84 protein-coding genes and 1 tRNA gene (1 of these 85 only partly in view) are annotated in these 87,851 nt (G+C 60.8%); 29 read left to right on the top strand and 56 right to left on the bottom strand.

Annotated elements, in window-relative coordinates:
* On the bottom strand, positions 1 to 949 hold a 949-nt coding region (locus VFW72_RS07880; RefSeq protein WP_329673733.1), incomplete at its 3' end, for a vWA domain-containing protein.
* Between the two features lie 46 nt (positions 950 to 995).
* Between VFW72_RS07880 and VFW72_RS07875 the strand changes: the two genes are divergently transcribed.
* Positions 996 to 2,177 carry a GGDEF domain-containing protein gene (locus VFW72_RS07875; RefSeq protein WP_329673732.1) on the top strand — a complete coding sequence of 394 codons (1,182 nt, stop codon included), beginning with the start codon at positions 996 to 998 and terminating at the stop codon, positions 2,175 to 2,177.
* 47 nt (positions 2,178 to 2,224) lie between these two features.
* On the opposite strand, the gene VFW72_RS07870 is transcribed toward VFW72_RS07875, so the two are convergent.
* Positions 2,225 to 3,067: a MoxR family ATPase gene (locus VFW72_RS07870; protein WP_329673731.1), complete on the bottom strand. Its 843-nt coding sequence runs from the start codon at positions 3,065 to 3,067 to the stop codon at positions 2,225 to 2,227.
* A 103-nt stretch (positions 3,068 to 3,170) separates the two neighbouring features.
* Here VFW72_RS07870 and VFW72_RS07865 point away from each other — a divergent pair, with 103 nt between their 5' ends.
* Entirely contained in the window at positions 3,171 to 3,866 is a 696-nt protein-coding gene (locus VFW72_RS07865) for a c-type cytochrome (RefSeq protein WP_329673730.1), read from the top strand.
* An 11-nt stretch (positions 3,867 to 3,877) separates the two neighbouring features.
* On the opposite strand, the gene VFW72_RS07860 is transcribed toward VFW72_RS07865, so the two are convergent.
* From VFW72_RS07860 to VFW72_RS07850, 3 genes are all read right to left on the bottom strand, one after another.
* On the bottom strand, positions 3,878 to 5,629 hold the full coding sequence (locus VFW72_RS07860; RefSeq protein ID WP_329673729.1) for a type I secretion C-terminal target domain-containing protein: 1,752 nt from the start codon (positions 5,627 to 5,629) through the stop codon (positions 3,878 to 3,880).
* Between the two features lie 98 nt (positions 5,630 to 5,727).
* On the bottom strand, positions 5,728 to 6,159 hold the full coding sequence (locus tag VFW72_RS07855; protein ID WP_329673728.1) for a DUF1841 family protein: 432 nt from the start codon (positions 6,157 to 6,159) through the stop codon (positions 5,728 to 5,730).
* A 16-nt stretch (positions 6,160 to 6,175) separates the two neighbouring features.
* The gene (locus VFW72_RS07850; protein WP_329673727.1) at positions 6,176 to 6,529 is read right to left on the bottom strand and encodes an FKBP-type peptidyl-prolyl cis-trans isomerase; all 354 of its coding nucleotides are present in this window, start codon (positions 6,527 to 6,529) and stop codon (positions 6,176 to 6,178) included.
* 108 nt (positions 6,530 to 6,637) lie between these two features.
* On the opposite strand from VFW72_RS07850, the gene VFW72_RS07845 reads away from it, so the two are divergent.
* Entirely contained in the window at positions 6,638 to 7,702 is a 1,065-nt protein-coding gene (locus VFW72_RS07845) for an OmpA family protein (protein WP_329673726.1), read from the top strand.
* A gap of 13 nt (positions 7,703 to 7,715) precedes the next feature.
* Here the strand turns inward: VFW72_RS07845 and urtE are convergent, their stop codons facing one another.
* From urtE to urtA, 5 genes are all read right to left on the bottom strand, one after another.
* Positions 7,716 to 8,420, bottom strand: a complete 705-nt coding sequence (gene urtE, locus VFW72_RS07840) for an urea ABC transporter ATP-binding subunit UrtE (RefSeq protein ID WP_329673725.1) — start codon at positions 8,418 to 8,420, stop codon at positions 7,716 to 7,718.
* 2 nt (positions 8,421 to 8,422) lie between these two features.
* Complete coding sequence (gene urtD / locus VFW72_RS07835; protein WP_329673724.1) at positions 8,423 to 9,319, bottom strand: urea ABC transporter ATP-binding protein UrtD; 897 nt, start codon at positions 9,317 to 9,319, stop codon at positions 8,423 to 8,425.
* The gene (gene urtC, locus VFW72_RS07830; protein WP_329673723.1) at positions 9,316 to 10,431 is read right to left on the bottom strand and encodes an urea ABC transporter permease subunit UrtC; all 1,116 of its coding nucleotides are present in this window, start codon (positions 10,429 to 10,431) and stop codon (positions 9,316 to 9,318) included. Before urtC ends, urtD begins: the two co-directional genes overlap by 4 nt.
* Complete coding sequence (gene urtB / locus VFW72_RS07825) at positions 10,428 to 11,873, bottom strand: urea ABC transporter permease subunit UrtB (RefSeq protein ID WP_329673739.1); 1,446 nt, start codon at positions 11,871 to 11,873, stop codon at positions 10,428 to 10,430. The genes urtC and urtB overlap by 4 nt, the downstream gene beginning before the upstream one ends.
* Before the next feature lie 135 nt (positions 11,874 to 12,008).
* Positions 12,009 to 13,286 carry an urea ABC transporter substrate-binding protein gene (gene urtA / locus VFW72_RS07820; protein ID WP_329673722.1) on the bottom strand — a complete coding sequence of 426 codons (1,278 nt, stop codon included), beginning with the start codon at positions 13,284 to 13,286 and terminating at the stop codon, positions 12,009 to 12,011.
* 141 nt (positions 13,287 to 13,427) lie between these two features.
* Between urtA and VFW72_RS07815 the strand changes: the two genes are divergently transcribed.
* Positions 13,428 to 14,177 carry a fused MFS/spermidine synthase gene (locus VFW72_RS07815; RefSeq protein ID WP_329673721.1) on the top strand — a complete coding sequence of 250 codons (750 nt, stop codon included), beginning with the start codon at positions 13,428 to 13,430 and terminating at the stop codon, positions 14,175 to 14,177.
* Between the two features lie 12 nt (positions 14,178 to 14,189).
* Here VFW72_RS07815 and VFW72_RS07810 read toward each other — a convergent pair whose 3' ends face one another.
* The 3 genes from VFW72_RS07810 to VFW72_RS07800 are packed head-to-tail and all read right to left on the bottom strand — an operon-like array spanning position 14,190 to position 19,273.
* The gene (locus VFW72_RS07810) at positions 14,190 to 14,753 is read right to left on the bottom strand and encodes a heme-binding beta-barrel domain-containing protein (RefSeq protein WP_329673720.1); all 564 of its coding nucleotides are present in this window, start codon (positions 14,751 to 14,753) and stop codon (positions 14,190 to 14,192) included.
* Between the two features lie 60 nt (positions 14,754 to 14,813).
* The gene (locus tag VFW72_RS07805; protein ID WP_329673719.1) at positions 14,814 to 15,770 is read right to left on the bottom strand and encodes a response regulator transcription factor; all 957 of its coding nucleotides are present in this window, start codon (positions 15,768 to 15,770) and stop codon (positions 14,814 to 14,816) included.
* Complete coding sequence (locus VFW72_RS07800) at positions 15,767 to 19,273, bottom strand: hybrid sensor histidine kinase/response regulator (RefSeq protein WP_329673718.1); 3,507 nt, start codon at positions 19,271 to 19,273, stop codon at positions 15,767 to 15,769. The genes VFW72_RS07805 and VFW72_RS07800 overlap by 4 nt, the downstream gene beginning before the upstream one ends.
* A 60-nt stretch (positions 19,274 to 19,333) precedes the next feature.
* Between VFW72_RS07800 and ureA the strand changes: the two genes are divergently transcribed.
* The 5 genes from ureA (at position 19,334) to VFW72_RS07775 (ending at position 24,272) form a co-directional block, all read left to right on the top strand.
* Complete coding sequence (ureA, locus tag VFW72_RS07795; RefSeq protein WP_329673717.1) at positions 19,334 to 19,636, top strand: urease subunit gamma; 303 nt, start codon at positions 19,334 to 19,336, stop codon at positions 19,634 to 19,636.
* Positions 19,637 to 19,744: 108 nt separating this feature from the next.
* Positions 19,745 to 20,404, top strand: coding sequence for a HupE/UreJ family protein (locus tag VFW72_RS07790; protein WP_329673716.1), 660 nt, complete (start codon positions 19,745 to 19,747; stop codon positions 20,402 to 20,404).
* 38 nt (positions 20,405 to 20,442) lie between these two features.
* Positions 20,443 to 20,748 (top strand): urease subunit beta, encoded by a 306-nt coding sequence (locus VFW72_RS07785; protein ID WP_329673715.1) that lies wholly within the window; start codon positions 20,443 to 20,445, stop codon positions 20,746 to 20,748.
* A gap of 20 nt (positions 20,749 to 20,768) precedes the next feature.
* Positions 20,769 to 22,496, top strand: a complete 1,728-nt coding sequence (ureC, locus tag VFW72_RS07780; protein WP_329673714.1) for an urease subunit alpha — start codon at positions 20,769 to 20,771, stop codon at positions 22,494 to 22,496.
* A gap of 204 nt (positions 22,497 to 22,700) precedes the next feature.
* Complete coding sequence (locus VFW72_RS07775) at positions 22,701 to 24,272, top strand: methyl-accepting chemotaxis protein (protein ID WP_329673713.1); 1,572 nt, start codon at positions 22,701 to 22,703, stop codon at positions 24,270 to 24,272.
* A gap of 13 nt (positions 24,273 to 24,285) precedes the next feature.
* On the opposite strand, the gene VFW72_RS07770 is transcribed toward VFW72_RS07775, so the two are convergent.
* Entirely contained in the window at positions 24,286 to 24,687 is a 402-nt protein-coding gene (locus VFW72_RS07770) for a YkgJ family cysteine cluster protein (protein ID WP_329673712.1), read from the bottom strand.
* Positions 24,688 to 24,770: 83 nt separating this feature from the next.
* Between VFW72_RS07770 and ureE the strand changes: the two genes are divergently transcribed.
* The 3 genes from ureE to ureG are packed head-to-tail and all read left to right on the top strand — an operon-like array spanning position 24,771 to position 26,848.
* Positions 24,771 to 25,463 carry an urease accessory protein UreE gene (gene ureE, locus VFW72_RS07765; protein ID WP_329673738.1) on the top strand — a complete coding sequence of 231 codons (693 nt, stop codon included), beginning with the start codon at positions 24,771 to 24,773 and terminating at the stop codon, positions 25,461 to 25,463.
* Positions 25,464 to 25,472: 9 nt separating this feature from the next.
* Complete coding sequence (locus tag VFW72_RS07760) at positions 25,473 to 26,207, top strand: urease accessory protein UreF (protein WP_329673711.1); 735 nt, start codon at positions 25,473 to 25,475, stop codon at positions 26,205 to 26,207.
* The gene (ureG, locus tag VFW72_RS07755; protein ID WP_329673710.1) at positions 26,204 to 26,848 is read left to right on the top strand and encodes an urease accessory protein UreG; all 645 of its coding nucleotides are present in this window, start codon (positions 26,204 to 26,206) and stop codon (positions 26,846 to 26,848) included. The genes VFW72_RS07760 and ureG overlap by 4 nt, the downstream gene beginning before the upstream one ends.
* A gap of 20 nt (positions 26,849 to 26,868) precedes the next feature.
* Here the strand turns inward: ureG and VFW72_RS07750 are convergent.
* Positions 26,869 to 26,943, bottom strand: a tRNA-Arg gene (locus tag VFW72_RS07750).
* A 29-nt stretch (positions 26,944 to 26,972) separates the two neighbouring features.
* Positions 26,973 to 29,375, bottom strand: coding sequence for a lyase family protein (locus tag VFW72_RS07745; RefSeq protein ID WP_329673709.1), 2,403 nt, complete (start codon positions 29,373 to 29,375; stop codon positions 26,973 to 26,975).
* 503 nt (positions 29,376 to 29,878) lie between these two features.
* Between VFW72_RS07745 and ccoG the strand changes: the two genes are divergently transcribed.
* Positions 29,879 to 31,333, top strand: a complete 1,455-nt coding sequence (gene ccoG, locus VFW72_RS07740; RefSeq protein ID WP_329673708.1) for a cytochrome c oxidase accessory protein CcoG — start codon at positions 29,879 to 29,881, stop codon at positions 31,331 to 31,333.
* Between the two features lie 3 nt (positions 31,334 to 31,336).
* Here the strand turns inward: ccoG and VFW72_RS07735 are convergent, their stop codons facing one another.
* The 5 genes from VFW72_RS07735 to VFW72_RS07715 form a co-directional block, all read right to left on the bottom strand.
* Positions 31,337 to 32,929: a sensor domain-containing diguanylate cyclase gene (locus tag VFW72_RS07735; protein WP_329673707.1), complete on the bottom strand. Its 1,593-nt coding sequence runs from the start codon at positions 32,927 to 32,929 to the stop codon at positions 31,337 to 31,339.
* Between the two features lie 6 nt (positions 32,930 to 32,935).
* Positions 32,936 to 33,373, bottom strand: coding sequence for a hypothetical protein (locus VFW72_RS07730; protein WP_329673706.1), 438 nt, complete (start codon positions 33,371 to 33,373; stop codon positions 32,936 to 32,938).
* A 10-nt stretch (positions 33,374 to 33,383) separates the two neighbouring features.
* Complete coding sequence (locus tag VFW72_RS07725; protein ID WP_329673705.1) at positions 33,384 to 34,652, bottom strand: hypothetical protein; 1,269 nt, start codon at positions 34,650 to 34,652, stop codon at positions 33,384 to 33,386.
* A gap of 81 nt (positions 34,653 to 34,733) precedes the next feature.
* Complete coding sequence (locus VFW72_RS07720; protein ID WP_329673704.1) at positions 34,734 to 37,202, bottom strand: methyl-accepting chemotaxis protein; 2,469 nt, start codon at positions 37,200 to 37,202, stop codon at positions 34,734 to 34,736.
* A gap of 137 nt (positions 37,203 to 37,339) precedes the next feature.
* A complete protein-coding gene (locus tag VFW72_RS07715; protein WP_329673703.1) occupies positions 37,340 to 37,603 on the bottom strand; it encodes an H-NS histone family protein in 264 nt (87 codons plus the stop codon).
* A 161-nt stretch (positions 37,604 to 37,764) separates the two neighbouring features.
* Here VFW72_RS07715 and VFW72_RS07710 point away from each other — a divergent pair, with 161 nt between their 5' ends.
* Positions 37,765 to 38,520, top strand: coding sequence for a metallophosphoesterase family protein (locus VFW72_RS07710; protein ID WP_329673702.1), 756 nt, complete (start codon positions 37,765 to 37,767; stop codon positions 38,518 to 38,520).
* Positions 38,510 to 39,928: a bifunctional serine/threonine-protein kinase/universal stress protein gene (locus VFW72_RS07705; RefSeq protein WP_329673701.1), complete on the top strand. Its 1,419-nt coding sequence runs from the start codon at positions 38,510 to 38,512 to the stop codon at positions 39,926 to 39,928. Before VFW72_RS07710 ends, VFW72_RS07705 begins: the two co-directional genes overlap by 11 nt.
* A gap of 25 nt (positions 39,929 to 39,953) precedes the next feature.
* Here the strand turns inward: VFW72_RS07705 and VFW72_RS07700 are convergent, their stop codons facing one another.
* From VFW72_RS07700 to VFW72_RS07690, 3 genes are all read right to left on the bottom strand, one after another.
* A complete protein-coding gene (locus tag VFW72_RS07700) occupies positions 39,954 to 40,331 on the bottom strand; it encodes an immunoglobulin domain-containing protein (protein WP_329673700.1) in 378 nt (125 codons plus the stop codon).
* Positions 40,332 to 40,499: 168 nt separating this feature from the next.
* Positions 40,500 to 41,321, bottom strand: a complete 822-nt coding sequence (locus tag VFW72_RS07695; RefSeq protein ID WP_329673699.1) for an NAD(P)-dependent oxidoreductase — start codon at positions 41,319 to 41,321, stop codon at positions 40,500 to 40,502.
* A gap of 63 nt (positions 41,322 to 41,384) precedes the next feature.
* On the bottom strand, positions 41,385 to 42,302 hold the full coding sequence (locus tag VFW72_RS07690) for a phytanoyl-CoA dioxygenase family protein (RefSeq protein WP_329673698.1): 918 nt from the start codon (positions 42,300 to 42,302) through the stop codon (positions 41,385 to 41,387).
* Between the two features lie 250 nt (positions 42,303 to 42,552).
* Here VFW72_RS07690 and VFW72_RS07685 point away from each other — a divergent pair, with 250 nt between their 5' ends.
* The gene (locus VFW72_RS07685; RefSeq protein ID WP_329673697.1) at positions 42,553 to 43,044 is read left to right on the top strand and encodes a DUF4405 domain-containing protein; all 492 of its coding nucleotides are present in this window, start codon (positions 42,553 to 42,555) and stop codon (positions 43,042 to 43,044) included.
* 20 nt (positions 43,045 to 43,064) lie between these two features.
* Here VFW72_RS07685 and parC read toward each other — a convergent pair whose 3' ends face one another.
* Entirely contained in the window at positions 43,065 to 45,404 is a 2,340-nt protein-coding gene (gene parC / locus VFW72_RS07680; protein ID WP_329673696.1) for a DNA topoisomerase IV subunit A, read from the bottom strand.
* 206 nt (positions 45,405 to 45,610) lie between these two features.
* Here parC and VFW72_RS07675 point away from each other — a divergent pair, with 206 nt between their 5' ends.
* The 5 genes from VFW72_RS07675 (at position 45,611) to cutA (ending at position 50,042) form a co-directional block, all read left to right on the top strand.
* Positions 45,611 to 46,336 (top strand): hypothetical protein, encoded by a 726-nt coding sequence (locus tag VFW72_RS07675; protein WP_329673695.1) that lies wholly within the window; start codon positions 45,611 to 45,613, stop codon positions 46,334 to 46,336.
* Positions 46,337 to 46,410: 74 nt separating this feature from the next.
* A complete protein-coding gene (locus tag VFW72_RS07670; RefSeq protein WP_329673694.1) occupies positions 46,411 to 47,997 on the top strand; it encodes a cryptochrome/deoxyribodipyrimidine photo-lyase family protein in 1,587 nt (528 codons plus the stop codon).
* Positions 47,998 to 48,147: a DUF2256 domain-containing protein gene (locus tag VFW72_RS07665; RefSeq protein ID WP_329673693.1), complete on the top strand. Its 150-nt coding sequence runs from the start codon at positions 47,998 to 48,000 to the stop codon at positions 48,145 to 48,147.
* On the top strand, positions 48,144 to 49,685 hold the full coding sequence (locus VFW72_RS07660; RefSeq protein ID WP_329673692.1) for a cryptochrome/photolyase family protein: 1,542 nt from the start codon (positions 48,144 to 48,146) through the stop codon (positions 49,683 to 49,685). The genes VFW72_RS07665 and VFW72_RS07660 overlap by 4 nt, the downstream gene beginning before the upstream one ends.
* A 24-nt stretch (positions 49,686 to 49,709) precedes the next feature.
* Entirely contained in the window at positions 49,710 to 50,042 is a 333-nt protein-coding gene (gene cutA, locus VFW72_RS07655) for a divalent-cation tolerance protein CutA (RefSeq protein WP_329673691.1), read from the top strand.
* Here cutA and VFW72_RS07650 read toward each other — a convergent pair whose 3' ends face one another.
* On the bottom strand, positions 50,043 to 51,302 hold the full coding sequence (locus VFW72_RS07650; RefSeq protein WP_329673690.1) for a hypothetical protein: 1,260 nt from the start codon (positions 51,300 to 51,302) through the stop codon (positions 50,043 to 50,045).
* 13 nt (positions 51,303 to 51,315) lie between these two features.
* Positions 51,316 to 53,322, bottom strand: coding sequence for a DNA topoisomerase IV subunit B (locus VFW72_RS07645; RefSeq protein WP_329673689.1), 2,007 nt, complete (start codon positions 53,320 to 53,322; stop codon positions 51,316 to 51,318).
* Positions 53,323 to 53,404: 82 nt separating this feature from the next.
* Here VFW72_RS07645 and VFW72_RS07640 point away from each other — a divergent pair, with 82 nt between their 5' ends.
* Positions 53,405 to 55,816 (top strand): putative bifunctional diguanylate cyclase/phosphodiesterase, encoded by a 2,412-nt coding sequence (locus VFW72_RS07640; protein ID WP_329673688.1) that lies wholly within the window; start codon positions 53,405 to 53,407, stop codon positions 55,814 to 55,816.
* 8 nt (positions 55,817 to 55,824) lie between these two features.
* Here VFW72_RS07640 and VFW72_RS07635 read toward each other — a convergent pair whose 3' ends face one another.
* Positions 55,825 to 57,105 carry an alkaline phosphatase family protein gene (locus tag VFW72_RS07635; RefSeq protein WP_329673687.1) on the bottom strand — a complete coding sequence of 427 codons (1,281 nt, stop codon included), beginning with the start codon at positions 57,103 to 57,105 and terminating at the stop codon, positions 55,825 to 55,827.
* 96 nt (positions 57,106 to 57,201) lie between these two features.
* Between VFW72_RS07635 and VFW72_RS07630 the strand changes: the two genes are divergently transcribed.
* Positions 57,202 to 58,749 (top strand): methyl-accepting chemotaxis protein, encoded by a 1,548-nt coding sequence (locus tag VFW72_RS07630; protein ID WP_329673686.1) that lies wholly within the window; start codon positions 57,202 to 57,204, stop codon positions 58,747 to 58,749.
* Between the two features lie 24 nt (positions 58,750 to 58,773).
* On the opposite strand, the gene fliR is transcribed toward VFW72_RS07630, so the two are convergent.
* The 13 genes from fliR to fliF all read right to left on the bottom strand — a co-directional run bounded on the left by fliR (position 58,774) and on the right by fliF (position 70,347).
* Positions 58,774 to 59,535, bottom strand: a complete 762-nt coding sequence (gene fliR / locus VFW72_RS07625; RefSeq protein WP_329673685.1) for a flagellar biosynthetic protein FliR — start codon at positions 59,533 to 59,535, stop codon at positions 58,774 to 58,776.
* A 6-nt stretch (positions 59,536 to 59,541) separates the two neighbouring features.
* The gene (fliQ, locus tag VFW72_RS07620; RefSeq protein ID WP_329673684.1) at positions 59,542 to 59,811 is read right to left on the bottom strand and encodes a flagellar biosynthesis protein FliQ; all 270 of its coding nucleotides are present in this window, start codon (positions 59,809 to 59,811) and stop codon (positions 59,542 to 59,544) included.
* Positions 59,812 to 59,829: 18 nt separating this feature from the next.
* Positions 59,830 to 60,555: a flagellar type III secretion system pore protein FliP gene (gene fliP / locus VFW72_RS07615; RefSeq protein ID WP_414638786.1), complete on the bottom strand. Its 726-nt coding sequence runs from the start codon at positions 60,553 to 60,555 to the stop codon at positions 59,830 to 59,832.
* A gap of 38 nt (positions 60,556 to 60,593) precedes the next feature.
* Complete coding sequence (locus VFW72_RS07610; RefSeq protein WP_329673682.1) at positions 60,594 to 60,938, bottom strand: flagellar biosynthetic protein FliO; 345 nt, start codon at positions 60,936 to 60,938, stop codon at positions 60,594 to 60,596.
* Positions 60,939 to 60,949: 11 nt separating this feature from the next.
* Entirely contained in the window at positions 60,950 to 61,420 is a 471-nt protein-coding gene (gene fliN / locus VFW72_RS07605) for a flagellar motor switch protein FliN (RefSeq protein WP_329673681.1), read from the bottom strand.
* Positions 61,413 to 62,414, bottom strand: a complete 1,002-nt coding sequence (gene fliM / locus VFW72_RS07600; RefSeq protein WP_329673680.1) for a flagellar motor switch protein FliM — start codon at positions 62,412 to 62,414, stop codon at positions 61,413 to 61,415. The genes fliN and fliM overlap by 8 nt, the downstream gene beginning before the upstream one ends.
* 41 nt (positions 62,415 to 62,455) lie before the next feature.
* Entirely contained in the window at positions 62,456 to 63,076 is a 621-nt protein-coding gene (locus VFW72_RS07595; protein WP_329673679.1) for a flagellar basal body-associated FliL family protein, read from the bottom strand.
* 142 nt (positions 63,077 to 63,218) lie between these two features.
* Positions 63,219 to 64,595 (bottom strand): flagellar hook-length control protein FliK, encoded by a 1,377-nt coding sequence (locus VFW72_RS07590; protein ID WP_329673678.1) that lies wholly within the window; start codon positions 64,593 to 64,595, stop codon positions 63,219 to 63,221.
* A gap of 12 nt (positions 64,596 to 64,607) precedes the next feature.
* On the bottom strand, positions 64,608 to 65,093 hold the full coding sequence (fliJ, locus tag VFW72_RS07585) for a flagellar export protein FliJ (protein WP_329673677.1): 486 nt from the start codon (positions 65,091 to 65,093) through the stop codon (positions 64,608 to 64,610).
* Positions 65,094 to 65,128: 35 nt separating this feature from the next.
* Entirely contained in the window at positions 65,129 to 66,556 is a 1,428-nt protein-coding gene (gene fliI / locus VFW72_RS07580) for a flagellar protein export ATPase FliI (RefSeq protein WP_329673676.1), read from the bottom strand.
* Between the two features lie 2 nt (positions 66,557 to 66,558).
* On the bottom strand, positions 66,559 to 67,614 hold the full coding sequence (locus VFW72_RS07575) for a flagellar assembly protein FliH (protein ID WP_329673675.1): 1,056 nt from the start codon (positions 67,612 to 67,614) through the stop codon (positions 66,559 to 66,561).
* Positions 67,601 to 68,617 carry a flagellar motor switch protein FliG gene (gene fliG, locus VFW72_RS07570; protein ID WP_329673674.1) on the bottom strand — a complete coding sequence of 339 codons (1,017 nt, stop codon included), beginning with the start codon at positions 68,615 to 68,617 and terminating at the stop codon, positions 67,601 to 67,603. Before fliG ends, VFW72_RS07575 begins: the two co-directional genes overlap by 14 nt.
* A gap of 2 nt (positions 68,618 to 68,619) precedes the next feature.
* Positions 68,620 to 70,347 (bottom strand): flagellar basal-body MS-ring/collar protein FliF, encoded by a 1,728-nt coding sequence (gene fliF, locus VFW72_RS07565; RefSeq protein ID WP_329673673.1) that lies wholly within the window; start codon positions 70,345 to 70,347, stop codon positions 68,620 to 68,622.
* A 205-nt stretch (positions 70,348 to 70,552) separates the two neighbouring features.
* Here fliF and fliE point away from each other — a divergent pair, with 205 nt between their 5' ends.
* From fliE to bamC, 5 genes are all read left to right on the top strand, one after another.
* Complete coding sequence (fliE, locus tag VFW72_RS07560; RefSeq protein ID WP_329673672.1) at positions 70,553 to 70,903, top strand: flagellar hook-basal body complex protein FliE; 351 nt, start codon at positions 70,553 to 70,555, stop codon at positions 70,901 to 70,903.
* A gap of 9 nt (positions 70,904 to 70,912) precedes the next feature.
* Positions 70,913 to 72,175, top strand: a complete 1,263-nt coding sequence (locus VFW72_RS07555; RefSeq protein WP_329673671.1) for an MFS transporter — start codon at positions 70,913 to 70,915, stop codon at positions 72,173 to 72,175.
* Positions 72,172 to 72,309, top strand: a complete 138-nt coding sequence (locus VFW72_RS07550; RefSeq protein WP_329673670.1) for a hypothetical protein — start codon at positions 72,172 to 72,174, stop codon at positions 72,307 to 72,309. The genes VFW72_RS07555 and VFW72_RS07550 overlap by 4 nt, the downstream gene beginning before the upstream one ends.
* A 32-nt stretch (positions 72,310 to 72,341) precedes the next feature.
* Positions 72,342 to 73,223: a 4-hydroxy-tetrahydrodipicolinate synthase gene (gene dapA / locus VFW72_RS07545; protein WP_329673669.1), complete on the top strand. Its 882-nt coding sequence runs from the start codon at positions 72,342 to 72,344 to the stop codon at positions 73,221 to 73,223.
* Positions 73,224 to 73,309: 86 nt separating this feature from the next.
* The gene (bamC, locus tag VFW72_RS07540; protein ID WP_329673668.1) at positions 73,310 to 74,443 is read left to right on the top strand and encodes an outer membrane protein assembly factor BamC; all 1,134 of its coding nucleotides are present in this window, start codon (positions 73,310 to 73,312) and stop codon (positions 74,441 to 74,443) included.
* A 183-nt stretch (positions 74,444 to 74,626) separates the two neighbouring features.
* On the opposite strand, the gene VFW72_RS07535 is transcribed toward bamC, so the two are convergent.
* The 3 genes from VFW72_RS07535 to VFW72_RS07525 all read right to left on the bottom strand — a co-directional run bounded on the left by VFW72_RS07535 (position 74,627) and on the right by VFW72_RS07525 (position 76,668).
* Complete coding sequence (locus VFW72_RS07535; RefSeq protein WP_329673667.1) at positions 74,627 to 74,839, bottom strand: hypothetical protein; 213 nt, start codon at positions 74,837 to 74,839, stop codon at positions 74,627 to 74,629.
* 163 nt (positions 74,840 to 75,002) lie between these two features.
* A complete protein-coding gene (locus tag VFW72_RS07530; protein WP_329673666.1) occupies positions 75,003 to 75,494 on the bottom strand; it encodes a hypothetical protein in 492 nt (163 codons plus the stop codon).
* A gap of 31 nt (positions 75,495 to 75,525) precedes the next feature.
* Positions 75,526 to 76,668 carry a JmjC domain-containing protein gene (locus tag VFW72_RS07525; RefSeq protein WP_329673737.1) on the bottom strand — a complete coding sequence of 381 codons (1,143 nt, stop codon included), beginning with the start codon at positions 76,666 to 76,668 and terminating at the stop codon, positions 75,526 to 75,528.
* Between the two features lie 152 nt (positions 76,669 to 76,820).
* On the opposite strand from VFW72_RS07525, the gene VFW72_RS07520 reads away from it, so the two are divergent.
* Positions 76,821 to 77,342: a peptidylprolyl isomerase gene (locus VFW72_RS07520; protein ID WP_329673665.1), complete on the top strand. Its 522-nt coding sequence runs from the start codon at positions 76,821 to 76,823 to the stop codon at positions 77,340 to 77,342.
* Positions 77,343 to 77,382: 40 nt separating this feature from the next.
* Here VFW72_RS07520 and dut read toward each other — a convergent pair whose 3' ends face one another.
* The 12 genes from dut to VFW72_RS07460 form a co-directional block, all read right to left on the bottom strand.
* Complete coding sequence (gene dut, locus VFW72_RS07515) at positions 77,383 to 77,832, bottom strand: dUTP diphosphatase (protein ID WP_329673664.1); 450 nt, start codon at positions 77,830 to 77,832, stop codon at positions 77,383 to 77,385.
* Positions 77,829 to 79,085: a bifunctional phosphopantothenoylcysteine decarboxylase/phosphopantothenate--cysteine ligase CoaBC gene (gene coaBC / locus VFW72_RS07510; protein WP_329673663.1), complete on the bottom strand. Its 1,257-nt coding sequence runs from the start codon at positions 79,083 to 79,085 to the stop codon at positions 77,829 to 77,831. Before coaBC ends, dut begins: the two co-directional genes overlap by 4 nt.
* 41 nt (positions 79,086 to 79,126) lie before the next feature.
* Positions 79,127 to 80,176 carry a helix-turn-helix domain-containing protein gene (locus tag VFW72_RS07505; protein ID WP_329673662.1) on the bottom strand — a complete coding sequence of 350 codons (1,050 nt, stop codon included), beginning with the start codon at positions 80,174 to 80,176 and terminating at the stop codon, positions 79,127 to 79,129.
* Between the two features lie 501 nt (positions 80,177 to 80,677).
* Entirely contained in the window at positions 80,678 to 81,730 is a 1,053-nt protein-coding gene (locus tag VFW72_RS07500) for a helix-turn-helix transcriptional regulator (RefSeq protein WP_329673661.1), read from the bottom strand.
* 73 nt (positions 81,731 to 81,803) lie between these two features.
* Positions 81,804 to 82,691: a metal-dependent hydrolase gene (locus VFW72_RS07495; RefSeq protein ID WP_329673660.1), complete on the bottom strand. Its 888-nt coding sequence runs from the start codon at positions 82,689 to 82,691 to the stop codon at positions 81,804 to 81,806.
* A 114-nt stretch (positions 82,692 to 82,805) separates the two neighbouring features.
* On the bottom strand, positions 82,806 to 83,240 hold the full coding sequence (locus VFW72_RS07490; RefSeq protein ID WP_329673659.1) for a hypothetical protein: 435 nt from the start codon (positions 83,238 to 83,240) through the stop codon (positions 82,806 to 82,808).
* A 15-nt stretch (positions 83,241 to 83,255) separates the two neighbouring features.
* Positions 83,256 to 84,155 (bottom strand): type II secretion system protein, encoded by a 900-nt coding sequence (locus VFW72_RS07485; protein ID WP_329673658.1) that lies wholly within the window; start codon positions 84,153 to 84,155, stop codon positions 83,256 to 83,258.
* A gap of 9 nt (positions 84,156 to 84,164) precedes the next feature.
* The gene (locus tag VFW72_RS07480; protein ID WP_329673657.1) at positions 84,165 to 84,743 is read right to left on the bottom strand and encodes a type II secretion system protein; all 579 of its coding nucleotides are present in this window, start codon (positions 84,741 to 84,743) and stop codon (positions 84,165 to 84,167) included.
* 20 nt (positions 84,744 to 84,763) lie between these two features.
* Entirely contained in the window at positions 84,764 to 85,231 is a 468-nt protein-coding gene (locus tag VFW72_RS07475; RefSeq protein ID WP_329673656.1) for a pilus assembly FimT family protein, read from the bottom strand.
* A gap of 5 nt (positions 85,232 to 85,236) precedes the next feature.
* A complete protein-coding gene (locus VFW72_RS07470; RefSeq protein ID WP_329673655.1) occupies positions 85,237 to 85,803 on the bottom strand; it encodes a type II secretion system protein in 567 nt (188 codons plus the stop codon).
* 144 nt (positions 85,804 to 85,947) lie between these two features.
* Positions 85,948 to 87,171: a type II secretion system F family protein gene (locus VFW72_RS07465; RefSeq protein WP_329673654.1), complete on the bottom strand. Its 1,224-nt coding sequence runs from the start codon at positions 87,169 to 87,171 to the stop codon at positions 85,948 to 85,950.
* A gap of 2 nt (positions 87,172 to 87,173) precedes the next feature.
* A protein-coding gene (locus tag VFW72_RS07460) for a GspE/PulE family protein (protein WP_329673653.1) crosses the window boundary here: on the bottom strand, positions 87,174 to 87,851 show its 3' end. 1,032 nt of this gene lie beyond the right edge of the window; only the last 678 of its 1,710 coding nucleotides appear in the window; its start codon lies off the right edge, out of view; its stop codon occupies positions 87,174 to 87,176.

Below are 87,851 nucleotides of genomic sequence, written 5' to 3'. Positions count from 1 at the left end.
GGATCTCGTAAGGGCTCATGGTCGCATCCCCCACAAAGATCAGTTTGTAGTCCTTGTTGTACTTGCGCAGGATGTCGTAGGTGGGGATTTTTTCCGTGAAGCGCCGATGGTTGTTCTTCCACATGAAGTCGTAGACGCAGTTGTGGAAGTAATAAAACTCCAGGTGCTTGAACTCGGATTTGGCGGCCGAGAACAACTCTTCCACCCGATGGACGTGATCGTCCATCGAACCGCCCACGTCCATCAGCAAGAGCACTTTGACCGTGTTGTGGCGCTCGGGCACCATCTTGATGTCCAGCATGCCCGCATTCGCGGCCGTGCTGTGGATGGTGTCATCCAGATCGAGCACCTCGGCTGCGCCCTGACGGGCGAACTTACGCAGACGACGCAGGGCCACCTTGATGTTGCGGGTGTCCAGCTCGATGGTGTCGTCGTAGTCCTTGAACTCGCGCTTGTCCCACACCTTGACGGCGCTGCGGTTGCGCGAGCGGTCTTGACCGATGCGGATGCCTTCCGGGTTGTAACCGTAGGCCCCGAACGGCGAAGTACCGCCGGTGCCGATCCATTTGTTGCCGCCCTCGTGGCGCTCTTTCTGCTCTTCCAGCAGTTCTTTGAGGCGATCCATGAGCTTGTCCCAGCCCATGGCTTCGATCTTGGCCCGGTCTTCTGGGCTCAGCTCACGCTCGAAATGCTTGCGCAGCCACTCTAGGGGTATATCCTTAGTGAGGTCGATCTGGCCCGCCACCCCCCCGAAATAAGTGGAGAATGCTCTGTCGAATTTATCGAAATGCGTTTCGTTCTTCACCAGGGTCATACGGGCCAGGTGATAGAACTCGTCCACCGACGGACCGATCAGGTCCTGCTTGATGGCTTCGAGCAGGCTGAGGTACTCGGGAATAGTCACCGGCAGCCGAGCCGAGCGCAAAGCGAAGAAGAAGTCGATGAGCATATGAAGTCCTTCGAATTAGCGTCTATTTTGGCCTGAAGCACCGACGATGGACGCGTCCTTGCAGTTATTGGCCTTCGTTTTCCTCAACCAGGCACTCACCACGGCCATCTGGTGGGGAGCTGGCACTTGGCTGGGCCTGTCGCGCCGGGCTGCGCGCCACTGGGTCGTCGCCGGGCTGGCCAACGGGATCAGCCTGACGCTGACCGTCGTCAACGGCGGCTTGCAAAACACCCCCCAGATGCTGACCGCCGCGGCCATCGCGGTACTGGGCTGCATCTCCATCCGTCGCGGCATGCAGGCGTTCTTGCGCATCCGGCACACCGACCGAAGCCATATCGTGCTGGGGCTCGGGTTGTGCATCTTCAATTTCGGCGTGTGCATTCCTCAAAACTGGTTGGTAGCCGGCATGCTGGCCGGAGGCGTGGTGGCCTGCTCCGTGCTGCTGGCCTGTGCCCGAGAGACATTCAACCCGATCGCGAGGGAGTACAGCCGGGGCATGGCGCACGCCCACAATGTGATCATGGCTTCCAGCGCATCCGTGTTTGGTGGCGTCACCCTCACCGCCGTTTTGCCCGACGTTCGCTGGCCCTGGTACCACTTCAGCCCGCAAGCCGGTCAATTTGCTCTGGTGTTCACCTGCGTTTCTCTGGCCATTCTCAGCAGCGTGCTGCTTCTGTACTTCGTGGTCATGCGCCTGGTGCACAAGCTCGAGTACATGTCACAGCACGATGCCCTCACCGGCCTGCTCAACCGGCGCGCCATTGAAATGATGCTCGGGCGCGAAGTTCAGCGTCTTCAACGATTCGGCCAACGGTTTGCCGTTCTGATGGTCGACATCGATCACTTCAAGCGCATCAACGATCGCTATGGCCACGCGGCTGGCGACATGGTGTTGTGCAAGGTTGCCGAAGCACTGAAGGCGCACGCGCGTGAAGTCGACCGCGTGGCCCGCTATGGCGGCGAGGAGTTCTGCGTCTTGCTGCCGCACACCGAACACGAGGGGGCCGTGCAGGCTGCCGAACGACTGCGCGCGGCGGTCAGCCAGATCAGCATCCCGTGGGAAAACGAAACCCTGACCGCGACCGTGAGCACAGGCATGGCATGCGCCCGCGACACCAAAGAAGACCTCAACTCTTTGCTGCATCGCGCAGATGCGGCGCTCTACCGGGCCAAGGCGGAAGGCCGCAACCGCGTGGTGGTGTGCAACGAGGTTCGCGCAGCGGCCTGACTCAGCAGGCCGCGCGCAGGCTCAGCCCTGCTGCCAAGCGCCTCTGCTCAGCGGTTCTGCCGGGCCATGTAGACCAGGCGTTCGAACAGGCTGAGGTCCTGCTCGTTCTTGAGCAAGGCGCCCACCATGGGGGGCACGCTGACTTTTTCGTCCTTGCTTTGCAGCGCCTCGACGGGGATGTCTTCCGCCAGCAGAAGCTTCAGCCAGTCAATCAACTCGGAGGTGCTGGGCTTCTTCTTCAACCCAGGCAAGTTGCGCACTTCGTAGAAGTGGCGCATGGCCGCCGCCAACAGCTCTTTCTTGATGCCGGGGAAGTGCACCTCAACAATCTGCTTCATGGTGTCCGCATCAGGGAAGCGAATGTAGTGGAAGAAGCAGCGGCGCAGGAAGGCGTCAGGCAGATCTTTCTCGTTGTTCGAGGTGATGATGACCAAGGGCCGGTTCTTGGCCTTGACCATCTGGCGGGTCTCGTAAACGTAGAACTCCATGCGATCAAGTTCACGCAACAGATCGTTGGGGAACTCGATGTCGGCCTTGTCGATTTCGTCAATCAACAAAGCCACAGGCTGCTCGGCCTCGAAGGCTTGCCACAGCACGCCCTTGACGATGTAGTTGTGGATGTCCTTGACCTTTTCATCGCCCAACTGGCTGTCGCGCAGACGGCTGACGGCATCGTATTCGTACAGACCTTGTTGCGCCTTGGTGGTCGACTTGATGTGCCACTGCAACAGTGGCATGCCCAACGCTTCGGAGACTTGCTCGGCCAGCATGGTCTTGCCGGTGCCAGGCTCGCCCTTGACCAGCAAAGGGCGCTGAAGCTTCAGTGCAGCATTGACGGCCAGCTTGAGGTCGTCGGTGGCCACGTACTGGTCAGTTCCTTGAAATTTCATGACAAAACTCAACCGGGTTGTTACTGTGTTCGAGTATAGGCGGGGCGCCTTATATTGGTTTGAACCGTGTGTTTTTCCTTCGCTGCCATTTTTAGCCAGATCCATGAAAACACCTTCAAACGCCGTACGCCACCTGTCCATTTTGCAGTGGGGCATTGCCGCCCTGGTTGGGCTCTCTGCAGCCCCCCTCGCTCTGGCGCAGGAAGCAAAGCCCGGAGACCCCGCCGCCGCACAGAACAAGATCGCCATGTGCATTGGGTGCCACGGCATTGTGGGTTACCAATCGAGTTTCCCTGAAATTCATCGGGTACCCATGATTTCGGGACAAAACGCAAAATACATCGAAGCCGCGTTGCAGGCATACAAAAAGGGCGATCGCAAACACCCCACCATGCGTGGCATTGCCACGTCGCTGAGCGATCAGGACATCGCCGATCTGGCGGCCTACTATGAGCAATCGGGCAAAGACCTCCCCGCATCCAAGGGCAAGGCCTCAAGCCAGGCGGCGCAGGCTGAAGCCCTGATTCAGAAAGGCGCCTGCTTGAGCTGTCACGGCGAAGGCTTGAACAAACCCATCGATCCGTCTTACCCCAAGCTGGCCGGCCAGCATGGCGACTACCTGTACGTGGCACTGAAGTCTTACCAGACCACCAACAACAGCAAGATCGGCCGCGGCAACCCCATCATGGCAGGCCAGGTCAAGCAGTTCACATTGGCTGAACTCAAAGTACTAGCTAACCACATTGGTTCGCTGCCAGGCGATCTGAAGACCGTTCCTCAGCCGCCCGTTCGCAAGTAAGCCTGAGAAGATCAGGGGTCAACCAGCAGGTTCCCCTGCTTCAACAATGCGTTGATCACCTCGCTTGACGAGGCCGACGCCCCCAGCCCCAGACCGGCCCGCAGGTTCACGCCAGACAAAATGATGGCATGGTCCTGCAACTCGGGTTGGGGATGCTCTCCATCAAAGCGGCCCGTCGAGCTGATGTGCAGCACGGTCGACATGGTGGGCAGCGTTTCCACAGCCAGATAGTGCGACAACGCATCGCCGCCACCTGCGGCGTGCTCACCCTGAAGCAGATCACGCAGGTCAAGCACATCTGCGCCCTGGAAACGCGGCGAACCGAGTTCGAAGCCTTTGACCATATCGACCGAATTCACCATGGCCGAGCTAGGCAAATGCGCCTCACCGAGGTGCCATCTGAACACATCCGTGCCGCGGTGACCGTTCATCAAATCAAAGCCAGGCGTGCTGTCGACCCACACGGGGTGATTGATGACAAGGTCCAGTGAGATATCCACCGCATCCCCATCGCCGTCAAGCAGGGTGACGCGAACCGGATCCAGGGTGAAGTCGCGAACATCTTCGGGCGGCACATAGCTGTAGTCGCCTGTCAGCACGTTGATGGTGAGCGCCCCACCGTGCTGTGTCTGGACTGTCATGTTCGGCAGCGTGGGGTCAGCCAAATGGGTCTGGGCACCGACCATGACTTGATGCACCCCACCAAAGCCATCCAGGCCAAAGGTGGCGCCGTCCAGCAGTGAGCCCTTGATGGACGACTCGTCCAATCGAGACGCGGCGGCGATGAGATCGTGCGCTTGCGCAGGGCCCCCATCTTGCACCGAGAGCTGAACCAAGGCCACGTCTTTGGCATCGGGAGCGCTTGAGCGCAAAGCCAGATCCAGGGACAGGACGTCTTGCGCCAACGGGTTCGCATGACTGAGCCCTGCGTTCAGGGTAACCGCGATTTCGCCTGTCGCGGACAACCAATGGGCCTCCAGCACCGGCGTGCCATTGAGTGCATCGGCAGCAAAAGCTTTCAGCCCGCCTTGGCCATCCGACACCCACACCAAGGGCGAGCCATTGCTGGCATACAAAGGGGTTGACGGAGCAACCAGAGCCAAGTTGTCGGCGGCGTCGACCAAGGTCAAGTCAATCTGTACCTGCTTCACCGCACCCACCACCGGGCCGACTCGCCCCGCAACATCCCCCTCTGACAAGGAAAGGTTGAACAGTTGGGTGGCACGCCCGACATCAGGCAGGCTACCGTCAGCCGGAGGCAGCACGGCGCCCTTGTCCGGGCCCACGGTGGGGTCGGGCAGACCACCCGATGCCATGGGCGCGGCGGCATCCTCACCCGAGCCACGAGGTGTCTGAGCAAGAAAGACGTCTGGCGCGGAGGCTGCTGGACGCACAGGCGCCACGGCTTGCGTGAAACGGGTGGGCTGCAAGGATTCGTCAATGCGCTCAACCCGCAGCCCCGGCAACAAGCTGCCACTGCCGCTTGCGTTCAAACCAGAGGCCGGCTCGAATTCAGGCTCCCTCGACTCGATCGCCTTGATCGATCGGTCCACCTCGTTGGCCGACTGGATGTATTGAAGGATGCGAGGAGAAAGCGCCGCGGGCATGATTTCGACAATGCCCTTTTGATCGGTCAGAACCTGCTGACCCGTGGTCAACTCATCGCCAACACGAACGGCCTTGAGCGAGCCATCTGGCTGACGGAACCAGGCTTGGCCCCAGACCGCGGTCACACGACCGGCAGACATCGACAAAATCGGCATGGACTCCCCTGCGCTACTCACACTGAATGCCGAGAGTTTAGCGGCGGGAATTCGCCCCAAGCAGGCAGGCCAACCCTAAGGCCAGCCTACAGACCCGATCAGCGAGTGGCGCGCATCATCACGCGGTCGATGTAGGACTGCCCATCAAAGGGCTTGCCCGACCGCTGCGATTCCCAGACCATCTCGCCCAAGGCTTCCATGACCTCATGGTGCGCATCGTGCAAAGAGGGGCGGCGCTGGACGAGCTTTTCCACCGCAGCCTTGATGCCACGAGGCTGGTCGATGCTGACCTGCTCGGTAATGGACAGGTGCATGGACAAATGCAGGAAGGGGTTGGTTTGCCCCCCTTCCACGGAATACTGCCGGGCCACAGCCGCATCCGCGTCACTGAGGTCGTCGTGGTATTCCGGGTGCAGCACGATCCAGTCCACCGCCTGCGCCTCCAGAGGCGTCAGCGGCAAACTGTTTCGGTGCTTGGACCAGGCGTCGCAAAAGAAGCGACGCACTTGTTCCTGGCTCGGAGCAAACATGAACTCGGCCCGGCGATCAAACGCCCAGCAGATCCACTTCGAACATCAAGGTGGCGTTGGGAGGAATGACACCACCGGCACCGCGTGCACCGTAGCCCAGTTGAGGCGGGATGACCAGAATACGAGTGCCGCCCACCTTCATGCCTTGAACGCCTTCGTCCCAACCACGGATGACGTGACCGGCAGCCAGGGGGAATTCAAAAGGCTGGCCACGATCCTTGCTCGAATCGAACTTGGCACCCTTGACGCCGCCTTCGTACAACCAGCCGGTGTAGTGCACGGAAACGTACTGACCGGCCTTGGCAACTTCGCCAGAGCCTTCAACGGTGTCTTCGTATTGCAGACCAGAGGTGGTGGTGATGACGGGCATGTCGAATCCTTTCAGTTGAGGGGCGAAGTCTAACCGGTGCGGGCCGATGCGTTTGGCTAGACTGATGGATTGCCTTACCCCAAGGGAGAGATTTTGAAAACAAATAGCATGCTGCGCACCACCCTGTCTCTGTGCGCTTTGACGGCATTGCCGACCGCCGTGATGGCGTTCAACACCACTGAAACCGTGTTCAGCCTGTCAGACGACATGAAAAGCGCGAACAAGTACTTCAGCAAGCGAGCAGATGGCCAAGGCACCTACTCGTTCTTGTTTGGCGCCAACTTCAACCCCAATCTGATCACCTATGCCCGCCCCAGCAATTACCGTTGGGAAAACACGACCGAAGACGGTACGCGGTACAAGGCCCTGCGATTTCCGGGCACGTCTTCCTATGCCTATCTCGAACGCATCACCAACCGCGACGATTTTCTGGAGAAAGACAAGGACAACCCCAACCGCTACTACCTGACGGTGGACGGCTCGACCTGCATGGGAGCGACTTGCATGCAGGACGAAAGCATCATTTCCGTGAATGTGCCGACCCGATTCAAGGTGCTGAACTACTTTGCCAAGGTGGACGGCAAATGGCTGGAGCAGCGCACGGGCGACTGGAAGATCGTTGACAACACCTACACCTTCTATCGCCGTAGTCTGAAAGGCGCGATGGTCGGGCTGTACCTGGAAGACGCGGTCAGCTATGGCTATAACCAACTGACCGCCTCATTCGCTGCCAACAAGAACATCCAGGTCAACAACGAAGGCAATCGCATCCGGGTGGTGATTCCCGTCGAGAACCTGTTTGCCAGCGGTAGCGCCAGCATGTCCAAGCAAGGCCTGGAGTGGATCAAGATCCTGTCTCAGACCCTGAAGGAAATGAACTACGTGGAAGCCCGGGTCGAAGGCCATACCGACGACCAACCGCTGAGCAAGAAAGCCGGCGGGTTCTCCAACAACTGGGAGCTGTCGTCCATGCGAGCCACCAACGTGGTCTTGTACCTGCTGGGGCAAGGCGTTCCGAACGACAAGATTGCCGCCGTGGGCTACGCCGATTCACACCCGATTGCCAGCAATGCGACGGCAGAAGGACGCGCGAAGAACCGCCGCATTGAGTTCAGCATCATGACGGAAGAAGCGGTCCGCCAAGGTCAGGCCAGCGAGCAAGCCACACCGTGATCTCCAGGTGAGGTCAGATCGACATGAGTTGCCGAACCCCTTCGGCTTCCATGTTGGTCCCTCGGCCTCGCTGAATGATCTCACCGCGTTCCATCACCAGATACTGATCTGCCAGTTCCGCGGCGAAGTCATAGAACTGCTCGACGAGCACCACGGCCATTTTCTGGCCGTTCAAACCCTCATCGGCCAGTTTGCGGATGGCGCGGCCAATGTCTTTGATGATGCTGGGTTGAATGCCCTCGGTCGGCTCGTCGAGAATCAAGAGCTTGGGCCCGGCAGCCAGTGCGCGCGCAATGGCCAGTTGCTGCTGTTGGCCCCCAGACAAGTCACCGCCACGGCGGTGCATCATCTGTTTGAGAACAGGAAACAGGTCGAACAACTGCTCAGGAAACGGCGTGCTGCCCGGCTTGCTGGCCAGCCCCATCTGCAGGTTCTCGGCCACGGTCAGGCGCCCGAAGATCTCGCGGCCTTGCGGCACATAGCCAACGCCCATGCGCACCCGTTCGTAGGGCTTGAGCTTGTCGATGCCCTGCCCGTCCAGCTTGATGGCCCCGGACTTGATGGGCACCAGGCCCATCAGGCTCTTGAGCAAGGTGGTCTTGCCCACCCCATTTCGCCCAAGCACCACGGTCACTTCGCCCACCTTGGCTTCGAAATCAAGCCCGCGCAAGATGTGCGAGCCCCCGTAATATTGGTTGACGGCTTCAACTGTCAGCATGGTCAGCGTCCCAAATAAACTTCGACAACCTTGTCATTGGCCTGTACTTCGGCCAAGGTCCCCTCTGCCAGCACCGAGCCTTCGTGCAGCACGGTCACCTTCTTCTTGGCGGCATTCACCCCCTGGGTGGTCAGCTCACCAATGAACTTCATGTCGTGCTCAACCACCACCAGGGAATGAGCGCCCTCCAGCGACAGGAACAACTCGGCCGTGCGCTCGGTTTCTTCGTCGGTCATGCCCGCCACGGGTTCATCCAGCAGCAAGAGCTTGGGGTCCTGCATCAGCAACATGCCAATCTCCAGCCATTGCTTCTGCCCGTGCGACAGCAAACCGGCCGTACGCTGGGCCTGGCTCTTGAGATGAATGAGCTGAAGCATGGCGCCAATCCGGTCCAACTGCTCGCTGTTGAGCTTGAAGAACACCGAGGACCGCGCCCGGCGATCAGCCTTGAGCGCCAACTCCAGGTTTTCAAACACGCTGAGGTGTTCGAACACCGTGGGCTTTTGAAACTTGCGACCAATGCCAATCTGGGCGATCTCGCTCTCGCGCATCTTGAGCAAGTCAATGGTCGAGCCGAAATAGGCCGTACCACTGTCAGGTCGTGTCTTGCCGGTGATGACATCCATCATCGTGGTCTTCCCTGCACCGTTGGGACCGATGATGCAACGCATCTCGCCCACCGCAATGTCGAGGCTGAGCTTGTTGAGTGCTTTGAATCCATCGAAGCTGACCTCGATGTCATCCAGATACAGGATCGATCCGTGAGTGACGTCGAGTTGGCCTGGCTCGACCACGCGGCCATACGCCGCCTCGCGCCCTCCCGATTCGCCAGCCGTGGGGCTGACGCCTTTGGCCTTGTTCAAGGCGGCTGTGCCCGCTTCCATGAGGTCCGGAGTCATGCTTTTACCTCTGTATTCTTGTTGAACAGCTTCTTCACCCCACCGACGATGCCGTCGGGTAAAAACAGGGTAACCAGGATGAACAGCGCCCCCAGGAAGTACAGCCAGAACTCAGGAAACGCCACGGTGAACCAGCTCTTGGCACCGTTGACAAAGAAGGCGCCGATGATCGGCCCGATCAAGGTGGCGCGCCCCCCCACAGCGGTCCAGATGGCGATCTCAATGCCGGCTGCTGCAGACATTTCACTGGGGTTGATGATGCCGACTTGTGGCACGTACAAAGCTCCGGCAATGCCACACATCACGGCCGACAAGGTCCAGATGGCCAGCTTGTACGCCAATGGGTTGTAGCCACAGAACATGACGCGGTTTTCTGCATCACGAATGGCTTGCAAGACACGGCCAAACTTGGTGTGGACCAGCCAACGCGCCATCAGGAAGAATCCCAACAGGGTCAAGCCGGTCAACACAAACAAGACCATGCGGGTGGACTGCTGCGCGATCGGGATGTCCAGGATGCGCTTGAAGTCGGTGAAACCGTTGTTGCCACCGAAGCCTGTCTCGTTGCGGAAGAACAGGAGCATGGCCGCAAAGGTCATGGCCTGGGTGATGATGGAGAAGTACACCCCCTTGATACGCGAGCGGAAGGCAAAGAAGCCAAACACGAACGCGAGCAAGCCAGGCACCAACACCACCAGCAGCATCTGACCGATGAAGGACTCGGATAAGGTCCAGTGCCACGGCACAGTCTTCCAGTCCAGGAAGACCATGAAGTCTGGGATGTCGGCACCATAGCTGCCATCGCGGCCGATCTGACGCATCAAGTACATGCCCATGGCATAGCCGCCCAGGGCGAAGAACAAGCCGTGTCCCAGCGACAAGATGCCGGTGTAGCCCCAGATCAAATCCATGGCCAAGGCACAGATGGCGTAGCACATGATCTTGCCGATCAAGCCGACGGCGTAATCAGACAGGTGAAACACCGAGTCAGCAGGCACCATCAAGTTCAAGATGGGCGCCATCACGGTCACCACCACCACAGCGGCCATCACGGCTGCCCAGCCCTTGGTGCCAAGCATCAGCCCGCCCTTGGGTTTCAACATATCGGTCATACCTCACGACCTTTCATAGCAAACAAGCCCTGTGGACGCTTCTGAATGAAGATCACCACGATGACCAACACCATGATCTTGGCCAGCACAGCGCCCGCCCAGCCCTCGATGAACTTGTTGATCAAACCCAGCCCCAGAGCGGCATACACCGTGCCAGCGATCTGGCCAACGCCCCCCAGCACCACCACCATGAACGAATCCACAATGTAGCTCTGGCCGAGGTCGGGGCCCACGTTACCGATCTGAGACAAGGCGCAGCCTGCCAGGCCGGCAATGCCGGCGCCCAAGGAGAACGCCATGGTGTCGACCTTGGCCGTGTTCACACCCATGCAAGAAGCCATCGGGCGGTTCTGGGTCACGCTGCGCACAAACAAGCCCATTCGGGTCTTGGCAATCAACAGGGTCATGCCAACCAGCACCGCCGCAGCAAAGGCAATGATGACCAGGCGGTTGTAAGGCAGGGTCAGGTTGCTCAACACGTTGAAGCCACCCGACATCCAGGCGGGGTTTTCCACCTGCACGTTCTGCGCCCCAAACACGGTGCGCACCAACTGCATCAACACCAGGCTGACACCCCAGGAGGCCAGCAGTGTCTCCAGTGGTCGGCCGTACAGGAATCGGAACACGGTGCGTTCCAGCACAGCGCCCACCAACGCAGCGGCCAAGAAGGATGCAGGCACCGCCAACAGCAGGTAGTAGTCAAACGCATCGGGCAGGTACTGCCGGAACAGGTTCTGGATGACAAAGGTGGCATAGGCCCCGATCATCATCAGCTCACCATGGGCCATGTTGATCACGCCCATCAGGCCATAGGTGATGGCCAAGCCCAGTGCGGCCAGCAACAAAATCGAGCCGAGACTCACCCCGGTGAACAGCACCCCGGCATACTCACCCCAGGCCAACTGGCGGTTGACCTTGTCCAATGCCGCCTGCATGGCGCCTTTCACTGCGGCATCGGTTTCGGACTCGTCTTGCAAGCGTTCCATCAGGCGAGCCCGCGTTTCCGGGCTGGCCATCTCACCCAAGGCTTTGGCTGCTTCAAGCCGTTTGGCCGGGTCTGCGGAGGCCAGCAAGGCCCGCTGGCGTACGGCCGGATCAGGTGACGCGGCGGCGAGGACTGCTTCAATCTCGCTGCTCATGCGGTTGTTGTTGATGACATCTTCGGCGTCATCGGGAACGGTTGCGGGCTGGCCAGTTGTAGCGTCTTTCGCTTGACCATCTTCGCCCACGATCAACACTTGACGCCCGGCCAGCTTGACGGAATCGTTCAACATCGCCTGCAGTAGAGGCGTCAATGCGGGGTCGCCTTTGGGTGCCAACTGTTGCAGCGCGGCAATGCGCGCATCGTTGTCGCCCGCAGTGACCGAATAGGCTTCATCGGCAGTCAAGGCGTGCGCCGAGAGCCCTATGGTGCCGATCACCCAGGTTGCGGCCAAGCGCATCACGCTGTTCCAGGTTCTTCTTTTAGTGGGCATGTCCTGCATCCAGACTGGAAAGAGGGGCAAAAAAAGGCCCCGCGGGGAATCCCCCGACGGGGCCAATCGCTCTGCCTCAAGTCAAACAATCAAGGGGTCAGATCACTTGGTGTCGGGTTCGTCCTTCTTCTTGTCGTTGCCGGCAATGAAGGGGCTCCAAGGTTGGGCCTTGACGGGACCTGGGGTCTTCCAGACCACCTTGAACTGGCCATCAGCCTTGACTTCGCCAATGAACACCGGCTTGTGCAGGTGGTGGTTCTTCTCGTCCATCTTGGACATGAAGCCGCCAGGTGCAGGGAAGGTTTGGCCGGCCATTGCGGCAATCACCTTGTCGGTATCGGTGGTGCCGGCCTTCTTTACCGCTTGCGCCCACATGTTGATGCCGATATAAGTGGCTTCCATTGGGTCGTTGGTCAGGGGCTTGTCCTTGTGGCCAGCGATGTTCTTGGCCTTGGCGTATGCAGACCACTTCTTGATGAACTCGGCGTTGGTCGGGTTCTTGATGGACATGAAGTAATTCCAGGCAGCCAGGTGGCCAACCAGTGGCTTGGTGTCCACACCACGCAGTTCCTCTTCACCCACCGAGAAAGCGACCACGGGCACGTCCTTGGCCTTCAAGCCCTGATTGCCCAGTTCCTTGTAGAAAGGCACGTTGGAGTCACCGTTGATGGTGGACACCACCGCAGTCTTCTTGCCTTCAGAAGCGAACTTCTTGATCTTGGCGATGATGGTCTGATAGTCGGAGTGACCGAAGGGGGTGTACTCTTCCATGATGTCGGCCTCAGCCACACCCTTGGACTTCAGGAACGCGCGCAGGATCTTGTTGGTGGTGCGAGGGTACACATAGTCGGTGCCCAGCAGCACGAAGCGCTTGGCCGAACCACCGTCCTTGCTCATCAGGTATTCCACAGCGGGAATGGCTTGCTGGTTGGGCGCCGCACCGGTGTAGAACACGTTCTTCTCGAGTTCTTCACCTTCGTATTGCACGGGGTAGAACAGCAGGCCGTTGTTTTCCTTGTAGACGGGCAGTACCGACTTGCGAGACACGGAAGTCCAGCAACCAAAGGTCACGGCAACCTTGTCCTGGGTCAGCAGTTGCTTGGCCTTTTCAGCAAACAGAGGCCAGTTCGAAGCGGGGTCGACCACCACGGGCTCCAGCTTCTTGCCCAGCAAGCCGCCCTTGGCGTTGATTTCGTCAATCGCCATCAGGACGGTGTCCTTCAGAACGGTTTCGGAAATGGCCATGGTGCCCGACAGCGAATGCAGCACGCCCACTTTGATGGTGTCAGCCGCTTGGGCCATGGTGCTGAAGGCCAGGCCTGCCACGCCCAGGGCGACAGCAGACAGGGTTTGGGTGGCGGCGCGACGAGAAATGTTCATGAGGGCTTGCTCCTGTGGGAGATGGGTTGAACGCTGAACTCTTTTTCAAAGTCCGATTCGTGATCGGATGAGTTCAGTGTGCCCACGTGCCCCAAAGTGGTGAATACGCCATGTGGCGTATCGCATGAGAGACTCTCACCCATGAGTACGCCGACAGAACCCCCTCGCCTGCATCTGAACAAGCAGACGGTTTCTTTGAGTTTCGAGTCCACGCTGATTCAAAGCAGCATGCGCCGCGCAGACCCCAATGAACTGGTGCTGGACTACACCCGCACCATGATGGGGGCACTGCTGTTCGACAGCCAGCCAGGCCATGTCTTGATGATTGGCCTGGGCGGCGGCTCCATGGTGAAGTATCTGTATCACTATGTGCCCCAGGCGCGTATCACGGCGGTGGAGATCAACCAAGGCGTGATCGACATGCGGCAGGAGTTCTGCATCCCCCCCGATGACGAACGCCTGCGGGTGTTGTGCGAGGACGGTGCCCTTCATGTGGCACAACACCGTCGCACATACGATCTGATATTGGTTGACGGGTTCACCGGTGAGGGGCTTCCGCCCGCGCTGAGCTCAGACGCGTTTTACCGTGCCTGCAAGGCAGCATTGAAGCCAGGCGGCATCATGGTGGCGAACGTTCAGGCCGACACCCAGGAAACACGCACGGTGGTCAAACGCATCCAGAAGGCGTTTGATCGCGCAGTGATCTCGGTCGAGTCAGACGAGGGTGGCAATGAAATCGTGACGGCAGGCGAGTTCGACACCTTCATGGCTGCACGCGCTGACTTCACTCGCCGTTGGGAGCGGCTGGACAAGGTGCACAGAGAAACGTTGTCTGTCTGCTCCAGCCGTTTCGAGCGGGCTCTGCTTCGCCTGCAGGAGCCCGCAAACTGATCGACGTCAGTCTCAGCTCACGCGCTTGAGCGTGTTCCCATCGGTGTGCTGGAACTTCTTGCCGTAGATGTCGAGCACGGTGGTCTCGGAATAGGTCAAGGTGTCGCCATCGACCATGAACTTGGCGTTGAAAGCCACCGTCTTGGCCTTGTCGCGCATGAAGGGCTGCTGCACGATGGTCCAGTCTGGGTTGTGCAAACCGGCCTTCACTTCGAAGGTCACTACGGAAGAACCCGCCTCGGCCTTGGCCACGCCGCCAGCGATCACGCCCACCGCACGTGGAATCAACAGCGAATGAGAGATGGTGCCCGTAGCCTGGTCCCACATCCAGTAGCCGCACTGGTCATGGAACACCTTGTTGTTCGACTTGCGGCTGACTGTCTGGTGGTACCGCAGCCCCACCAGCACCTGCTCTTCGGCGTTGGTCACGTCGCCAATCGGCGTGAAGGTGATGGTTTCGAAATACGGACTTTCCTCTTTGCCATCGGGCTCAGGCGCCACATCGAGGCCCTTGTCGCCCTGCCAGGTGCCAATCAGCCCGGTGAGCGGGCCGTAGTCGATCTCGTTATCAGCCATGTCAGTCTCAACGAATAGGTCAAATCAGACCACATCGTAGTCGATGGCGACAGGCCCGATTCAGCGCATTTTCAACTGCGCCACGCGGCTCAGCGCCAACCCGGCCGCTGCGGTTCGGGTCTCCACACCCAGTTTCGGAAAAATGTGCTCCAGCTGTTTTTTGACGGTCGCCGGGCTCGAACCCAGGATGTCACCAATGTCACGGTTGGTTTTGCCACGCACCACCCAGTACAGCACCTCACCCTCGCGAGCGGTCAGGCGAAACTCCTGCGTGATCGCTTCAATCAGAACCCGGTCGGAGGTTTCGGTCATCACCAACAGCCACTCCTCTTCCCCGGTGGGCTGATGCAGCGCGAAAGTCAATCGCGCCCCGGCCTGGTTCACGAACCAACTCGGGGGCGTACCGCCCTGCGCCTTGCCCAGCCGATCCGACGCGGCCTGACGCACCCACCCGAGCAATTCTTGAGGCGCCACCCCGTCCGGGGCATCGAAGTAACGCGCCAGCAATTGCCTCGCCAAAGGCGTTTGCCAGGGCAGCCGGCCGTCCTTCAGGCTGATGGTGACCGAAGCATGACCGAATGCATCCAGGGCATTGCGCGCCTGTCTGGCCTGTCGAGCTCCCTGCATGTGCGCCTGAATTCGCACCAGCACTTCCTTGGGCCTGATCGGTTTGGTCACATAGTCAATGCCGCCCGCATCAAACGCGCTGACCACGTGCTCGGTGTCAGTCAGGCCGGTCATGAACACGATGGGAATGTGGCTGGTTTCACCCTGGGCCTTGAGCCGACGGGCCACCTCAAAACCGTCCATGCCGGGCATCAAGGCGTCGAGCAAGATGATGTCGGGAACTGCCTGACTGGCTCTTTGCAGGGCAGCTTCACCATGGGTGGCCACCAGCACGGTATAGCCGGCGTCGTCCAGGGCATCGTGCAGCAAGGACAGGTTGTCCGGCACGTCGTCGACGATCAGAACCACATCGGTTCGACTGCGATCGAGGTGATCGAGCATGGGAGTCATGTAGCAAGGTCCTGGTTGGAGGCTGGGGGCGTCATCGCATTGCGAATGACCACCGCCATGGCATCCAGTTGAAATTGTCGGGCCATGTCGCGCATGCGCTGCACAAAGCCGTCGCAATGGGGTTCCGATTGGGCGATCTGGTCGAGCACACGGTGCACGCCGCGCACATAGCCCGACTGAATTTGTTCGTCCAGATGGCGCAATGCCGCAGCTGAGGGCATGAGCCCAGGGTCTGCCGCGTCGGCTCGCTGCACTTCGATCCATTCCAACTGCAGGCGCCGGCCCAGCCAGTCGAGCAACTCCGTCACCCGGACGGGCTTGACCATGAAGTCATCGGCACTGATCCCGACGTTGTTCTCGGCGCCTTTTTCAAACGCATTGGCCGACACGATGGCAACGGGCGCATCACTCAAAGCCTCGGCGCGAATGGCCTCCACCGTGCCCCAGCCGTCGAGCCCCGGCATGGCCAGGTCCATGAAGAACGCATCGGGCTTCATGGATGAAGGCCCATGCCGCAACATGGCCAGACAGGCCAGCCCCGACTCGAACGGCATCACATCAAAGCCCATGGGCTCAAGGATGCGAACCAGAAGCCCCCGGTCGGCTTCCTCGTTGTCAACCACCCAGATTCGCCTTCGCGGCCCTGCATATCCCGTGCGCACGCCTTTGACAGGTGATGGCGCCAGGTGCGTCTGGCGAACCTGCGGCAAGAACAAGCGAATTTCGAACGTGGTGCCCAAGCCGGCTTGGCTGGACACATTCATTTCGCCCCCCATCAGGTCGGTCAGCATCTTGCTGATGGTCAAACCCAAGCCTGTGCCACCCGCAGACTGGCCCGCAGCCGACGAACCCCGCTCGAATGGCTCAAAGATGCGCGCCAGTTCATCGGCGGCAATGCCAGGGCCCGTGTCCACAATTTCGATGCGCGCCATCTCTCGGGCATGCCGCACCTTGAAGGTCACCTGCCCTGTGTGCGTGAACTTCACGGCATTGCCCAGTACGTTGATGAGAATCTGCCGCACGCGTCGCTCATCGGCTTTCACGACTTCAGGCAGATCGCTGCCCAGATCATTCACAAACCGCAGCCCCTTCTGACGGGCCTGTGGCTCCACCACGGCGACGATCTGATCCAGCAGCTCTTTCAAGCGGACCGGCTTGGGCGCCAGGGTCAGCTTCCCGCTTTCAATACGGGCCAGATCAAGCGTCCCCTCGATCAGCGAGAGCAGGTGATCCCCTCCACGCTTGATGACGCCAACGGCATGGCGCACGTGCTCGGGCAAGTTCTGGTCCTCATCCAGCAATTGGGCGTAACCCAGGATGCTGTTGAGCGGGGTGCGTAACTCATGGCTGATGTTGCTGATGTAGCGCGTCTTGGCCTGATTGGCCTGATCGGCCTGCTGCTTGGCCTGTTGCAGCTTCTGGTCGGTCACACGGTGCGACTCGATTTCCTGCACCAGCAGATGCGTCTGCCGATTTGACTCTTCCTGCGCCACCTTGCGGCTCTTGTGCGTCAGCACCAGCCACCAGCCGACCACACCCGACACCAGCAGCAAGACCACATAGATTTTGACGAAGCCGTGCTGCAAAGCAGTGGCCAGAGCATCAAGCGATTGCAGAGCAAACACATCCAGATCGCGCAGATGCTGCTGGTAAACCATGCCGAATAACAGCGCCATGGCCGGCGCCAGCACCCCGATCAACAGCAGAAACTGGCCCAACTCGGTGTCCAGGCGGCGCCAGATCACAGCGGGCAAGATCCTTTGGGCCACCTCCTGCCACTGGTGCGACAGCCTCGCCTCGGGCTTGCACAGATCCTGGCATCGGGCATCCAGAGAACAACACAGCGAGCAAATGAACCCCTGATAGGCCGGGCAATGGGCCATGTCGTCGGTTTCGTACTCACGCTCGCACACCGTACAGGTATGCAAAGCACGCAGGCGAATGACCTTACCCAGGGGCTTGCCATCGTCTTCCAGGTGCCGACCGAATGGCTCTCGTGCCAGGTAGTAACGCCCTTGCGTGGCCCAGGCAATCAAAGGCGACACAATCAAAGCCGTCACCAAGGCAATGACGGCAGAAAACGCTTGTGCAACCTCTCCCATCCACCCCACATAGGCCAGCACGGACAAGAGCGAAGCCGCGCCCATGGCCCCTACTCCCACTGGGTTGATGTCATACAGATAGGCCCGTTTGAATTCGATGCCGGGGGGCGACCAGCCCATGGGCTTGTTGATGACCAGGTCGGCTACCACCGCCATCATCCAGGCAATGGCAATGTTCGAGTACAAGCCCAACACCTTGCCCAAAGCCTGAAAGAGATTCAACTCCATCAGCATCAAGGCGATGAGAGCATTGAAGACCACCCACACCACACGCCCCGGGTGGCTGTGGGTGACGCGTGCAAAGAAGTTCGACCAGGCCAGCGAGCCAGCGTAGGCGTTGGTCACATTGATCTTGAGCTGGGAAATCACCACAAAAAATGCGGTCACTGCCACCGCCCAGGTGGGTTGATGCAGCACCGACTCCCACGCCCCCAGATACATCTGATTCGGATCCAATGCACGTTCGACTGGCAAGAAGTGGCGCAAAGCCAGATAGGCAAGCAAAGCCCCGCCCAACATCTTCAACACCCCGGGTATCACCCAGCCGGGCCCGCCCATGAACACCGACAAGCGCCAACGCAGGCCCTCGCCTTGACGAGGTTCGGGCATGAAACGCAGGTAGTCCGCTTGCTCACCCATTTGCGTGATCAAGGCTATGCCCACCGTCAGGGCCGAACCGAATCCGATCAGGTCAAATTGGCCCCGATCGCCATTTACGCCGGCATAGCCCATCAGTTCCGACACGATGCCCGGGTGCGCCTGAAACACGAACACATAGGGCAGCACCAGCAGCACCAACCAGATGGGCTGGGTGATCCACTGCAAGCGACTGATGATGCTGACCCCGTGGGTAACCAGTGGCACCACCACCAAGGCGCACAGCAAATAGCCCCACGAAGGCGGAATGTCAAAGGCCAAGTCCAGGGCATAGGCCATCACAGCCGCTTCAAGCGCGAAGAAGATGAAGGTGAACGAGGCGTAGATCAGCGACGTGATGGTAGAGCCGATGTACCCAAAGCCTGCGCCACGCGTCAGCAGGTCCATGTCCAGCCCATAGCGCGCAGCATAAACGCTGATAGGCCAGCCAGCCAACAAGATGATCAACCCGGTGACGACGATGGCCCAGAAGGCATTGATGAAACCGAAGTCGACCAGCAAGGTGGCCCCCACGGCTTCCAGCACCAGAAAGGACGCCGCCCCGAAGGCCATATTGGCCACCCGAAAGCGACTCCACTTGCGTGCCGAGCGAGGCGTGAACCGCAGGGCATAGTCTTCCAGCGTTTCCTTGGCCACCCAACTGTTGTAGTCACGGCGCACCTTGACGACCCGCTGCAATGGCGGGTGCGCCGAAGCGACAGGGTCTGCGCTGGGGGCTTGACGAATCGGGTCTGGGTTTTGCATGGTGTGGCCTCAACCTACTTCCATAAGCAATGAGCGGTCCACCCCGGACCCGGCCACACCATGGACCTGACGCCCAGAGAAAAAGACAAGCTGCTCATCTTCACCGCCGCCTTGCTGGCGGAGCGACGCAAAGCGCGTGGCCTGAAGCTGAACTACCCGGAAGCGGTGGCGCTGATTTCTGCCGCCATCATGGAGGGGGCACGCGATGGCAAGACCGTTGCGGCCCTGATGAGCGAGGGCAAAACGGTGCTCACACGGGACGACGTCATGGACGGCGTGGCCGAGATGATTCCGGAAATCCAGATCGAAGCCACTTTCCCGGATGGCACCAAATTGGTGACTGTGCACCAACCCATTGCGTGAGTGCGGCGCGCAGCCAAATTGATCACCGATTTGGTGCAAACCCACTGCCATTCCTCATTCACCCCCACATTGGGCTGGTTTGAATCAAGCCAGCAACAGGAGATCGAGATGAACAAGCCTCTGATTCAACGTGTTGTAGCCACCGCCTTGGCTGCGGCCCTGAGCACCCCCGCTTTGGCGCATCTGGGCGCAGCCGATGGCAGCCACGTCGCGCACGACACCCTGGACAGCTTCGTGAGCGGTTGGGCCCATCCATTTTCTGGCTTTGACCACCTGGCTGCCATGGTCAGCGTGGGGTTGTGGAGCGTGCTCGGCTCGCCAGCGCGGGCCAACTCCAGCGCCACGTGGTCGGCCACCTGGCAACAGCCTGTCGCTTTCGCCCTGACATTGCTCGTGGGCGCCATCGCGGGGATGGCAGGTTTGAACCTGCCAGGCATCGAGCCCATGATTGCGGCATCCCTTCTGGTGCTGGGCCTGATGGTGGCTGCCCGATCGTCGTGGCCAGCCCAAGCCTCGGTCGCCCTGGTGGCTGGCTTTGCCTTCTTTCATGGTCTTGCCCACGGCCAGGAATTGCATGGCGACGCGCTGGCCACGCTCGCTGGCATGGTGCTGTCTACCGCGTGCCTGCATGTGGCCGGCATGGGTGCAGGCTGGGCTATGCGCGACGCGGCCCACCCCGTTCGCCGCTGGATGAGCCGTGCGGTTGGCGCAGCCGTGGCCCTGTTCGGTCTGAGCCTGCTGGCGCCTGCCGTAGCAGCCGTGCTGTGACCAACTGTTCACCAATTTGCGCAGCATAGGAGCCCCCAATGATTCCAGGCGAGATCCTCACCGACGGCCCCGATCTGGTGCTGAACCCGGGCCGACGCACCCTCACCCTGACCGTGGAGAACACCGGCGACCGGCCCATTCAGGTTGGCTCGCACTACCACTTTGCCGAGACCAACGGTGCCTTGCGATTCGATCGCGCTGCCGCTCAAGGCATGCGACTGAACATTGCTTCTGGTACCGCCGTTCGCTTTGAACCCGGCCAGCAGCGCACCGTGGAGTTGGTTGACTACGCTGGCCAACGCATTGTTTACGGTTTCCGGGGCCTGACCCAGGGATCGCTCTGAGCCACCAAGGATTGACCCACATGGCAAGCATTGATCGACGCGCCTATTCTGAAATGTTCGGCCCCACAGTCGGCGACCGCGTCCGCCTGGCCGACACCAACCTGGTCCTCGAAGTGGAACAGGACCTGACACTCCGAGCTGGCGGATACGGAGAGGAAGCCAAGTTCGGAGGAGGCAAGACCATTCGCGATGGCATGGGGCAAAGCCAGGTCCCCAACGGCCCCGGCCCCATGGAGGCGGCTGACTGCGTGCTGACCAACGCCTTGATCCTGGATCACTGGGGCATTGTCAAAGCCGACATCGGCATCAAATCGGGCCGCATTTTCAAGATTGGCAAAGCCGGCAACCCCGACGTTCAGCCTAGCATTGACATCGTGATTGGCCCTGGCACCGAGATCATCGCAGCCGAGGGCATGATCGTCACAGCCGGAGGCATCGACACCCACATTCACTTCATCTGCCCGCAACAGATCGAAGAGGCGCTCAACAGCGGCGTGACCACCATGATTGGTGGCGGCACGGGCCCAGCCACTGGCACCTTTGCCACCACCTGCACCCCCGGCCCCGACAACATCGCGATGATGCTGCGAGCCGCCGAAGCCTTCCCGATGAACCTGGGCTTTCTGGGCAAAGGCAATGCCAGCCAGCCTCAAGCGCTGCGTCAGCAAATTGATGCCGGGGTGATCGGTCTGAAGCTACACGAAGACTGGGGCACCACGCCCGCCGCCATCGACACGTGCCTGAGCGTGGCGGAGGAAAGCGACATCCAAGTCGCGATTCACTCAGACACGCTCAACGAGTCTGGCTTTGTGGAGGACACCATTGCGGCCTTCAAGGGGCGCACCATTCACAGTTTTCATACCGAAGGCGCAGGCGGCGGACACGCACCAGACATCATGAAGGTCGTGGGCGAAGCCAATGTGCTGCCCTCCTCCACCAACCCCACCCGCCCCTTCACGGTCAACACCATTGACGAGCATCTCGACATGCTGATGGTGTGCCACCATCTGGATGCGTCGATTGCCGAAGATCTGGCCTTTGCAGAAAGCCGTATTCGGCGCGAGACCATCGCAGCAGAAGACATCCTGCATGACCTTGGCGCCATCAGCATGTTCAGCTCTGACTCGCAGGCCATGGGCCGAGTGGGTGAAGTCATTCTGCGCTGCTGGCAAACCGCCCACAAAATGAAGGCGCAACGCGGCAAGCTGCCAGGCGACACCGACCGCAACGACAATGCCCGCATCAAGCGATACGTGGCCAAATACACCATCAACCCCGCACTGGCCCATGGTGTCGCACACGAAGTGGGCAGCATCGAGGAAGGCAAATGGGCCGATCTGGTCTTGTGGCGCCCGGGCTTTTTCGGGGTCAAACCCAGTCTGATTCTCAAGGGTGGCTTCATTGCTGCGGCGGCGATGGGCGACCCGAATGCATCCATTCCCACGCCGCAACCGGTTCACTATCGCCCCATGTTTGGCGCATTCGGTGGCGCGGTGGCACGGACCTCCCTGACCTTCCTGAGCCAGGCTGCAACCCGCGCCGGTGTGGCGGACCAGTTGGGCCTCAAAAAGCGCATTGCAACTGTGCGTGGCTGTCGCACGGTCAAAAAGGCCGACATGATTCACAACCATTACATGCCGGTCATGGAAATCGATGCGCAGACTTACCACGTGCGGGCTGACGGCCAACTGTTGACCTGTGAGCCCGCCACGTCGTTGCCGATGGCGCAACGCTATTTCCTCTTCTGATTGCACCCAACAAACGATGACAAGCTGATGACAGTTTCGAGTCATTGAACCGAAACTGTCGGCAGCTCACGCAATTGGCCATTGACGCCAATGTGAGACTGAATTCACACGAACCCTGCACCGATAAGGGGCTGCGGGGGTCATTGGATTGCCATTCAATGACCTCCCGGCCGTCAGCCCCTTTTCTCTAGCAGTAGGTTCATCGTGCATTTCTCCCTGCAACTTCGTGACTGGAAGGTCGGCACCCGCCTGACCGTTGGCTTTGGTCTGATCCTGACCCTGTTGATGGTCGTGGCCATCCTTGGGTTCACAGCCATTCACCAAGCTCGTGCGCTGCACGAAACCTTCGAACGCGCGATGGTATTGCGCAGCCAAAGCGACGCCCTGCAAGAACAGCTGGCCCTCGACCTGACGCGCAGCCAGGCCATCATTCGATCGGTGGGCATGCCAGAGGTGGCCGACCGTTTCAAACCAGAAATGGCCCGCGCCGATCAAACGATTGGCAACCTGCTGGAGGCCATGTCCAATCAACCCCACGCCCAGGTTGAACTGGCGACGCGGAAACTCGCGCAGCACCATCAGCTGTACCGCCAGCGGCGAGACGAAGTGCTCCACCTCGTAGAGCTGGGGCAAACGATTGAAGCCAACGAGCGAGAACAAACTGCACTGGCTCCTCTGGCCCAATCGGTTCAACGCGACGCCGACACCTTGATGCAACTGGTGTCGGACCATACCCGCCAGACACAAGCGCATTTCCTGCAGACCACGGCCACCTCTCGCACCCTCATCGTGATTCTGACCGTGATGACACTGATCGGTGGCATGTTCTGGGCCTGGCTCATTGCCCGCTCCATCAGCCGCCCAGTGCAAACCGCCATGCGCATCAGTGAGGCCATTGCCCAAGGGCGCTTGACCCAGCATGTCCGCGAAGTGAATGCCCGCGACGAGATGGGGCGCATGCTGCAGTCCATGCGAAAAATGCGCGACGGTCTGGTGAACTTGACCAGCGAAGTTCGCGCGCAATCAGAACAACTGGCTCAAACCTCGGTGCAGGTCGCCTCGGGCGCCGAGGCCCTCGCACGCAGCTCGACCCACCATGCCGCCGTGTTGTCAGAATCCAGCCAGGTCTTGCATCAGATCGAAGCTGAAATTTCGACCAGCCTGACGCAAACCCACGAAGCCAGCGACCTGGCCCTGACCGCCCGAGACGTGGCCCAGCAAAGCCGCCAGGCCATGAGTGAGGTCATTGACACCATGCGCGGCATTCATGCGTCAAGCCAACGTGTTGCAGACATCATTGCCGTGATCGACAGCATTGCCTTTCAAACCAATATCCTCGCTCTGAACGCCGCCGTCGAGGCCGCCCGTGCCGGCGAACAGGGTCGTGGTTTTGCCGTGGTCGCGACCGAAGTCAGGTCGCTGGCCCAGCGTTCGGCTCACGCAGCGAGGGAAATCAAGCAACTCATCACCGACAGCGTGGAACGTGTGGGCCAGGGCACCGATCTGGTCAACCGCACCGGCACCACCATCGAATCATTGCGCAGCACCATCACCCAGGTGGCCAGTTTGATGGAAACCCTCAGCCAGACCAGCGTGCAGCATGCCCAAGGCATCAGCCATGTGAAGCAGACCGTGCAGCGGCTGGACTCAGCCACGCAAAGCAACATGGCGTTGATGACTCAGAGCACCCAGGCCGCCGCCAGCATGAAGGAACAAGCTGGCCAACTGCTGACTGCCGTGGCGGCTTTTGAAACACCGACAAGCGTGCCGGCCTGAGCTGCCAAACCGATCAGACGCCCTCTTTGGCCCGAAACGCGCAATAGCCCGGACGCGGACCCACCTGTGGGTGGCTGCGACAGGTATGAGGGCGCTTGTCGTAGATCGTGCACCGCCGGGTCTTGGCATCGAGAAAGTGGCAATCGCCACTGGCTCGGCGCGCCAGCGTGAACAGGTTGTATTTGTTGTGAAAGCGTGCGACCACACCAGACTTGATCAGGCGCTTGGCAATCTGCTTGATGTCTTCGTGTTCCGCTTCAAAGGGATCGACCAATTCCATGCGAACCAGGTCCGACAGCTTGACCTCCAGCGGCATGGTGCAGCAAGACGCCACGCAGCGGTCACACATGCCGTTGCGGTATCGACTCCAGGTATCAGGGCGGTCAACGTCGACCAGGTAAATCGAAGGTTTCACGGGCGCGGAGTCTAGCAGAGCAACGCCATTTCGCTGCGTGGGTACACTTTGTGCTTGTCCTGAACCAGCGCATTTTGACCACCATGCTGACCATCAACAAACTCATTCCTCAAGGCCGGGGCTTGGCCTCCGTGCTCGTTCGCCGAGCCGCCACCGTGGCGCTGGACTGGGACGTCCGCCAGAAAAGCCGTTTCGACGCCACCGACTCCCAGGGCCGAACCCTGGGGGTGTTCCTGCCCCGAGGCACCGTGGTGCGGGGTGGCGACGTGCTGGTGGCCGAAGACGGCTCCCTGATTCGCGTGGAAGCCGCCGCTCAGCCGGTGCTGCGCATCACCGCTTGCGCAGAACACGGCAGCCCCTTCGACCTGACGCGTGCCGCCTACCACTTGGGCAATCGGCATGTGCAGATCGAGTTGCAGCCCGACCACCTCAAGATCGAACCTGATCATGTGCTGGCTGACATGCTCCGCGCCATGCACCTGACGGTCAGCGAGGAAGTGGCCGCATTCGAGCCTGAGGGTGGCGCCTATGCTGCAGGTGGCCACAGCCACGGGCATGGACACGATCATCATCCCCACGCGGCCGAGCACTCGCACGGCGCCGATGCAGGCCACGTGCATGGACCCGGCTGCGGGCACGACCATGGTGAGCATCATCATGGGCATGAACACGCCGCGGCCCCCCAGCCGACCACACGCGGCAAACCGCTTGGCATAGCCATCAAATCCGAAGCCAAGCCACATGTACATGGCCCTGGCTGCGGACACGACCACTGATTGGTTCTGATGCCCAAGGTCCGTTCCGCCCCCATTCCCCTGAGCCCCAGCATCCGCCTGCAGTTGATGTGGCTGGCCTCGCCTGCCCTTCCCGTTGGCGGCTTCAGCTATTCCGAAGGGCTGGAAGCCGCTGTGGATACCGGCCGAGTCCAGACGGAGGCACAAGCTGCCCACTGGCTGTTGTATCAGCTTCAACTCAGCCTGGCTCGCTCTGACATGCCGGTTGTGGCTCGGGCCGTGCCGGCCTGGCTGCGCGGCGATCTGGCGCGCATCAGTGAACTCAACGAATGGGTGACCCAGACCCGTGAAACCAGCGAGCTGCGTCTGCAAACCGAGCAGATGGGGCGCTCCCTGGTGGAATGGCTGCGCAACAATGGGCAACAAGACGAACGCACCGCTGCCTGCGCCAGCCTGAAGCCCGCCCCCACATGGCCCGTGGCCTTTGCTTTGGCGGTGGCGCAATGCATCCCCAAGGGCATGCCACCCCCACCTCAATTGGTGGAGGAAGCCTTGCTGGCCTACGCCTTCGGATGGGCTGAAAACATGGTGCAGACCGCCATCAAGGCCGTGCCATTGGGCCAAAGCGCCGGGCAACGCATTCTGCAAGCCCTCACCCAGGCCATTCCCTCGCTGATTGAATCAGCCTGCCAAGTGACCGACAGCCAACGGCAGGCCTTCACCCCCATGCTGGCCATTCTCAGCGCCCAGCACGAATCCCAATACTCTCGACTGTTCCGATCATGACCGCTCTGCATCACATTCCAGGCCGAACCAAGAAACTGCCCCCCTTGCGCGTGGGCGTGGGCGGGCCCGTTGGCTCCGGCAAAACCACCCTGCTCGAAATGCTGTGCAAGACCATGCGCGAGCAGTACGACCTGGTCGTCATCACCAACGACATCTACACCAAGGAAGACCAGCGGCTGCTAACCGTCGCTGGTGCGCTCGACCCCGACCGCATCATGGGCGTAGAAACCGGTGGCTGCCCGCACACCGCGATCCGAGAAGATGCCTCCATCAACCTGGAGGCGGTGGACCGCATGTTGGCCAAGTACCCTAACGCCGACATCGTGTTCATCGAATCGGGGGGCGACAACCTGGCCGCCACGTTCAGCCCCGAGTTGAGCGACCTGACCATCTACGTGATTGACGTGGCTGCAGGTGAAAAGATTCCGCGCAAAGGTGGCCCAGGCATCACCAAGAGCGACCTGTTCGTGATCAACAAGACCGACCTGGCACCCCATGTGGGCGCCAACCTGGAAATCATGGAAGCCGATACCAAGCGCATGCGCCCCACCCGACCTTTTGTGATGACCAACCTGAAGACCCGTTCAGGACTGGATCAGGTCATTGCCTTCATCGAAGAAAAAGGCATGCTCAAGGCTTGATCTGATTCAGGGCTCACCGGTGGTCCCCCAGCCCGGAATCGAACCAGGATTTGACCCTTAGGAGGGGCCTGTCTTATCCATTAGACGACTGGGAGACTCAGCCCGCCAGTTTAACGCCTGTTCATCATGGAACGATGCCGGGCTTGAGCATGCGTCGCGGATCAACCCAAGCGTCGTACTCTGCGCCCGTGATGCCCCCCACTTCGAGGGCAGCATTGCGCAGAGGCAGCCCGGCCTTGAGGGCGTGCTTGGCAATCGTCGCGGCACGATCGTAGCCAATATGAGGGGTTAGCGCGGTGACCAGCATCAGCGATTGCGCAAGCAGCCACTGAGCATGCTCTGCATTGACCTCGATTCCGCCAATGCAGTGCTCGGTAAGGCTGGCCATGACATCACTCAGCAAGCGCAGGCTGTGCAAGACGTTATGAGCAATCAGCGGCTTGTAAACATTCAGCTCCAGTTGCCCCTGGCTTGCTGCAATGCCGATTGCCACGTCGTGCCCCATCACCTGAGCGCAAACCATTGTCAGAGCTTCAATCTGCGTCGGGTTGACCTTGCCGGGCATGATTGAACTGCCCGGTTCGTTGGCAGGCAAGTGCAATTCACCCAGGCCGGCCCGGGGCCCGCTGGCCATCAAGCGAATGTCGTTGGCAATTTTGTTGAGGGCGATGGCGAGCATCTTGAGCGCACTGTGCAAGCCAACCAGAGGCTCATGCCCCGCCAAGGCGGCAAACAGGTTGCTCGCAACAGTGAAGGGCTCGCCCAGCCGTTGCGCCAATCGGGCCGCAACCCGCTCGCCAAATTCCGGATGGGTGTTCAGCCCCGTGCCCACAGCGGTGCCCCCAATGGCAAGGGCATGGACCGCTGGCAAGGCGCTTCGCACTGCCGCCTCTGCGATGGCAAGCTGAGCATCGTAGCCACCAAACTCCTGGCCAAAGGTCATGGGCGTGGCATCCTGCAAGTGGGTACGGCCAATCTTGATCAGGTCTGCAAACGCCTGCTCTTTGGCCTGCAAGGCCGAGCGCAATCGCGTGAGGGCTGCCAACAAAATGCGACTCTGCCTCACCGCAGCGACGTGCATCGCCGTCGGAAAGACATCGTTGGATGACTGCCCCAGATTCACGTCATCGTTCGGATGTACGCAACGCGCAGCACCCAAGCCCCCGCCCAGCGAGAGGGACGCGATGCTGGCGATCACCTCATTCACGTTCATATTCGTCTGTGTGCCTGAGCCCGTCTGCCAGACGACCAGGGGAAACTGCGCATCAAACTCCCCGGCAGCCACGCGGGCTGCTGCTGCAGCCACGGCGTCGGCCTTGGCGGCTTCGAGCAACCCGAGCTCACCATGAACCTGCGCCGCCGCTTGCTTGATCTCTGCGAGCGCATGAATGATTTCGAGCGGCATCAGCTCATGCCCGATTGAAAAATGGCGCCGGCTTCGCTCCGTCTGCGCCCCCCACAGCGCCGCAGAATCGACCTCAATGGGCCCGAAGCCATCTGTTTCAAGGCGCGTTGACGCCATAGCGGGCACATCGGGATGCGGCAACGCGGCAGCCAACTGCGCCATCATCAGTGGTTTGGGCACAAATGCGGTCATTCCAATGGCTTCGCAGGCCTTTGATATGTCGGGTTCGTCACGCGCGGTGGTCGCAATGATGGGAACAGGCGTGCACATTCCCCCATCGTGCGCTTCGTAGCGGCGAATCCTCTCGGTGGCCTCCATGCCATCCATGACCGGCATGTCCACGTCCATCAGAACCACGTCGGGTCGATACCGTTCGAAGTACTCAACAGCTTCGCGCCCGTTTTCCGCCATATCGGATTCGAATCCCAGAACGTGCAGCATTTCTGCCGCGAGGATGCGATTGATGAGGTTGTCGTCGACAACCAACGCGGTTGGCATGGTCCGAGAGTCGTCGCGTCGCTCTCGCTGCGAGGCCCTGTTACGGGTCGCTTCCAATGTGGCTGCAAGCTCCTTGATCTCCCGAAGGTCGGCTGGGCTGAACGGAACCTTCCTGATCTCGATACCCGGGGCAGCTTGGGGGCCAACTCCAGAAGACTCGTCGTGAACACCATAGATGACTCGGCACTGCGGACTCCATGCACGCCGTACCTCCGACAACATGTGCGGACTCATCTCCTTCTGTTCGGTCGCCATCACCAAAGCGGGCTCTAACCTGTTTTTGCTCCCAGCCCAAAAGGCCAGGGCATCGTCCAGGTTGGCGAACTGGCGCACATACCAACCGTCTCTTTGAAGGCGGGTCGCCAGCAGCGCTTCCTCTTCCGAAAGCTCGCCAATCAACCAGGCGGAGACCGTGGCCAACTCGTTGAGGTAAGCGGGCTCAATCTCGGGCCCGTCATGGGGCAAAGTCAAACTGAGTTCAACGACGGCCCCCTCTCCGGATGAAAGGTGAACGTGGCAGTCCGCGTCAGTGCCCTTATCAAAGTACGACAGGATTCGTGGCGAACACAAGCTGACTGTTGCGTCCTCTTGATTGGATGAGGCCTCCGAAGAGGTCTTCAGCATGCCCGACAGCCTACTAAGATCGGTCGGACCGGATGTAGCCGTGTAGGCAAACTGTACTGTCACCCTGGCCTGATCAATAGAAAGTGACCAGCAGTGGACGGACAGAAACAAGGATCCGTGTCCGTAACCGGCTTGCCCCAGTCCGCCCCACACGATGTCATTCACACATTGCGTCAAGTTCCGAACATCCTTGTCCGGAAACATCGTCAGCCCCTGATAGTCAAAATAAAGCGTCGAGCCCTGCTGAGAGGCTCGCCCTTGCAAGTCTTGCGTGACCGCAGCCAAGGCATCCCCTAGGCTGGCAAGACCACCGACAGTGTTGGGCGAATTGGGCACGGAGAGGTCCTTGAAGCCGTTTCAACATACACCCGTAGGGTCAGTTACACAAGCCATGATCTGAGATGCCGCAAAGGCCAATTCCCTATGAACTGTGGGCCATGAACATGTGCTGAAAATAAATGTTATGGTTCTGCGCCTTGCCGCCCCTTGACAGTCGACCACACATGAGCGCCAAACCGAATCGCGTCATCCCCATTCAGCCGGTAGGCTCCCATGCCCAAGGGGTTTCGCTCTTTCAGGCGCACAAAACGATCCATCCACGTACAGCTCAAGGGCTCTTTTCAAGTTGGCGTTGGGTATTCGTTTGGCTGACTCAGATCGTTTACTACGGTCTGCCCTGGTTGAGCTGGAATGGCCGCCAGTCGGTGTTGTTCGATCTGAACACCCGCCGCTTTTACCTATTTGACCTGGTTCTCTACCCACAAGACTTCATCTACCTGGCGGCCTTGCTGGTGCTCAGTGCCCTGGCGCTTTTCTTCTTCACTGCGGTAGCGGGACGCCTGTGGTGCGGCTTTGCCTGTCCGCAAACGGTCTACACCGAAATCTTCATGTGGATCGAAAAGCGCTTCGAAGGCGAGCGACTGGCACGCATCAAGCTGGACGCAGCCCCCTGGTCCTTTGACAAGGCCTGGCGCAAAGGCGGCAAGCATCTGGCCTGGGCCGTGTTCAGCCTGTGGACCGGGCTGACCTTTGTGGGTTACTTCACCCCCATTCAAGCTCTGGTGGCAGAGACCACCAGCTTGGCACTGGGGCCCTGGGAAGCCTTCTGGATCGTGTTCTACGGCATGGCGACCTACGGCAATGCAGGCTTCCTGCGCGAGCAAGTCTGCAAGTACATGTGCCCCTATGCCCGCTTTCAGGGTGTGATGATCGACGGCGACTCCTTGATCGTGGGCTACGACACCACTCGGGGTGAAAACCGTGGCTCGCGCTCCAAGTCGGCCGACCGTGCCAAGCTGGGCCTGGGCGACTGCGTGGACTGCACGATGTGCGTCCAGGTCTGCCCTGTCGGCATCGACATTCGCAACGGCTTTCAGATGGAATGCATTGGCTGCGGCGCCTGCATCGATGCCTGTGACACAGTGATGGACAAGATGAACTATCCGCGCGGTCTGATCCGGTTCACCACACAGAACGGACTGCAGCATGGTTGGAAGCGCCCCGAACTGTTCCAGCGGGTACTGCGCGCCCGCACCCTGGTCTATGGTCTGGCGCTGCTGGTCGGCGTGGGATTGCTGGCCGCCAGCCTGGCCACCCGCGATCCGTTCCGAGTCAGCGTGATTCGCGACCGTGGCGTGATGGCGCGCATGGTGGACGATGGCGACGTGGAGAACATCTACCGACTGCACATCATGAATGCCATGGAAAACCCGCAGACCTATCGGATTGATGTCTCTGCACTGCACGGCGTCAACGGATTGCGCATCGAAGACGCGCAGGATGTGAAGCTGGGACCGGCAGAAAGCCGCGATGTGTCAGTGCGGGTCCGACTGGCAGGCCAGGTGGCAGCCAGCCGCTCGGGTCAGATCCTGCCAATTCAACTGGGTATCGAGCAGCTCGGACACTATGGTCAGTCGATCCGTGTGCTCGAGAAGAGCACCTTTGTGATCCCGCGCTGAGGATCAGCCCTGCGGCGAATAAGCCAGCGCGTAGGCGTTTTTGCCTGAGTGCTTGACGCCGTACATGGCCTCGTCTGCCGCAGACAGAATCTGCTTTCGGTTGGGGCCGTGGATCGGGTAGCAGGCAATGCCCACGCTGGCCCCCACATAAGCCACCTGCCCGTCGTCCAGGATGATGGGCTGGCACAAAGACTCGACAATGTCGGACGCAATCTGGCTGAGCACCGGGTCAGCGGGGCCAACACCATACAGACCGGCCACGAACTCGTCGCCCCCAATGCGCCCCACCAGGTCAGACGAGCGACGCAGCGCCGAACGAAGCCGGTTGGCACATTCAATCAAGACCAGATCGCCCGCTTTGTGGCCGAGGCGATCATTGACTTGCTTGAAGCCGTCAAGGTCGATGTACAGCACGCTGACCGGCACATGGTTCACCGTGGCTTCGGCCATGAAGTGATCTAGCGCGACATCGCAGGCAGCACGGTTACGCAGTCCGGTGAGGCTGTCATGTTCGGCCTGATGCTGAGTGTGGGCCTCGGCGCGTTTGCGCTCGGTGATGTCGTACATCACGCCCTCGATCCAATGGGAATCACCCTGCACAGAAATCAGGCAATGCACCCATCGCGGCAAATCGCCGTGGTGTATCAACTCGAGATCATCAGACACGGTTTCGCCGCAGCGGGCCGCCTCATCAATCAGGTTGAGCGCCCGGTCAGGCCGCGCAAACACCTGACGAACGAAATCCTTCGCCTTGAGGCGCTGCATTTCATCAAGTTTGACCCCCAGAACCCTCAGAGCGGTCGGGTTGCAATTGATGAGGTGACCATCCCTGCCTAGCACGAAAATGCCCGCGCTGCTGGAGTCAAAGATCTGACGATATTGGGCTTCCATCTCTTCGATTTCGGCACGCAACTCGCGCTCCTTGTTCAGAGCCAGATGGTTGGATCTCAACAAGGCGTTGGCGCCATCTACCAGCGAGCCGATTTCGTCGTGCTCATGTCCTGGCAGCTGCCCCAGTTCCTCGGAAGTACCCGGCTTCATCGTGCGCAGCAAGCTGGCCAGTCGCACAATGGGCTTGGACACCAGTTGGTTGCCCAACCCGAAAATCAGCAAGGCAAGCACCACGCTTTGGGTCACGAACATCCATGCCAGTGCCTTCGCATCGGCGCGCGCGGAGTTCTCCATATGCACGTTGTCCGCTGTCACACGAATCCGCCCGACCTTCTCACTGCGATCGAATGGCGAAAGCAGGTCGCGCGAAACAACCTCGCCAGCCATTTTCTGCACGCCGTCCCGCACAGAACGACGGGTCACCAGCGGATGGCCTGTTGTGTCAAGCACCTCGACCTGAGCGACCAGTTCGTGCTGGGCAATCCCATCAATGACTTCCTGAAGCAGTACACGGTCTTGCGCATAAGCCCCGATCGAGGCCGACTTCTCGACTGCGGTGATCAGACCGTTGACGGTGCCACGACCGGCCGCCAAAGCACGCTCATAGCCCAAGCCATACGACACCACGGCTGCGACAATCGCCAGCACGGTGGTGATCAGCACCACAGCCATCATGAAGCGAACCTGCAATCCGTGCCGACGCATCACCACTTATCGCCCTTCCTTGATCGTCATCACGACCCGCAAGCCTTTGTCGGCCGGTTCCTGCGCCACGTAGCCAATGGCCCCGGGGTTGCGCTTGACCATGTCCATCACGGCTTGCTCAGACTGCAGCAACTGCGGTGGCATCACCTGCCCGGTGAACATCAAACGTGACCAATAGCTGTTCAACTGGGCTTGACTCATGCCGGTCAGCGCCTGGTAGAACATCACGCGCACGGGGTTGTCGCGAGGCAGGTCGCAAGCCAGCACATAGTCGCCATTGGGGTAGGTGCGAGTACGTCCCATGAACAGATCCACCGCCTCTTTGTGGGTCAGCGGCCTGATGCCATTGCTGGCATTCACCACCACATAAATATCGGCACGAGCCAGCCCACACGCCAGAACGAGCGCTGCAGAACAAGCCAGTTTTCCGATGAGGTTCACCATGCCCGTGTCCTCAGAACGTGAAGTCCACGGTGGCCGAAACGGCATGCGGCTGTGCGGCTCCGAGGCTAGGCCCCACCCACAAACCGCCCCCATTGGCAGAAACCCAGAAGTGATCCCATTGGACCTTCAGCGCTGCCTGGTCGTGAAAGTCCCAACGAGCGCCCAGGGACAAGGAGGTCTGGCGCGCACGCGAGCCATTGATACCGTAGGCCAGGCGGTCACCCAACGCCTGGTAGACCCCACCCAGGGCAGACCAGTCAGGCGAAGAGACCACGCCCAAACGAGACAGGGTCCGACCAGCCATCCCAAACAAGGTCACATCACCAAAACGCCGCCCAACCGACACATAGCCTGATTGAGCCGCACGGGTTCCCGTATTCACACTGACACGGCTGTATTCGGCACTCCAGAGCCAGTCGTCTCGGTCATAGCTCACACCGATTTCGCTGAACAAGGCGGTATCGGTATCCAGGCCCCATTTGCGATCCAGTTCGGCCGCTTTATCCGACACGGCAGGATCGGGGTCGCGCTCCAGCCCACGCAGCAGGCCCAACGCGGCATAGGCCGAAGCAGGCGCCGCAGCCGTCATCCGTGCGCCGCCCAAGGTGGCTCGGAACAACAGACCATCAACCTCTCGGGTCAGCGTCATGCCACCAGCGGAGCGCAGCTTGAAAGTGATCTGGTCAGGACTGACAGCCAAGGTGGCACGCGCGTCTACCGAGCCGGCAAAGGCCTTCAGGCGCCAGCGCGCATCACTCTGGTTCCAGACGTAGCTGACATCGGCGCCATCGATCGAATACAAGGGCAGACCGGCATACAACTCGATGTTGGGACGCACCCAGGGGTAGGCCACGCCCACGTTTCGATAGTCAGACAGGAGAAACAGGTCGGGGCTGGTTCGACCGACACGAACCGTCACATCCCCAACGGGCTTGTATGCGGCAAAAAGCCACTCAACCGATTCAATGGGCTTGCTGCCAGGCAAGCGACGCTTGAGCACCAATTGCGACGCCAGCTCCAGCTTTGGGTTGACTTCGTAGTGCGCTTGCAGGCCCAGGCGGGCATCGGTGTCCCAGGCAAACGAACGGGGCTCGGGATACTGCGCGGCATCGCGCCGCAGGTACCACCCATCCGGAGCAAAGGTCTGGGTGAAACCGAAGGTGCCGAACCCGTTGAGACGCAACGGCGACTGTTGCCCTGCGCCAGTTTCGGCGCGGGCCAGACCGCCCGCGCACGCCAACGAGGCGAGCAAAGGCACGATGCAGAGCAACTTGTTCATACCGCGATTGTGCTGAGGACTATCGGATCGCGAAATGGAAATGTGACCGGAAAACCCGTGTCAGATCAGACCGACACCGGCTTAGGCCACTCGGAAGAAGGCCATCAGCTCCTGCAGCTGTGTGGCCTGTGCAGACAGCTCTTCAGCAGTCGCCGACAGCTGCTCGGAAGCCGATGCGTTTTGTTGCGTGGTCGAGTTCAGCAGGCTCATGGCCGAGTTGATCTGGCTGACCCCTTCGGCTTGCTCGCCCGAGGCGGCTGCAATGCTTCGCACCAACTCGGACGTCTCGTTAATCGACGGCATCATCTGGGTCAGCATCTGCCCGGCCTTCTCGGCCATGTCAACGCTGTTGGCGGCCAGATCACGGATTTCCATGGAAGCAGACTGACTGCGCTCGGCGAGTTTTCTGACCTCAGCCGCCACCACCGCGAAACCACGACCGTGCTCACCAGCACGACTGGCTTCAATGGCCGCATTGAGAGCCAGCAGGTTGGTCTGGTAGGCAATGTCGTCAATGATGGCAATCTTGGCCGCGATGCTGCGCATGGCCTCAACGGTGCGCGAAACGGCTTCGCCGCCTTCGTGCGCCTCATGGGCTGACTTCTGAGCCATTTCGTCGGTCTGCACAGCGTTGTCTGAATTCTTGCGAATCGACGAACTCATCTGCTCCAGCGCTGCGCTGGTCTGCTCGACGCTGGCCGCCTGCCCAGACGCAGATTGAGACAAGGACATGGAGGTGGCAGACACCTGCTCGGAAGCCGACGTCAACTGCTCTGCCGCCGCACGCACGTCGCGAATGGTGTTGCTGATGGTGTCCATCAGCACATTGAAGCTGCTGGCCAGCATGCCGAAGAAGCTGCCACTTTCACTGGAAGCCGCCATGCGATGGCTAAAATCTCCCTGGGTGGCGCCCTCGACCAGACGGCTGACTTCAGCTTCGGCCTCAACCTCTGCTGTGCGGTCTTTCCACTCCACCACCGAGCCCAGACGTTGACCATCGGCTCCCAGAATCGGGTTGGCGGTCAGAGAGAAGGTCAACCCCGCCACCTTCACCTGAGTCTTGTACTCGCCTTGCAAGGCAGCCAGCAAGCGCTGCTGGTGCGCCGGGTTCTTGTGGAAGACATCAAAACTCTTACCCTTGATCTGTCGCGCATCAAAGTGCGGCAAGGCCTGGCGCAAGCGTGACTCGTTGCGCAGCATCATGTCGTCCGCCGACTTGTTTGTGTAGACGATGACGTTGTTGGCGTCGGCGATCATGACGTTGGTCGAACAGCTATCGAGCGCCTGCTTGACTTGCGCATTGACGGCGGCAACGCGGCGCTCCTCGGCCGCAGCCGCGAGTTCGTCAGTCAGATCACGCCATTCGATGACGGTACCCAGGCGTGCGCCACTGGCATCGATCACAGGGTTGAAGCCCAGATTGAACGTGCGGCCACCTATTTCCATGCGCTCCGAATGCGGCTGAGACAGCTGCTCCATCAAGCGACGCTGCCCCACCGGATCGGCATGGAATTGGCAGGCATCGGCCCCCATCAACTCAGCCGGATCGAAGGCGGGCACCCGCTGGCGCAAGGCTGCCTGGGCTGTCGCCAGCATCTTCAAGCAAGACTGGTTGGCATAAATGACTTTGCCTTGGGGGTCTGCCAACATCACATTCGCGGCCGCGACATCGAGTGCCTGCTTGATGCGCTCGCTGATCTGGCGCATGCGCTCGCTTTCGTTGGCTCGCCGAACGGTTTCGGCAAACTCGAAGCCCAGTCGGGTCTGGACACGCTTGATGGCCAACAGCATGCCGGCCAGTTCATCGTGCCCCCAGGCTTCGACCACACCATCAAACTTGCCTTGCGCAAAGCGATCGAGGTGCACCGCGGCCTGCTGAAGCTTGGTGGCCATGGTCCTGGTTTCACGAGACAGCCACCACCCCAGGCCGCAAGTGGCCGCCGCCGCCGCCGCCACGATGCCTGGCTGGTGGAACCAGGCGCCGGCCGCCGCCACAGAGGTGGAGGCCAATGCAGCCAGGGCCACAGCCTTCCCTCGGGCTGGCAAAGAGGCATGCCGCAACCAGCGTGACACAAAGTTGTTTTCCAGCCAGCCGCCATCCATCACGGCCCGGCCTTCGACAATGGACACCCCTTGCGCCTGCCCGGCCCGAATCTGCCGGTACAGCTGTTCATGCTCGGCAATCTGTTCGCGCGTGGGTTTCGTTCTGACCGACAGGTAACCGACGATCTCCTTGCCCTCGAGCAAAGGGGTGGCGTTGGCCACCACCCAGTAATAGTCGCCGTTCTTGCAGCGATTCTTGACCATGCCGGTCCAAGGGCGACCTGAACTCAAGGTATCCCAAAGATCCTGAAAAGCCTCAGGGGGCATGTCAGGGTGGCGCACGATGTTGTGGGCCTTGCCGATCAACTCGTCTTCCTGAAACCCGCTGTACTCCAGGAAGTCCTGGTTCACATAGGTGATGCGACCCTTGAGATCGGTACGTGACACGATGCAAGCGCCTTCGCGCAGCGGCAGCTCTTTGTCGGTCACAGGCAGGTTGGTACGCATGGCGACACCCTTTTGGCAATCTGGTTGCAGAAGACGAAATTCGAACTACAACGTCGATTGTTGACGGCATGCGCCAAACCGAATCCACCGAAATGGACCGGATTTTCAGAAACCCAATGGGTTTTTTCAGCCTGACATCAGGTCGCGATACGTAATTCTTCGACCAGATAACCTTCGCGGATCAGGGCATCGCGAAGCCATTGCGGCTGAGAACCTTCGCCATCCCAGGTCTCACCGGAAACAGGATGGCGGTATTTCGGGCCTTTGGGAGGCAGTTCAGGCTGGGCAACGAGACGCACTGCTTCGTCGTCTGACGCCAGTTCGTGCGCAGAAATCTGCCAGAAATCCACCAGCTGCCGAATCGAACGCAGTACGGCCTGTTGTTCTGCGGTCAAGTTCATGATTCTTGTTCGGGCACCGAAAACAGCACCGTTTGTTTTAGGCCAATGTTAGCAAACTCAAACTGCGGCCATTTTGGGGATATTCAGGATTCGAAATTCTGCCGAGTGTCGAGAGAGCGGAGGAAAATGGATCACAACAGACGCATTCAATCTGCCCTTTCATGAAACTCGCCTTGCTGTCCGACCTGCACGCCAACCGCCAAGCCACCGAAGCGGTGTGGGAACACGCACAAGAGCAAGGCATCAACCAGGTGATTCTGCTGGGCGACTACGTGGACTACGGCGGCGACCCGGCCTGGGTGGTCGATTTCTGTCGCGATCTGGTACGCCAGGGCGCGATTGCCGTGCGCGGCAATCACGATGATGCGCTGAGCCCGGAAACCACCAGCCGCATGTCGGACCATGTGCTGCCCACACTGCAATGGACCGAGTCTCAACTCTCGCCGGACCAACTGGCCTGGCTACGCGACCTGCCCCTGACTGCCGAACTGGGCGACTGTCTGTTCGCCCATGCCAATGTCCACGATCCAGCACATTGGGAATACCTGCACGGCCGCATGGAAGCCAGCCGCAGCCTGTTTGCCACCCATCACCGCTATGTGTTTTGCGGCCACGTGCATGAACCTTGCCTCTATCACCTGTCACCCACAGGCAAATCGGGCGAGTTTTCGCCGGTAGACGCCACGCCCATGCCCTTGTCGCCGGCTCGTCGCTGGCTGGCCATTCCCGGCTCGCTGGGCCAACCGCGCGATGGCAACCCGGCGGCTTGCTATGCCACCTTTGATACCGAGCAAGCGATCCTCACCTACTTCCGAGTTCCATACGACCAGGAAATGGCGGCCCACCGTGTCCTGACCTCCGGCATGCCCGCCCCGGTGGCCCAAGCCCTTGCAGAAAGATTGATTCATGGACGCTAGAACCCCCTTGCAGGCAGGCGATGTCATTGACCAGTTCCGCATTCGAGAGCGGCTGCATCAAGGCGGCATGGCCACCTTGTGGGGCGTGGTGCAGCTCGACGCCCAGGGGCAGGAAACCGGGCCAGAGCTGATCATGAAGGTGCCGCGCATCAAGGGCGGACAGGACCCGGCCACCATCGTCGGATTTGAAGTCGAGCAGATGGTGATGCCCATGTTGCAGGGCCCCCATGTGCCGCGCTTTGTCGCCCGGGGTGATTTCACCAAACAGCCCTACATCGTGATGGAACTGATCCAGGGTGAATCATTGCGCCCTCGCCTGGATCAAGCACCCCTGCCCATCGACGATGTCGCCAGCATCGGCCACAAGGTGGCGTTCGCCCTTCACTCGCTTCACAAGCAACACCTCGTGCACCTCGATGTCAAGCCGAGCAACATCATGTTCCGCCCCACCGGAGAGGCGGTGCTGGTCGACTTTGGCCTGTCGCGACACGATCGACTGCCCGACTTGCTAGAGGAAGAGTTCAACCTCCCTATGGGAACAGGGCCCTACATGTCACCCGAACAGGTCCAGTTTGTACGCAATGACCCGCGCAGCGACCTGTTTGCATTGGGGGTCATGCTCTACCACTTCACCACCGGCGAACGGCCATTCGGCCAACCTACGACTGTGGCGGGCCTGCGCAAGCGGCTCTATACCGAACCCATCCCCCCCAGGCAGATCCGGGAAGACACCCCCCCGTGGCTGCAGGAAGTCATTCTGAGGTGCCTGGAAGTTCAACCGGAAAGGCGCTACCAGACCGCCGCCCAGTTGGCATCTGATCTGCAAAACCCCAGCCAGATCCAACTGACAGCCCGAGCCGAGAAGCGCGGCACGGCCGGCAAGATCAAAACCCTGAAACGCTGGTTTGCGGCCATGGGCGCCGAGCCCAAAACCGACGCCACGGCGAGTGAGCAGGTCGAGCAAAGCCCCATCATTCTGGCCGCGGTCGACACCCGTGGCGCCGCGCCCGAACTACAGCGCAAGCTCCTGGCCACCGTGCGTCGCATTCTGCAAATCGAGCCTGGCGCCAGACTGGCTTGCGTCAGCGTGATGAAGACGAACCGGGTGGGCATGGACAAGCTGACCGACCGGCACGGCAACAGCCTGCATGTGAAACAGTTGGTCGACCTGAAACATTGGGCTCGCCCCCTGGAACAGCAATTGGGGCTGGATGACCAGCGCCTGACGTTTCACGTGCTGGAAGCACCCGACGCGGCACAGGCCATCGTGGAGTTTGCCAACAAGAACCAGGTGGACCACATCGTGATGGGAGCCCGGGGCCACTCGGCCATTCGACGCTACCTGGGCAGCGTGAGCGCGCAGGTGGTGGCCGAAGCGGAATGCTCGGTCACCGTGGTGCGTGCCTGATGCAGAGGCCAGGCGAAACCCGCACTCAGGGCTTGTTGAGCGTCACGTTGACAAACTGACTGATCGCCACGCCAAATGAATTGGACACCGCAACGGTGTACTTGCCTTCGTTGGCAGCCTGAACATTGGCGATTTTCAAGACAGGGGTTTCGGCACCATTGACGATGTTCCCCTTGAACCGCCAGGTGTAGACCAGGATGTCAGAGCCCGTGGCCTCGACCATCAAGGTCAGAGTCTGGCCGGCGGAGATCTTGACCTCCTTGGGCTCGGTTTGCGACATGGTGACGACCACGGGCGCATCAACCGGATAGGCCTGAACCACCGAGGAGTCAGAGTGGATCTTGGGCACCCCTTGGGGCTCAGGGGCCTCACGGCTCCCGCCTCCACAGGAAGTCAATGCCATAGCCCCTCCCAAGGCCATAGCCAGCTCAACCCAGAACTTCAGTCGCAGCTGTCTCACTGCTGTCTCCGTGATTTTTGTCACAACCAGCGTTGGACGATGCCCGACAAACCGAGGGGTGTCAAGGGAGAAACTCCGCCATTGGCAGCCCCCCAATCGGGGGCACAGACGTCAGGGATTGACGTACAGGTCGAGCATGGGTTCTGTTCCAGGTGTGACCAGGTAAGGGTCGAAATCGGTCACGCCGGCCTCACGCAAGACCGTTTCATCGATGAAAAACTGGCCCGTAGCTTCACGGCTGGGGCGGGTCAGAATGACGTGAGCAGCATCGGCCATGATGTCGGGCTTTCTTCCCAGCGTCCCCAGGGTGCTACCGGCAATGTTGAGCGCCGAAGTGGCGATGATGGTGCGCGGCCAAAGCGCATTGACGGCGATGCCCTTGCGGCTGAATTCGGCCGCCAAGCCCATGGCCATCAGGCTCATGCTGTACTTCGAAACGGTGTAGGCCGCGTGCGACTCGAACCACTTGGGCGCCAGATCGATCGGGGGAGACAGGACCAGTACATGAGGGTTGGCGGCCTTTTCCAGAAAAGGCAGACATGCCTGGGTGCACATGAAGGTGCCCCGCACATTGATGTCCATCATCAGGTCGTAGCGCTTCGCCGGCACATTGGCTGCCGTAGCCAGATGGATGGCGCTGGCATTGTTGACGAGGATGTCGATGCCACCAAAATGCGCGACGGCCTCCGCCACCGCCCGCTTGACTTGCTCTTCATCGCGCACATCGACCACCAGGGGCAAGGCCCGCCCGCCCGCTGCCTCGATTTCGGCCGCTGCAGTATGAATGGTGCCGGGCAGACGTGGGTCAGGCTCGGAAGTTTTGGCGGCCACCACGATGTTGGCGCCATCGCGGGCGGCACGCAAAGCGATGGCTTTGCCAATGCCACGGCTGGCACCAGTGATGAACAGGGTCCGTCCGGACAATGAGGTCATGCAGTCAATCCTTGAAAGCGCGCCCGCCCCCCGGGCACATCGATCAAGGTTAACCGACACCCATCACGCGTCGGCTACGGATTTGCTCTGAAACGGCCGCATCAGTTGCATCAGCTTCGGGTGATCCGAAAAGACCCTCTTCAGCCGGGACACGAGCTCCGCCTTGAAGGAATGCTCCGGCTGGTTCGCAATGTAGCGGTACTCGCCATATTGCTCGTACTGCACCCATGGCTTGGCGGTGAACAGGTTGCCAAAGGTCATGGTGGAGGGCAGGAAATGTGCAGTCAGGGTTTTGCGAGAAAAGCGCGAATCGGTGGCTTCCAGTGACCCATGAATGGTGCGCGAGTTCCAGATCAGCACGTCCCCTTTTCTCAGGGCAGGCGCATGCACCATGTCGCGGTTGCGATCCAGAAACGCCTGCATCTTCGCCAACCAGGCCACATGGGTCATGCCAGAGTCATGCAGTTTGACGTTGTGGCTGCCCGGCAAAACATAGAAGCGACCCGCCTCCTCCCGGATGTCTTCCAGCGCCAGACACACGCCCATCAAGTGACCATGAGGTACCGAGTCGAGATGCCACCAATCCTGATGAGGCCCGGTGGCAGGATTGGCGTCAAACAACATGCTGCGCATGAGGTGATGCCGCCCGTGGCCACTGGTCTGTGCCAAACCCTGCTGCAAAGCAGGCGAAAACAGAATATCCAGGGCCGCCTGGCGAAAATCCGGATGTCGTTTGTAGTGATGCACATCCAGAAAGCTCTGCGCCACATGGCCGTGTTCGTTGAACCGGTTGCGCTCGTAAGTGCCACTGCGTTGCCGAAAGAACTTCGCCCTGGAGGACTTGATGTCGCGCTTGAAATAGGCCAAGAAGGCATCGATCAGCGGGGCACTGATCTGGCCAGGCAACACCACATAGCCATTGCGCTGGTAGAAAAGACGATAGTCATCCAGCGATAGCTTCCGTTGGGCCACGCTTGTCATGCATCACTCCTGAATATCTAATAAGGGGGCCTGCAAAGACCCAACCTTCGGGCCGCCAGCCTAAGGGCCCGCCCCGGCAGAGACAATCAGCAGTGATCCGGAAAAGTGCGTCCGAATGTCACAAAGGGAGAAGCTGCGCCACCGCCACCTGTGGCCGTTTAACGGTTCTCACGCTTGATACCCCTCAACGATTCGGCGCTCAACAAGAGGCAGACTGAACAGGTTGCCTCCTTCACGCACACGCAAAACCATGAACATTTCTCGCGACTGGGCCACGCCCCTGACCATCGGGTCGTTCACCTTGATGGCCTCCACCGGCATCTTGATGTTCTTTCACCTGGACACAGGGCTGAACAAGGAAGTGCATGAATGGCTGGGCTGGGCCTTGGTGGCCGGGGTCGCCACCCATGTGACCGCCAACCTGAGTTCGTTCAAGCGGTACCTGAGCAAACCTGCCGCACTGGGCATCATCGGGGTCTTTGTGGCGATTCTGGTCGCCTCGTTCTTCCTCCAGGAAGAGGAGGAAGGCAAAGGCGGCAACCCGGCGCGCCGCGCCAGTCAGGCCGTGGTCCAGGCGCCCATCAGCCAGATTGCGCCTTTGGCACATCAGAAACCGGAGGAGTTGATCACGGCGTTGCAGCAGGCCGGATTCAAGGTCGACTCACCTGAGCAAACCTTGATCAGCATCACCGGCCCTGAGCAGGGCCGCCAGTTCAAAGCCCTGGCCGCGATTTTTCACTGACAGGCCAGAGGCGCCCTGCCTTACTCGGCCTTGGGCACCGGCACCACGCGAATCACCGACTGGAAGGCATCCACGGGCTTGCCCTTGCGTGCCCGTTTGCCAATGTGCGCCACATAGGCTGAGTTGCGGATATCGTCTTCCTTGGGCTTGGCGCCACGGGTGGTCCCGATGACCCGAACGCCATGGACCACGCTGGCCACCGAGATCAGCGGATCGGTCTTGGCGTCCACATCCATCAGGGTCAAGCCGCGGCCCCCATTGGGCTGCAGTTTCAGCTCATCCAGCCCGAACACCAGCAATCGACCGCCCTTGGCCAGACACGCCACTTGGTTGTGGTCGGCCTGCACCAGCACGGGCGGCAAGATCACATCGCCCTCGTCCAGAGACAAGAACGACTTGCCCGCCTTCTGGCGTGTGATCAAGTCACCCAGCTTGGCCAGCAAACCAAAGCCACCGGAGTTCGCAAACAACACGGTCTGATCCACGTTGCCCGCCAGGTAGTGCTGCGGCTGTGTACCCGATTCGAGGTCGATCATGGTGGTGATGGGGGCTCCATCGCCTCGCGCGCCCGGTAAGGCACTGACCGGCACGCTGTAGACGCGACCGTTGTTGCCCACCACGATCATGGGGTCGACCGTACGACACTCGAAGGTGCCATACAGGCCATCGCCCGCCTTGAAGGCAAAGCCTGCCGGATCATGGCCATGACCGGTACGGGCACGCACCCAGCCCTTCAGGCTGATGACCACGGTGACGGGCTCATCGATCACCTTCACTTCGGCCACTGCACGCTTTTCGGCCTGGATCAGGGTGCGTCGCTCGTCGCCATATTGCTTGGCGTCGGCTTCGATTTCTTTGATCACCGTGCGCTTGAGCGTGGCGGGGTTGCCCAGGATGTCTTCCAGCTTGGCTTGCTCTTCGCGCAGCTCGGCCAGTTCCTGCTCGATCTTGATGGCTTCCAGTCGCGCCAATTGACGCAAGCGGATTTCCAGGATGTCTTCCGCCTGACGCTCGCTGAGCTTGAATCGCTCGATCAGCGCGGCCTTGGGCTCGTCGCTGTTGCGAATGATGGCGATGACCTCGTCGATATTCAGCAAGACCAGCTGACGACCTTCCAGGATGTGGATACGGTCGAGCACCTTGTTGAGGCGGTGCTGGGTACGGCGGGTCACGGTCTCCATGCGGAAACCGATCCACTCCGTCAGGATCTGGCGCAAGCTCTTTTGCGTGGGCTTGCCGTCGGCGCCGACCATGGTGAGGTTGACCGAGGCCGAGCACTCCAGGCTGGTGTGCGCCAGCAGTGTGGTGATCAACTCTTGCTGTTCGACCGTGCGGCTCTTGGGCTCGAACACCAGGCGCACGGGCGCGTCTTTGCTCGACTCGTCACGCACCGTATCCAACACCGACAGCACTGTGGTCTTGAGCTGGGTCTGTTCCGCCGTCAGGGCCTTCTTGCCAGCCTTGACCTTGGGGTTGGTCAGCTCTTCGATTTCCTCCAGCACCTTGGCCGCGCTGGTGCCGGGAGGCAGCTCGGTCACGACCAATTGCCACTGGCCACGTGCCAGGTCCTCGATCTTCCAGCGGGCACGGACCTTCAGGCTGCCGCGGCCTGTGCGGTAGGCGTCTTGAATGTCTTGCGGGCTGGAGATGATCTGGCCGCCGCCGGGAAAGTCCGGACCTTGCAGCATCTCGAACAGCTCAGCGTCAGGCAAGGCGTTGTTCTTGATCAAGGCCACGGTGGCCGTGGCCACCTCGCGCAGATTGTGGCTTGGAATTTCGGTAGCCAAGCCCACTGCAATGCCGCTGGCGCCATTGAGCAGCACGAACGGCAAACGCGCCGGCAACTGCTTGGGCTCTTCGGTCGAACCGTCGTAATTGGGAATGAAATCGACGGTGCCCATGTCGATTTCGTCGAGCAGCAGGCGAGCGATCGGGGCCAGTCGGGCTTCGGTGTACCGCATCGCGGCAGCACCGTCGCCATCGCGCGAGCCGAAGTTGCCCTGCCCGTCGATCAGCGGGTAGCGCAGGGAAAAATCTTGCGCCATGCGCACCATGGCGTCGTAGGCTGCCGTGTCCCCGTGGGGGTGGTAGCGGCCCAGCACGTCACCCACCACCCGCGCACTCTTGACCGGCTTCGCGCCGGCATTGCTGCCCGAGAAGCTCAACCCCATCCGGTCCATTGCATACAGGATGCGGCGCTGAACCGGCTTCTGGCCGTCACACACGTCGGGCAGGGCTCGGCCCTTGACCACACTCAGAGCGTATTCAAGGTAGGCGCGCTCGGCGTACTGGGCCAAAGTCAGGGAGTCACCACCTTCGGACGAGGCGGGAGCAGAGAAATCGATGGTTTGTTGGGACATCGTGGGCTGGGAACGTGCACAAAATCGCAGGCCGCAGTTTAGTCGCATCAGACCGGTCGGCCTTGGCCCCCCTCCGCGTTCGGCGAACCTGAAGGGCAGGACTGGGGTGGTTTGCCCCTTTGTTCGGGCCTTTGCTTTGTCCGGATTTCGCTATCTTGGAGTCTCCATGACTCTGGATGCGTAGCCTGACGCTCCGCCTGACTCGCATGTCACGACTGCTCATCACGTTGATGATCGGCCTGCTTGGGGCCGGTCACGTCGCCTGCGAAGCCCGCCAGCTCAAAGCCGATGACCCCATGCGGATCGCCATGGTGTCGCAAGCCCGCTCGACCCCGGTGAAAGGCGTGCCATCGGACGCGCGGCTGGCCATGAACCGAGTCTGGGTCGATGGCTCGCAGGCCTATGCCTGCGGCGTACGGGCTGACGCACATGGCGCCCCAGTCATCACCGACGGCCATCTCCAACTCAAGCGGGTGTTGTTCCGCAAACATGGAAGCCAATGGCAGGTCGAGCGCGCGGACCAGGTGGACGTGTCGATGCACGAACGAATTGATCTGGCCTGCAGCATGAAGCGCAACGAACCGACCATGCTGGCGGCGTTGCGGGAGCTGGAATCGAATCCCCCCGCTGCGGGCACTGCCAGCAAACGGCCCGCCGCCCCCGACGCAATCTGCGACGCCAAGCCCCCTGGCGGCGCCTCCAAAGACAGCACCGGCACAGGCCGGATCACCAAGCCCGGCCGCAGTGCGCTACACAGTGCCCCAAGCCTGTCTTGCTACATCGGCAAGTTCATCGTGCGAGGGGACAAGGTCAGCATCCTCGCTCGCATCGCGGGTTGGGCGCAAGTCAGTTACACCCACCCCATCACCCAGGTCACCACCGTGGGCTGGCTGAAAGACGATTGGGTGAAACTGGGCACCGCCGCCCCCTGACAATCCCTTGAGCGGGATGGGTTAATCGGCCCCCTGCGCACCCGGAACCTCCGGAATTCCTATGCTTGCCAGCCATGTCCTACAACGTTGTCTGGTTCAAGCGAGATTTGCGCGTGCACGACCACGCGGCGCTGTGCCATGCCGCCAGACAACGCCCGGTGCTATGCGTCTACATCATCGAGCCAAGCTACTGGCGTCAGGAAGACGTTGCTTCGCAGCATTACGAGTTCGTGCTGGAAAGCCTGCGCGATCTGTACCGCCAGTTGCGGCGTGAGGGCGTCACGCTCCATGTGGTCACTGGAGAAGTGGTCGATGTGTTGGCCCGCCTGCACCACCTCGCCCCCTTCGAAGGGCTGTACGCCCATGAAGAAACCGGCAATGACCTGACCTACCAGCGCGACCGGGCGGTCGGGCGTTGGTGCCGCGCGCAGGGAGTGGCCTGGCACGAATATGCGCAATTCGGGGTGGTGCGACGCCTGGCCAACCGAGACACCTGGCAAGCCGCCTGGGAAGCCCACATGTCTGCCCAGACCTGGACTCTGCCGCCCTTGCGCCCTCAGCCCCTGCCCTGGCAAGAGCCAGCCCCACCTGGCGCGGTAGACCTCGGCATTGCGGAATTGAATCCACCTCAACGCCAGCGGGGCGGCGAAACCTTGGGCCTGATGGTGCTGGCCGACTTTCTGGCCGACCGCAGCGCCCACTATCGGGGCGGCATTTCGTCGCCACTCAGTGCCAGCCATGCCTGTTCACGCCTGTCACCCTACCTGGCTTGGGGGAATGTGAGCATGCGGCAAGTGGTGCAAGCGACTCGGGCGCAGCTGAAGGAGCTCTCTGAGCCGGCCACCCAGGGAGAAGAACGTCGGCGAAAGGGCCTCACGGCTTTCACCAGCCGACTGTACTGGCACTGCCACTTCATCCAGAAACTGGAAAGCGAACCCGAGCTGGAATGGCGTAACTTGCACAGAGGCTATGACGGGCTGCGCGAGGCGGATTGGAATGCCCACCACTTCGAGGCCTTGACCCTAGGGCGTACCGGCTGGCCCCTGGTTGACGCCTGTGTGGCCATGTTGAAGGAAACCGGCTGGCTGAACTTCCGCATGCGAGCCATGCTGGTATCCGCGGCAGCCTACCCCCTGTGGTTGCATTGGCGTCCGGTGGGGCTGTGGCTGGCTCGACATTTCCTGGACTACGAACCCGGCATTCACTGGAGTCAGATGCAGATGCAAGCTGGCACCACGGGCATCAACACCACTCGGGTGTACAACCCGATCAAGCAGGCTCAGGACCAAGATCCGAAAGGCGTGTTCGTTCGCCGTTGGCTGCCCGCCATGCGGCGCGTGCCGGACACTTGGTTGTGGGAGCCCTGGCGAATGCCACCCGATCTGCAATCGCGCCTGGGCTTGCGGGTGGGGGGCGACCTCGAGGCCGACATCCCCCTGCCACGGGTTGATCTCAGCAGCGCTTTGCGTGAATCGAAGGCCCGCCTGCATGCGCTGCGAGCCCAACCCGAGGTTCGGGCCGCCAAGGCGGCGATTGTGGACAAACACGGCGCACGGCCATGCCCTCGTGGCCGCTCACGCTCTACCCACGTAAACGCAAAGCAGGTTTCTGCCGCTCTGGCCCCCGCTGCGACCCAACAATTGACACTGGAGTTTGACTGAATGCGCATGCGCAAAAAGTCTGATTTGCCCAGCAAGGTCTGCCTGTGCTGCGGCCGCCCGTTTAGCTGGCGTAAAAAATGGGAGAAGGTCTGGGACGAAGTGAAATACTGCTCCGACCGCTGCCGCCACCAACGAAAGACGAGCGCATGAGCACCCTGCGCCTGATTCTGGGCGACCAACTCAACCCCACCCATAGCTGGTTCCAGGCCCTTCAACCCGACGTGGTCTACGTGCTGATGGAGGTGCGCCAGGAAACTGACTACGTCTTGCACCATGCGCAGAAGGTCATCGGCATCTTTGCAGCCATGCGCGATCTGGCCAGGCAGCTGAAAGAGGCGGGACACCGGGTTCGCTATGTGCGCATCGACGATGCCCACAACCGGCAGGCTTTGACCGACAACCTCGACGCCCTGATCGCGCACTATCAGGCCACGCGCGTGGAATATCAGGCGCCCGATGAATACCGAGTCGATCAGCTGCTGGCAGCCTGGCGCCAGAGGCTCAACGGCACAGGAGCCGTGTCGTGCTCAATGGTTCCAAGCGAGCACTTCCTGACCGAACGCGATGAAGTGGCCAGGCTGTTTGCAGGCCGCAAAGCCTGGCTGATGGAGCACTTCTATCGCCACATGCGCAAAAAGCATCGCATCTTGATGGCATCGGCAACCCGGCCCGTGGGCGAGCAATGGAATTTCGATCAGGACAACCGCAAGCCTTGGAAGGGCGCCCCCGCTCTGCCGGCCGACTGGCGAACCCCGCACGACCACGCCGAACTCTGGCAAGCGATTCAAGCGGGCGGAATCGAAAGCTTCGGACAGCCCCAAGCCGCTGAGTTCCGGTGGCCCTTGAACCGCGCCGAGGCGCTGAACGATCTGACAGAGTTCGTGACCCACGCCCTACCCCACTTTGGCGACTACCAAGACGCTCGCACCACCCAGGGCTGGCGCCTGTTTCACTCGCTGTTGTCATTTGCCCTGAACACCAAGATGCTGAACCCGCGCGAGGTGATCGATGCCGCCGTGCAGGCTTTCGAGCAGGGCCATGCGCCGCTGGCCGCAGTGGAAGGTTTCGTGCGCCAGATTCTGGGATGGCGTGAATATGTACGGGGCGTGTACTGGGCTCAGATGCCCGGCTATGACACCCGCAATGAACTGGGTCACCAGCGCGATCTGCCCGAATGGTTCTGGACAGGGCAAACGCACATGGCCTGCATGGCACACGCCATCGGCCAATCGCTGGATCACGCCTATGCACACCACATTCAGCGACTCATGGTGATCGGCAACTTTGCCTTGCTGGCAGGCTTGTCACCCCAGGCGGTACACCGATGGTATCTCGGCATCTACATCGATGCGTTCGAATGGGTCGAGCTGCCCAACACCTTGGGCATGAGCCAGTTTGCCGATGGCGGCCTGCTTGCCACCAAACCCTACACCGCCAGCGCGGCCTACTTGCAGCGAATGGGAGACGAGTGCCGCACCTGCCGCTACAACCCGAGAGAGCGTCTTGGCGAAACAGCCTGCCCATTCAACGCCTTGTACTGGCATTTCCATCTGCGCCACCAGGCCAGGCTGGGCGGCAACCCGAGGCTGGGCTTTGTCTACAAGCAACTGGTCATGATGAGTGAGACGCAGCAGCAACAACTCGAACAGCAAGCCCATCAGTTGTTGTCCAATATGAACGAGCTTTAGTGTTTCATTGGATGGGAGGTGGCCATGCAAGTCATTCTGGTGTGTACCACAGTCGACTCCGAGCCTGTGGCTCAGAGCATGGCCCGCACGCTGATCGAGCGCCAACTCGCCGCCTGCGTGCAGATTCACCCGATCACCAGCGTGTACCGATGGCAAGGCCAGGTCGAGCAAGGACAAGAGTTCAAACTGACCTGCAAAACCACCGCCGACCTGTATCGCCAGGTTGAACATGCGCTGACGGAATTGCACCCTTATGAACTTCCGGCCATCTACGCCACACCCTTAGACCTGATCTACGCCCCATTCGAGCAGTGGGTAAAAGACGAGACCGAGGTGAACCGGCACCCTCGCGCCTGATCAAGCTGAGCGTACTGCGGCCAGTTGCCGATCGAGACGATCGGCCTCGGCTTTGAGGCCAGCCGGGTCAGTGGGTGCATCCACGTTGACCAGCACCATCATGAGCATGTTGGCCACGCCACGCATGGGGCGGATCCAGACGTGATGCTGAGCGTAGCGCACAGCACACTCGTACAAGGCCTTGCCGGTTTCCATGGTGCCGCCCAAGCCCTGCAGCGAGGCCACCAGGCTACGCGCCTGCTTCATGAGGGTCTCGTCGTCTGGCGTCATGCGACCGGCGCGGGCTGCCATCTGCAGGGTGGCCACATTGAAAATGGCCACCGATTCAACCCCCTTGAGCATGGACATGTCTCGCGCGTAATGCCCGAGCGTGTTGAGTTGCGACTCACTCAAACCCACCAGGGTGTGCAAAGCCCCGGGCTGAGAGGGGCTGGCCAGTACCGGCTCCTCCGGCCACTCTGCTTCGAGCAGCCATTGCTGCTGCAAAGGCTTGTCGGCCAGAGCATGAAGCTTGTTCCAGCAGGCCGCCACAAACAGCCAATTCTCCAGCGGCCGCATGTGCGCCGGCGCGATCGACACCGGCACCAGCACCCGGCGCGCAAAGCCGGCCAGACCTGCCGCCAGCGGCGCGGCATCCACCAAGGGCAGAAACACCAGCCTGCGGGCACGTGTGTGCCCTTCTTGCAGGGTTTGAGCCAAGGCAGTCAGCGAGGAATCTTGCTCGGCCTGAGACAGCACCGGCGCAATGATGATGCCCAGCCGGCATCGTTCCAACAACACCCGCCTGAGCTGCGTACGCGTCAGTTCATCGGCTTTGGCTTCGCTGGCATACAGCCGAACCACCTGTCCATTGCTGGCACGCATCTCGATGAAATACAGCGAGGCCAATTCGGTACCAAAGCCTTGACGGCGAATGACCAGCCGCTGAACCGGCACGCGCAACCTGGCTGCCAGATCCATCATCATGCGCCGCCCCGCCCCGCCATGCAGGTCGTGCAGCACCATGAAGAAGGGCGAACGCAACTCGAACTGCTGAACCAGGGCATCGGCAGGCAGGCATGACACCAGCAGTTCCCAGGTGTTGTGCCCTGCATCACGGCCGATCGTGGCATCAGCCTGAATGACCTGGCTGGCCAGATTGTCCTGCTTCGGCCCCGTGGGTGCGGCAGGTCGCTCAGGTGCAATGCCCCATGACTCGGGCTCGTACCGTTCGGCTCGCTCGCTAGGCAAGCCGGGTCGGGTTGGGCGAGACGAGTTCATGGGTGCGCCGCGATCAGATGTCGACTTCGACTTGATCCCCGTAGATTTCCATCAACTCGCGACGGGCAGCGGCTTCGCCTTTGCCCATCAACTTGTTGAAAGAACCTTCGGTGGACTCGAACCCCGTTTCGCCGTAGGCGACTGGCAACAAACGGCGGGTATCGGGGTTCAGCGTGGTGTCCCACAGTTGCTCGGCGTTCATTTCGCCCAAGCCCTTGAAGCGGCTGATGGTCCAGGCGCCCTCGCGGCAGCCTTCCTTGCGCAGTTTGTCCAGAATGGCGGTCAGCTCGCCTTCGTCCAGCGCGTAAAGCTTGGCTGCGGGCTTCTTGCCGCGTGCCGGCGCATCGACCCGGAACAACGGCGGGCGTGCCACGTAGATATGGCCCGCTTCGATCAGCTTGGGGAAATGGCGGAAGAACAGGGTCAGCAGCAGCACCTGGATGTGCGAACCGTCCACATCCGCATCAGACAGGATGCAGATCTTGCCGTAGCGCAACCCACTCAAGTCCGGCGAATCGTTCGGGCCATGGGGGTCCACCCCAATCGCCACCGAGATGTCGTGGATTTCGTTGTTGGCAAAGAGGCGATCACGTTCGACTTCCCACGCATTGAGCACCTTGCCGCGCAAAGGCAAGATGGCCTGGGTTTCCTTGTCGCGGCCCATCTTGGCACTGCCACCGGCCGAATCGCCCTCCACCAGAAACACTTCGTTGAAAGCGATGTCACGGCTTTCACAGTCGGTCAGCTTACCGGGCAACACCGCCACGCCCGAACTCTTCTTCTTTTCAACCTTCTGGCCGGCACGCTGGCGAGCTTGCGCTTGCTTGATGACCAGTTCAGCCAATTTCTTGCCGAACTCGACATGCTGGTTCAGCCACAACTCCATGGTGGGCTTGACATAGGTGCTGACCAGGCGCAGGGCATCGCGGCTGTTCAGGCGCTCTTTGGTCTGGCCCTGGAACTGCGGGTCGAGCACCTTGGCGCTCAGCACAAAGCTGGCGCGGCTGAAGACATCGTCGGGCATGAGTTTCACACCCTTGGGCAACAAGGAGTGCAATTCAATGAAGCCCTTGACGGCATTGAACAAACCGTCTTTCAGGCCAGCTTCATGCGTGCCGCCGGCCACCGTGGGAATCAGGTTGACGTAGCTTTCGCGCATGGGCGCGCCTTCTTCGGTGAAGGCCACGCACCAAGCGGCGCCCTCGCCTTCGGCGAAGTTCTCCGATTCGTTGCCGCTGGCGTATTGCTCGCCTTCGAACATCGGAATGATGGGGTCCGCAGCCAAGGTCTGGCTCAGGTAATCGCGCAGGCCACCTTTGTAGAGCCAGGTTTGGGTCTCGCCCGACTTTTCGTGGGTCAAGGTGATGGTGACGCCCGGCATGAGCACAGCTTTGCTGCGCAGCATGTGCACCAACTCGCCCTTGGGCAATTCAGCGCTTTCGAAATACTTGGCATCCGGCCAGGCACGAACGGTCGTGCCATTTTTCCGGTCACCGCTGCCGGCCGGACGCACCGCCACCGGCTCAATCACGTCGCCCCCACTGAAAGCCAACTGGGCGACCTGCTTGTCGCGGCATACCGTGACCTGCAGGCGGGTGGACAAGGCGTTGGTCACGCTGACCCCCACGCCGTGCAAACCGCCCGAGAAGCTGTAAGCACCGCCAGAGCCCTTGTCGAACTTGCCGCCTGCATGCAAGCGCGTGAACACGATTTCCACCACGGGAACCTGCTCTTCGGGATGGAGACCGAAGGGAATGCCGCGACCATCGTCTTCAACGCTGATGGACCCATCGGAATGCAAAGTGACAGCAATGCGCTTGCCAAATCCGGCCAAGGCCTCATCGGCCGCGTTGTCGATGACCTCCTGAATGATGTGCAGGGGGTTGTCGGTACGGGTGTACATACCCGGACGCTGTTTAACGGGCTCCAGTCCTTTCAGGACGCGGATAGAGCCTTCGCCATACGTCGCGTTGGGCTGGGAGTTCTTCGATTGAGAGGGAGAATTGGATTTGGTCGCCATGGGGTCGGATTGTAGGCACGCCCTGACCCTCAAGTTCGTAAGGAAACAGCCGAATCTGTCTGGCAGCCTTCTCCCGGACACCATGCCTACACCCTTCGCCCGCCTGGTACGCGCCTGGCAACAGAATTTCTCGGTCTACACGGCGCTCGATCCCGTGTCGGCCGAAATTCGCGGGAAACACCTCAGCAGCATCCTCCGTCTGGCCCCCTTTACGCTTGGGGCCAACCTCGCCAACGGCATCCTGATCTGTGTTGCATTTGCGGACACGTCTTTGCTACTGCCCGTGCTGTGCTGGTTGTTTTCGCTCACGGTGATCGCCGGCCTGGGAATGCGCGCCTGGTGGATCGGGCGCAAGAAGCAGATCAAGACCGCATCGCCCCACGCCATGCGGCGCGCCGTCTGGAACTCCACCTACCTGGCTGCCATCTGGGGCCTGATGCCGGCCCTCTTGTTTCCCCAGGCCTCGGCCAGCCAACAGGTTCTGATTGCGTCAATCATTCCGGGCATGATGTGCGGAGGCGCCTTCATCCTGTCGCCCATTCCCCAAGCGGCACTGGCTTACCTGTGGGTCATCACCCTGCCCAGCCTGTTTGCGGTGCTCAGCATGCAGAACATCTGGTTCAACGTGGTGGGCGGACTGCTGCTGGTCTACGCCATGGTGGTGACAGTGTGGGTCTGGAATGCGGCCAAGGCTGCCAATGCCCGACTGAAGTCCGAGCGGGAAGCCGAACGGCAAAGCCAGATGGTGTCCTTGCTGCTGCGTGACTTCGAGGAGCAGACGGCCGACGTGCTGTGGGAAATCAACATGACGGGTCAGTTCACGCACGTGACGCACAAGCTCGCGGCGCTGATGAACCAACGCCCCGCGCAACTGGCCCAGACCACTTTGCAGAACTGGTTCAAGGAGCACTGCTCCGACCTGACGCCGCTGAAGCAAGCCATGCGGGCCGGCAAGCCCTTCAGGAAGCTGCTGCTACCAATTCAGCTGGACGGAGAAAACCAGTTCTGGTCGCTCACAGCCCGCCCCCTGTTTGATGAGGGCGGACACTGCTTTGGCTGGCGCGGTGTGATCTCCGACGTCACCCAGGAGCACCAGGCGCAAATGCGCCTGCAGGACATGGCCCAGTTCGATGTGTTGACTGGCTCACACAACCGAGGCTATCTGCGCGAACAGCTGGCTGCCGCGCTGGACAGTGCCGTAACCCGAGGCACCCACGGGGCGCTGCTGTGCCTGGACGTGGATAACTTCAAGGGCATCAACGATGCCCTGGGTCACACGGTGGGCGACCAGGTTCTGCAGGCCCTGGCTCACCGCATCAGACAGATTTGCCGGGATCGCACCGTGGCCCGATTGGGCGGTGATGAATTTGCCATTGTGCTGCACCCCATCGAACAGGACCGCGATGCCATGGCCGTGGCCATGGACCTGCTCGACGGCATGAAAGAGCCGATTGTGGTGGGCGAGCACACCGTGAACATGGGCATCAGCATTGGCGTGGGCCTGATTCCCGAACATGGCGAGAACCTGGATGAATTGCTGGCCAATGCCGACCTGGCCTTGATGGCAGCCAAGGCCAACGGTCGAGGGCGCGCCGAAGTCTTCGCCCGCAGCCTGGGCGAACGCAACCGCCGCAAGCTCACGCTGGAGCATGAGTTGCGTCGAGCCTTGCGAAACAACCAGTTCACGCTGTACTGGCAGCCCAAGGTTCAAACCGAAGATTGGTACGTTTGTGGCGCCGAAGCGCTGCTGCGCTGGAACCACCCCACGTTGGGGCAAATTCCTCCCAGCGAGTTCATTCCTGTGGCCGAGTCTGCCGGCCTGATCACCGACATTGGCAACTGGGTCATGCACGAGGCCTGCCGAGTCGCTGCGCGCGACTTGCCTGGGCTGACCATTTCGATCAATGCCTCACCCGCGCAACTGCTGCGCACCGACTTCATTGCGCACGTCGATACAGCGTTGAGCAACGCCAAGCTGCCGCCCGAAAACCTGGAAATCGAGATCACCGAGTCCTTGTTCATGGACGCGTCGCCCGTGGCCCTGCGTAACCTGCGCGCCTTGCACAAGCGTGGCGTCCGCGTGGCACTGGACGATTTCGGCACGGGTTACTCGTCACTGGCCTATCTGCGTAAGTTCCCCTTCGACACGCTCAAGATCGACCGGGCATTTGTGTGCGAACTCTTGAGCCGGCCCGACGCGCGCGCCATTGTGCGCACCATCATCGATCTGGCTCGCACCCTGGGCATGGACACCGTTGCCGAGGGCGTGGAAGAGCCCGCTCAACTGGTGGTGCTGGAACGCGCCGGCTGCCATGTGATTCAGGGCTATCTGATCGCTAAACCGGTCCCCATTGAAGAGTTCCATGCCTTGCTGGAAAACTGGATTCCCGGCAACGCACCTCAAGTCAGTGCGGTGCCGCAAACCGAGTTCGGGCAAATGGCCGCCATGCGTTCCTTCCAGAGCAGCATGGACGCCACGACCATTTTTGGCTGACATTCGCCTCAGGGAGCTGGCTTGCGAAACACCTCGGTGATGGGCTTGAGGTTCAAGGCCTCCAGTTCCGCCTCGCTGCCTGAGCCCTCCCGAACCTGATGGTATTGGCGAAAATCGGCGCGAAAGTTGTCGAGTGCGCCATGCAACCACAGCACGGTACTCAGTACATTGAGATGGTCAATGCGCTGGTCATACACGCCCGGCTTGACCCCCTCCCCCACAAACACCGTCGCAATGCGGTGGGTACCGACCAAATAGGGGTCGCCTTGAGCCTTGTCGGTGGAACCATCCTCATCGAAGGTGAGGATGAGCAAGCTGTTATGCGTCAGGGCCCATTGCGCATAAGCCCCCAGATTACGCTGTAGCCAACCGTCTGCGGCTTCAGCGCTGTTGCTGTGGGCGTCGTTTTGCTCGTTGGGCACCACGATCGACACCGACGGCAGCTGATCAAACCCCAACGGGCGCCCCTGCTCGTCTTTCACAAACCCCCGGAAGGCTCGCTTGAGAATCGGGTCTTGCGTCGGGTCGAAGCCCAGGTTCACGCTGACTGGCAGCACGTTATTGGCCAGATCGCCCTTGAGGCCACGCTCGCTGGCGGGGGCATTCTGGTCTGTCCAGTTGATGGCCGGGTTGTGCTTGCGGCGATACAAGTCGGTCAAGGCCCAACTCTGCTCACAGGGCACCAGCGAGCTGTCGGTGCCACAGTTCCAGCTTGGGTAGGGCAAGGATTCGCTGAAGCTGGCGAACGTGCCGCCCGTCTTCATGATGGCCGCGCCCAGATTGGGTGACGTGAAGGGCAGCCAGCGATTGGGAACGTTGTTGTTAGCGACACCGACCTTGCCTGCGCGAGGCACCCCCAGCAACCGCCCCTGCCGGTCACGCAAGGCATTGCCGCTGTAAGGCGAACGCTCGTCCACAAACCACGAGGGCAGCACCCCTTGATGATGAGCTGAAAACAGAAACAAGTAGTTGGGCTGACTCGGGCGCGTTGGCAGATTGGAGCCATAAGGCGTGCGCCCGAAATGCGACTGCGTGAACCGGGCCCCCTTGGCGGCCATCTGGTTGAAAAACGACCAGTTCGACCGCGGGTGATAGACCGGGGCGTTGCCGTCGGAGCGCTGCGCCGGCGTGGCTTCGTGGGCCGACAGGTTCTCCAGCACCACGATCACCGTGTGATCGGGCCGCCAGACCGGGGCTTCGCTGGCCAAGCTGATGCCGGAGCACATCAAGGAGCCCGAGATCAAGACAGATAGACCGACCGTGATGGTGCGAATCTGAAATAGTCGCATGCGCAATCCTGAAAAATCTGCAAAAGCGACTCAATTCTGAACGGAGTTTTCCGATAAGACGATCAGCGTTCAAAACAACCCAAGGTACAAGAACCCATGAATATGCTGAATCAGATCAAGATTGGGCCTCGACTCGCCTTGGCTTTCGGTTGTCTGCTCATTCTGATGGCCATCATTGCCGTAGCAGGTTGGCTTGGGGTCAATACAGTACAGGCGGGCCTCAAAACCGTCTACGAAGACCGCACCGTGGCTTTGGGTCAGCTCAGCGAAATCAACCGACTCATGCTGCACAACCGGATTCTGGTCAAGGAGATGCTCTCCCCGAATGCCGAACCACAGAACCCCGAGCGCCTACGCTCCCTGGCATCCAATATTGATGCGGTCTCCAAGCTTTGGAGCGAGTACGAGGCCACCTACCTGACACCGGATGAAGCGCAGATTGCGAAGGAATTCGCCGAAAGACGCCAGCAGTTCGTGAAGGAGGGGCTTGCTCCCACGCGCGATCTGGTTCTGGCGGGCAAATACGAGGAAGCCAACGCCGCGTATCAACGCACGCTGGCCCCGCTGGAAGACAAAGCCGAAGAATCGCTCAACCGCTTGCGCACCCTGCAAATCGAGGTAGCCAAGCAGGAATATGCCTCGGCCAACCAAGCCAAGGACAAGGCCGTCGCGATATCGGTTGCGCTCACCGTTGCCGCGCTCGGCCTGGGGGCGGTATTCGCCTGGCTGATCACCCGCAGCATCGTTCAACCCTTGAATCAGGCTGTCGCCATGGCCCAATCGGTCGCTTCAGGCAATCTCAGAGTGGCAGTCGACGCCCGGGGCGATGACGAGACCACGCAACTGTTGCTGTCATTGCAGACCATGGCACAAAGTCTGACAGACATCGTTTCGCAGGTCCGATTGAGCTCCGATTCAATCGCAACGGGCTCGACTCAAATTGCCATGGGCAATGCCGACCTCTCGCAACGAACCGAAGAGCAAGCATCGAATCTGCAGCAGACTGCGGCATCGATGGAACAGATCAATGTGACCGTCAAGCACAACGCGGACACGGCGCAAACGGCCAATCAGCTGGCCCAATCGGCCAGTGCGGCCGCCAGCAAGGGCGGTGAGGTGGTGTCCCGTGTCATATCGACAATGGATGACATCACTTCCAGCTCTCGGAAAATCGCCGAAATCATCAGCGTCATCGATGGCATCGCCTTTCAGACCAACATCCTGGCGCTGAACGCAGCGGTCGAATCTGCGCGAGCCGGCGAGCATGGTCGTGGATTTGCCGTCGTGGCGGGAGAGGTTCGCAGCCTGGCTCAACGCAGTGCGGAAGCGGCTCGCGAAATCAAAACCCTCATCAGTCAAAGCGTGGACAAGGTCGAATCAGGCGCACAGTTTGTGCAAGAGGCCGGATCGACCATGGACGACATCATGAATCAGGTCGAACGCGTGACCGAACTCATCAGCGAGATCGGCTCGGCCACACACGAGCAAACTCTGGGCATCGGCCAAGTGAGCGAGGCAGTCAGCCAGCTGGATCAAGTCACTCAACAGAATGCGGCGTTGGTAGAAGAATCTGCTGCTGCCGCTGAAAGCCTGAAACATCAAGCAGCCAAACTGGCTGACCTGGTGAGTGTGTTCAAGGTCTGACCGGCTTGCTTGAAGCCCGGCTTGTCACTGGAAATAGCCCAGCATACGCTCCAGCGCCATGGTCAATGGCATCTGCATCATGGGCAGGGTCAGCCACAGACCGGTCAGCCCCACGCCCAGCGTGACGGGAAAGCCCACAGAAAAGATGTTCATTTGCGAGGCCACGCGTGAAATCAGGCCCATGACCAGGTTGACCAGCGCCAGCATGGCCACCACGGGCATGGACACCCACAAGCCCAGCTTGAAAATCTCAGCCCCCCAGACCTGAGGCTGCACCACCGACAAGAAGGCCAGCGGCTGATTGGAAACGGGAAAGCTGGTGAAGCTTTGCACCAGGGCGGCTGTGAGCAACAAATGCCCATTCATGACCACAAACAACCAAGCGGCGCAGGTGCCGTAGAAACGGCTGACAGCGGTCGATTGCGTACCGCTCATGGGGTCGAAAAAGCTGGCGAAGTTCAAGCCCATCTGCAGGCCCACGATTTCACCGGCGAACTCGATGGCCGCGAACACCACGCGGGCAGCAAAGCCCATGGTCAGGCCAATGAGCACTTGCTGGGCAATGACCATGAACGCGTCGGGCGAGTTCACGGCCACATCGGGCATGGCTGGCAATGAGGGCTGTGCCGCCAGGACAATGAGCAGCGACAAAGCCAGGCGCACGCGGCGAGGAATCGACTTTTGCGACAGCACAGGGGCCGCCGTGAACAAACCCATGACCCGAAAGAAGGGCCACAGCCAGGTGGAGATCCAGGCCAGAACTTCGGCTTCGGAAAAACTGACCACGGTGGATCAGCCCACGACGTTGGGAATGGACTGCAAGACCTGCTGGATGTAGTCCACCAGGGTGCTCAGCATCCAGGGGCCGGCCACGGCCAAGGTGGCGAACGCGGCCAACAGCTTGGGCACGAACGACAAGGTCGATTCATGAATTTGGGTGGCGGCCTGAAACACACTGACCAGAATGCCGACTGCCAGCACCACCAGCAAGATGGGGGCACACACGGTCAGCAGCGTCAGCAAGCCATCGCGGCTGATGGTGAGGACTTGTTGAGGATCCATGACTCGCCTTTCTCAGCCTTATTGCACGAAGCTGGCTGCCAGCGAGCCCAGCAACATGTTCCAGCCATCGGCCAACACGAACAGCATCAGCTTGAACGGCAGCGCCACCATGACAGGCGACAGCATCATCATGCCCAGGCTCATCAGCACACTGGCCACAATCATGTCGATGACCAGGAAGGGAATGAAGATCAGAAAGCCGATCTGGAAGGCCGACTTCAACTCGCTGGTCACGAAAGCCGGCACCAGCACGCGGAACGGCACGGTCTCTGGTTTGACCTCGCCTTCGAGCTTGGCCAAACGGGTGAACAAGCCCAAGTCAGACTGACGAGTTTGCTTGAGCATGAACTGGCGCAAAGGGGCCTGACCGCGATCCAGCGCTTCAGTGAAGGTGATCTGGTTGGCAGCAAAGGGCTCGTAAGCTTGCTTGTAGACCTTGTCGAGGGTGGGCCCCATGACGAACAGGGTCAAGAATAAAGAAAGTCCGACGATAACCTGATTAGGGGGAGCAGACTGCGCACCGATGGCCTGGCGCATCAAACTGAGCACGATGACAATCCGGGTGAAGCCCGTCATCATCAGCAGCACAGCGGGCAAGAAGCTCAGCGCCGTGAAGAACAGCAGGGTTTGAATGGGCACCGAGTAGCTGGTGCCGCCAGCCCCCTGCCCGATCAACAACGGCAGGTTGCTGCCGCCGGGAGCCGCCTGAGCCATGGCCAGTGAACTGGTCAACAAGGCACCCATCCACAGGGCGTGGCGAGCAAGAGTGGTCGCACGCATGATCAGGACGCTCCCGTTCCACTGCGACGCAGCAGAGAAGCAAAGGCGGTTGCCGGACCGGCCACGGGGGCAGGCAAATCGGCCTCAGGCGCCATGGTGTGCAAGGTGGTGATGCTTTGCGCTGTCACGCCCAACACCAGCCAGGTACGTTGTTCGCCGGTGCCCACTTCCACGGTCACCACACGTTGCCCCGGCCCCAGATTGAACTGGCTGACCGGACGCACGTTCGACAGCACGCCAGCGCCCCCCCCTGTCACGATGCCGGAACGCTTGAGCATCCACAGCGACAAGGGAATCAGAGCAATGATGACCAGGAACCAGACCACGGTCAGACCAGTTGAGTGCATGGCGCCCCCGATCAACCGCCGCGGCTGAGGCGACGCATGCGCTCGGACGGCGTGACGATGTCGGTCAGGCGGATACCGAACTTGTCGTTCACCACCACGACTTCGCCCTGAGCAATCAGGAAGCCATTGACCAGCACATCCATCGGCTCGCCGGCCATGGCATCGAGTTCCACCACCGAACCTTGCGCCAGTTGCAGGATGTTCTTGATGGGGATGCGCGTGCGCCCCAACTCCACGGTCAACTGAACCGGGATGTCGAGAATCATGTTGATGTCGTTGCCCGCACCGGTCGCATTGGAAGGACCGAAATTGGCAAACGACGCCGGCATCATCTGGTCGCTGAGCTGGCTGGCCGACCCAGCACTGGACTCGGGAGCAGCGGAGGACGCCTGCTGCGCCAGAGCGGCTTCCCACTCTGCCGCCATGGCGTCTTGTTCATCGGCTCCACCGCCTTCTGGGGGAAATTCTGCGGGATCAGACATTTTGGTCTCCAAGCCAACCGGTGTGTCCGGTCGTCAACAGCTTGTCTATTTTTAGCGCGTAGCGACCGTTCGAGTTGCCGTAATAGCAGTCGAAAACAGGCACTCCATCGACTTTGGCCTGAATGATTTTTTCCAGATCGAGCTCAATGAAATCACCTGGCTTGAATGCCAGGAGCTGCTCTACCGTGGCGGGCGCATGCGCCAACTCCGCCACCAGATTGACCTCGGCAGACTGGATTTGCTGTGTCAGCAACTTGACCCAACGGTGATCGGGCTCAGCCGAATCGCCCTGAATGGTCGAGAACAACACATCGCGAATCGGCTCGAGGGTCGAGTAAGGAATACAGAAGTGAATGGTGCCGCTGGTGTCACCAATTTCCAGGGTGAATGAGCAGCACACCACGATTTCGCTCGGCGTGGCCACCGTGGCGAACTGGGGCTGCATTTCCGAACGCTGGTAATCCAGCTCAACCGGGTAGATGCCGTGCCAGGCGCGCTTGTATTCAGCCGCAATCACCTCGATCAGACGGGTGATGATGCGTTGCTCCGTCGCGGAGAAATCGCGACCTTCGATACGAGTATGGTACTTGCCAGCGCCACCAAACAAGGCGTCGATCACCGCAAACACCAAGGTCGGGTCACACACCACCAGGCCCGAGCCGCGCAGCGGCCTGATCGACATGATGTTGAAGTTCGTGGGCACCACGATTTCACGCAGGAAGGCGCTGTATTTCTGCACCTTGATGCCACCCACCGAGACTTCGGGCGACTTGCGAATGAAGTTGAACAGGCCCACGCGAATGTTGCGCGCAAACCGCTCGTTGATGATTTCCATGGTGGGCATGCGCCCACGGACGATCCGCTCCTGGTTCGCGATGTTGTAGTCGCGAATGCCCTCTATCGGCTCGTCGTCCGCTTCCAACTTCTGGCTTTCGCCAGTGATGCCTTGCAAGAGGGCATCAACTTCGTCTTGCGAAAGAATTTGCTGGTTCATGGCCTGTCAGACTTCTAGGACCGAGGAAAAGCAGAGACAAATCACTGCACGATGAAGCTGGAGTAAACGACTCGCTCGATGGGGTTGTAAGACTCCACCTTCTTCTTTTTCTTCTTCTTTTTCTTGGGCGGATTGGCGGCGTCTTCCGGCAAGTCTTCCTCGGGCTCTTCCACCTCGTAGCCCATGGCACGAGCGGCAGCGCGCTGAATTTCCTCGGCCATCTTTTGCTTGCCTTCCAGGCTCAGCAGCTCTTCCGAGGTCTTGTGCGACAGGATCAGGATGATGCTGTCCTTGATGGCAGGCATGTAGGCCTTCATCTCGTCAGCGATCTTGGGGTCATCCACCTGCAGGCTGATGCCCACCTGGGCATAGCGTTCGGTGTCCTTGTCGGCCAGGTTGACCACGAATGGGTCAAGGGGGACGAAGGTGGGTGGGTGTTTGGGGTCGCGATGCGGCTTTTCAGGCTTCTTGACCTCTTCGGCCACAGCCTCGCCGTCTCCCTCGGCTGCCGCGTCGTGCGACTTTTTCTTCATGATGAAGTAAGCCGCACCGCCACCGCCCAGCAACAACACCAGGACGGCCGCGGCAATGATGATGATGAGCTTCTTGGGCCCCTTCTTGGGGGCTTCGCCTTCAGCGGGTGCGGCGGGAGCTGCTGACATTCGCTTTCTCCTAAATTTCTCGGGGTCGACCCGGCTTTGCCAGGTTGATCCCCATGAGAGGATTATTCGAAGTCAGGCGAAAGACGAAGAATCAATAAACCGGGTGAAACACACGTGATTCTTCGTCCGGGCACGAGTGGCCTCAGGCGTACAGGTCCAAACCACCCTTTTGGGTCAACCTGGCGACCGAAATGGGGCGACCCATAGGTTCTTCGGACATTTCACCGACTCGATTGATGCGGGTTTCCCCAGCCCCACGGCTGGAACCGTCTGATTGGCCAAACGACTGGTTGAAACCGTGCTGCGCTGTCTGGGAAGACACGCCACCGCCGGTCAGGCTCAGACCGACTTCGTCGAGCTTGCTGGAGAGCATCGACAAACTGGCCTCGATCGCCTTGCGGGTTTCCTGTGCGGCTGCCGCAAAATCAACCTGGGCAGTCTGCCCGTCTATCGCAATGCGCACGTTGATCGGGCCCATCTCCGCGGGGTTCAAGTGCAACTCGGCGGTCATGGGGCCGTCGTCTTGCGCCTTGCTGACGAACAGGCGTACCTTGTCAGCCAGCTCATCGGCGAATTGGGGGGAAGTCACCGGGGTCGACAACGTTTCGGTGACATGCTTGCCGACGTTCGCGCCCCCCTCGGACCGGGTCAACTGCTGAGTCTGGGCTGCAGCCAGGCCGGCCAGCGGGTCCGTACCCAGCCCCTCCGTCCTGGCCTCGCCCTGCAAGGCACTCTGCAAGGACAACTGCGCCATGCTTTGGGCGGCTTGCCAGCCACCAATGTCAATGCCACCGTTGGCTTCTGCTTTGCCTTGCCCCAGATGGGCCGCGTCTACGCCACCGCGTCCCGACAGGAACGCTTGAAGGGCCGCCACGCTGGCGTTGTTGCCGTCACGGCCCTCAGATTTTCCCAGGCCTGCTTCCTTGGCATCGGCTTGCGCCAGCGCCAACTTCGCATCCGACTGCGCCAGGCCATTGAGCCAGGCCATCATCGAGGCGGGGTCGCCGCGTTGAATATCCTGCGGAGGCTGCAACTCCCGAACCACGGCAGAGCCCTCGCCCATCGCCGTGGCGAAATGCACCTCGTCGGAATCGGCTTCCTCCCGCGGGGCTTCCTCGGCACGGTCGGCCTTGCTGGCTGCAGAGGTCTGATCCTTATTCGGCGCTTTCGCGACCTGTGGCTTGGCAGCGGGTTGCTCACTGCGACGAGCCCCGGCCGGATTGGCTGGTTTGTCGGCGTGGTGCGCCTCAACGTGAGCCCGTTGCGTCATCTGTTGAGCAGCGACCGAGGCCTTGACCTGAGCCGGCACGACCTTCGTCGACTGGTTGAGCGAGTCGGCCGACGCCGTCGAGTTCGAGTGACGCTCCAGCCATTTGGAGAAAGCCGCTTTCTGCTCCTCCTTCATGGCGCCGCCTTCCTGACCATTCATGCGCGACACAAGGTCGTTGATGATGGTGGCGCTGGCGTTGGAGCCTGTGGTCAGAACATTCATCGCGGTCGGTTTGAGTTGCGCGTTCATGGCGACTCCTTATCAAATCGAGTTGGGCGAGGCTGGATGCCCACCCGCAGACAGCCCATGGACATTGCCGCGGCCGGCACGTGAAGCCATCTCATCGGTGGCCTTCTGTTCCTGACGGCGCTGAATCAGAGCCGCCTCCTGCTGACGTCGCTCGATGAGTTGCCCCACGGCGATGACCTTTCGCTCCCGCTCAATCAGCAACTCCCGGCAGCGTTCCATGTACTGGCGGGTTTGCTCGACCTTGCGGTCTTGCTCCGAGACGGCATCTGCCAGTCTCTGCATGAATTCCTGATAGCAACGAATGATTTCCATCCCGCCCGACTGTCGGAACTGCGACTGCCAGCGGGTCTGGTATTCCTGGCGCCAGTCATGCAGCGATTGCGCCTGCTGGCGTGCGGCCTCGTGGGTACGACGCGCGGCTTCCATTTCGGACTTGGCATCGTCGCGCGCCTTCTCGGCACCTTCGAGAACCAACAACAGTGGCTGCAATGCACTCATGTCTGACTACTCCTGACTGGGGTGATTCGTGGCCATCATTGATGGACAATGTGGCTCAACTGATCGACGCTGTCAGCGAGATGAGCGGGTGTATGCATGTCTTGTTGAAGCAATCGAACCATCTCAGGATGGATTCGAACAGCCTGATCGAGCTCGCCATCGTGGCCCGGAACGTAGGCGCCCAGCTGAATCAGATCCTTGGCCTTGCTGTACTTCGACCACAGCTGGCGGAAGCGACGCGAGTCTTCAATATGGCGCTGCTCGGCCACGTTGTGCATGACACGGGAAGCCGAGCGCTCGATGTCGATGGCGGGGAAATGGCCCGATTCGGCCAGTTCGCGTGACAGCACGATGTGACCGTCCAGAATGGCGCGCGCCGCATCGGCGATCGGGTCCTGCTGGTCATCGCCTTCCGACAGCACGGTGTAGAACGCAGTGATCGAACCATGGCCATTGAGGCCGTTGCCACTGCGCTCGACCAGTTGAGGCAGCTTGGCAAAGCATGAAGGTGGATACCCTTTGGTGGCAGGCGGCTCGCCAATGGCCAGGGCAATTTCACGTTGGGCCATGGCATAGCGGGTCAGCGAGTCCATCAGCAGCAGCACATGCAGCCCCTGATCGCGGAAGTGCTCGGCAATGGCCGTGGCGTAGTTGGCGCCTTGCATCCGGGTCAGTGGGGGCGCATCGGCAGGCGCAGCCACCACCACCGAGCGGGCCAGGCCTTCCTCACCCAGGATGTCTTCAATGAATTCCTTGACTTCGCGGCCCCGTTCGCCAATCAGGCCCACCACGATCACGTCGGCCTGGGTGTAGCGGGCCATCATGCCCAGCAACACCGATTTACCGACACCCGAACCGGCAAACAAACCAATTCGCTGTCCACGGCCCACCGTCAGCATCGAGTTGATGGCCCGCACCCCGGTATCCAGGGGCATGCGCACAGGGTCACGGTCCATCGCGTTGATGGAGCGCCGCACCAGCGGCTCATTTCTCACATGGTGCAAAGGACCACCGCGGTCCATGGGCTGACCTTCGGCATTGATGACGCGGCCCAGCAACCCGCTGCCAATCGGCAAATGGCGGGTGCGGTCTTCGCTGCGACGCCAGGGGTGGTTGGGGCGACCCAGAATGGGCGGATTGATGGGAATGGTGCGAGGCACCACACGGGCGCCGCTCGACAGACCATGCACCTCGGCCGTGGGCATCAGAAAGGCACGATCGCCGGTGAAGCCCACCACCTCAGCCAGCACTGGCGTGGACTCCATTCGGGTCTCGGAATGGATCTCGCACACGGCGCCCACCGGCAGGCGCAAGCCTGCGGCCTCCAGAACCAGGCCAGCGACCTTGATCAGCTTGCCTTGGCTTTCCAGCGGCATGACCGTGCCAGCGCAGGTGTCCATGTCATCGAGGAAGCGGCTCCAACGATCCGCGCCGGTTACCGTTTCACGGGCTTGAATGGGCATGTTCATACTGCTTCACCCTTGTGCGTATCAATGCCAACGATGGGTTCGTCGTCTTCGTCTTCCAACTCAACCATGGGCGTGGGCGTGGCGGGCTCACGGCCGTCGTTCCAGGGGGCTTGATGCCCCATGGCAGCGGCGGCGCGCTCCCAACGCGCCTCCACCGTGGCGTCGACCACGGCGATGTCAGACTCGACCAGACAGCCACCACGTGTGATGGCTGGATCCGCCACCACACGCGCTCCGCGCGCTTCCAGCACTTCCGCCAGTTGTCCTTGAGACAAGGCGAAATCCTCTGGATGCAAGCGAAGCACGATCTGGCGCGCCGAGGTCAGCAAGGCGCTCAAAGCCTGCTCGGCCACATCCACCACCACCTCGGGGTTCTGGTGCAATTCGGCGCGAACCACCTGTCGGGCCAACTCCAGCGCCACACCGGCAATGCGGCCAGCCAATTGCTGCTCCAGCGCATCCAGCCGCTTGTGAAAATCGCTGGCCAGCGCCCCCACATGGTCATTCATGTAAACGGCGATCTGGGCGGCCTGGGTCTGCTTGTAGCTTTCCAAAGCCGCCAGGCCATTGCGATAGCCATCTTGGTAACCCGATTGCCGAGCCTCGTGAATCAACTCGTCCACGCTGGGGCCTGCTGGCACAGCGGGCTCCGCCTGAGCTGCGGGCTCCGGCTCCTCTCCAGGCACGCCACCCACAACCGGGCGTCGAGGCACTGGGCGTGGCGGCTGCTGCGCGGCCGTGGGCGCCTCTGGGCGAGCACGCTTGGCTGCCGCTGGGGCTGCTTGGGGTTGGGGCTGAGCTGGAGGCTGAGTGGCAGCGGGTCCAGGTCGACCGAAAGGGTTGACTTCGGCAGCGGCGCGCTCGGCCAAAGTGGGCTTGCGCACACCACCGGCTCCTTCCGGAACGGCGCGGTTGCTTGGTGCCACAAAGGTCTCTGGGTTCCAGGCTTGCACCCGCCCCAGTTCTTCCTTGGGAATGAAGCGCGAGTAGGGGTTGCTGCCCCCTCCTCCACCCTGCCCGCCGGGAGGCTGGCCTGGCTTAGACGTACTCATCGTCGCCTCCGCTGCTCAACACGATCTGACCTTCGTCTGCCAGACGACGCACGATCTTGAGCAATTCCTTCTGCTCGGCTTCCACTTCGGACAGCTTGACCGGGCCACGCGACTCCAGATCTTCGCGCAACGTTTCGGCCGCACGACTGGACATGTTCTTGAACACCTTCTCGCGAATTTCGGGGGAACCGCCCTTGAGCGCGATGATGAGCGACTCGGTCTGCACTTCCTTGAGCATGGTCTGGAAGCCCTTGTCGTCCAGCTTGATCAGGTCGTCGAAGGTGAACATGTTGTCCATGATCTTCTGCGCCAGATCGGAATCGGCTTCGCGGATGTAGTCCAGCACCGAGGTTTCCAGGCTGGTTCCCATCAAGTTGATGATTTCCGCCGCAGGCTTGACACCGCCCAGCGAGGCCTTGCGTACCTGGGCCCCACCCGCCAGCACGCGAGACAAGACTTCGTTCAGGTCCTTCAGTGCGGCGGGCTGAATGCCGTCGAGGGTCGCAATCCGCACCATCACCTCATTACGGTGACGCTCGGTGAAGGACTTGAGTACCGACGACGACAGATCGGGATCGAGGTGAACCAGAATGGCCGCCACAATCTGCGGGTGTTCGTTGCGCAGCAGCTCGGCAATCGAGGTGGGATCCATCCACTTCAGGCTTTCGATGCCGGTGACATCGCTGCCCTGAATGATGCGGTCGATCAGCAGGTTGGCCTTGTCTTCGCCCAGTGCCTTGCGCAACACCGCCTTGATGTACTCGTCGGTATCGGGCACCAGAATGCCCAGGTCGGTCGAATCGTTGGCGTAGCGACTCAGCACCCCTTCCACACGATCACGTGGCACCGACTTCAGTCGGGCAATCGTTTCGCCCAGGGCCTGCACTTCCTTGGGCTCCAGGTGCTTGAACACCTCGGCCGCTTCTTCTTCACCGATGGACATCAGCAAGATGGCTGCGTCCTCAATGTTCTTGTCTTCGAGATTTGCTACGGAACTGGGCATGATCAGGCCTCCGTCATCCAGCTACGCACCAGGGTCGCCATGGCTGCGGGGTTTTCCTTGGCCAGGTTCTTGGCGCTTTCCAGGCGGGCGTCCGACATCGGTGCCTCCAGGGCCGGCACCGCGCGGCCATCTGGCCCACGCACCATGCCGGGCGGCAGTTCATCCATGGATGGCAACTCATTGTCATCATCCACCACGGCGCTCAGCTTGGCTACCTCGGGTTCAGCCTGAGGCTCGGGGCGAGCCGCCTTGATCGCAGGGCGAATGGCGCCAAACACCACGATCAAAGCCGCCAGCGTCAGGGCGCCAGGCACGGCCAGGGTCCGCAGCACATCCATCGTTTCCGGACGCTGCCAGATCGGGGTGTTGTCAGGCTCTTCCTTGACCACTTGGAAGGGCGTGTTCACCACCTTGACCGAATCCCCCCGCTGCTGGTCGAAGCCCACCGTCTCCTGAACCAGGGCGGTCAGCTTGTCGAGCTCTTCCTGAGGAATGGGCTGGGTGGTGGTCTTGCCCTTGGCATCGGTGGTGGTCCGGTGGTTGATCACCACGGCGGCATTGATGCGCTTGATGGTGCCGGTGGCATTGCGGGTCACCCGCACGGTCTTGTCCACCTCGAAATTGGTCACGGCCTCGCGGCGATTTGAACCGCCTGTGGTGGTGCCCTGTGCAGCTTGCAGCGGCTGCGACGCGCCATTGATGGGCGCCGTAGCCGGTACAGGGGGCTGGTTGCTCATGGCACCCGGAATGCCCGAAGGCTGAGTGCTACCGGGGCCGGACTGCTCCGAACTCTGCATGCTGCGCACGGCAGCCGGGTTCTGCCCCTGATTGGGCTTGTATTCCTCAGCGGTGGACTCAGTCTGATTGAAATCCACGTCGGCATTGATCTGGGCACGGAAGTTGTCCTTGCCCACCACCGGCTCCAGAATGTCGCGAATGCGTTGCAAATAGCTGGATTCGATCTGGCGCACATATTGAAGCTGTTGCGCATCCAGGCCGCTCTGGTCTGTCCCCTCAGCCTGACCAGACAGCAAAGCGCCGCTTTGGTCCAGCACGCTCACAGCCTTGGGCGACATCTCGGGCACGCTGGACGACACCAGGTGCACGATGCCGGCAATTTGTGCGCGGTCCAATGTGCGGCCAGGGTACAAGGACAGCACCACCGAGGCAGACGCTTTCTGCTGTTCGCGGAAGAACCCGTTCTGATTGGGCAAGGCCAAATGGACGCGAGCGCTCTGCACGCCGGCCAAAGTTTGAATCGAACGAGTCAATTCGCCTTCCAGACCCCGCTGGAAGTTCAAGCGCTCCTGAAACTGAGTCACGCCGAACTTCTGGTTCTCCATCAACTCGAAACCGGTCACAGACCCCTTGGGCAGGCCGGCCGCCGCCAGCTTCAGACGAATATCGTGCACCTTGTCAGCCGGCACCATGATGGCCGCCCCGCCATCGGTGTGCTTGTAAGGCACATTCATTTGCTGCAGTTGAGCCAGAATCGCGCCGCCATCCTTGTCGGACAGGTTGGCGTACAGCACCCGGTAATCGCCTTCACGCCCCCACATCATCATGGCCACGAAGATGGCGATCAGGGCTGCGATGCCGCCGCCCAGCATCACCTTCCGTTGCGCAGGCAACGCGTTCAGCCGCTGGACAAAACCCTGGGGCTGGCTTTCGGCCACCCCGTTAGCGGGGGCGACGGCGACATTTTGAGGTTGTGCGACAGTGACTTCCATGGGCGTTCGGTGCGTAGGGCCGCGCACCGATATGACACGATGCCGCAAACCCGCGGTAACGTCCTCATTATTCGGAAGGGAGTCGGGGAAAAATGCCGGGAACAGCGACTGAAATGCCGCCTTCTTTCCGCCTATGAGTCAGGCGGAAGTCCGTAGAGTTGGCAACGTGATGAACTGAATCACGGCCCGACGGGATATCGTCACCATGGATGTCAAACTGAAGCCCTTTGATTTCGCCCAAGCCGCCGCCAAGGCTGGCATGGCCGATGTCGCCCAGCGCGTTCAGGCCAAGATCCGCCAGGAAGGTGTCGGCAACTCGGGTGCAGTCGAAAAACCCAGCTTCCAGTCGTCTTTTGCCAATGCCCTGGGGTCCATCAGCGCCGCTCAGCAAAAGGCCACCGTGATGCAACGGGAAGTCCAGTTCGACAACCCCACCGTCAGCCTGGAAGAAACCATGATCGCCATGCAAAAGGCGCAGCTGGGCTTCCAGTCGGCTGTTCAAGTCCGCAACAAGCTGGTTCAGGCATACACCGATATCATGAACATGCAGATCTGAACTGCATTCATGACGGGCCACGCGCCCACCCGCCTCATGCCCCATTCCGACCGTGTCCTGCCCACTGGGCAGCTGCTGCTTTGCGGTGCCCTCATCGTCACCCTGTCCATGGGCATTCGCCATGGCTTTGGTCTGTGGCTGCAACCGATCACCAGCGCCCATGGCTGGAGCCGGGAAACCTATTCCATCGCCCTGGCCATTCAGAACCTGGTCTGGGGGGCATCAGGTCCGCTCATTGGCTGGTGGGCCGACCGCCAAGGTGCCCTCAAAGTCATCTGGACCGGTGGGCTGCTGTATGCACTCGGGCTGGTCGGCATGGCCCTGTCGTCATCCCCTCTGGTGTTCACACTGTCGACCGGGCTGACCATCGGCCTGGCGCAGGCTTGCAGCACCTACTCGGTCATCTACGGCGTGCTCGGGCGCCACATCGCCCCTGAAAAGCGATCCATGGCCATGGGCATCACCGGGGCGGCCGGCTCGTTCGGACAGTTCCTGATGGTGCCTCTGGCCAGTTGGCTGATCCAGCACCTCGGCTGGAGCCTCGCCCTGTTGGCTCTGGCCACCTCAGCTTTGCTGATGCTGCCAGTGGCTTTCGGACTGCATGATCGACCTCAGGCATCACCTCCGTCAAATGGAGAGGTCAACCCGCTTAACACCTCACAAGCTCTGCGACATGCGTTTTCGCATCGTGGATACCTGTTGTTGATGGCGGGCTACTTCGTCTGCGGCTTCCAACTGGCCTTCATCGGCATTCACCTGCCCAGCTACCTGCGCGACATCCAATTGCCCCCAGACAGCGCCACCACCGCCCTGGCGCTGATCGGTCTGTTCAACGTCATCGGCACCTACGCCACCGGGGCCCTGGGTCAACGCTGGCGTAAATCGTGGATCCTCTCCGCCATCTATGCCCTGCGCGCCCTGGCCATTGCGCTGTTTGTGCTCGTCCCTGCGTCGCCTTGGTCAGTGGCGGTGTTTGCCTCGGTCATGGGCGCTTTATGGCTGTCTACCGTGCCGCCCACCAACGCCATCGTGGCGCAACTCATGGGTGTCCGACACCTGTCGATGCTGGGTGGACTGGTCTTCTTCTCCCACCAGATCGGCTCGTTCACAGGCGTCTGGCTGGGTGGCTATCTGTATGACCTCTCAGGCAGCTACATGCCCGTTTGGTGGCTGGCTGCCGCACTCGGCGTGGTGGCGGCCTTGCTGAACCTGCCGGTGCGAGAAGACCAGGCTCAGCGTGAACCTCACCACCTTCTCCCTCAACGCACATGAGCCGCACGCCCCGCCCACATCGCAAAATCTGGCTGTATCTGGCTGCCACCGTGGTGTTGACCGTGGTTTTCCTGGCGTACTTTCAGGCCGGACTCATTCTGGATCTCGCCAACTTCCTGTGGCGCTGCGCCTGACTGGGTAGAATTGACAGATTGAAGGAATCAAGATGAAACCTATTCTTGGCAGCATCGTTGCACTGATCACCCCCCTCCACCCAGACGGCAGCGTCGATTACGACACCCTGCGCAAGCTGGTTGACTGGCACATCGCCGAAGGCACCAACTGCATTGGCGTGGTTGGCACCACCGGTGAATCGCCCACCGTCTCGGTCGAGGAACATTGCGAAATCATCCGCGTCGCGGTTGAACAGGCCGCTGGCCGCGTCCCCATCATGGCCGGCTGCGGCGCCAACTGCACCCGTGAAGCCATCGAGCTGACCGAATACGCCAAGAAAGTCGGCGCCGACTGCACCCTGCAGGTTGTGCCCTACTACAACAAGCCCACCCAAGAAGGCATCTACCAGCACTTCAAAGCCATCGCCGAAGCGGTAGACATCCCTATGGTGCTGTACAACGTGCCTGGGCGTACCGTGGCCGACATGACCCCGGAAACCGCCCTGCGTCTGGCCCAGTTGCCCGGCATCATCGGCATCAAGGAAGCCACCGGCAACCTTGACCGCGCAGCCTGGCTGATCAAGCAAGCGCCCAAGGGCTTCCACATCTACTCGGGTGACGACCCCACTGCGGTTCATCTGATCATGATGGGTGGCCACGGCAACGTCAGCGTCACCGCCAACGTGGCGCCCAAGGCCATGGCCGACATGTGTGCCGCAGCCCTGGAAAAAGACGCTCGCCGCGCAATCGACCTGCACATGCACCTGTTGCCTCTGCACAAGCAGTTGTTCGTCGAGCCCAACCCGATCCCCGTCAAGTGGGCCCTGGCACGCATGGGCAAAGCAGGCGGAACCTTGCGCCTGCCTCTGACTCCATTGTCAGAGTCGGCGCAAAGCGTTGTGGAAAACGCGCTGCGCGAAACCGGCGTTCTCTGATCTCGCCTTCTGTGGACGTGGCAGCCCTGGCTGCCACGCTGCACCCTTATCGCTCATTCCGCCTCTCGCGTTCGGATTCAATACCCATGTCGATCAAGTCTCGTCGCCAGACCAGCGCAGTTCTGAGCGCACTCACCGTCGGCAGCACCCTGCTGGCAGGCTGCTCCTCCACCGGCCCCTCTATCCTGGGCGAGAAGGTGGACTACCGCACCGCGGGCTCCAAAGTGGTGTCGCTCGACGTTCCGCCTGACCTGAGCAAACTGCCGGGCCAGTCGCGTTATGGCCAGATTTCGCCCGCAATCGTGTCGGCCAACAGCCTCAACTCGCCAGTCGCGGCACAAAGCAACGCTGCGGTGGCGCCGGGCCAGCTGGGCAACGTCAAACTGGAACGTGATGGACAAACCCGCTGGCTGTCTGTTTCGGCGTCGCCCGATCAGATCTGGGACGCCGTGCGCCAGTTCTGGATCGATGCGGGCTTCACCCTTGAGGTTGATCAGCCTGCCGCTGGCTTGATGGAAACCAACTGGGCTGAGAACCGTGCCAAGCTGCCTCAAGACATCGTCCGCCGGACCCTGGGTTCGGTTGTCGGTTCGCTGTACGACACCGGTGAACGCGACCAGTACAAGGTGCGCATCGAGCGCAGCAGCAAGGGCAGCGAAATCTACGTGACCCACCGCGGCGTGGTGGAAGAGTACGTGGACAACCGCAAAGACCAGACTCGTTGGATGCCCCGCACCGACAAGGCGCTGGAATCGGAAATGATCGCGCGTTTGATGCTGCGCCTGGGCGCCAGCAAGGACGATGCTGACCAAGCTCGCCAAGTGGCTGCACCAGACACCAAATCACGTGGTTCGGCCTACGCACCCGTGCGACTGACCGACAACCAGGCCGGCTTGTCAGTTGACGACGACTTCGACACCGTCTGGCGTCGGGTCGGCCTGGCATTGGACCGCGCAGGCTACACCATTGAAAACCGCGACCGCACCCAGGGCCAGTACGAAGTGCGTCTGCCTGGCGATACCGGCGAAAAACCAAAGGTTGGGTTCTGGGCTGGCTTGTTCGGCGCCAAACCGGCTGACACAGCCCCCATCAAGCATCGCGTCCTGGTTCAGGGTAGCGGCACCCAGACCGCCATCAAGATCGTCGATCAGCAAGGCCAGGTACAAAGTTCGGCTGTGGCCCAGCGCATTGCCAAAGACCTGTTCAACGAATTGATGTAAGCCCGATCGGCTTCCAAAAACAAAACCCGGCTCAGGCCGGGTTTTTTCATCGCGTTCCCGCTCGCGGTCAGCGAGAATCGGGCCTGACTGCACACTAAGACACACAAAGCGCAGGGACCTCGCGTCAGGGCATAAAAAAAGCCGCCCCAGAGGGCGGCCTTTTCGCTAAGCTGCGATCGAAGATTACTTCGAAGCGGCTTCCGAAGCAGCAGGAGCAGCGTCCGAAGCGGCCGAAGCAGCTTCCGAAGCGGCAGGAGCAGCTTCCGAAGCAGCAGGAGCGGCGGAAGCAGCTTCCGAAGCGGCGGATGCGGGTTCAGCAGCGGGTTCTTCTTTCTTACCGCAAGCGGCCAGGGCCATGGCAGCGATCAGCGAAGCCAGCAGGAGCGACTTTTTCATGCTTGTGTCCTCAAAAGGAGTGTCAAAAAACCGGGGTATATGGAACTATGTGCAAAGCCCACAGTCCCATAAGTGATACGAGACGAGGGCAGAGGATGCATAGCAACTTTTTATGGGTTGCTCCACATTCAGCCATCGATTGTACAACACCGCGGGCATATCCCTATAAGCCCAGAGTGGTGACCGGTAGCGCTTCGTGAGATCGTTGCGAAATTACGTCAATTTCTGACAACCATTCGCGCAACGTGGCGGGGTCTCGTGTCCAGACTCCCGCACCAGACTTCAGGTCCATGACCCGAATGCCCAACCGTCCCTTCAAGATGAAGGTTGGCAACATACCCGCCACGGAGTCCTCTGGGACCACACGGCATTTGACCCGGTGCCCCCAGGGCTGACGCCATTTGAGCCACCGGGAATGCAGCCTTGGCATGGCGTCGAAGTGCACCGCCAGCATGAGGCACTGCGTGGCACTGCTGGCCATGACCCATTGATGAAAAGCCTCGACCATGCTGGCCGAACTCAGAGGCCAGTGGGCAAAGTCGACATCACAGAAACACAGATCGGCAGGATCGACCGCCGCCATGGCCATACCGGCCGCCAGGCGGTCTTGAAACGACAGCCATCCATCAAATCGACCCGACAACGCCTCTGTCATTTCTGCCCTCCTGCCCTACTCTTGCCTCGCATCACCCCTCGGGGTGCAACCAACCATCGTCGACCCACTGCTCGAGCAGACCACGCACCGCATCACTGACCTTGGCCACGCGAGCCGCGGACAGCCGGCGTTGATCAGCCAGTTCGCGCAAGACACGGGCGTCGGCGCCTGCGGCGCGCCACGACTCGCCATTGGCATAGATGCAGTGATCGTCGTACATCATCCGGGTTTTGGCATCCAGAACCACCCCAACCCCATCAGCAAGCGGCTCAGCCCCCAGGTCGAACCAGACGCGAGGCTTCGGTTCCGTCAGCATTTCACCCAGCGCCGTGTTCAGCGATTGCGGATCTTTCAAGGCACGCGCCACGGCCTCAGCCGCAAACGCCTGCAAGCCGGGGGGGATACGCCCTGGCTCCGCTGTGGCCAACTGCTTGGGGTCTTTGTAGAGACGCGGCGGGTCTTCACACTCCAGCGTCTCACCCACGCGAATGAGCACATCGCGGGTCAGTTCGCTGGTCTCCGGCACACGGAAACCAACCGAGCAGGTCATGCACTCGCCCTCGGCAATGCCGTCGTGCCCCCAGCGAGGAGGCAGGTACAGCATGTCGCCTGGCTCCAGCACGTACTCTTCGGTTGGCTGGAAGTTCGCCAGAATCTTCACCGGCATATCAGGCAGCAAGGTGGGGTCATCGATCGGACCGATACGCCAGCGGCGCTTGCCATGCACCTGCAGCAGAAATACGTCATACGAGTCGTAATGCGGGCCGACGCCACCGCCATCGCTGGCATAGGAAATCATCAGATCGTCCAGGCGCGCATCGGGTACGAAGCGAAACTGTTTAAGCAACTCGTGCGCAGCGGGCACATGCAAGTCCAGCCCCTGCACCAGCAAAGTCCAGCGAGGCTGAGCCAGCTTGGGAATGCGAGTGCGTGCAATCGGACCATGATGCAAAGCCCATGCGGGCGCTTTCTTACCGGTACCACCTTGCACGATCAGGCGCGACTCCACATCGTCTTGCCCGGCCAGATCAAACAAGGCAGGCCGACTGAGCGGTGGCTGCACACCCGGCACGGCCTGGCGAATGAGCAACGGCTTTTTCTGCCAATGCTTGCGCATGAAGGTTTGTGGCGAGAGGCCGCCAAGCAGAGCCCATGGCTGATCCAGCTCGGGCATGACTGACGACGAGGCTGCACGCGAAGCGCCAGCCGAACTGTTCTTGTTTCGGGGTGCGGATTTCATGCCGCCATTGTGGGGCCACTGCGATGCACATGAACATGAACATGATGGGGCTCAAGGAGCGCAGCTCATGAGATGATTCGCCCATCATGATGATCTCCTCTCCCTGCGTCGTCAGCCTGACCTGGCGACTCGAGGACGCTCAAGGCGTCCTGATTGACGAACTGACCGAGCCGATGGAATTCCTGGTGGGTGGCGAAGACTTGCTGCCCAAGGTGGAATCCACACTGATGGGTCAGACCACCGGTTTCGAAGCGCAATTGAAGCTGGAGCCCGAAGAGGCTTTTGGCGATTACGACGCCCAGTTGGTGTTCTTTGAGGCGCGCACTCTGTTTCCCGAAGAGGTGTCAGAGGGCATGCAATTCGAAGGCCCCCCCGAGGGCGCAGCCACACCCGATATGCCCAAGGACGTGATCTACACCGTCACTGAGGTGTACGACAGCCACGTGGTGCTGGACGGCAACCACCCGCTGGCCGGCATTGGCCTGCGTCTGTCGTTCAAGGTGCTGGATGTGCGCACAGCCACCACCGAAGAGGTGGAACAGGGCTCGGTGGGCGAAGCCCCGTTCGTGCTGGGCATGGGTGCACCACCCAACGAAACCCTGCACTGAAATCAGAACCTGCTGTGCCGCGGGGTGCCCCGCGGCTCGTTCAGCCGCGCCCCGTTGAGCCGAAGCCGCCTTCGCCTCGCTCAGAGGCTTCGAACGAGTCGACCTGACGGAATGTGGCCTGCACCACCGGCACGATCACCAGTTGCGCAATGCGCTCCATGGGCTGCACGGTGAAGGCGGCGTTGCCACGGTTCCAGCAACTGACCATCAGAGGACCCTGGTAGTCAGAGTCAATCAAGCCGACCAGGTTGCCCAACACGATGCCGTGTTTATGCCCGAGCCCAGAGCGCGGCAGGATCATGGCCGCCAGGCCCGGATCCCCCAGGTGCATTGACAGCCCTGTGGGAATCAGCTGAGCCTGCCCCGGCTCAAGCACCAGCGGCTCGTCCAGGCAGGCACGTAGATCGAGACCGGCACTGCCGGGCGTGGCATAGGCGGGCAAGCTGTCGGCCATGCGGGCGTCCAGCACTTTGATGTCTACAGTGGTCATGATGGGTTGACTTGAGGGTGGCCGGCCAGGCGCTTGGCCAACTCCAGCATCAGGGCACGCGCGAGCGTGAGTTTGTCAGTGGCCTTGCCGTCATTGGGCAAAGCATGATGCGACTGGGCATCGACAACGAGCAAGGCGTTATCGTCTCGGCCAAAGGTGGCCGGCCCCAGGTTGCCGATGATGAGCGGGATTTGCTTGCGCTGCAGCTTGGCACGTGCGTGCGCCAGCAGTTGCTCACTTTCGGCGGCAAAGCCCACGCAGTACGGCGTACCGCCGGCTGCATTGGCCCGCTGCGCGACTGCGGCCAGGATGTCGGGGTTTTCGGTGAGTTCGAAGGTGGGAGCGACCTTCTTGCCCTCTTTTTTGATCTTGTGTTCGGCCAGTGTCGCGGGTCGCCAATCGGCTACCGCCGCGGTCGCAATGAACACGTCGCTTTGCGCTGCCAACGGCAGCACGGCGTCGTGCATCTCACGCGCAGTCATGACGTTGGTACGCCTCACCCCACGAGGGGTGGGCAAGTGCACCGGACCAGCAATGAGTTCAACCTGGGCACCCGCTTCCCGCGCGGCGCGTGCCAGGGCGAAGCCCATTTTGCCGCTGGAGTGGTTGGTGATGCCGCGCACCGGGTCGATGGGCTCGAAAGTGGGACCCGCTGTGATCAGAAGCCGCTTGCCTTGCAACACCTTGGGCGCCAAGGCAGCCACGATGTCTTCGAGCAATTCCTCGGGTTCAAGCATGCGGCCATCGCCCACTTCGCCACAGGCCTGGTCACCGGCACCGGGCCCCAGGATGACAGTGCCGTCAGCCTGCAGTTGAGCCACGTTGCGCTGGGTGGCCGGATGGGCCCACATTTCGCGGTTCATGGCCGGCGCCACCAACAGTGCGCAGGTTTCACGTGGTCGGGCCAGACAGGTCAGGCTGAGGAGCTCGTCTGCCCTGCCCTGCGCCAGCTTGGCCATGAAATCGGCACTGGCGGGCGCGATCACGATCACGTCGGCTTCGCGGCCGGCGTTGATATGGGCCATGTTGTTGGGCTCGCGGGCGTCCCACTGGCTCATGAGAACCGGGCGCCCCGACAGGGCCTGCATGGTCACAGGGGTGATGAAGGCTGCCGCAGCTTCGGTCATGATGACCTGCACCGTGGCCCCAGCCTTGGTCAGCAGGCGAACCAGCTCGGCGGACTTGTAGCAGGCAATGCCGCCAGTCAGACCGAGCAGGACGTGCCTGCCATGGAGATCTTTGCGTTCAGACATGGCTGGCAACTCTACCAGCCAATTGCCATCCCATCAGAGGGTCAGGCCGCAGCGGCCGAGCTGCCGTTGTTGCTAGCCAGCTGATTACGGAAAACGCTGGGGGAGACGCCCGTCCAGCGCTTGAAAGCAAAGGTGAAGGCCCGACGGTCGCTGAAGCCCAGTTCGTCACTGATGGACTCCATGCTCATGGCGCGTCGGCGCAGCATGGTCTTGGCGCGATAGAGCTTGGCTTCAGATTGAATGTCGACGAAGCGAACGCCTTCGGTCTGGAGGCGGCGCTGCAGCGTGCGTGGATGCAAGCCCAGCGCGGCTGCGGTGGCTTCCAGGCCCTCGCGCAGCAGTTCAGGACGGCGCTCCAGAGCCCAGCGCACGTCGTCAACGATGCGGCGGCCCCCCACCGCAACAGCCAAACGTTTTTCGATTTGCTGACGAGCCTGGCCGACGATGTCGGGAACCGCACCCTTGAGAGGCATGTCGAGCCAACGGCGGTCAACGACCAGCGCATCCACGCCTTCGTTAAAGGAGACGGGCACACCAAAGTGCGCCTCGAACTCCTGAGGCAGGCGGCCTTCGGGGCGCGGCTGGCTCAAGCGCACCGAGATCAGCCAGTTGGTTTGCTGGGTGACCCGGCGAACCAACTGGTGCAAGACAGCCAGAATGACCTCGCGCACGGGGGAGAACATCGGCAAGTGCCCTCCAGGGAATGGCAACTCGACGCGCAGGTGGGCCTCGGTGCCAAATTCGTCGAGACGCAGCATCATCCACGGGGCAATGAGGTCATGCGCCCAGCTGGCGGCCTCCAGAGCCTCGCGCAAGGTCGATGCGGAGTTGATGAAAGTCTCGAACTCGCCGAAAGCCTCGAAGACAAATACCTCACCCAGGACGAAGGGAAAGTAACGCCCTGTAGATTTTTCCACGCACAGTTGCAGCGCCTTGTGCAGGCCAAACGGCGACACGCTGCTCGGCGTCTTGGCAGAAATGCCTGCCTCGCGCATGACAGGGTCGAGCGCAAATCCGCAAATGTTTGCGGCTTGCGTCCAGCTGCTGATGGAGGGAAGTGGGACGGCGGTCAGGGCTTCAGGTTTCGTCATATGGGCACCACTCGAAACAAGTGAAGGTCGTTTTGAAACGTAAACAGGAAACGCGCGTACTCACTTAAACAGCTTCCGTTTACGGTCAAACATTCATTCAACGTTCTCAAGTGATAAATCTAGTCTTTCGGGACGAGACAGTCGTCCTGAAATACACCCACAAAAGGAATAAAACGCGAACAAACCACCTCATTAAGGGGGGGCTTGTCACGCACAAGACCGAGTGCTTACCCTATAAGCCCCCCCTTCTTGGACTAAGGCACGACACGCATTCCCAAGGAGAATCAATCTGTTACAGATGTTTCACACAAAAAAGGGCGGCTTGCACGACACATTCCTGCACACGCGTTTCGTGGCGTAAATTCACCCCCAGATTTGCCTGACACGCGTGATGCATGCATCACCCGAACGAGATACGAGAAACGATTAGCGGACTGAAAAAACAAAACAAAACGGAAAACACTTGTTTCCCAATTCAACCCAAAGACGAATGAGTCTCGATCAGGCCTGATCACGCCAAGCGCTGGGGGTGAGCCCTTCCCAACGCTTGAAAGCGGCCGTGAAGGCCCGTCGATCCGAAAACCCCAGCTTGGCGCTGATGTCGTCAATGGACAAGGCCCCCTGTCGGAGCCATTCGCAAGCCAGTCGATGGCGCATGCGAGCCTGGACGTTGAGGTAGCTGTCGTCCTCGTCCTTCAAGCGGCGCTGAAGCGTGCGGGGGTGCAGGCCGAGACGTTCGGCCATGTCTTCGATGCCCAGTTCGAGCAAGCCTGGATCTCGGCTGATCCACTCCTCCAGCTCAAACGCCATGCCTTGGCGACGTGCTTCCTTGTCCAGCCGCTGCTCGGCGAGTCGTTGCGCCTGTTCGTGCAAGACAGGAAAAGCGCCTTCGAGTGGCAAATCGAGCATGCGACTCTCGACGAGCATGGCGTAGGCAGGCCGGCCAAAATGAATGGGCACACCAAAGAAGGCCTGGAAGTGGTCGCCATAGCTGGGCCGCTCACCCGGTACCTCCACCGCGATGAATCCTTCTTCTGAGCCTTGAAGAGATCGCCCGAACTTGCGGACGCTGGCCAGCGCCGCCTCCAACACCAGATGCAGAGGCAGCTTTGCCGTCATGGAAGCGGGCAAGGCCAACTCAAAGCCGAGCTGGATACGGGCGACGTCGCCCTGCTCTATCAGCTCGATTCGCAACCAAGGCAAGATGACCTTGGCAGCCAGTTGGGCCACACGCAGGGCGTCACGCAGGCTGGGGCTGGTGGTGAGGAGGGTTTCAAACTCCGGTAGGGATTCGAATGCGAAGGTGTCGCCCAGCACGAAGGGAAAGTGCTTGTCGGGCGACAGGGCCACACTCTGCTCAAGCAAGGAGATGAGCTGCAATGGCGATACGCGCGCCTCTTCCAGTCTGATGAGGTCGACCTGAATTCCAGCCTGCTCGATGAGCGGCTGCACGTTGAACCCACATTTGGCGGCGGCCTTGATCCAGCTGGACAGCATGAACAGCGGAATGGGCCTGAGGCCTATGGCCCCCTGGACGAGCGACGACACGGACATAAAAGAATACGGCACGCTCACGATGAGCGTGCCGCAGTCTACCCAATGACGGAGGAGAGTCGCTTGGGATGAATCAGCGCGCCATGACGGTGCGCATGAATTCGCTGGCTTCCACCGGGTTGCGGGCCTTGGCAAACCCTTGCAGCCACTCTTCGTAGCCGGGTTGCTCGACTTCCTGCCAGGGGTGATAGTTGAGTTTGTAATAAGGCAGGTAGTGCTTGATGACCGGGGCAATGAAACCACCGGGCTTGAGCAGCCACCAGAAACCCTTGGCCGAAATCTTGAGCCGCTCGGTGAAGCTGAAGCCGTCGTGCTTGAGCATTTGGTGAACGAAGCGGTGCACCACGGCCGGGAACATGTAGGTGCAGTGCAGCAAGGCCGCAACCCGCTTGAAGTATCCGACGTGGGCGTAGTCCATCATGACGTCGTAGGCAACGCCCTTGTGTTCAACCTCTTCAATGGCGTGCCAGGCATACATGGCCCGAACATTCGGGTGGGCTTCGCCCATGATGTCGCGCTTATCGAACATGGCATGGGCGCTGATGGCGGTGAAATGCTCGAGTCCTGCGGTGATGGCCAGTGTGTATTCCCGGCTGAAGCGTGATCGGTACTTGTCGAACAAGAGGTTTTCCAGCCAGGCGGTCATGCCGTCCACGTCGACGCCTTGGGCGCGCAAACGCGCGTTGTACTGGTTGTGGACGATGGAGTGCTGGGCTTCCTGTCGGTTGAAGCCCTGGATGTCTGCCAGCAGCTTGGGGTCTCGGATGCGGTCACGGAAGTCGCGCACCGAGGTCATGAAAAACCGCTCGCCGGGCGGGAAGATGATCGACATCGCGTCAAAGAAGCGGGTTTTGAAGGGGTCGCCGCCAAACCAGTATTTGGGAATGTCTCCGTCCAGGCCGAAATCCAGGCGCTCGCGGGGAATGATCGGGTGCTGTTGGTTTGCGTTGGGGGTGTTCATGACAGAGCCAATTTTTGTAGCCATGGTCGCTACTTTAGAAACTGGCCCCCATTAGAAACAGGATGCTGGATGACAGCAAGGCATCGGGCGCGACACCCTCGGGTTAGCACGTACTTACCAAGTGCAAGCGGCTGGTACCGCCGTATTGCAGGCGGCCACCGCGGTCAGGCGCCGTTCCACATAGTTTGCCGGGCGCGCGGGGTTTGGGCACGCCCCAGCCGCAGCAGGCGAGCACGCCGTGACGGTGATGGCATAGGTGTATACCGTGCCGCCGTCGTTGTGTGCGGCAGCGGGTGTGCGAACACAGCTGATGGATGTCTGGACATTGCCCGTGGCGAACGGCACCAGCAGATTGGTGGCCGCTGCGCAGTTAGCAGTAGCGCGCAAGCGGTAGCGCTGCCACTCGAGCGCAGCTTCGGCGGCTCTTTGGGCTCGCTGCACTTGAACCTGCGCCGCCAGGTCGCCCTGCATGCCCGCCACAAAGCGCAGGGCAAAGCTGGTCATGCCCGCCAGCATGACTATGATCACAATCAGCAAGACCGATGACATGCCGCGCTGCTGCATTCAGGGCTCCCTCACGCCAATCTGGATCAGGCTTTCAACCTGCTCCGTGGGTTGACCCGCGACGGTGCGCTGCAAGGTCAAGCGAATCGAGGCGACTTGTTTGAGGCCCTGGGTGTACAGGTCGATGCGGCACCGCGTCACGCTGTCAGACAAGCGGGCTGTATTCTGGGCGCCAAATGCAACGGGCTGAGCGGCGAACACGCCATAGCCCCAGTGCTTGGTGAGCAGGCGCGTGCCTTCATTGCATTGATAGGTGACGGGTTGAGCCACCAGGTACACGCGCTTTGCGGCGCTGGCAGGTGGCGCAGGAAAGCTGGTGGGGTTGAATCGCAAGCCCACGTCATTGGGCCGATTCGCCCAGGCCGTCAGGCGCGACATCGACCCGTTCACCGCGAAGTTGTAGGGGTCGATGCCCAGGCCCATGATGGCCACGTAGTCGGTATTGGCCACGGGGTTCACGCCCGCTACCGCCAAGTTCAGCGGCCCCAGTGTGGTGAAACAGCTCTCGACGGCGCAGGCGGGGGCAAACGCGTTCGCATTGGTTGCTGCCGGGCACGCCGGGGTGGTGGCCGGGCAGTAGGCGGTTCCCCCCGGGGTGGTTCTATAGCGCGCTGAGGCACGCAACTCCAGATATTCCAGATAGCACGTGGTGCCAACACAGGTTCGGCGCAGGCTGCCGGGCATGGCCAAGCGCAGGTCATCAGCCAGCTTGGAACGAATCAAACTCATCTGTTCATTGAGTTCCACGCGGCGCTGGGCATCCACGTACGACTGCGCGGGCAAACTCAGCAGGGGCAGCATGACCACCGCCAACAAGCCCAGCACCGCCAGGCTGATGATCATTTCGACCAGCGTGAAGCCTTGTTGATCTGATGAGCAGGCAAGGTGTCGTGGCTGCATGGCTTGCTCTCAGAATTCGAACCGGTTCGGGGCATAGCGCACGCGCACCGCTTCCACGACGACGGGCGGCGTGTTGGCCAGATCAGGGCATCGCACGGTCACCGTAATGCGTACCGCATCGCCGGCGTTCACATTGACCATGGCCTGATTGGCCACAGCCACCGACAGACCGCAATTGGCCACCGTGGGCAGGACGGGCTGAATCAGGTTGTTGGCCGCATCACGCAAAGCGCCGGCCGCAATGGTGAAGCCGTTGTAGTCGTTGATGTTGTCAAAGCGGGTGGCGGCATTGGCACTGAAGCGCTGCTCGCCGGGTTCAGGGCCCATCAGTTCAGGTTGCCCAGCACAGCCTGCGGCATTGACAGCCACACCCGCATTCGCGTCATTGGGGTCGCAATAGGTAAAAGGCATGGCCTTGACCTCTTCCAGCAGGGCATTGGCCAGGGCCATGGCTTGCTGGTCGCGCAACGAGGCGGCAGACAGCTCAGCGCTGCGGGTGGACACCACCGTCAAGGTGGCCCCGGCAATGCCCAGCACCACGATGATGATGAGCAGCTCGACCAGGGTGAAACCCCGCTGGCGGCTCACAGGAGTCAGAGCCCGCCGCATCAGTAGACAAAACCGGTTTCCCGGTTGATCGTGACGGTGAGCGGAGCGGCCGCTGTGCCGACGGTGATCGTCTGGTCCACCGCATTGGGCACCAGTTGGCCGCGGCTGTTGAACTGCACCGTGTTGGCGCCACCCAGCACCACACCAGCGGGCAAATCGACAACTTTTGCGCTGCCACTGCCCGGTTCGACCACAGGGGTTCCAGCCAGCTGACAAGCGCCGGCTGCGTTGGCATAGACCAGCACGAACTGAATGGGCGTGCGCATGAAGCAGACCCGTTGATTTTGTGACGTGGCCACCTGGCGTGCCAGACGCAAGGTGGCCTTGAGTTCGTCACGGGTGATGACTTCGTCCTGTGACTGACGGTTGGTCAGTCTGGGAAGGGCCACTCCCGCCAGAAGGCCCATCACCACCATCACCATGATCAGTTCGACCAGCGTGAAGCCGGCCTGGCGGGATGGCTTCATTCAGATCAGCAACCAGCGGTGTTGGCTGCGTTGACAGGGCTGACCACAGGGGCAGCGCCCAGGGCGGCCGGAGCGGTGTAGGTGAAGAAGCAGGTGGCGGGGTTGGGCGCGCCCACGATGCTGACGGTCACGGTGGTGCCGGCTGCGTTCACGGTGTAGCCTTCGTCGCGCAAAGCCTGCGCATTCGGCACACCGGCACCGGGAGCCAAGCCGGCGGCAGCTACGATGCCATTGAGCGCAGGAGCAGGATACAGCGCGTTCACTGCGATACGGCCCTTATCGGTACACAGGTTGCCGTTACCGGTGGTGGCATTGATCAGCGGATTTGCAGGACCAGGGCCCAAATTCACCGGGCAAGGTGGCTGATTCACGCCCTGACGGGTCAGTGCCGAACCAAACACCATGGCCGAAGCGGCCGACACGGCGCCACGGGCCGCATTCAGCTTGGCAATGCGTGCGTCGCGCTGCATGTTGGTGAAGCGAGGCAAGGCCACGCTGGCCAGAATGCCCAGGATGACGATGACCACAATCAGTTCGATCATCGTGAAGCCGCGTTGGAACTTGGTTTTCATGGCAGATATTTCCATTTCTGGCGCCTCGCGCCTCAATGACGTGAATGCTTCACGCCGAACCTCGAACATGACTGTCCTGTCTCGCTTATCGACTCGACGCAGAAAGACTTGAATCCTTCACGCCAAGAATTCACACTTTTTTTGTTACTTGATGGCGGCTTTGCCCAGGTCCCACATGGGCAGGAACACGCCCAGGGCCAATACCAGCACCATGGCCCCCATCAGCACCAGCAAGATCGGCTCGATCTTCTGCGACAGGCCCTTGAGGCCGTATTCCATGTCGCGCTGGTACATCTGGCCAATTTCTTCCAGCATTTCACCCAAGGTGCCAGACTCTTCACCCACCATGATCATTTGCAGCACCAAAGGGGGGAAGACGCCGGAGCGCTGACTGGCTGTGAGCAGCGAATCGCCACGCTCGACCTGCGAACGCATAACCACCAAAGCCTGTGAAATGTGGGCGTTGTCGATGACCTGAGCCGACAAACTCAAACCTTGCACCACCGGGACACCACTGCGGAACACCAGGGCGAGGCTGCGCATGCCTTGCGCGAGCACCCCTTTTTCCACCAAATCCCCCACGATGGGCATGCGCAGCTTGGTGCGGTCCCAGCGCAAGCGCCCCAAGGTGGTCTTGAGGTATTGGCGCCAGCCCAACCATGCGAGTACGGCTCCACCGACCACAGCGGGCCACCATTTCAGCGTGAACTGGGATGTGGCCATCAAGATGCGCGTCATCAACGGCAACTCGGCATGCAGGCTCTCGAACACCTTGGCAAATGCCGGAATCACGAAAATGTTGATGATCGCAATGGCCACCACCATCGCCAGAACCACGAAGGTGGGATAGCGCAAGGCTGACTTCACCTGCTCCTTGATGTACTTCTGGAACTCAAGGTGCTCGAACAAGCCCAGGAACACCTCTTCCATGCGACCGGCGGATTCACCGATGCGCACCATGGCAATGTAGAACGGGTCAAACACATCCTCGCGGCGGCTCATGGCCTGCGACAGCTCCACCCCGCTTTCCAGCGCTTGTGCCAGCTCCGCGTACAGCTTTTTCAGGGCCTTCTGCTGGGTCGACACCTCCAGGCTGCGCAGGGCCCGAATGATGGGCACCCCCGCTTTGGTGAGGGTGTAGAACTGACGCGTGAACATCAGCAACTCCAGCGCCGAGACCTTGTCGCTGCCCAGCAGTCGACTGATGACCTCCGAGGCCTGCTGCACTTGCGGCACCTCGGTGATCGACACCGGCGTGATGCCGGTCTGGGTCAGCGTGTCGACCACATTGGCCACACTGGCGGCCTCAATCCGCCCCTCAACGGGCTCCCGGTTGGCGTTGCGGCCGTAGTAGGCGAATTGCGGCATGGTCAGATCGGTGTGCTGGCACGCATGGCCTCAGCCACGGTGGTTCGGCCGGACAACACCAGCCGAATCGCATCGCGTTTGAGGGTGTAGTTGGCAAATTGCTTCTGGGCAATCTGGTTGAACGTGATGTGGTCGCCCTGTGACGCAGCATGTGTCATCTCAGGGGTCATCTCGATCATTTCGTAGATGCCGGTGCGGCCTCGGTAGCCAGTCTGGTGGCAGTTGTTGCAGCCCACGCCCTTGAAGAACGTCCCCTTTTGCATGGGGGCGCCATCGTCTCCGCGCATGTCGGCCAGATCCTTGTCCAGCCACTCGATTTCATGAGCAGCGGGCTCGTAGGGCATGCGGCAGCTGTCGCACACCACCCGAACCAGACGTTGGGCCAGCACCAGGCGCAAGCCCAGGGCCGACATGTAGGGCGGCACCCCCATGTCGGCCAGGCGCAGGACCGCGCCCGCGGCATCGTTGGTGTGCAAGGTTGACACCACCAAGTGACCCGTCATGGCCGCGCGCAGACCGATTTCAGCGGTTTCCTGGTCGCGCATTTCGCCCACCAGCAGCACGTCCGGGTCTTGCCGCAAACAGGCCCGCAGCACCCGCGCAAAGGTCAGATCGATCTTGTCGTGAACTTGAACCTGGTTCAAGCCGGGCAAGCGGTACTCGACCGGGTCTTCCACGGT

It is taken from the genome of Aquabacterium sp., assembly GCF_036273115.1.
Classification (GTDB): domain Bacteria; phylum Pseudomonadota; class Gammaproteobacteria; order Burkholderiales; family Burkholderiaceae_C; genus Aquabacterium.
Note: the sequence above shows the minus strand (reverse complement) of the source record. Positions and strands in the feature narration are given on the sequence as shown.

Coding starts and splice junctions, on each gene's coding strand:
- cutA (WP_329673691.1), top strand. CDS start 49,710: ATGCAAGTCATTCTGGTGTGTACCACAGTCGACTCCGAGCCTGTGGCT.
- VFW72_RS07550 (WP_329673670.1), top strand. CDS start 72,172: ATGAGCCGCACGCCCCGCCCACATCGCAAAATCTGGCTGTATCTGGCT.
- VFW72_RS07715 (WP_329673703.1), bottom strand. CDS start 37,603: ATGAACTTGACCGCAGAACAACAGGCCGTACTGCGTTCGATTCGGCAG.
- fliF (WP_329673673.1), bottom strand. CDS start 70,347: ATGGAAGTCACTGTCGCACAACCTCAAAATGTCGCCGTCGCCCCCGCT.
- VFW72_RS07845 (WP_329673726.1), top strand. CDS start 6,638: ATGCTGCGCACCACCCTGTCTCTGTGCGCTTTGACGGCATTGCCGACC.
- VFW72_RS07525 (WP_329673737.1), bottom strand. CDS start 76,668: ATGCCCGAGCTGGATCAGCCATGGGCTCTGCTTGGCGGCCTCTCGCCA.
- urtC (WP_329673723.1), bottom strand. CDS start 10,431: ATGACCGATATGTTGAAACCCAAGGGCGGGCTGATGCTTGGCACCAAG.
- VFW72_RS07800 (WP_329673718.1), bottom strand. CDS start 19,273: ATGCAAAACCCAGACCCGATTCGTCAAGCCCCCAGCGCAGACCCTGTC.
- fliN (WP_329673681.1), bottom strand. CDS start 61,420: ATGTCTGATCCCGCAGAATTTCCCCCAGAAGGCGGTGGAGCCGATGAA.
- VFW72_RS07865 (WP_329673730.1), top strand. CDS start 3,171: ATGAAAACACCTTCAAACGCCGTACGCCACCTGTCCATTTTGCAGTGG.
- VFW72_RS07495 (WP_329673660.1), bottom strand. CDS start 82,691: ATGAACACCCCCAACGCAAACCAACAGCACCCGATCATTCCCCGCGAG.
- fliI (WP_329673676.1), bottom strand. CDS start 66,556: ATGCCCATTCAAGCCCGTGAAACGGTAACCGGCGCGGATCGTTGGAGC.
- fliG (WP_329673674.1), bottom strand. CDS start 68,617: ATGCCCAGTTCCGTAGCAAATCTCGAAGACAAGAACATTGAGGACGCA.
- fliP (WP_414638786.1), bottom strand. CDS start 60,555: ATGGGTGCCTTGTTGACCAGTTCACTGGCCATGGCTCAGGCGGCTCCC.
- VFW72_RS07485 (WP_329673658.1), bottom strand. CDS start 84,155: ATGCAGCCACGACACCTTGCCTGCTCATCAGATCAACAAGGCTTCACG.
- VFW72_RS07850 (WP_329673727.1), bottom strand. CDS start 6,529: ATGCCCGTCATCACCACCACCTCTGGTCTGCAATACGAAGACACCGTT.
- VFW72_RS07695 (WP_329673699.1), bottom strand. CDS start 41,321: ATGACCTCATTGTCCGGACGGACCCTGTTCATCACTGGTGCCAGCCGT.
- ccoG (WP_329673708.1), top strand. CDS start 29,879: ATGAGCGCCAAACCGAATCGCGTCATCCCCATTCAGCCGGTAGGCTCC.
- VFW72_RS07685 (WP_329673697.1), top strand. CDS start 42,553: ATGAACATTTCTCGCGACTGGGCCACGCCCCTGACCATCGGGTCGTTC.
- urtB (WP_329673739.1), bottom strand. CDS start 11,873: ATGCGCTTGGCCGCAACCTGGGTGATCGGCACCATAGGGCTCTCGGCG.
- VFW72_RS07520 (WP_329673665.1), top strand. CDS start 76,821: ATGATGATCTCCTCTCCCTGCGTCGTCAGCCTGACCTGGCGACTCGAG.
- VFW72_RS07475 (WP_329673656.1), bottom strand. CDS start 85,231: ATGAAGCCATCCCGCCAGGCCGGCTTCACGCTGGTCGAACTGATCATG.
- VFW72_RS07610 (WP_329673682.1), bottom strand. CDS start 60,938: ATGCACTCAACTGGTCTGACCGTGGTCTGGTTCCTGGTCATCATTGCT.
- VFW72_RS07590 (WP_329673678.1), bottom strand. CDS start 64,595: ATGAACGCGCAACTCAAACCGACCGCGATGAATGTTCTGACCACAGGC.
- ureG (WP_329673710.1), top strand. CDS start 26,204: ATGACCGCTCTGCATCACATTCCAGGCCGAACCAAGAAACTGCCCCCC.
- bamC (WP_329673668.1), top strand. CDS start 73,310: ATGTCGATCAAGTCTCGTCGCCAGACCAGCGCAGTTCTGAGCGCACTC.
- VFW72_RS07870 (WP_329673731.1), bottom strand. CDS start 3,067: ATGAAATTTCAAGGAACTGACCAGTACGTGGCCACCGACGACCTCAAG.
- VFW72_RS07790 (WP_329673716.1), top strand. CDS start 19,745: ATGAACAAGCCTCTGATTCAACGTGTTGTAGCCACCGCCTTGGCTGCG.
- ureA (WP_329673717.1), top strand. CDS start 19,334: ATGGACCTGACGCCCAGAGAAAAAGACAAGCTGCTCATCTTCACCGCC.
- VFW72_RS07575 (WP_329673675.1), bottom strand. CDS start 67,614: ATGAGTACGTCTAAGCCAGGCCAGCCTCCCGGCGGGCAGGGTGGAGGA.
- urtD (WP_329673724.1), bottom strand. CDS start 9,319: ATGACTCCGGACCTCATGGAAGCGGGCACAGCCGCCTTGAACAAGGCC.
- VFW72_RS07555 (WP_329673671.1), top strand. CDS start 70,913: ATGACGGGCCACGCGCCCACCCGCCTCATGCCCCATTCCGACCGTGTC.
- VFW72_RS07725 (WP_329673705.1), bottom strand. CDS start 34,652: ATGAACAAGTTGCTCTGCATCGTGCCTTTGCTCGCCTCGTTGGCGTGC.
- VFW72_RS07805 (WP_329673719.1), bottom strand. CDS start 15,770: ATGACTCCCATGCTCGATCACCTCGATCGCAGTCGAACCGATGTGGTT.
- VFW72_RS07670 (WP_329673694.1), top strand. CDS start 46,411: ATGTCCTACAACGTTGTCTGGTTCAAGCGAGATTTGCGCGTGCACGAC.
- VFW72_RS07535 (WP_329673667.1), bottom strand. CDS start 74,839: ATGAAAAAGTCGCTCCTGCTGGCTTCGCTGATCGCTGCCATGGCCCTG.
- VFW72_RS07595 (WP_329673679.1), bottom strand. CDS start 63,076: ATGTCAGCAGCTCCCGCCGCACCCGCTGAAGGCGAAGCCCCCAAGAAG.
- VFW72_RS07810 (WP_329673720.1), bottom strand. CDS start 14,753: ATGGCTGATAACGAGATCGACTACGGCCCGCTCACCGGGCTGATTGGC.
- VFW72_RS07640 (WP_329673688.1), top strand. CDS start 53,405: ATGCCTACACCCTTCGCCCGCCTGGTACGCGCCTGGCAACAGAATTTC.
- VFW72_RS07815 (WP_329673721.1), top strand. CDS start 13,428: ATGAGTACGCCGACAGAACCCCCTCGCCTGCATCTGAACAAGCAGACG.
- VFW72_RS07645 (WP_329673689.1), bottom strand. CDS start 53,322: ATGGCGACCAAATCCAATTCTCCCTCTCAATCGAAGAACTCCCAGCCC.
- dut (WP_329673664.1), bottom strand. CDS start 77,832: ATGACCACTGTAGACATCAAAGTGCTGGACGCCCGCATGGCCGACAGC.
- VFW72_RS07505 (WP_329673662.1), bottom strand. CDS start 80,176: ATGACGAAACCTGAAGCCCTGACCGCCGTCCCACTTCCCTCCATCAGC.
- VFW72_RS07490 (WP_329673659.1), bottom strand. CDS start 83,240: ATGTCATCGGTCTTGCTGATTGTGATCATAGTCATGCTGGCGGGCATG.
- VFW72_RS07705 (WP_329673701.1), top strand. CDS start 38,510: ATGGACGCTAGAACCCCCTTGCAGGCAGGCGATGTCATTGACCAGTTC.
- VFW72_RS07720 (WP_329673704.1), bottom strand. CDS start 37,202: ATGCGTACCAACCTGCCTGTGACCGACAAAGAGCTGCCGCTGCGCGAA.
- ureE (WP_329673738.1), top strand. CDS start 24,771: ATGCTGACCATCAACAAACTCATTCCTCAAGGCCGGGGCTTGGCCTCC.
- VFW72_RS07760 (WP_329673711.1), top strand. CDS start 25,473: ATGCCCAAGGTCCGTTCCGCCCCCATTCCCCTGAGCCCCAGCATCCGC.
- coaBC (WP_329673663.1), bottom strand. CDS start 79,085: ATGTCTGAACGCAAAGATCTCCATGGCAGGCACGTCCTGCTCGGTCTG.
- VFW72_RS07730 (WP_329673706.1), bottom strand. CDS start 33,373: ATGGTGAACCTCATCGGAAAACTGGCTTGTTCTGCAGCGCTCGTTCTG.
- ureC (WP_329673714.1), top strand. CDS start 20,769: ATGGCAAGCATTGATCGACGCGCCTATTCTGAAATGTTCGGCCCCACA.
- VFW72_RS07635 (WP_329673687.1), bottom strand. CDS start 57,105: ATGCGACTATTTCAGATTCGCACCATCACGGTCGGTCTATCTGTCTTG.
- VFW72_RS07650 (WP_329673690.1), bottom strand. CDS start 51,302: ATGAACTCGTCTCGCCCAACCCGACCCGGCTTGCCTAGCGAGCGAGCC.
- VFW72_RS07700 (WP_329673700.1), bottom strand. CDS start 40,331: ATGGCATTGACTTCCTGTGGAGGCGGGAGCCGTGAGGCCCCTGAGCCC.
- VFW72_RS07530 (WP_329673666.1), bottom strand. CDS start 75,494: ATGACAGAGGCGTTGTCGGGTCGATTTGATGGATGGCTGTCGTTTCAA.
- dapA (WP_329673669.1), top strand. CDS start 72,342: ATGAAACCTATTCTTGGCAGCATCGTTGCACTGATCACCCCCCTCCAC.
- VFW72_RS07630 (WP_329673686.1), top strand. CDS start 57,202: ATGAATATGCTGAATCAGATCAAGATTGGGCCTCGACTCGCCTTGGCT.
- fliQ (WP_329673684.1), bottom strand. CDS start 59,811: ATGGATCCTCAACAAGTCCTCACCATCAGCCGCGATGGCTTGCTGACG.
- VFW72_RS07660 (WP_329673692.1), top strand. CDS start 48,144: ATGAGCACCCTGCGCCTGATTCTGGGCGACCAACTCAACCCCACCCAT.
- parC (WP_329673696.1), bottom strand. CDS start 45,404: ATGTCCCAACAAACCATCGATTTCTCTGCTCCCGCCTCGTCCGAAGGT.
- VFW72_RS07690 (WP_329673698.1), bottom strand. CDS start 42,302: ATGACAAGCGTGGCCCAACGGAAGCTATCGCTGGATGACTATCGTCTT.
- VFW72_RS07875 (WP_329673732.1), top strand. CDS start 996: ATGGACGCGTCCTTGCAGTTATTGGCCTTCGTTTTCCTCAACCAGGCA.
- VFW72_RS07710 (WP_329673702.1), top strand. CDS start 37,765: ATGAAACTCGCCTTGCTGTCCGACCTGCACGCCAACCGCCAAGCCACC.
- urtA (WP_329673722.1), bottom strand. CDS start 13,286: ATGAACATTTCTCGTCGCGCCGCCACCCAAACCCTGTCTGCTGTCGCC.
- VFW72_RS07470 (WP_329673655.1), bottom strand. CDS start 85,803: ATGAAAACCAAGTTCCAACGCGGCTTCACGATGATCGAACTGATTGTG.
- fliJ (WP_329673677.1), bottom strand. CDS start 65,093: ATGAGTGCATTGCAGCCACTGTTGTTGGTTCTCGAAGGTGCCGAGAAG.
- VFW72_RS07745 (WP_329673709.1), bottom strand. CDS start 29,375: ATGCTGAAGACCTCTTCGGAGGCCTCATCCAATCAAGAGGACGCAACA.
- VFW72_RS07665 (WP_329673693.1), top strand. CDS start 47,998: ATGCGCATGCGCAAAAAGTCTGATTTGCCCAGCAAGGTCTGCCTGTGC.
- fliE (WP_329673672.1), top strand. CDS start 70,553: ATGGATGTCAAACTGAAGCCCTTTGATTTCGCCCAAGCCGCCGCCAAG.
- VFW72_RS07735 (WP_329673707.1), bottom strand. CDS start 32,929: ATGCGTCGGCACGGATTGCAGGTTCGCTTCATGATGGCTGTGGTGCTG.
- urtE (WP_329673725.1), bottom strand. CDS start 8,420: ATGCTGACAGTTGAAGCCGTCAACCAATATTACGGGGGCTCGCACATC.
- VFW72_RS07500 (WP_329673661.1), bottom strand. CDS start 81,730: ATGTCCGTGTCGTCGCTCGTCCAGGGGGCCATAGGCCTCAGGCCCATT.
- fliM (WP_329673680.1), bottom strand. CDS start 62,414: ATGAACCAGCAAATTCTTTCGCAAGACGAAGTTGATGCCCTCTTGCAA.
- VFW72_RS07465 (WP_329673654.1), bottom strand. CDS start 87,171: ATGCCGCAATTCGCCTACTACGGCCGCAACGCCAACCGGGAGCCCGTT.
- VFW72_RS07860 (WP_329673729.1), bottom strand. CDS start 5,629: ATGCCGATTTTGTCGATGTCTGCCGGTCGTGTGACCGCGGTCTGGGGC.
- VFW72_RS07785 (WP_329673715.1), top strand. CDS start 20,443: ATGATTCCAGGCGAGATCCTCACCGACGGCCCCGATCTGGTGCTGAAC.
- VFW72_RS07855 (WP_329673728.1), bottom strand. CDS start 6,159: ATGTTTGCTCCGAGCCAGGAACAAGTGCGTCGCTTCTTTTGCGACGCC.
- VFW72_RS07675 (WP_329673695.1), top strand. CDS start 45,611: ATGTCACGACTGCTCATCACGTTGATGATCGGCCTGCTTGGGGCCGGT.